Source organism: Streptomyces sp. NPDC001927, from assembly GCF_053594455.1.
Window position 1 is genome coordinate 787,420 of sequence record NZ_JBSFEN010000001.1, and the last position, 115,343, is coordinate 902,762.

A 115,343-nucleotide genomic window follows, 5' to 3' on the forward strand; every position below is an offset into this window, starting at 1 on the left:
GTTCTCCACCCAGGAGCCGTTCGGGATGAAGAGCGCCTTGCCCTCGGTCCAGGCGGTCTGCGACTGGATGTGGTCGAGGCCCGGGGTGCCCTGGAGGATGTAGCCCTTGCGCTGGAGCTCGTAGTACGCCTCGAAACAGGCCTTGACGGCGGGGTGCTCCCAGGCCTTCGGCTCCAGGTTGTCGATCGCGTCGAGGACCTCGCGGCCGCCGACCTTGCCGATCATCGGGTAGAGCGAGAAGGGGACGTAGTACGGGTGCTTGCCGGCGTACGTCCAGCCGGCGATGCCCTTCTTCTTGGCCTTCTCGCAGACGGCCAGCATCTCGTCCCAGGTCTCGGGGTACGTCGCGTCGAGGGACTCGAGCAGCTTCTGGGAGTACCAGACGCCGTAGACCGTGTACGCGTAGTAGAGGATCCAGACCGGGGCCCCGTCGAACTGGCCCATCTCCACGATGCCCGGACGCAGGGTGTCGCGGACCTTCTTGTTCGGGTCGTCGATCGAGGCGGCGTCGAGCAGCGCGGTGAGGTCGGTGAGCTGCTTCTGGCCGACCAGGACGCCCATGTCCATCTGCTCGGCGCCGGAGTTGTCGATGAGGTCCGGCGGGTTGCCGCCGTTGAACCGCGGCTGCAGCTCGGTGGTGATCTTCTGGGTGGCGGTGAACTTGACCTTGGCCTGCGGGTAGGTGCCCTCGTAGACCTTGACCGCGTCCTTGGCGTACTGCTGGCCGAAGCCGCCGTCGAAGAGGACGAAGTCGAGCGGGGCGGACCCGTTGACGCCGAGGGGGTTCTTCTCGGACTTGGTGCCCTTCTCGACCTTGTCGCCGCCGCCACCGTCACCGCCACTGGCACAGGCGGAGAGGAAGCTCATCGTCGGCACCGAGATCAGACCGAGGGCGGCGGAGCGCTTGATCAGATCACGGCGGCCGAGGCCCTCGTTGTGGTGCGCGGAGGTGTCGTGCGCGGAGGTGGATCCCATGCTCAAGTCCTCGCCTTCATTCAGGACTCAGGCGGTGTACCGGTCGCCCGTTATCTGCTCGCCACAGGCGAAGGGCCCCGCCACCGCATTCGTATGCAGCTTGGGTCGTACACGTACAGGCGTCGTGCCGTCGGGTGAGTGGTACGACGGTCCGGACGCCGACAGGTATAGTCCACTTCCCTTCTTCTGAGCAAGATCGAAAGCCGGTTTGCGCGGCAGTCTTTCCCGAAGTGAGACCTCCCGGATTATGACGGCGTATAAGTGCCGTTTCATCCCTCGACTTGCTGTCAACACCCTTGACACCACCTGCCACTTGCCCCACTACTGGAGCCTGCGCCATTCAAATGACAACGTTGTCCAAATCCAGTGGCAGGAGCGGCGACACTCCATGGATCCCAGAATTCGCACCCGTTCACGGTCCGGGAACCGGCCCCGGAACCCCCGTCTCAGAGCCGCCGCGCTGCTGGCGTCGACGGCCTTGGTACTGAGTTCGGCGCCCTCCGTGGCACAGGCACTTCCCGGCCAACCGGACACATCTTCCCGGGAGTTCACGACCTCCTTCGAATCGGAAGAAACACAGCCCACCTGGCGCAACTCGGTCGACATCGGATCGGACGGTGCCCCGCGGGCGTCCGGGGTCGACGGCGGATTCGCCAGTGGAATACCGGGCAATGTCACCGACAAGGTGACGACGCTGCGGGCCAGCGGCGAGAACGCGGGCTCGGGTGAGACCAAGGAGAATCTGGTCGATCTCCAGCCCAGCACGAAGTGGCTGGTGTTCGAGCCCACCGCCTGGCTGGAGTTCGACCTCGACGAGCCGGTCAAGGTGGTCACGTACGCGCTGACCTCGGCGAACGACGCGGCAGAGCGGGACCCCAAGGACTGGACGCTCAAGGGCTCGGCGGACGGCAAGGAGTGGAAGGTCCTCGACAGCCGGTCGGGCCAGAGCTTCGCCAAGCGCTTCGAGACCCGGACGTTCGATTTCGCGGGCGACACGGCGTACGCCCACTACCGGCTGGAGATCACGAAGAACTCGGGCGCGAATCTCACCCAACTGGCCGACGTTCAGTTCTCGAACGGGGACACCTCGGCCCCCGTGCCCCCGGAGATGCGCAGCCATGTCGACCGCGGCCCCGGCGGTTCGCCGACCGCGAAGGCGAACGCGGGCTTCACCGGTACGCGGGCGCTGCGCTACGCCGGTACGCACAAGCCGGCCGGCCGGGCGTACTCGTACAACCGGATCTTCGACGTGGACACCCGGATCGAGCGGGACACCGAGCTGTCGTACCGGATCTTCCCGTCCATGCCGGAGACGGACCTCAACTACCCGGCCACGAACGTGTCGGTGGACCTGGCGTTCACCGACGGCACCCACCTGAGCGGGCTGCGGGCCACCGACTCCCACGGCGGCGCGCTCTCCCCGCAGGGCCAGGGCGCGGCGAAGCGGCTCTACGTCAACCAGTGGAACCAGGTGTCCGCGCGGATCGGCTCGGTCGCGGCCGGGAAGACCGTGGACCGGATCCTGGTGGCGTACGACTCGCCCAAGGGCCCGGCGAAGTTCCAGGGCTGGATCGACGACATCGCGCTGAAGCCGAAGGCGCCCGAGAAGCGGCTCGCCCGGCTCTCCGACTACGCGTCGACCACCCGGGGCACGAACTCCAGCGGCGCCTTCTCGCGCGGCAACACGTTCCCGGCGACCGCGGTCCCGCATGGCTTCAACTTCTGGACGCCGGTGACGAACGCGGCCTCCCAGAGCTGGCTGTACGAGTACGCGCGCGGCAACAACGCGGACAACCTGCCGACGGTGCAGGCCTTCGCGGCGAGCCACGAGCCGAGCCCCTGGATGGGTGACCGGCAGACCTTCCAGCTGATGCCCTCGGCGGCGGCCGGCGCTCCGCCCACGGACCGGACGGCGCGGGCGCTCGCCTTCCGCCACGAGAAGGAGACGGCACGCCCGCACCACTACGGCGTCACCTTCGAGAACGGCCTGAAGGCCGAGATGACCCCGACGGACCACGCGGCGATGATGCGCTTCACCTATCCGGGTGAGGACGCGAGCGTCGTCTTCGACAACGTCACCGACCAGGGCGGGCTGACCCTCGACCCGGCGACGAGCTCCTTCTCCGGCTTCTCCGACGTCAAGAGCGGTCTGTCGACGGGCGCGACGCGGATGTTCGTGTACGGCGTCTTCGACGCGCCGGTCACCGGCTCCGCCGCGCAGGGCGTGAAGGGCCACTTCCGCTTCGACGCGGGCGCGGACCGCACGGTCACGCTCCGCCTGGCGACCTCGCTGCTCTCGGTGGACCAGGCGAAGGCGAACCTCGCGGACGAGCTCCCGGCGGGCAGCCGCTTCGAGAAGGTGAAGGACCGGGCGCAGACCGCGTGGGACAGGATCCTGGGCCGGGTGGAGGTGGAGGGGGCCAACCACGATCAGCTGACGACGCTCTACTCCAGCCTGTACCGCCTGTACCTGTACCCGAACTCGGGCTTCGAGAAGGTGGGGTCGACGTACAAGTACGCGAGCCCCTTCTCCCCGATGACGGGCGAGGACACACCGACGCACACCGGGGCGAAGGTGGTGGACGGGAAGGTCTACGTCAACAACGGCTTCTGGGACACCTATCGCACGACGTGGCCGGCCTACTCCTTCCTCACTCCGAAGAAGGCGGGCGAGCTGGTCGACGGCTTCGTGCAGCAGTACAAGGACGGCGGCTGGATATCCCGCTGGTCCTCCCCCGGCTACGCGGACCTGATGACCGGCACGTCCTCGGACGTGGCGTTCGCCGACGCGTACGTGAAGGGCGTGGACTTCGACGCGAAGGCGGCGTACGAGGCGGCGCTGAAGAACGCCACGGTCGTGCCGCCGAGCCGGGGTGTGGGCCGGAAGGGCATGGAGACCTCGCCGTTCCTCGGCTACGCGTCGACGGAGACCCACGAGGGCCTGTCCTGGTCCCTGGAGGGGTACCTCAACGACTACGGCATCGCGAAGATGGCGCAGGCGCTGCACAAGAAGACGGGCGAGAAGCGGTACCAGGAGGAGGCGGCGTACTTCCTCTCCCGGGCGCAGAGCTATGTCTCGCTCTTCGACGGCAAGGCCGGCTTCTTCCAGGGCCGTGACCTCAAGGGCGCGTGGCGGGTGCCGTCGGACCAGTACGACCCGCGGATCTGGGGCCACGACTACACGGAGACGAACGGCTGGGGCTACGCGTTCACGGCTCCGCAGGACTCGCGGGGCCTGGCGCACCTGTACGGCGGCCGAGCGGGCCTGGGCGAGAAGCTGGACACGTACTTCTCGACACCGGAGACGGCGAGCCCGGAGTTCGTCGGCTCGTACGGCAGCGTCATCCACGAGATGACGGAGGCCCGGGACGTACGGATGGGCATGTACGGCCACTCCAACCAGGTCGCGCACCACGTGCCGTACATGTACAACGCGGCGGGTCAGCCGTGGAAGACGCAGGAGAAGGTCCGCGAGGTCCTCTCCCGTCTGTACACCGGCAGCGAGATCGGGCAGGGGTACCACGGCGACGAGGACAACGGCGAGCAGTCGGCCTGGTACCTCTTCTCCGCGCTGGGCTTCTACCCGCTGGTGATGGGCAGCGGGGAGTACGCGATCGGCTCGCCGCTCTTCACGAAGGTGACCCTGCGGATGGACAACGGCCGCACGCTCGTGGTCGAGGCCCCGCGCAACAGTGCGAAGAACGTGTACGTGCAGGGCGTGAAGCTCAACGGCGAGCGCTGGAACTCCACGGCGCTCCCCCACGACGTCCTGGCCCGCGGCGGGAAGCTGACGTTCGACATGGGCCCGAGGCCGTCGGCCTGGGGCACGGGCAAGGAGGCGGGTCCGGTCTCGATCACCCCGGTCGGCTCGGCCCCCGCGCCGCGCACGGACGCGACGACGGGCACGGGCCCGCTGGTCGACAACACCTCGGCGACGTCGGCGACGGTGACGGCGGCCTCGCCGGTCGTCCTGCCGGTGGCGGAGCGGACGCGCGCGGTTCAGTACACGCTGACGTCGGAGGCGGCGGGTTCGGCGCCGACGGGGTGGGTGCTGCAGGGCTCGACGGACGGACAGAAGTGGACGGACCTGGACAAGCGGTCGGGTGAGTCGTTCACCTGGGACCGCCAGACGAGGGCGTTCACGATCCGGGCACCGGGTGCGTACACGACCTACCGTCTGGTCGCCGAAGGGGAAGCGAAGTTGTCGGAAGTGGAGCTTCTCCGCTAACTCCCGGCAAACATGATCATCCGACCGAAACAGTTCTGTCACAAGCCAATTGACCTGTGAAGATCCCGTGCCAGGATCCATGGGCATGAGTGGTCCGCCGCGCCCTCGAGAGGGCGCGGCGGACCCGTTTCTTCCCCCAGAGATCTGGAGTCTTTCGTGGCCAATTCTTCTGGCCTGAACACCACGGGCGTCCTGTCCCGTGTCACGGTCGCGGCGATAACGGCGGCCCTGGTCGCCACGACCACGAGCGCGGTCGCGGCCGAGGCGCCGAAGCCGGCGGAGAAGGCCGTCTCGGCGGCCGCCCGCGCCCTCGCGCCGCAGAAGGCGGGCATCGCCGCCACGTCGGCCGCCGAGGCGGACTTCCGCTACCTGGGCGCCGTCTCCGGCCCGAACATGTACTGGTACGCGCCGGACTCCGCGGGCGGCTACGAGGCTCGCGAGCTCCAGACGTCCGACTGGAACGTCTTCAAGAACGCCCAGCAGGCCGACAACGACGGTGACGGTGTCGCCGAGGACCTGTGGGCGTGGACCAACGACGGCACTCTCGTCTACGCCGACGGCGACGTCGAGGACAGCGGCATCACCGTCGGCAAGGGCTGGAACATCTACAACAAGGTCCTGGTCCCGGGCAACCTCGGTGGCGCCGACGCCCCGGACATGCTCGGCCGCGACGCGTCCGGCAAGCTCTACCTCTACCTCGGTTACGGCGACGGCAAGCTGACCAACCGCATCCTGGTCGGCGGCGGCTGGGGCCAGTACTCCCAGATCGCCGGGGTCGGCGACCTGAGCGGTGACGGCAAGGCGGACATCGTCGCCCGCGACGGCTCCGGTGTGCTGTACCTGTACAAGGGCACGGGCGACTACAAGGCCCCGTTCGCGGGCCGCACCAAGATCGGTGGCGGCTGGAACCTGTTCAACAGCCTCGTCGGCGTCAGCGACCTGGACTTCGACGGCCTCGCCGACCTGGTCGCGCGAGACACGGCGGGCAAGCTCTACCGCTACTCGGGCACCGGCAACGCCGCCGCCCCGTTCAAGCCCAGGGCGCTGATCGGCACCGGCGGCTGGAACACGTACCGCTTCATGTTCTGATCCCGGCCGGCGCGCCTCGGGCGCGCGACGATCGGACGAACGGCCCCGCTCCTCCTCGGAGGAGCGGGGCCTTTTGCATGAAGAGCCGGAAAAGCTTTCCGAAACAGCTCTGTCACAAACCAGTTGGCAGGTGAATTTTCTGTGCAAAGATCGAGGAACACGAGTGGTCCGCCGCCCCGATGGGCGCGGCGGACCATTTCTTGCGACTACAGAGGGAGAACTACGTGGCCAAGATGTCTGGCCTGAACACCACGGGGATGCTTTCCCGTGTCACCGTCGCGGCGATAACCGCCGCGCTGGTGTCCACCACCACGGCCGCGGTCGCGGCCGACCAGCCGCAGCCGCGCACCGCGGTCGCGGCGACCGACGCCAAGGCCCCGGCGGCGGGCACCTTCGCCACCGAGGGCGCGTCCGCCGTCGCCGACGGCGAGCTGCGCGGCGTGGACCGTGACGGCTTCATGTACGCCTACCTGCCGAACGGCGAGGGTGGCTTCGGCGAGCGCCAGTACGTGGGCAACGGCTGGAAGTACACGAACCACTTCACCATGGCCGACCAGGACGGCGACGGCGAGACCGACGGCGCCTGGGGCGTCACGGGCGGCCGTCTGCACTACACCCCCTGGGGTGGGGCCACGATCGACCTCGGCGCCGGCTGGGGTGTCTTCGACAAGGTCGTCTCCGTGGGCGACCTCGGTGGCGCGGTCGCCGCGGACGTGCTCGCCCGGGACGCCGCCGGCAACCTGTACCTGTACCTCGGGTACGGCAACGGCAGGTTCGCCCCGCGCGTCAAGGTCGGCACCGGCTGGAACGCGATGAACCAGATCACCGGCAAGGGCGATCTGAACAACGACGGCAAGAACGACGTCGTCGCCCGCGACAAGTCGGGCAACCTGTGGGTGTACCCGGGCACGGGCAACTACAGCAAGCCGTTCGGCAACCGCTTCAAGGCGGGCACCGGCTGGAACAGCCTGCCCACCTTCGTCTCCAGCGGCGACGTCGACTACGACGGTGTGACCGACCTGATCGCCCGCGACTCCGCGGGCAACCTGTACCTGTACCCGGGCACGGGCGCCACGTCGCCGGCGTTCAAGCCGCGGACGAAGATCGGCACCGGCTGGAACACCTACCGCGTGATCTTCTAGCGGCCCCGGCGTCCCCGACGCCTCGCGCCCTCGCGGCGCGGTCGTGAGAGAACGAACGGGCCCCGCTCCTCCTTCGAGGAGCGGGGCCCGCTTCGTGTGTCAGCCGGTGCGTCAGCCGCGGATCAGGTTGCGGAGGACGTACTGCATGATGCCGCCGTTGCGGTAGTAGTCCGCCTCGCCGGGGGTGTCGATGCGGACGACCGCGTCGAACTCGACGCCCGTGTCCGTCGTGACCTTGACCGTGCGCGGGGTCGTGCCGTTGTTCAGCTCCTCGACGCCGGTGAAGGAGAAGGTCTCCTCGCCGGTCAGGCCGAGGGAGGCCGCCGAGGCGCCCTCCGGGAACTGGAGCGGGAGGACGCCCATGCCGATGAGGTTCGAGCGGTGGATGCGCTCGTACGACTCGGCGATGACGGCCTTGACGCCGAGCAGCGCGGTGCCCTTGGCGGCCCAGTCGCGGGACGAGCCGGAGCCGTACTCCTTGCCCGCGAGGATCGCGAGCGGGGTGCCCTGCTCGATGTAGTTGCGCGAGGCGTCGTAGATGAAGGAGACGGGGGCGCCGTCCTTCGTGAAGTCGCGGGTGAAGCCGCCCTCCGTGCCCGGCGCGATCTGGTTGCGCAGGCGGATGTTGGCGAACGTGCCGCGGATCATGACCTCGTGGTTGCCTCGGCGGGAGCCGTACGAGTTGAAGTCGCGGCGCTCGACGCCGTGCTCCGTCAGGTACTGGCCCGCCGGGGTGTCGGCCTTGATGGCGCCGGCCGGGGAGATGTGGTCGGTGGTGACCGAGTCGCCCAGCTTGGCGAGGACGCGCGCGCCGACGATGTCGGTGACCGGGGTGGTCTCCATCGTCATGCCCTCGAAGTACGGGGGCTTGCGGACGTAGGTGGACTCGGTGTCCCACTCGAAGGTGTTGCCGGTCGGGATCGGCAGCGCCTGCCACTGGGCGTCGCCCGCGAAGACGTCCTGGTAGGACTTGTTGAACATGTCCTCGCCGATGGCGTTGGCGACGACGTCGTTCACCTCGGCCTCGGAGGGCCAGATGTCCTTGAGGAAGACCGGGTTGCCCTCGGTGTCGATGCCGAGCGCGTCCTTCGTGATGTCGACCTTCATCGAACCCGCGAGGGCGTACGCGACGACCAGCGGCGGGGACGCCAGGTAGTTCATCTTGACGTCGGGGTTGATACGGCCCTCGAAGTTCCGGTTGCCGGAGAGGACCGAGGTAACCGCGAGGTCGTGCTCGTTGACGGCCTTGGAGACCTCCTCCGGCAGCGGGCCGGAGTTGCCAATGCAGGTGGTGCAGCCGTAGCCGACGAGGTTGAAGCCGACCTTGTCGAGGTACGGGGTCAGGCCCGCCTTGTCGAAGTAGTCGGTGACGACCTTCGAGCCCGGGGCGAGGGTGGTCTTGACCCACGGCTTGCGGGTCAGGCCCTTCTCGACGGCCTTCTTCGCGACGAGCGCGGCGGCGACCATCACGTACGGGTTCGAGGTGTTGGTGCAGGAGGTGATCGCGGCGACGGTGACGGCGCCGTGGTCGATCTCGTACGTCGAACCGTCGGGGGCGGTCACGGTGACCGGCTTCGACGGGGCGCCGTTCGGGTGGTTCACCGGGGCGTCGGAGGCCGGGAAGGACTCCTTGCCCGCCTCGTCGGCCTCGTCCACGTAGTTGCGGACGTCCAGCGCGAACTGCTGGGCGGCGTTGGCGAGGACGATGCGGTCCTGCGGGCGCTTCGGGCCGGCGATGGAGGGGACGACCGTGGAGAGGTCGAGCTCCAGCTTCTCGGAGAAGTCGGGCTCGGCGGACGGGTCAAGCCAGAGGCCCTGCTCCTTCGCGTACGCCTCGACCAGCGCGACCTGCTGCTCGGAACGGCCGGTGAGCTTCAGGTAGTTCAGGGTCTCGCCGTCGATCGGGAAGATCGCGGCGGTGGAGCCGAACTCCGGCGACATGTTGCCGATGGTGGCGCGGTTGGCGAGGCTCGTGGCCGCCACACCCTGGCCGTAGAACTCGACGAACTTGCCGACGACGCCGTGCTTGCGCAGCATCTCGGTGATCGTGAGGACGAGGTCGGTGGCGGTGGTGCCGGCCGGCAGCTCGCCGGTCAGCTTGAAGCCGACGACGCGCGGGATGAGCATGGAGACCGGCTGGCCGAGCATGGCGGCCTCGGCCTCGATGCCGCCGACGCCCCAGCCGAGCACGCCGAGGCCGTTGACCATGGTGGTGTGCGAGTCGGTGCCGACGAGGGTGTCCGGGTACGCCTGACCGTTGCGGACCATGACCGTACGGGCCAGGTGCTCGATGTTCACCTGGTGGACGATGCCGGTGCCCGGGGGGACGACCTTGAAGTCGTCGAAGGCGGTCTGGCCCCAGCGCAGGAACTGGTAGCGCTCCTTGTTGCGGCCGTACTCCAGCTCGACGTTCTGGCCGAAGGCGTCCTTCGTACCGAACTTGTCGGCGATGACGGAGTGGTCGATGACCAGCTCGGCCGGGGAGAGCGGGTTGACCTTCGCCGGGTCGCCGCCGAGCTCCTTGACGGCCTCACGCATGGTGGCGAGGTCGACGACACAGGGCACACCGGTGAAGTCCTGCATGATCACGCGGGCCGGCGTGAACTGGATCTCCTGGCTCGGCTGAGCCTGCGAGTCCCAGCTGCCCAGGGCACGGATGTGGTCGGCGGTGATGTTCGCGCCGTCCTCGGTGCGGAGGAGGTTCTCCAGAAGCACCTTCAGGCTGTAGGGAAGGCGCGCGGAGCCCTCTACCTTGTCCAGCTTGAAGATCTCGTACGACTCGTCGCCCACGCGCAGCGTGCTGCGGGCGTCGAAGCTGTTCGCCGACACGACAGTCTCCTTCATCAATGTGCGCGTATTACCGCCATGCTGCCGCCACGACTCCTCGCCGATCCGCTAAGGTAAGACTTAGTTAGGTAACCCTTACCCGGGTGGGCGGCTGCGGTGCGCCGTAAGCAGTTATCTCGATGTCGAGATAACTCTAGTGCATCCCCGCCGCTCGGTCATGCCCGGCATGCCTGTGAGAGTCCGCGCGCGTGGAGCGCGCGCTGCGGAAGGTCCGGCGGTACGTGTCCGGGGGCACGCCGATCGTGCGGTTGAAGTGGCGGCGCAGGGTCGTGGCCGTGCCCATGCCCGTGGCGGTCGCGATGGCGTCGACGCTGTCGCCGGTCGCCTCCAGGAGCTCCTGGGCGTGGCGGATCCGCTGGGTCAGCAGCCACTGGAGCGGGGTGGTGCCGGTGACCGTACGGAAGTGGCGGGTCAGGTTCCGCGAGCTCATGTTGGCCCGGCGGGCCAGGTCCTCCACGGTCAGCGGCTCGCCGAGCCGTTCCAGGACCCACGGGAACAGGGCGGCGAGGGGGTGGTCGTCCTGGGCCGGCACCGGGGCGGTGACGAACTGGGCCTGACCGCCGGCCCGGTGCGGGGGGACGACAAGACGGCGGGCGACCGTGTTGGCGAGCGCCGAGCCGTGGTCGAGGCGGACCAGGTGCAGGCACAGGTCCATCGCGGCGGCCTTGCCCGCCGAGGTGAGCACGCTCCCGTTGTCCACGTAGAGGACGTCCGGGTCGACCTCCACCCGGGGGTACCGCGCCGCCAGGACCTCGGTGTGCGCCCAGTGCGTGGTGGCGCGGTGCCCGTCGAGGAGCCCGGCGGCGGCGAGCACGAACGCGCCCGTGCACAGTGAAGCCACCCGGGCGCCCGCCTCATGGGCCGCGCGCACCGCGTCGACCAGGGCGGCGGGCGGGTCCACGTCGACGTCGGCCCACCCGGGGACGATCACCGTGCCGGCGCGCGCGAGCCTCTCGAACCCGCCGTCCGGCTCCAGCAGGAATCTGCCGAAGCGGACGGGGGCGGGGCCGTGGACGGTCAGGTCGTACAGCGGGTCGCTGAACACCTCGTACGCCACGGAGAGTTCGAAGTGCAGCATGCCGTCGGTGACGGCCAGGGCGACGGAGCGCGTGTCCGTGCCCGCGCCTGCGGCCGTCCTCTGCGTACCCCTGTCCGTTTCCATGTCCGGAAGTGTATGGGGCGTGTCGTTCCGGACACTCGTGCCGGGCGACCGCCGTTGCCAGACTCTCCGTATCCGAATGAAGCAGGGACAGAGGGGATCTCATGAGTGCAGGTCGGACGGTCGCGGTGTACGGCGCCTACGGGCACACCGGGCGTTTCGTGGTGGCGGAGCTGATCGCGCGGGGGTTCGTCCCGGTCCTGTCGGGGCGCGACGCCGACAAGCTGCGGGAGTTCGCGGCGTCGCTGCCGGGCGTCGAGGTCCGGCCCGCCTCGGTCGACGACCCGGCCGCGCTCGACCGGGCCCTCGCCGGAACCGCCGCCGTGATCAACGCCGCCGGGCCCTTCGCCACGACCGCCGCCCCGGTGATCGAGGCGGCGCTGCGGGCCGGGATCCCGTACGTGGACGTGGCGGCCGAGATCGAGGCGAACCTCGACACCTTCGCGCGGTTCGCGGAGCCCGCGCGCACCGCGAACACGGCCGTCGTCCCCGCGATGGCCTTCTTCGGCGGCCTCGGCGACCTGCTGGTCAGCGCGGCGCTGGGCGACCGGACGACGGCCGACGAGGTCCATGTCGCGTACGGGCTGAGCAGCTGGCACCCGACGGCCGGCACCCGCACGGCAGGCGCGGTCTCCCGGGAGCGCAGGGACGGCCGGCACGTCCGGTACACGCGGGGGCGTCTCGTGTACGGCGACGACGCCACGCCCACCGTGAAGTGGTCGTTCCCGGAGCCGCTCGGGGTCAGGGCCGTGATCGGCGACTTCACCATGGCCGACGTCGTCACCGTCCCCAGCCACCTGGCCGTTCCGGAGGTCCGTACGTACATGGCCGTCGAGGCGGCCAGGGACCTGGCGGCCGCCGACACCCCTGCGCCGGCGGCGGCCGACGAGCAGGGGCGGTCCGCGCAGACCTTCCTCGTCGACGTCCTCGTCCGCTCCGGCGGCGAGGAGCTGCGCGCCACGGCGAGCGGCCGGGACATCTACGCCGTCAGCGCGCCGCTCGCCGTGGAGGCGGTCGACCGGCTGGTCACGGGCCGGAACCGGACGGTCGGAGTCGCCTCGGCCGGGGCGATGTTCGACGCACCGGACTTCCTCCGCGCCCTGTCCGCCCAACTCTCGGTGGAGCTGTAGCCCGAGGGCCGAGGCCGGGGTCAGGGGTGCCAGACGCCGGTCGCGGCGGTGGCACGGGCGTACGCGGCGAAGTCGCGCGGTTCGCGGCCGAGCGCGCGCTGCACACCGTCGGCGAGGTGGGCGAAGCGCTCCTCGCGGATCCAGCCGTAGAGCATGTTGACCAGCTCCACGTACTCCCCCGGCAGCCCCTGGCGCTCGCCGACGACGGCGAACTCCTCCGGCGGGACGTCGCGGTGGGCGATGTCCCGGCCCGTGGCACGCGCGATCTCGTCCGCGACGTCGTCGAGGCCGAGCAGGCGCGGCCCGGTCAGTCGGTAGGTCTGCCCGGCGTGGCCGTCCTCGGTGAGGGCGGCGACCGCCACATCGGCGATGTCGTCGGCGTCGACGAACGGCTCGGTGCCCGTCCCCGTCGAGCTGACGAACTCGCCGTCGAGGATCTGCCGCACGTAGAAGGGGTCCTCGCTGAAGTTCTGGAAGAACCAGGCCGGCTTCACGATCGTCCAGGCCGTGCCCGACTCGCGTACCGCACGCTCGCACGGCAACTTCTCCTCGCCGTCCGGCACCACCCAGTCGTTGGCGGAGAGCAGGACGAGCCGCTCGACCCCGCGCGCGGCGGCCAGCTGGGTGAAGGCGCGCATCGAGTCCGCCGCCGTCTCGTTCTGCGCGTCGACCAGATAGACCGCGCCGGCGCCCGTGACCGCCGGCTCCCAGGTGGACTCGTCGGTCCAGTCGAAGGCGGTCGGTCCTTTGCGGGAGGCGGCACGGACCTCATGGCCGGCGTTCCGGAGGCCGGAGAGGACACGGCGGCCGGTCTTGCCGGTGCTGCCGAGGACAAGCACGGGCTTCGTCGCGTTCTTCGATGTCGTCGTCATGGAACGAGTCAAACGCGCCGATGGTGAGGCGGGGAATGGCCTGTCGGCTCAATCCGATGTCTGAGCGTCTAACCTTGCCGTATGGACGCTTTGGGGAGCCTGCTGTACGAGGTGAGGGCCGAGGGCGCGCTGTTCAGCCGGAACCACCTGGAACCTCCGTGGTCCGTGCGGTTCGCCGACCGCACCCCGCTCACCCTGGTGACCATGTTGCGGGGCTCGGGCCTGATCGACCCCGGCGGCGGCGAGCCGCCGGTCGCGCTCGGCGAGGGTGACGTGGCCGTCGTGGCCGGCTCGGAGCCGTTCTCCGTCGGCGACGAGGACGGTTCGGGGGCGGCGCCCCTGTATGTACGGGAAGGTCCCGACCGGTGCACGACGGCCGACGGCGAGGAGATCAGCGAGGACATCGTCCTGGGCCTGCGGGTGTGCGGGAACAGTGCGGACGGCCCCGCGGTGCTGCTGACCGGCAGTTACCGGGTCGGCGGGCAGGTCTCGGAGCGGCTCCTGAGCGCGCTCCCCCGGGTCCTGGTGGTCCGCCCCGAGGGCGGGCCCGCACCGATCATGGACCTGACGGCCGACGAGATCGGCCGCGACGACCCGGGGCAGCAGGCGGTCCTCGACCGGCTCCTGGACCTGTTGCTGCTGTGCACGCTGCGGGAGTGGTTCAGCCGTCCGGAGGCCGATCCGCCGGGCTGGTACCGGGCGCTCGGCGACCCGGTCGCGGGCCGGGCGCTCCGGCTGATCCACGACCGGCCGGCGCGGGCGTGGACCGTGGCGGCGCTCGCCGAGGAGAGCGGTGTGTCGCGCGCGACGCTGGCCCGCCGCTTCACCGAGCTGGTCGGCGAACCTCCGATGGCCTATCTGACCGGCTGGCGCCTGGCCCTTGCGGCCGATCTCCTGGCGCGCACCGACGAGACGGTGGAGGCGATCGCCCGACAGGTCGGCTACCGCAGCGCGTTCGGGCTGAGCGTGGCCTTCCAGCGCGTGCACGGAACCCGCCCCAGCCACCACCGCGCGGCCGCGAGGGCGGTCGCGGTCTGACCACCCTGCGAGTGACCCCCGTACGGGCGCGGTGCGATTGCCGGAGGCGTACGGCGGCCCGAGGATCGCACCATGGGCATGTTCAGCGGCGCGCATGTGATTCTCTACACCCCGGACGCGGACGCCGACCGGGCCTTCCTCAAGGACGTGCTCGGCTTCGACCACGTCGACGCGGGCGGCGGCTGGCTCATCTTCAAGCTGCCGCCGGCCGAGGTCGCGGTGCACCCGACGCAAGGTGAGCCGAAGCACGAGGTGTATCTGATGTGCGAGGACATCGCCGCCACGCTCACCACCCTCGAGGATCGCGGCACCGAGATCTCACGGCCCATCAGCGATCAGGGCTGGGGTCTGCTCGCCGCCGTACGGCTGCCGAGCGGGGCCGAACTGCCGCTGTACGAACCGCGTCACCCCACTGCGCACAGCGCGTCACCCTGACGGCCCACCCCCACGCGAGCGTCATCTCATATCTGAGATAACGTGACGCTCATGGCAGACGACTACCTCGTACGCATCGGCAAGCTCATCCGTGACGCCCGTCAGCACAGGGGCTGGACGCAGACGCAGCTCGCCGAGGCCCTGGCCACAAGCCAGAGCGCCGTGAACCGGATCGAACGTGGCAACCAGAACATCAGCCTTGAGATGATCGCACGCATCGGCGAAGCACTCGACAGCGAGATCGTGTCCCTCGGTTACGCCGGCCCCATGCATCTGCGGGTCGTCGGCCGCCGCCGGCTCTCCGGCGCCATCGACGTCAAGACGAGCAAGAACGCGTGTGTCGCGCTGCTCTGCGCCACGCTGCTCAACAGCGGCCGCACGGTCCTGCGCCGCGTCGCCCGCATCGAGGAGGTCTTCCGGCTCCTGGAGGTCCTCAACTCGATCGGCGTGCGCACCCGTTGGATCAACGACGGGGTCGACCTGGAGATCGTGCCGCCCGCCGAGCTGGACATGGACTCGATCGACGCCGAGGCGGCGATCCGGACCCGCTCGATCATCATGTTCCTCGGCCCGCTGCTGCACCGGATGGACCGCTTCAAGCTGCCGTACGCGGGCGGCTGCGACCTGGGTACGCGCACGATCGAGCCGCACATGATCGCCCTGCGCCGCTTCGGCCTCGACATCACGGCGACCGAGGGCCTCTACCACGCGCAGGTCGAGCGGTCGGTCTCCCCCGACCGCCCGATCGTGCTGACCGAGCGCGGCGACACCGTGACGGAGAACGCGCTGCTCGCCGCGGCCCGCCACGACGGCGTCACCGTCATCCGCAACGCCTCCTCCAACTACATGGTCCAGGACCTCTGCTTCTTCCTGGAGGCGCTGGGCGTACGGGTGGACGGCATCGGCACGACGACGCTGACCGTGCACGGTGTCCCGCGGATCGACGTGGACGTGGACTACTCCCCCTCGGAGGACCCGGTCGAGGCGATGAGCCTGCTGGCCGCGGCCGTGGTGACGGAGTCGGAGCTGACGATCCGCCGGGTCCCGATCGAGTTCATGGAGATCGAGCTCGCGGTCCTGGAGGAGATGGGCCTCGACCACGACCGCTCGCCGGAGTACGCGGCGGACAACGGCCGCACGCGCCTGGTGGACCTGACGGTCCGGCCCTCCAAGCTGGAGGCCCCGATCGACAAGATCCACCCGATGCCCTTCCCGGGCCTGAACATCGACAACGTGCCGTTCTTCGCGGCCATCGCGGCCACGGCGCAGGGCAAGACCCTGATCCACGACTGGGTCTACGACAACCGCGCCATCTACCTCACCGACCTCAACCGCCTCGGCGGCCGCCTCCAGCTCCTCGACCCCCACCGCGTCCTGGTCGAGGGCCCGACCCGCTGGCGCGCGGCCGAGATGATGTGCCCCCCGGCCCTGCGCCCGGCGGTGGTCGTCCTCCTGGCGATGATGGCGGCCGAGGGCACGTCGGTCCTGCGCAACGTCTACGTCATCAACCGCGGCTACGAAGAGCTGGCGGAGCGCCTGAACTCGGTGGGCGCGCAGATCGAGATCTTCCGCGACATCTGACACGACGCCGAACGGCTGCCGCCGCACCCTCTGCCGACCCGAGAGAACACTGGTCGGCAGGGGGTGCGGCGCTGTGTGCGGCCCGACCGACTCGCCCTGCTTCCTGATCCCTCCCGAAACGACGCACGAACGATGCGTCTTGAGGCGCTGCCGCCGTTCGCCGGAACCTGAGGAGGCAGGGAGGACCGCCCGCGCGCCGGGCCGGAGGAGGAGTCGTCATGGTCGCAGTGCCCACGGTCAGCCCTCGGCGGCCCCTCGCGGATGTCGCACCCATCCGAACGGCCGACGGCGCCGAACCACTCCCGGGGACGCTCCGCGCGACCGGTGTGCGGGCGCCCCGTGACGCGAGGGGGAACGAATGAGCCGGCGAACCGTCGCGGTCGTCGGGGCGGGAGTGGCCGGCCTGACCGCCGCTCACGTGCTGTCGCGGAGCTACGACGTGGTGCTGTACGAGGCGGACGCCCGGCTCGGCGGGCACGCGCACACCCATGAGGTGCCGACCCGGGAGGGCGGCACCGTACGCGTGGACACCGGCTTCATCGTCCACAACGAGCGCACCTACCCCCACCTGCTGCGGCTCTTCCGCGAGCTCGGCGTCGAGACCCAGGACGCCGAGATGAGCATGTCCGTGCGGTGCGACGGCTGCGGCCTCGCCTACGCGGGCGCCCGCGGCCCCCGCGGTCTGCTCGGCGGCGGCAACCTGCGCCGCGGCCGCCATCTGCGGATGCTCGCCGACGTACCGCGCTTCCACCGGGCGGCCCGTCGGCTGCTCGCCGCCGGAGACGACAGCCGCACCTTCGGCGCGTTCCTGGAACAGGGCCGGTTCTCGCCGTACTTCGTCGGCCACTTCGCCGTCCCGCTCGTGTCCGCCGTCTGGTCCTGCGCCCCCGACACCGCGCTCCTGTACCCGGCGGCCTACCTCTTCCGGTTCCTCGACCACCACGGCCTCCTCTCCACCACGGGCTCACCGCGCTGGCGGACCGTCACGGGAGGCTCCGGGGCGTACGTCGAGAAGGTGGCCAAGCAACTCGCCGCCGTCCGCACCGCGACCCCGGTCCGCGCGATCGAACGGGGCACGGACCGGGTCCGGGTGACCACCGACGACGGCGAGTCCGAGACCCACGCGGCCGTCGTCGTCGCCGTCCACCCCGACCAGGCCCTGCGGATGCTCGCCGACGCCACCCCCGACGAGCGCCGGGTCCTAGGCGCGTTCACCTACTCCCGTAACCCCACCGTCCTGCACCGGGACACCAGCGTGCTGCCCGCGGCGCCGCACGCCCGGGCGTCGTGGAACTACTGGCTCCCCTCCTGCGACGCGCGCCCCGGGGCCGTCAAGGTCAGTTACGACATGAACCGGCTCCAGCGCCTCCCGGTGGACGAGCCGCACCTCGTGACCCTCAACGCCGACGGCCGCGTCGACGAGAGCACGGTGCTCGCCCGCATGGTGTACGAGCACCCCGTCTACACGCCCCGCTCCGTCGCCGCGCAGCGCGAACTGCCGGGCCTCGCCACGTCCGTGACCGCCTTCGCCGGCGCGTACCACGGCTGGGGGTTCCACGAGGACGGCTGCCGCTCCGGAGTCGAGGCGGCCCGCGCGCTGGGGGTGACCTGGTGACCACCGACCGCCGCACAGCCGCCTCACCCCGGGCGCCCACGGTGCCCGCGCTCTACCCCTGCGAGGTCTCCCACACGCGCGTGGGACCGACGCACCACTCCCTGCGGCAGCGCACCTACCTGTGGCTGGTCGACCTCGACGACCTGCCCCGGCTGCCCCGCCTCCTGCGCCCGCTCGCCCGCTTCGACGCCCGCGACCACTTCGGCGGCCGGGCGCCCACCCTCCGCGCCGGCCTCGACGCCTACCTCGCCTCCCACGGCGTACGGAACGCCGACGGGCGGGTGCTGATGCTCGCCCACGCGCGCGTGCTCGGCCATGTCTTCAACCCGCTCACCCTGTACTGGTGCCACGACCGGGCCGGCAGCCCCGTCTGCGTCGTGGCCGAGGTCCACAACACCTACGGCGGCCGGCACTGCTACCTCCTGCGGCCCGACGCCGCCGGACGCGCCGACGTCGCCAAGGAGTTCTACGTCTCCCCGTTCTTCGACGTCGAGGGCTCCTACCGGATGCGGCTGCCGCTGCCCGGCGACCGCCTCGACCTCACCGTCCAACTGCGGCACGGCGACGGGAGCCGGCCGCTGACCGCCACCGTCCGCGGCCGCCGCAGGACCGCCGGCGCGCGCGGCCTGCTCGCCGCGGCGCTGCGCCACCCGTGGTCCACCGCCGCCGTCAGCGCCGGCATCCGGTGGCACGGGATCCGCCTGTACCTCAAGGGAGTTCCCGTCCGTCCCCGTCCCGCCCCGCCCACCCGAGAAGGCATGCTGTGACCGTCTCCGTCCCGCCGGCCGCGCCCCGCGTCGCGGCCCTCGGCCGTCCGCCCGTCGATCCGGAGCGCTGGCCCGACGTCGCCCGCCTCCCGCGCGCCTCCGCCCTGCGCACGGCCGTCGCCCGGCGCGTCCTCGCCCGTGCCTTCGCCCGGCTGCCGCTGCGGACGAACCTCGGTGGGCCGCCCGGCGCCGTGCCCCGCCCCACCACCGGCGAAGCCGACCGGGTCGCCCCGACTCCGCCCACCCCCGCCCCGCCCGTCCTGACGCTGCACGACCCGGCCGCCTTCCACCGGCGGATCGGCGCCGACGGGCTAATCGGCTTCGGCGAGTCGTACATGGCAGGAGAGTGGGACAGCGACGACCTCGTGGGCCTTCTCACCGTGCTCGCCGCCCACGTGGACGACCTCGTACCGGCACCGCTGCGCCGGCTCCGGGGCGCCTGGGTGCGCCGCCGCCCGGCCCGCGACCTCAACACCCTCGAAGGCGCCCGCGCCAACATCCACCGGCACTACGACCTGTCGAACGACCTGTTCGCCCACTTCCTCGACCCGAGCATGACCTACTCCTCGGCCGTGTTCGACACCCTCCCCGCGACACCGGGCGCGTTCACCGCGGCCCAGCACCGCAAGATCGACCGCCTGCTCGACCTGGCCGGCGTCGGCACGGGGACCCGGCTCCTGGAGATCGGCACCGGCTGGGGCGAACTCGCGATACGCGCGGCGTCCCGGGGCGCCGACGTCCTGACCGTCACGCTCTCCGAGGAGCAGCGCGCGCTCGCGCTGCGCCGGATCGCCGAGGCCGGCGTGGAGCACCGGGTGCGCGTCGAACTGCGCGACTACCGCCAGGTCGAGGGCCGGTACGACGCCGTGGTCAGCGTCGAGATGATCGAGGCCGTGGGCGCCGAGTACTGGCCCACCTATTTCGAGGCCCTGCGCCGGCTCGTCGCGCCCGGCGGGGCCGTCGCCCTCCAGGCCATCACGATGCCGCACGAGCGGATGCTCCACACCGCCCGCACCCACACCTGGATCAGCAAGTACGTCTTCCCCGGCGGCCTCATCCCGTCGCCTGACGCCCTCGCCCACGAGAGTGCCGCCGCCGGCCTGACCCTCACCCACGACACCGGCTACGGCGCGCACTACGCCGAGACGCTCCGGCTCTGGCGGGAGACGTTCGTCCGGGAGTCGGCGGCGGTCGAAGCGCTCGGCTTCGACCGGGTCTTCCACCGCATGTGGGAGCTGTACCTGGCCTACTCCGAGGCGGGCTTCCGCGCGCACTACCTGGACGTCCGCCAGCTCCGCCTCGTCGCGGCGGACCAGGCGGAGCCGGCGGAGCAGGCGGAGCCGGCGGACGGCCCCGGAGCGTCCCGGTGAACGCGTCCGCGCTCGCGGTCAATCTGGCCGCGTCGGCCGGAGCGGCCCTCGCGGTCATGCTGGTGACGTTCGCGATCGCCTCGGTGAAGGGCGTCCACCGGATCGTCGACATCGCCTGGGGCCTCGCGTTCACCGCCGTCGCCGTCGTCACCTTCATGCTCTCCGCCGGGTACGGGGACGACGGCCGCAGGCTCGCCGTCACCCTCGCGACCTGCCTGTGGGGGCTGCGCCTCGCCCTCCACATCGCCCGCAGGGGCCGTGGCCACGGCGAGGACCCCCGCTACGCGAAGATGCTCGCCCGGGCCCCCGGCCATCCGGCGCTCTACGCGCTGCGCACCGTCTACCTCCTCCAGGGCGCCCTCGTCTGGCTCGTCTCCCTGCCCGTCCAGGCGGCGGCCTACCTGCCCGAAGGACCGGACCCTCTGCTCGCCGTCGGCCTCGTCCTGTGGGCGGCGGGCCTCGCGTTCGAGACGGTCGGGGACCACCAGCTCGCCCGCTTCAAGTCCGACCCCGCGCACCGGGGACGGATCATGGACCGGGGCCTCTGGAGCTGGACCCGGCACCCCAACTACTTCGGGGACTTCCTGGTCTGGTGGGGGCTCTACCTGACCGCCTGCGCGACCTGGCAGACTGCTGTCCTCGTTCTGGTGTCGCCCCTGGTGATGAGCGCCCTGCTGATCTGGGGCAGCGGCAAGCGGCTCCTGGAGGCCCACATGGCGCACCGCCCCGGTTACGCGGACTACGCCGCCCGTACGAGCGGCTTCCTGCCTCGCCCGCCCCGCCGGCCCGCGCACCGGGCCGATCCCCGATGACGCCCGACGCCGCCCCCGCGGTCCGGCGCGGCGCGGCGGGCTGTCTCGTCGTACGCAGCGCGCCGGCCGTCCCCGCCGCGGCCGTGCTCCTGCTGCACGGCGGCCGCTCCGAGGGCCTCGGGCCGCCGCCCCTGGTCAACCTGCCCGCCCTGCGCATGCGCCCGTTCGCGACCGCCGTCGCCCGCGCGCTCGCCGGCCGGGACGTGCTCGTCGCGGAGGTCCGCTACCGGCACCGGGGCTGGAACGGCGACCGCCGTGACGCGGCCCAGGACGCGGAGGCCGCGCTGGCGCGGCTGCGGGAGCGGTCCGGGCCGATCCCCGTCGTGCTCGTCGGCCACTCGATGGGCGGCCGCGCCGCGCTGAGCGCCGCGGGCGACCGGATGGTCCGCGGCGTGGTGGCCCTGGCACCGTGGTGCCCGCCGGGCGAGCCCGTCGAGCACCTGGCGGGACGCACGATCCACGTGCTGCACGACGAGGCCGACCGGGTCACCTCCGCCCGGGAGTCCTGGGACTTCGTGCGCAGGGCCCGGACGGCGGGCGCCGACGCGGTCGGCATCCCGATGACCACCGGAGGCCATGCGATGCTCCGCGGCGCCGCCCACTGGCACCGCCGCACCGCCGAACTCACCGCCGCGCTGCTAGGGGATCCGGACGGTTCGTGACGCGCGGCCGGGCTCACACGGTGGGCAGGGCGATCACCGCGAGCGGGGCCGTGGTCGGCCGGGGTGAGCCGCCCGCCGGTTCGAGGGTGATGCCGATGGCGGACGCCTCGTCCACCCGGCCCGCCAGGAGCGTCGTGGAGGTGGTCGTGTCGGCGGGCAGGAGTCCGGCCGGGCGCATGACGTCGCCGTCGGCGTACCAGAGTTGGTAGACCGACCCGGCGGGCGGCCGGGGCAGCGCGGACGCGGCGAACGCCGCCCGGTCGACCGAGGGCGCGTAGACGACCGTGCCGACCGCCCCGCCGGCCAGCCGGGCCGTGGTCAGGCGTGCGTCGGGCGCGGCCAGGACGGCCGCGACGGACTCGGCCGCTGCCGTGGCCTCGCGCGCTGCCCGGGCGGCCTCCTCGGCCCGGTCGTACTGCCAGGCGGTGGCGAATCCGCCGAGGGCGACGGTGCCGGCGAGGGACGCGGCCAGCGCCCACCGGGGGAAGCCGCGCCGCGACCGGCCGCGACCGGCGGCCACCGCGTCGCCGTCGAACGCGGTCGTGTACGGCGGTTCCTGACGCACGGTCGTGATCCTGCGCAGCACCGCGGCGCGCAGGGTCGGGCCGACGGTCTCGGCGACCGCCTGTCCCAGGCGGGCGGCCGTCTCCGCCAGCTCGTCGACCTCGTGGGCGCAGGACGGACAGCGGTCGAGGTGGCGTTCGACCGCCTGCCGCTCGGCGTCGGAGTCGAGCGCGTCGAGCACGTAGGCACCGGTGAGCATGTGCGGGTCGAAGCCGTTCATCCCGTCACCCCCAGGCAGTCGCGGAGCCGGATCAGACCGTCGCGCATCCGCGTCTTGACGGTGCCGAGGGGCAGCGAGAGGAGTTCGGCGACCTCACGGTAGGTCAGGCCGCGGTAGTAGGCGAGGGTGACGGACTGGCGCTGCCGTTCGGTGAGCCCGCGCAGACAGCGCCGTACCCGCTCGCGGTCCAGCCGGTTCTCCACCTCTTCGACGACCTCGTCGTAGGCGGGGGTCTGTTCCAGCAGGGCGACGCGCCGCACGCGGTCCGACGCGGCCTGCTCGGAGCGGACCCGGTCGACGGCGCGCCGGTGTGCCAGGGTGAGCGCCCAGGTGAGCACCGAACCGCGCTCGGGGTCGAAGCGGGCGGCGAGCCGCCAGATGTCGACCATGACCTCCTGCGCGACCTCCTCCGACTGGGCGGGATCGCGCAGCACGGCGCGCACGACGCCCAGGACCGGTCCTGCGACGGCGTCGAACACGGCGGTGAACGCCTCCTGGTCCCCGCGGGCCGTCCGGCTCAGGAGCTCCGGCAACTCGGGGTGGGCGGCCGGTGCCCGGGCACCGGCCGCACGTGCGTTCTCTCTCACCGCGGTCCTCCTGCTTCTGGTCGGGTACACGCGTCGTTCGTGGCGGAGGCGCCGGCGGATTGGTCCGTACGGCACGCGCTCGCGAAGCGGTGGTCTCCGACCCTCAGGAAGTCAGTGGCCGGGGGCCCGGAGAGCTCCCAGTTCGTCGTTGAGCGCGGTGAGGAACCGTAGCGCCGTGGCCAGTTCCTCCGCGTCGAACCGCTCCCTGGCCCGGTCTGCGGCCTGCGCCAGCGGGAGGAAGTACTGGCGTGCGGCGGCCCGCGCCCCTTCCTCGTAGTGCACGTGGACCACCCTGCGGTCCGCGCTCTCCCTGGACCTGCGGATGTGGCCGGCCTTCTCGAGCCGGTCGAGACAGGCGGTGACCGCCCCTGACGTCAGCCCGAGTTGCTCGCGCAGCCGGCCGGGTGTGAGCGGTTCCGGGCTGTCGAGGACGATGCCGAGCGCCTGCACGTCGGTCGGGTGCAGTCCGTGGGCGTGCGCGAAGCCGTGGACCAGCCGGCTCATCTCCCCGTGCGTACGGCGCAGTGCGACGGCGAAGCTCTGGAGGTCGCCCGGCGCCCCGGCGGGGGGCGCGGTCCTGTCTCGGTCATCGGTGCTGGCCACACGGTCAGCCTATGCGCCGGAACGGCCCGTGGAGGAAACGGCGGACTGCGCCTCGGGCCCGGGTCGGCCGACACGGAGGCGTCAACCGCGCGGTCGGATCTCACCCGTTCCGGTGTCGCACCCATCCGGGGGCCGTGCGGTTCCGAAGACCCGACCGTGAACATCGACAAGGCAGTCATCGGCCGGGGAACCCTGGCGGCACTGGCCGGGCTCGTCTCCGGCTACGTGGCGCTGGCGCTTGCCGAACTGGTCGCCGCGGGGGTCCGGCCCGAAGCGGGGCCCGTGACGGCCGTCGGCGGAGCGGCCGTCGACCGGACCCCCGCGGGGGTCAAGGACTGGGCCATCCGCACCTTCGGGACCAGCGACAAGCTCGTCCTGCAGGCCGGGATTCTCGTCGTGATCGCCCTCCTGGCGATGGCTCTGGGCGTGCTGGCCCTCAGGAGCCGACGGACCGGGGCGGCGGGGGTCGTGGCCTTCGGCCTCGTCGGCGCGGCCGCGGCCCTGAACCGGCCGGACTCCGACTCGTGCGCCGACGCCCTGCCGTCACTGGTGGGCGGGTTAGCGGGCGGGGTACTGCTGTACGTCCTGATCGGCCCGCTCGTCGCCCGCCCGGCAGGCCGGCCGGACACCGGGGCTCGCGGCAGCCGTCGCCGGTTCCTGCTGGCCGTCGGCGCCGCCGCGGCGGCCGGTACGGGCGTCGGCGCGCTCGCCCGGGTGCTGAACGCGTCGCGGTCCGGCGACGCGGTCGCCTCGCGCGCCGCGGTCGTCCTGCCCCGGCCGTCGTCACCGGCCCCCGCCGTCCCCCGGGGCGCGGCGCCGCGGTTGTCCGGCATCAGCCCGTTCACCACCGCGACCAAGGACTTCTACCGGGTGGACACCGCCTTGGTCGTCCCCAAGGTCGCGGCCGACACCTGGCGCCTGCGCATCCACGGGAAGGGGGTCCGCCGCGAGCTGAGCATCTCCTTCGAGGAACTGCTCTCCCGCGAGACGATCGAACGCGACATCACGTTGACCTGCGTCTCCAACGAGGTCGGCGGACCGTACGTCGGCACCGCCCGGTGGCTCGGCGTGCGCCTCGACGCCCTCCTCGCCGAAGCGGGCGTCCGTCCGCCGTCCCGAGGCGGGCCCGCCGACCAGTTGGTGGCGCGCTCCGTCGACGGCATGACGCTCGGCACGCCGGTCGAGGACGTCATGGACGGCAGGGACGCCATGCTCGCCGTCGGCATGAACGGTGAGCCCCTGCCCTTCGTCCACGGCTTTCCGGTCCGGATGCTCGTTCCCGGCCTGTACGGCTACGTGTCGGCGTGCAAGTGGATCGAGGACATCGAGCTCACCACCTTCGACGCGTACGACCCGTACTGGGTCAGGCGGAAGTGGGCGCGGAGGGCGCCGATCAAGACGCAGGCCCGCATCGACACCCCCAAGCCCTTCGCCCGGCCGGCCTCCGGAACGGTGATGGTGGCCGGCGTCGCCTGGGCGCAGCACCGGGGCATCGACCGGGTCGAGATCCGCGTCGACGACGGCCCCTGGCGGCCGGCCGACCTGGCCGCCGAGCACACCCGGGACACCTGGCGCCAGTGGTCGTATCCCTGGCCGGCCACGAAGGGCACCCACACCCTCACCGTCCGCGCCACCGACCGCACCGGTGAGACCCAGACCGAACGGCGCACGCGAACCATCCCCGACGGGGCCGCCGGATGGCACTCCGTCGTCGTGACCGCCGGGTAGGCCCGCCCGCCCCACCCACTCCCCCGTACCTCACAGGGCGGGGAACACCTCACAAGGAGATCCCTTCATGAACGCACGTCGTTTCCGCCGTACCGCCGTCGCCGTCGCCGCCGCGGCCGTGCTGCCCTTCTCGCTCGCCGCGTGTACGGACTCCGGCAGTGACGCCGCCTCCTCGGACACCGCGCCCGAGGCCCCCGCCACCCAGGAGAGTTCGCCCGCCACCGGGGACGGCACGGACGGCGACGGCCCCTTCGGCCCGGCGTGCGCCTCGGTGCCCAAGGACGGTGCCGGTTCGTTCGACGGCATGGCGAAGGACCCGGTCGCCACGGCCGCGTCGAACAACCCGGAGCTGTCGACCCTGGTCGCCGCGGTCCAGAAGGCGGGCCTGGTCGACACCCTCAACAACGCGCAGAACATCACGGTGTTCGCGCCGACCAACGCCGCCTTCGCCAAGATCCCCAAGGCCGACCTCGACAAGGTCCTCGCCGACAAGGCCACCCTGACCAAGATCCTCACCTACCACGTCGTCGGCCAGAAGCTGACGCCGAAGCAGCTGGAGAACGGCTCCTTCGAGACGCTCCAGAAGGGCATGGTCACCACCAAGGGCTCCGGCGACGCCTACACCGTCAACGACACCTCCAAGGTCGTCTGCGGCGACGTCCCCACCGCCAACGCCACCGTCCACATCGTCGACACCGTCCTCATGCCGAAGTAGGCCCGGACCGCGGCAGGGAGTCGTGCGGCCACGCGGGAACGCGTGACCGTACGACTCCCGTCGTCGTTCCCGTCCTCTCAGGCCTTCGGCGAGATCCCGGCGTGCCCTTGATTGTCGAGGCTCGTTGAGCCCCGGGAGCCGGACAAAAGGTGCCGATGGGAAGGCTCGGCAGATGCGCGACCGGTCCGGGCCGCGATGTCGCTCATCGCCCCTCCGCACGCTTCCTTCACCCACCTGACAGGAACCCCAGCAATGCCCCTCTCCTCGCCGCCCATCACGGTCGGGTCACAGCCGTCGCACCGTCCTGAACTGGTGCGCCGGCACCGCTGGGACGGACTGCGCTGCGAGTCGCGACTGGTCCGGGCGACCGCCCCGAGGCTGCGTCCGCTCCTGCTCATCGGGGGCGCCTTCCAGAGCAAGGAGACCTGGGGGCGCTGCGAGAAGCTGTTCCTGACGAACATGGACGTCTTCACCGTCGACCCGCCCGGCTGGGGCGCGGCCGACCCCCTGCCCCCGGGGCGGAGCGTGGACGTACTGGCGGACGCCGTCTGCCACATACTCGACGAGAGCGGTCTGCGGCAGGTCAACGTGGTGGGCGGTTCCTACGGAAGCGCCATCGCGTACCGCATCGCCCAGCGCCACCCCGAGCGCGTGGGGCGCATGGTCCTGGTCGGCACGATGGCGGCCATCCCCGAGCACTCCCGGGATGCCATGCACCGCGCGCTGGCTCTCCTGGACGCCGGCCGGATGGACGAGTACGCGCATGCCTCGGTCGACATCCTCATGAACACGGGGCGCCTCGACGGGATCACCAACGGCTCGCGCGTCCGCCGCTTCCTGCTGCGCCGGCTGGCCGCCCTGTCCCGGGCCGAGGCGGTTCAGGTGAGCACCAACACGCTGCGTCTGCTCCACCACGCGGAGCTCGACACCAGCGTGCCGGTGCCTGCCCCGACGCTGACGGCGACGGGCGAGCACGACGCCTTCACCACCCCGGCGCAGTGCCGTCGCATGGCTCAGGCGTGCGGCAGGGGCTGGTTCGCGGAAGTCGCCGACAGCGACCACATGCTCTTCCTGGAACGGCCGGTGGAGATCACCGACCTGGTGACGCGCTTCCTGGCCGACGAGCCGCTGCACGCACTGCCCTACTGCACGACGGTCGAGCAGCTCCATCCGAGAACCCTCCCGGGACCGAGGGCCGTCGGCCCGATGCCGGGAGGGAAGCCCGTCTGAGGGGTCGCCGACCCCTCTACTACCGCGTCCTGCGGCTGAGTTCGCCCGGCCACCAGGCCTTCGGCCCGATGTCCCGGACCAGGGCGGGGACGAGCAGGGAACGGACGACCAGGGTGTCGAGCAGGACGCCGAAGGCGACGATGAAGGCGATCTGCGCGAGGAAGGCGAGGGGGATGACTCCGAGTGCGGCGAAGGTGGCCGCGAGGACGACGCCCGCCGACGTGATGACCCCGCCCGTGGCCGTCAGCCCGCGCCGCACGCCCTCGCGCACCCCGTGGCGCAGCGACTCCTCACGGACGCGGGACATCAGGAAGATGTTGTAGTCCACGCCCAGGGCGACCAGGAAGACGAACCCGTACAGCGGGACCGACGAGTCGGTGCCGGTGAAGCCGAACACGTGCGGGAAGACGAGCGCGGAGATGCCCAGGGTGGCGAGGAAGTTGAGCGCCACCGTGGCGACGAGCAGCACCGGCATCAGGAGCGAGCGGAGCAGGCCGACGAGGATCACCAGGATGATCGCGAGGACCACCGGCACGATGAGGGTGCGGTCCCGCTCGGCGGTGCGCTGGGTGTCGTACTGCTGGGCGGTGTAGCCGCCGACGAGTCCGTCGGCTCCGGGGACGGCGTGCACGGCCTGCCGGAGGCGGACGACCGTCTCCTTCGCCGCCGTGCTGTCCGCCGCGTCGCTCAGGGTGACGTCGACCCTGACCCTGCCGTCCACGACGAGCGGCGCTCCGGCGCCGGGCCGCGCGGAGGCCGTCACCGGACGGGCCGAGTCGACTCCGTCGGTGGCCTCGGCGGCCGCCGTCACGGCGGGCAGCGCCGCCGCGTCGGCGATCACCACCGCCGGGTTGCCCGAGCCGCCGGGGAAGTGGCGCCCCAGCGTCTGCTGGGCGGCGACGGACGGCGCGTCGTTCACGAAGATCTCGTCGAGCGGCACGCCCCGGGACTCGAGCGTCGGGGCGAACGCAGCGCACGCGAGCAGCGCGCCGAGGGTGATCGCCCACACCTTGCGCGGGGCGCGGTCCACGAGGTCCGCCACCCGCCGCCACAGGCCGTGGCCGCCGCTCGCCGCATCCGCCGGCCGCGGCTTGGCCGGCCAGTAGGCGGCCCGGCCCAGCAGGACCAGGACGGCGGGCAGGAAGGTGAGGGCGCTCAGGACCGCGCAGACGATGCCGATCGCGCCGACCGGGCCGAGCGCCCGATTGTTCGTCAGATCGCTGAAGAGCAGGGCGAGCAGACCGAGGGCCACCGTGGCCGCGCTGGCCGTGACGGGCCCGACGGACTGGCGCAGGGCGGCGCGCATGGCCCGGAAGCGGTCGTCCGCGTGCGCGGCGAGTTCCTCGCGGTACCGGGCGGCGAGCAGCAGGGCGTAGTCGGTGGCGGCGCCGATGACGAGGATCGACAGGATGCCCTGGACCTGGCCGTCCACCCGCACCACGCCGTGGTCGGCCAGCACGTAGACCACGGCGCACGCCAGTCCGAGCGCGAAGACCGCGCCGAGGATGATCACCAGCGGGAGCAGGACGCTGCGGTACACGAGCAGCAGGATGACGAGGACGGTCACGAGGGCGACGGCGAGCAGGAGGCCGTCGATGCCGGCGAAGGCGTCGGTCAGGTCGGCCTGGGTCGCGGCGGGACCCGCGATCCGCGCCTGGGTGCCGGGCACGGACTCGGCGGCCTCGGTCACGGCCGCGAGGGCCGTGGGCAGCTCCTCCCCGAGGTCGGGGCGGAGCTGTACGACCCCGCTCAGGGCCAGGCCGTCCTTCGACACGAGGGCCGGGGACGGAGTCCCGGCCACCCCCGGCCGTCCGGTGAGCGAGGCCAGGGCCCGGCCGGCCGCGGCCTGCTGGGCCGTGTCGAGCTCGCGGCCCTCGGGCTCGCCCGTCCAGACCACGATCGCGGGCAGGGTCTCGTCCTGGCGGAACGCCTTCTGCGCCTCGACGACCTGGGTGGATTCCGCGCTACGGGGCAGGAACGCGGCCTGGTCGTTGGTGGCGACCTCGCCGAGCTTGCCGGCGTACGGGCCGAGACCGCCGCCGATGGCGAGCCAGGCGATGAGCAGGGCGAGGGGCAGCAGACGTCGGATCCACGGGGTGGACGGGCGCATGGGGGCTCCAAGGCAGGCGAAGTACTTCAATGCGCAAACTCTTAATGATTGAGATAGATTCAACCATGGCCCGAAGCGGCGGCGTGCACCACGGCTCCCGAGCTCTTCCGCCGAACCCCGGCCGAGGGATGCACCGACCGTGAACGCGGACGGGCTGCCCGCGAGGTGGGCGGCCGGTCGCCGGAACGGCCCTACACTCGCTCCATGGGTCGCACGCGTTCGCCGAGGCAGTGCCTGCGGCAGGTCGCGTCCGGAGTGCGGGCGGCCGTCGTCGACCCGACCACCGCCGCCGATGTCGAAGCGCCCCGGATCCGCCGTGTCGCGCTGCACGGCCACGGCTAGCGATCCCTCTCCCCCGGCGCGCCGCTCTCCGTGCCGTACGCCGGGTCGCTCACCGGCCGAGTCCGCCCCGCCCTTCTGACGCCGGGCGGTCTCCGCCCCGCTCCACGTCACCACAGCAGCCTTCCGGCACTCGCCGGCGCTGCCGCCTGGCTACGGCCGCACGCTCGGGCCGAGCCCCCTCGAAGGGATCATTGTGAAGCTGAGCGATTTGCTGGCCGGGCAGGAACACCACGTACTCCAGGGCGACCCGGGCAGGACGCCGATCACCGCGGGGCCCACCTTCGACCTGGAGCGGGTGACGCCGGGTTGCCTGTTCATCGCCGTGCCCGGACATCTGGAGGGCGGGCCCGACTCCGTGGCGCCCGCGCTCGCCCGCGGAGCCGCCGCCGTCCTCGTCGACGGCACCGAACCGGCGCTGCCGCCCGCGGTGTGGCCGCCGGGCGCCTGTGCCGTGCGCGTGCCGGACGTCCGGAGGGCGGCCGCGGTCGTGACCTCCCGTTACTTCGGCGAGCCGGGGCGGCGGATGGATGTCGTGGCGATCACCGGCACCAACGGCAAGACATCGGTCTCGTACATGGTGGAGTCCGCCCTGCGGATCGCCGAGGGCGCGAAGGTGGGCGTCATCGGAACGGCCGGCAGCCGCATCGGCGACGAGCTGATCCCGATGCCGCGCTCCGTGCTGACCACCCCGGAGTCACCGGACCTGCAGTACCTCCTGGGGTGCATGCGCGACCGCGGGACCGGCAGTGTGGTGCTCGAAGCCACGTCGATGGGCCTGTTGACGCACCGGGTGGACCGTACGTTCATCGACGTCGGGGTGTTCACCAACCTCACGCAGGACCACCTCGACGACCACGGGACGATGGCGAACTACCGGGACGCCAAGCTCCGTCTCTTCCAGGGGCTGTGCCGGCGCGCGGTCGTCAACGTCGACGACCCGGTCGGCGCCGGGATCGTGGCGATGATGCCGGGCGCGGTGACCACGTACGCCCTCGACGCGCCCGCGGACTACCGGGCCACCGGCCTCGTCGTCAGCGCGTCCGGCACGCGGTTCACCCTCCACCACGGCGGGCGTACGTATCCGGCGTCGATCCCGGTCCCGGGCCGGTTCTCGGTGGCCAACGCGCTCGCCACCCTCGCCGCCTGCCACGTCCTCGGCCACGAGCTGGGCGCGCTCGTCACCGCACTCGAGCTGATGCCGCCCGTCCCCGGCCGGTTCGAGCGCTTCGAGACACCGGGCGGTACGTCGGTGATCGTGGACTACGCCCACTCCCCGGACTCCCTGGACAAGGCCCTCACGACCATCCGGGGCTACGCGCGCGGCCGGGTGATCACCGTCTTCGGCTGCGGCGGCGACCGGGACACGACCAAGCGGGCCGACATGGGGCGGATCGCCGGGACCCACTCCGACCTGTGCGTCCTCACCTCGGACAACCCGCGCAACGAGGACCCGCAGGCCATCCTGGACCAGATCGCCCCCGGCCTCGCCGCGACCGGCACACCGTACGAGCGGATCGCCGACCGCCGCGAGGCCATCGCGTTCGCCCTGTCGGCGGCGGGCCCGCGGGACACCGTCCTGATCGCCGGCAAGGGCAGCGAGCCGCACCAGATCGTCGGCGACGATCTGCTGCCCTTCAGCGACATGGCGACCGTGCGCGACCTCGCCGACGCCTACTCCGGAGCGGCCGTCACGGGCGTACCCGCCGGGCCTCGAAGCGCCCCGGGGTCAGTTCTAGGGTGAAGCTGACCTGTTGACCCTCGGAGAGGACCTGGTCCGCCGTCTCCACGTCCTCGGCCCGGACGTAGACGGCGTCCTCGTCTCCGTACGGGGTGATGAACCCGTACCCGCCCTCCTGGTTGAAGTACGTCACGAGTCCCTTGCGGCGGCCGTTCACGGTGGACTCCCTCGGGCGGCGTGCACCTCCCTTCCATCTCACCTCCGGACGGCCGCCTTGGGAAGATCCCTCGCGCGACCGGGTCGCTACGGAGCGTGACGCCGGGAGGGGGTCACTGCACGCGCTCCACCACGAAGACGGGGATCTCCCGGTCGGTCCCGCGCTGGTAGTCGGCGTAGGTGGGGAAGGCCGCGACGGCCCGCTCCCACCAAGCCTGGCGCTCCTCGCCGGTCACCAGGCGGGCCTTCATGTCCCACAGGCCCGTCCCGTCGCGCAGCTCGACCTGCGGGAAGGCGACCAGGTTGTGGTACCAGACCGGGTGCTTCACGGCGCCGCCGTTGGAGGCGACGAGGGCGTAGGCGCCCTCGTGCTCCACCCGCATGAGCGGGGTCTTGCGGAGCTTGCCGCTCTTCGCGCCGACGTTGGTCACCAGGACGACGGGGAGGCCGCGCATCGTCGTGCCCTCCGTGCCGCCCGACGCCTCGTACAGCTCGACCTGCTCCCGCACCCACTGCGTCGGGCTGGGCTCGTACGTTCCCTCAAGCGGCATGTCGCTCCTTCTCTCGTCGGCCTCTCACATCGGCCGGGTCAGTCCATCAGAGACTCCCGCCCCATGGATACGAGCGAGGCCGAATGTCTGCTTTTGAGCGTGTTGGTGCGTGAAGCAGGCCACTCTCCGCGAGGCGTTGCGCATGGATCCCGGTAGTCAGGGCAGGCGGCCGGACCGCCGGTGCTACCGGCAGGGGGATTCAAAGGAACGAAAGGCCGTACGCGACGTGACCGCAGCACAGCAGACCATCCACGTGGGTGGAGAGTGGCGCTCCGCCCTCTCCGGCGCCACGCGCGAGATCATCGATCCCGTCGACGCGACCACCTTCGCCGTCGTGGCGGAAGGCGGTGTCCTGGACACCGACGACGCCGTGGCCGCGGCCCGCGCCGCGTTCGACGACGGTTCCTGGCCGCGTACGCCCGTCGCCGACCGCGCCGCCCTGCTGCGGCGGGTCGCGGGCCTTCTGGAGCGCGACCGGGAGCGGATCGGCGCCCTGGAGAGCCAGGACGCGGGCAAGACGCTCGAGGAGGGGCGCGTCGACGTCGACTGCGTCCGCGACGCCTTCCTCTACTTCGCCGACCTCGTGGAGAAGGAGAGCGGCGCGCGGGTCGTCGACGCCGGGTCCGAGGAGATCCACAGCGTCGTCGTGCACGAGCCCGTCGGGGTCTGCGCTCTCATCACGCCGTGGAACTATCCGCTGCTCCAGGCCAGCTGGAAGGTCGCGCCCGCCCTCGCCGCCGGCAACACCTTCGTGATCAAGCCGAGTGAGATCACCCCGCTGACCACCGTCGCGCTGGTCGAGCTGCTCATGGAGGCCGGGCTGCCGCTCGGCGCCGCGAACATCGTCACCGGCCCCGGCGCCACCGTCGGTGCCCGGCTCGCCGAGCACCCCGACGTCGACCTCGTCTCGTTCACGGGCGGTCTCGTCAGCGGTACGAAGGTGGCCCGGGCGGCCGCGGACAGCGTGAAGAAGGTCGCCCTCGAACTGGGCGGCAAGAACCCCAACGTCGTGTTCGCCGACGCCTGCTCGACGCCCGAGGGCTTCGACACCGCCGTCGACCAGGCGCTCAACGCCGCCTTCATCCACAGCGGCCAGGTCTGCTCCGCCGGCTCCCGCCTCATCGTCGAGGAGTCGCTGCGCGAGCGGTTCGTCGCCGAACTCGCCCGCCGGGCCGAACTGATCCGGCTCGGCCGCGGCACCGACGAGGGCGTCGAGTGCGGGCCGCTGGTCTCCGCCGCCCAGGTCGCCCGCGTCGAGGACTACGTGTCCTCCGCGCTCGGCGAGGGCGCGGTGCTGCGGGCGGGTGGCGAGAGGCCCGCCGGGCCCGGCTACTTCTTCCGGCCCACCGTCCTGGACCACTGCCACCGCCGGATGCGGGTCGTCCGCGAGGAGGTCTTCGGGCCCGTCCTCACCGTGGAGACCTTCCGCACCGAGGAGGAGGCCGTCACCCTCGCCAACGACACCGAGTTCGGCCTCGCCGGCGCGGTGTGGACCGCCGACGAGGAGCGCGCCCGGCGCGTCGCGGGCCGGCTGCGGCACGGAACCGTCTGGATCAACGACTTCCACCCGTACCTGCCGCAGGCGGAGTGGGGCGGCTTCGGCAAGTCCGGCATCGGCCGTGAGCTCGGCCCGAGCGGCCTCGCCGAGTACCGCGAGGCCAAGCACATCTATCGGAACCTCGCTCCGCGCCCCGTGCGCTGGTTCGCGGGAGAGAAGGGCCAGGCATGAGCGAGCAGCACGACCAGCACCTGTACGACTACGTCGTCGTCGGCGGCGGTACGGCCGGTTCCGTCATCGCCTCCCGGCTGACCGAGGACCCCGACGTCAGCGTCGCCGTCATCGAGGGCGGCCCCAGCGACGTCGGCCGCGACGACGTCCTCACCCTGCGCCGCTGGATGGGCCTGCTCGGCGGTGAGCTGGACTACGACTACCCCACCACCGCGCAGCCCCGGGGCAACTCGTACATCCGCCACAGCCGTGCGCGGGTGCTCGGCGGCTGCTCCTCGCACAACACCCTCATCGCGTTCAAGCCGCTCGCTTCCGACTGGGACGAGTGGGCCGAGGCGGGCGCCGAGGGGTGGGACGCGGCGGCCATGGACCCGTACTTCGCCCGGCTGCGCAACAACATCGTCCCCGTCGACGAGGCCGACCGGAACGCGATCGCCCGGGACTTCGTCGACGCGGCGCAGAGCGCGCTCGGGGTTCCGCGGGTCGAGGGGTTCAACCGGCAGCCCTTCCACGAGGGCGTCGGGTTCTTCGATCTCGCGTACCACCCCGAGAACAACAAGCGGTCCTCCGCGTCCGTGGCCTATCTGCACCCGTTCCTCGACCGGCCGAACCTGCACATCGCCCTGGAGACCTGGGCGTTCCGGCTGGAGCTGGAAGGCACCCGCGCGACCGGCGTGCACATCCGTACGAAGGACGGCGCGGAGCATGTCGTACGCGCCCGGCGCGAGGTCCTCGTGTGCGCGGGGGCCGTGGACACCCCGCGGCTGCTGCTGCACTCCGGCATCGGGCCGCGCGCGGACCTGGAGAAGCTCGGCATCCCCGTCGTGCACGACCTGCCGGGCGTCGGGGAGAACCTGCTGGACCACCCCGAGTCCGTCATCGTCTGGGAGACCCACGGGCCGATCCCGGAGAACTCGGCGATGGACTCCGACGCCGGGCTCTTCGTCCGGCGGGATCCGGCGGCAGAGGGGCCGGACCTGATGTTCCACTTCTACCAGATCCCCTTCACCGACAACCCCGAGCGGCTGGGCTATCAACGGCCCGCGCACGGCGTCTCGATGACCCCGAACATCCCCAAGCCGCGCAGCCGCGGCCGACTCTACCTGACGAGCGCCGACCCCGAGGTCAAACCCGCCCTCGACTTCCGGTACTTCACGGACGAGGACGACTACGACGGCCGGACCCTCGTCGACGGGATCCGGATCGCCCGGGAGATCGCGGCGAGCGAGCCGCTCGCCGGATGGCTGAAGCGCGAGGTCTGCCCGGGGCCCGAGGTCACCTCCGACGAGGAGCTCAGCGCCTACGCCCGGCACGTGGCCCACACCGTCTACCACCCGGCCGGCACCTGCCGGATGGGGGCCGCCGACGACGAACTCGCCGTCGTCGCGCCCGACTTGAGGATCAGGGGCCTCGACGGCATCCGGATCGCCGACGCGTCCGTCTTCCCGACCATGACCGCCGTCAACCCCATGATCGGCGTGCTCATGGTCGGCGAGAAATGCGCCGACCTGCTGGGAGGCAGTAAACGATGAACACCGATCCCGTCTTCTCCGTACGCGACCTGTGGAAGGTCTTCGGCCCGAAGGCCGACCGCGTGCCCGCCGACCCGGAACTCGCCGCCCTCGGCCCCGCCGAGCTGCGCGAGCGGACCGGCTGCACCGCCGCCGTCCGCGAGGTCTCCTTCGACGTCCGAAGAGGTGAGGTCTTCGTCGTCATGGGCCTGTCGGGCTCGGGCAAGTCGACCCTCGTACGCTGTCTGACCCGGCTCATCGAGCCGACCTCGGGCACCCTCTCCATCGACGGCGAGGACGTGCTGTCCATGGACGCCGGCCGGCTGCGCGAACTGCGCAGGCACCGGGCCGCGATGGTCTTCCAGCACTTCGGTCTGCTGCCGCACCGGTCGGTGCTCGACAACGTCGCCTACGGACTGGAGATCCAGGGCGTGGGCCGCGGCGAACGGCGGGAACGGGCGGCGGAGTTCGTCGCCAAGGTGGGCCTGGAGGGCATGGAGCACCGCAGGCCCGGCCAGCTGTCCGGCGGCCAGCAGCAGCGCGTCGGGCTGGCCCGCGCGCTCGCCGTGGACCCCGAAGTCCTGCTGTTCGACGAGCCGTTCAGCGCGCTCGACCCGCTGATCCGCCGGGACATGCAGGAGGAGGTCGTCCGCCTGCACCGGGAGGAGGGCCGGACGATGGTCTTCATCACGCACGACCTGAGCGAGGCGCTGAAGCTCGGCGACCGCATCGCGCTGATGCGCGACGGGCGGATCGTCCAGCTGGGCACGCCCGAGGAGATCGTGGGCTCCCCCGCCGACGAGTACGTCAGGGACTTCGTCCGGGACGTGCCGCGCGTGCAGGTCCTGACCGTCCGCTCGGCGATGCGCCCCGCGCTCCCCGACGAGCACGAGGGCGGGCCCTCGCTCGCCCCGAGCGCCACCGTCCACGAGGCGATCGAGGCCGTGGCCCGTACGGGCGAGAACGCGCGCGTCGTCGAGGACGGCCGCTGTCTCGGCGTGGTCGACCACGCGGGGCTCCTCGGCGTCGTCGCCGGGGTCCCGGCCGCCGCTTCGCGGAAGGCGGTGGCCTGATGTTCGCCCATTCGACCTGGCCGCCGCCGGGCGGTCCGACCGGTACGGCTCGTGGGCGGTGGGGCCGATGACCGCCACCGTCACCTCCGCCTCGTCGGGCGGCCCGGGCGGTGTCGGCGCCGCGCTGCGCGCCGTCGCCCGCCACCGCGGCCGGCTGATCGGGGCCGGTGCGCTCCTCGCGCTCGTCCTCGGCGGCCTCCTGCTGGGCACCGGCGGCTGGCCCTCGGCGCTCGCCGTCGACGTCTCCGGACCGCTCGGTCGCACCAGCGACTGGATCATCGACAACCGCGACGGCCACCCGCTGTTCCTGTACTTCCTCGGTCACGTCAGCAACGTCGTGGTCGTCTCCGTGCGCGCGGTGTACCTCGTGCTGCTCGCGCTCGGCTGGGCCGGCGTGACCGCCGCCGCCGGGCTGGTGGCCTGGCGGGTCGCGGGCGTCCGGCTCGCGCTGACGTCCGTCGCCGCCTTTGCCGTCTGCGGGCTGCTCGGCATGTGGGTGCCGACCATGCAGACGCTCGCCCTCATGGTGGTCGCCGTCGCCGCGTCCGTGCTGCTCGGCGGCCTCCTCGGGCTCGCCGCGGGCCTGTCCGACCGTATGCACCGGGTTCTGCGCCCGGTCCTGGACACCATGCAGGTGCTGCCGGCCTTCGCGTACCTGCTGCCCGTGGTCCTCGTCTTCGGGATCGGCGTGCCCGCGGCCGTGCTCGCGACCGTCGTCTACGCCGCCCCGCCCATGGCGCGGCTCACCGCGCTCGGCCTTCGGGGCGTCGACGCCGGCGTCATGGAGGCCTCGGCCTCGCTCGGCGCGACCGGCAGGCAGCGGCTCCTGACGGCCCGGCTGCCGCTGGCCCGCAAGGAGCTGCTGCTCGGCGTCAACCAGTCGATCATGATGGCGCTCGGCATGGCCGTGATCGCGTCCGTCATCGGCGCCGGTGGCCTCGGCGACCGGGTCTACCAGGCGCTGGCCTCGGTGGACGTCGGTGCCGCGCTCGCCGCCGGCGTGCCGATCGTGCTGCTCGCCGTCGTCCTGGACCGGGTGACCGCCGCAGCGGGCGAGCGGATCGGCGCGGCTCCGGCCCGCCGGTCGCGGCTCGGGTGGGCCGTCGCCCTCGCGGTGACCGCCGTCGTCGCCGTCGCGGGCCGCCTGACCGACCGGCTCACCTGGCCCACCGCGTGGACCGTCGACGTCGCCGAACCCGTCAACGGGGCGGTCGACTGGATGACCGCCCACCTCTACTCCGGCGTACCGCTCGTCGGCGGCACCGCCGACTGGGCGGCCCGGTTCACCACCTGGGTCCTCAACCCGCTGCGCGACGGCCTCCAGTGGCTGCCCTGGTGGGCGGTCCTGATCGGCGTCGGCGCGCTCGCCCTGCTCATCGGCACCTGGCGCACCGCCACGACCGCCGTCCTCGCGATGGCCGCGATCGGCGTGCTCGGCGTCTGGGACCCGGCGCTCGACACGCTCTCCCAGGTCCTGGCCGCCGTCGCGGTGACCCTCCTGCTCGGCTTCGCCCTCGGCGTCGCCGCGGCCCGCAGCGGCCGCCTTGACCGGGCGCTGCGCCCGGTGCTCGACGTCTTCCAGACGATGCCGCAGTTCGTGTACCTGATCCCCGTGGTCGCCCTGTTCGGGGTGGGCCGCGCCCCGGCGGTCGCGGCCGCCGTGGTCTACGCGCTGCCCGCGGTCGTACGGATCACGGCCCAGGGCGTACGCGCGGTGAACCCGGCCGCGCTCGAGTCGGCGCGCTCGCTGGGCGCGACCGGCCGCCAGCAGCTCCTCCAGGTCCAGCTGCCGCTGGCCCGGCCCGCGCTGCTCCTCGCCGTCAACCAGGGCGTGGTGCTCGTGCTCGCCGTGGTCGTCATCGGCGGGCTCGTGGGCGGCGGCGCGCTCGGCTACGACGCGGTCTTCGGCCTCGCCCAGGGCGACCTGGCGACCGGCCTGGTCGCGGGCGCCGCGATCGTCTGCCTGGGCCTGATGCTCGACCGCGTCACCCAGCCGACGCAGCGCCGTGACCTCTCCGGAAAGGGGGCCTGAGATGGCTCGTACCCGAATCGCCGCACTCGTGACGGCCGCCGCCCTGGCGGTCGGCCTCACCGGCTGCGGAGCCGCCGACATGACCCGCCAGGCCTCCCCGTTCGCCGACGCCGAGGGCTCCCGCACGGTGACCCTGTCGGTGCAGTCGTGGGTGGGCGCGCAGGCCAACGTCGCCGTCGCCCAGTACCTGCTCGAGCACGAGCTCGGCTACCGGGTGGACACCGTCCAGATCGACGAGGTGCCGGCCTGGGACGCGCTCAGCCAGGGCCGGGTGGACGCCATCCTGGAGGACTGGGGCCACCCGGAGCAGGAGAAGCGGTACGTCGAGGACAAGGGGACGATCGCCCGGGGCGGCGACCTCGGGGTGACCGGCCACATCGGCTGGTTCGTACCGACGTACTTCGCCGAGAAGCACCCGGACGTCACCGACTGGAAGAACCTGAACAAGTACGCCGACGAGTTCCGTACCGCGGAGAGCGGCGGCAAGGGCCAGTTGCTGGACGGCTCGCCGTCCTACGTGACGAACGACAAGGCGCTCGTGAAGAACCTGGACCTCGACTACGAGGTCGTGTTCGCGGGCTCCGAGGCGGCGCAGATCACCCAGATCAAGCAGTTCGCCAAGGAGAAGAAGCCGTTCCTGAGCTACTGGTACAAGCCCCAGTGGCTGTTCGAGAAGGTCCCGATGACGGAGGTGAAGCTGCCCGCGTACAAGGAGGGCTGCGACGCCGATCCGGAGAAGGTGGCCTGCGCGTACCCGCACACGCCGCTGCAGAAGTTCCTCAACGCCCGCTTCGCGGACGGCGGGGGCGACGCCGCCGCGTTCCTGAAGAAGTTCCGGTGGACGACGGAGATGCAGAACGACGTGGCCCTGATGATCGCGGAGCAGAAGCTGTCACCGCGGGAGGCGGCGGCGCGCTGGGTGGAGGAGAACGAGACCACCTGGCGGACCTGGCTCCCGTCCCGATGACACCGGGGGTCAGTTCGGGGCCGTCGGGTGGCTGCGGAGCTTCTTGCGGAGCGTACGCGTCTCCGGGTGCTTGGGGCCGTAGGCCGCGTCCAGGATGGCGAAGCTGTCGTCGTACCACTGGCGGGCCTGCTCCGGGCCGTCGGTGAGCAGCGCCACGTCCCCGAGGCGCTCACAGAGGACGCTCAGGTCGCGCTGGGTCGACAGGTCCCGCGGGTCGTCCCCGAGGAGGGCGCGGCGCAGCGAGAGGGACTCGTCGTAGTGGGCGCGGGCGGCCTCCAGGTCGCGGCGGCGCAGGGCCAGATCGCCCAGGCGTTCGTACTGGACGGCGAGGTCGCGCCGCGCCTGGGGGTCGCCGGGGAGCTCGGTCGCGAGTTCACGGCGTACGGCGAGGGCGCGGGCGTACCGGCGCGCGGCCTCGTCGAGGTCCTGGCGTTCGGACGCGAGCAGGCCGAGGCGCTCCAGGACGACGCCCAGCTCGCGGCGGTCGGCGGGGTGGAGCGGGTCGGCCGCGACGACGTGCTCGGCGAGCGAGAGGGCGGTCGTGAAGCGGTCGTGCGCGGTGTCCTGGGCCGCGGGGCCGCCGGTCCGCAGGGCGATCTCGCCGAGCTTGAACTCGCCGAACCTGAGGTCCCTCAGGAGCCGGATGTCGTCCGGGTTCTCCTCGCGCAGCCGGGTGGCGATGGCGAGGCCCTCCTCGTACGCCTGCGCGGCCTGGTCGAGGCGGTCGGCGCCCACCCAGAAGGCGCCGTACTTGTTGAACGAGAGGCTCAGGTCCCGTCGGGTGGCGAGGTCGGGGAACTGCTCGGCGAGCCGGATCGACTCGGCCAGCATCCGCTCGTAGTGCCGCCGCGCCTCGCGCGGCTTGCCCTTGCGAAGGGCCTGGTCACCGGCCTGCTCGGCCGAGGAACAGCTGTCGACGAGACCCTGCCGGACCCGGACCGCATCCCATCTCGTCATCGAACCCCCACGTGCGTGAACTCTGTCTGACCGGGATCACTATCCCCGGCGCCGGCACCCCGCGAATCGTCCTGGGGCCAAGCTTCCACCAGAGTTCACCCGGCGGTCGTGGGAGGGTCAGGTGGCACGGGCGGGCGCCGCGTCGGCGGCCCGCCCGTACCCGTTCCGGCCTACTTCAGGGCGGCGATGGCGGCCTCGTAGTCGGGCTCGGTGGCGATCTCGCCGACGAGCTCGGAGTGGAGCACCTCGTTGTTCTCGTCGAGGACGACGACGGCGCGGGCGGTCAGGCCGGCCAGCGGGCCGTCGGCGATGTCGACGCCGTAGTTGGTGTGGAAGTCACGGTCGCGCAGGGTGGAGAGCGTCTTCACGTTCTCCAGGCCCTCGGCGCCGCAGAAGCGGGACTGGGCGAAGGGCAGGTCCGCGGAGATGCAGAGCACGACCGTGTTGTCCAGGTCGGCGGCCTTCTCGTTGAACGCGCGCACCGAGGCGGCGCAGACGCCGGTGTCGACGCTCGGGAAGATGTTCAGGACCTTGCGCTGACCCGCGTACTGCTCCAGCGTGCTGTCCGTCAGCTCCTTGGCGACGAGCGAGAACGCCGGAGCGACGCTGCCGGGGGCGGGCAGCACGCCGTTGACCTGGACGGGGTTGCCCTTGAACGCGATCTGGGCCATGGAGAAGCTCCCTCGGAGAGTGTTCGCAGAGTGATACGACAACGCCCTCGATCGTACGTGGAGTGATCCCCCGGTACGCCCCGCTACCAGTCGATCCGGTCGACGACCCACGTCCGCAGTCCGTCGTCGTCGGCGGGGAGCTCCTCGTCGGCCGGGCAGGGCGTCAGGGCCAGGACGAAGTGGGTCAGGTAGCCGTACGGGCCGTGGTCCTCCAGGGGGCTGACCACGACGGCGTGCTCGTCCGTGCGCCATATGCGGCAGAGCGCGTACGGGCCCATGCTGAACGACCCGTCCGTGCGCAGGGTCCGGACGGGTCCGCTCCCGAGGACCTCGCTCATCGCCTCCGCGGCCTCGGCGAGGACGCTCTCGCAGGTGTCGAGCGTCGCGTCCGTACGGAAGCTCCAGCCCAGCTCGTCCGCCCAGCCCCGGACGTCACCCGTCAGCCACTTGACGTTCTCCTCGCCCTCCGGGTCGTGCGGGTACGCCTCGGCGAAGACCAGGTTGAACGTCGCCGTCCTGTCCCCCAGCGGGTTGTCCGCGGTGTAGGAGAGGACGTGGTCGTGGGGCGTGCGCTCGGCGTCGCAGACCAGGTGCGTGAACGTCCACCCCAGGACGTCCGAGCTGTGGTCGAGGAACTCCTCGTCGGGCACGGGGGTCATGGCGGGGAGGGCGAGCAGGTCGCGGACCGCGGCGGCGGTCAGGGCGGACGTGGCGAGCGCGTTCACGGTCATGGAACGGACCGTACGCGCCGCCACTGACAGCCCGTCGGGCGGCCTTCTGTCGGATCGGCGGCCGTCGGGTCAGCCGGGAGGTGGCATGCCGCCCTTGAGGCGTTCGATGTCCGAGGCGCGGACCTGGATCACGAAGATGGAGATGACGAACGCCACCACGGAGAAGATCGCGGCCGTGATGAAGCCTTGGGAGACACCGGCCGTGAGGACCTCGTCGGACCAGGGCGGGGGAAGTTCGCCCGTCTTGGCGAACTGGGCCTTCTCCAGGGGACTCGCCTGGGCGAGGAAGGCGGGGATCTGGTCCTTCGCCTCGTTGCGGCTGGCCGTGCCGAAGACCGTCACCAGGATCGACAGGCCGAGCGAACCGCCCACCTGCTGCGTGGCGTTGAGCAGCCCGGACGCGGCGCCCGCCTCCTGCTGCTCGACGTTGGACAGCGCCATGATGGTCAGCGAGACGAAGATCAGGCCCATGCCGAAGCCGAAGACCAGGATCGGGCCGAGGACGCTGCCCAGATAGGTGGAGTGGACGTCGGTCAGGGTCAGCCAGGAAAGACCGACCGCCGACATGAACGAGCCGGCCACCATGAAGGGTTTCGGCCCGTATCTGGGGAGCAGGTTGGAGGTGAGCCCGGCGCCGACCGCGATGATCGCGCTCACCGGCAGGAACGCCAGGCCGGTCTTGAGCGGGCTGAAGTGCAGGACGTCCTGCACCCAGAGCGTCAGGAAGAAGAACATCCCGAAGATCGCCGCGGCGAGGCAGAGCATGATGGCGTACGTGCCCGCCCGGTTGCGGTCCGCGAACATGTGCAGCGGGGTGATCGGCTGCCGGGAGCGCCGCTCGACCAGGATGAACAGGAGCAGCAGGACGACCGCCGCGCCGAACGACGCCAGCGTCCACGGGTCCCGCCAGCCTTCCTGGGCGGCCCGGATGAACCCGTACACCAGCGCCACCATGCCGAGGGTGGAGGTGAGCGCTCCGGTGAAGTCGAAGTGCCCGGGGTGGCGTTCGGACTCCTTGATGTGGCGGGGCGTGAGGAACGCGATGAGCAGGGCGATCGGCACGTTGACGAAGAAGATCCAGCGCCAGTCGAGCCATTCGACGAGCAGTCCGCCGGCGACGAGGCCGATCGCTCCGCCGCCCGCCGAGACCGCCGCGAACACGCCGAAGGCCCGGTTGCGTTCCGGGCCTTCCTCGAAGTTCGTGGTGATCAGGGAGAGCGAGGTCGGGGAGGCTATCGCGCCGCCGACGCCCTGCAGGGCCCGGGCGGCCAGCAGTTGCCAGTCGTTCTGGGCCAAGCCGCAGAGCAGCGAGGCGAATCCGAAGAGCAGGATGCCGAAGATGAAGACGCGGCGCCGGCCGAGGATGTCACCGGCGCGTCCGCCGAGCAGCAGCAGTCCGCCGAAGGTCAGCGTGTACGCGTTGACCACCCAGGACAGGCTCGTGGTGGAGAAGTTCAGGGAGTCCTGGATGTGGGGCAGTGCGATGTTGACGATCGTGATGTCGAGAACGACCATCAGCTGACACGAGGCGATGACGAAGAGGGCTATGCCCTTGCCGTCGCCGCCCTTCTTGGGCGGCGTCGTGGTCTGTGCTGGGTTGGGCGTGGGGTTCGGTGTGCTCATGGCGGATCGCGCCCTCGCTCACTGAGAGAGGCCGTGGGCCGGTCAGTCCACCTTTCGACATTAAGCCCGGGTTCTGTGACTCTCCAGTTGATCAAGCGGGGGTGCGGTCACCGGCCGTTCACTCCAGGACGGCGAGGCCGTCCACCTCGACAAGCGCCTGTTCGTCCCAGAGCCGTACGACTCCGATGACGGCCATCGCCGGATAGTCGCGGCCCGCCAACCGCCGCCAGATCCGGCCCAGTTCGTGGGCGTGGCGGCGGTAGTCGGCGATGTCGGTGGCGTAGACCGTGACGCGCGCGAGGTCCCTCGGGGAGCCGCCGGCGTGCCGGAGCGCGGTGAGGAGGTTGGTGAGGGCGGTCTCGAACTGCTCGGGCAGGGTCTCCCCGACGACCTTGCCGTCGCGGTCGAGGCTGGTCTGCCCGGCGAGGAGGACGAGCCGGGAGCCGGTGGCGGTGACGGCGTGGGAGAAGCCGGTGGGCGGGGAGAGTTCGGCGGGGTTGTGCCGGTGCAGGCTCATGCCGTGACCTCCTGTGGCTGCTTCTGCGGTTCCTGCGCCGCATGAGCGTGGTACAGCTCCTTGGCGATGATCGTGCGCTGGACCTCGGTGGCGCCCTCGTAGATGCGGGGGGCACGCACCTCCCGGTAGAGGTGTTCGAGGAGATGGCCGCGCTGCAGCGCCCGCGCCCCGTGCAGCTGGACGGCCGCGTCGACGACGTACTGCGCGGTCTCGGTGGCGAGCAGCTTCGCCATCGCCGCGCGGCGGGGCACGTCGTCCGCCCCGGCGTCGTAGGCGGCGGCCGCCGCGTAGACGAGGAGGCGGGCGGCTTCGGTACGGGTGGCCATCTCGGCGACCTGGTGGGCGACGGCCTGGAGGTCGCCGAGCACGCCGCCGAAGGCCGCGCGGGTGGCGGTGTGCGCGAGGGTGGCGTCGAGGGCGGCCTGGGCCATGCCGACCGCGAAGGCGCCGACGCTCGGACGGAAGCGGTTGAGCGTGGTCATGGCGACCCGGAAGCCCCGGTCGGGCTCGCCCAGGAGGTCCGCGGGGCCGACCGGGACGCCGTCGAAGACGAGGCTCCCGATGGCGTGCGGGGCGAGCATGTCGAGGGCGCTGCCGGAGAGTCCTGGCCGTTCGGCCGGGACGAGGAAGGCGGTGACGCCACGGGAGCCCGCCCCGGGGGTGGTGCGGGCGAAGACGGTGGCGAAGTCGGCTTCCGGGGCGTTGGAGATCCAGCGCTTCTCGCCGTGCAGGCGCCAGCCGCCCGCGCCGTCCGGGCGGGCCTCCAGGGCGAGCGCGGCGGCGTCCGAGCCGGCCTCGGGCTCGCTGAGCGCGAAGGCCGCGACGGCCCGCCCCGCGACGACCTCGGGCAGCCAGCGGGCCCGCTGCTCGGGGGTGCCGAAGGCGGCGACCGGGTGGCCGCCGAGGCCCTGGAGGGCGAGGGCGGTCTCGGCCTCCGTACAGGTCTGGGCGAGGGACTCGCGGAGCAGGCAGAGGTCGAGGGCGCCCGCGTCGAAGAGCCCGGCGAGCAGGCCGTGCTCGCCGAGGGCGGCGACGAGGGGGCGGTTGACACGGCCGGGTTCGCCCTTGTCGGCGATCGGCCGGAGCCGTTCGGCCGCGAGGGCGCGCAGTTCCGCGCAGCGGGCGGTCTGCTGTGGATCGAGTGAGAATACGGACATTCGGACCCCTGTCCCGTTCGCCGACATCATCTCTATCGCGCACCGTTGACTGTCGTCATCATCACGATACGCTCGTTGGGCGACCCCACCACGACAAGGGGACGAACTCATGGAGCTGACCCCCTCGGCCCACCACGACACCTTCGCGCGCGACCACCTGCCGCCCGCCACCCAGTGGCCTCGACTGCTCTTCGATCTGCCGGGGCTCGACTACCCGGAGCGCCTCAACTGCGGTACCGAACTGCTCGACCGTACGGTGGAACGATTCGGCACGGAGCGGCCCGCGTTCCGGGACGGCGACGGGAACGTCTGGAGCTACGGAGAGCTGAGCGGCCGGGTGAACCGGATCGCCCACGTCCTCACCGCCGAGCTCGGCGTCCGGCCCGGCAACCGGGTGCTCCTGCGCGGCCCCACCACCCCCTGGCTGGCCGCCTGCTGGCTCGCCGTGATGAAGGCGGGCGCGGTGGCCGTCACCGTCCTGGCCCAGCAGCGGGCCCAGGAACTGGCCGTCATGTGCGAGATGGCCCGCTGCACGCACGCGCTCTGCGATGTGCGGACGGTGGACGACCTGGTCAAGGCCGAGGTGCCCGGGCTGCGGATCACGGCCTTCGGCGGGGACGCCCCGGACGACCTGCTGGCCCTCGCCGCCGCCGCGCCGGACACGTACGAGGCGGTGGAGACCGCCGCCGACGACGTGGCCCTGATCGCCTTCACCTCGGGGACCACCGGGCGGCCGAAGGGGTGCATGCACTTCCACCGGGACGTGCTCGCCGTCGCCGACACCTTCTCGGCGCACGTGCTGCGCCCCGAGCCGGACGACGTCTTCGCCGGCTCCCCTCCGCTCGGCTTCACCTTCGGGCTCGGCGGGCTCGTGCTCTTCCCGCTGCGCGCCGGCGCCAGCGCGCTGCTGCTCGAACAGGCGGGCCCCAAGCAGCTGTTGGAGGCGATCGCCGCGCACCGGGTGTCGGTGCTCTTCACCGCGCCGACAGCGTACCGGGTGATGCTGGAGGAGATCGAGCGGCACGGCGGCCACGACGTGTCGACCCTCGGCTCGCTGCGGCGGTGCGTGTCGGCGGGCGAGAACCTGCCGGCCGCGACCTGGGACGCCTGGCACGAGCGCACCGGTCTGAAGCTCATCAACGGCATCGGGGCGACGGAACTCCTCCACATCTTCATCTCGGCGGCCGACGGCGACATCCGCCCGGGCACCACCGGCCGGCCGGTCCCCGGCTGGGAGGCGCGGGTGGTGGACCGGTCGGGGGCCGAGCTCCCGGACGGCGAGGAGGGGCTGCTCGCGGTGCGCGGCCCGGTCGGCTGCCGCTATCTGGCCGACCCGCGCCAGAGCGAGTACGTCCACCGGGGCTGGAACGTCACGGGCGACACGTACGTCCGCGACGGCGAGGGCTACTTCCGCTATGTCGCCCGCGCCGACGACATGATCATCTCGGCGGGCTTCAACATCGCGGGCCCCCAGGTGGAGGAGGCGCTCCTGGCCCATCCGGACGTGGTCGAGGCGGCGGTGGTGGGGCACGAGGACGCGCTGCGCGGCCAGATCGTGGTGGCGTACGCGGTGGTACGGGACGGGGTGCCGCGCGACGCGGAGACGGCAGGCGCGCTGCGGGCCTTCGTACGGGCCCGGCTCGTGCCGTACAAGAGCCCGCGGAAGATCGTCTTCCTGGACGCGCTGCCCCGGACGGCCACGGGCAAGCTGCAGCGATTCCGGCTGCGCGCGGGCCCTGAGGACACCGCCTAGAGTGATCACGTGGTCGAGCAGCACACCCCCCGTTCCCTGATCGTCTCGCTGTACGGCGCGTACGGCCGCGGGCTCGCGCCCGGCGAGGAGCCCTTGCCGGTGGCCGAGCTGATCCGGCTGCTCGCGGTGCTCGGCGTGGACGCGCCGTCGGTGCGCTCGTCGGTGTCCCGGCTGAAGCGGCGCGGCCTGCTGCTGCCCCGGCGGACGGCGGACGGGGCCGCCGGGTACGTCCTGTCGGACGACGCCCGCCAGCTCCTGGACGACGGCGACCGCCGGATCTACGCCCGTACCGAGCCGGCGCTCTCCGACGGCTGGGTCCTCGCGGTCTTCACCGTCCCCGAGGCCGAGCGCCACAAGCGCCACCTGCTGCGCTCACGCCTGGCCCGGCTGGGCTTCGGGACGGCGTCGCCGGGGGTCTGGATCGCCCCGGCGCGGCTGTACGAGGAGACCCGGCACACCCTGGAGCGCCTGGAGCTCTCCTCGTACGTGGACCTCTTCCGGGGCGCGCACCTGGGGTACGCGCCGACGGCGGAGGCGGTGGCCCGCTGGTGGGACCTGCCGTCGATCGCCAAGCTCCACAAGGAGTTCCTGGCCGCCCACGAGCCGGTCCTGCGGGCCTGGACGGCCGCGCAGGGCACGGCGGAGGACGCGTACCGCGACTATCTCTTCGCCCTGGACTCCTGGCGCCGCCTCCCGTACGCCGACCCGGTCCTGCCGGCCGAGCTGCTGCCCCAGGACTGGCCGGGCGCCCGCTCGGCGGCGGTCTTCGCGGAGCTGCACGAGCGGCTGCGCGACCGGGGAGCCGAGTTCGCGCACGTCACGACAGCCTGAGCCGCGGTTTCGGCGCGTCCGTGCGGCCCGTCGGGGGTGTGCGGCTGCCCGCGCGGTACGGGGCGGGCCAGGGGGCGGCCGGGCCCTGGTAGTTCTGGTCGGCCGCCGCGTGCAGGGTCCAGTGGGGGTCGTAGAGGTGCGGGCGGGCCAGGGCGCAGAGGTCGGCGCGGCCGGCCAGGAGGAGCGAGTTGACGTCGTCCCAGGAGGAGATCGCGCCGACGGCGATGACCGGGACGCCGAGGGCGTTGCGAATCCGGTCGGCGTACGGGGTCTGGTAGGAGCGGCCGTACTCGGGGCGCTCGTCGGGGACGACCTGGCCGGTGGAGACGTCGAGGGCGTCGGCGCCGTGGACGGCGAAGGCGCGGGCGATCTCCACGGAGTCCTCGGGGGTGGTGCCGCCGTCCGCCCAGTCGGTCGCGGAGAGGCGGACGGTCATCGGCCGGTCCTCGGGCCACACCTCCCGTACGGCGTCGAAGACTTCGAGGGGGAAGCGGAGCCGGTTCTCCAGCGGGCCGCCGTAGGCGTCGTCGCGGTGGTTGGTGAGCGGGGAGAGGAAGCCGGAGAGCAGGTAGCCGTGGGCGCAGTGCAGTTCCAGGAGGTCGAAGTCGCAGGCGGCGGCGCGCCTGGTGGCGGCAACGAACCCCTCCCGTACGGCCGTCATGCCGGCCCGGTCCAGGGCTCGGGGGATCTGGTTGACGCCCTCGCGGTACGGCAGCGGTGAGGCGGCCGTCAGGGGCCAGTTGCCTTCGGGGAGCGGCTGGTCGATGCCCTCCCACATGCGGCGGGTGGAGCCCTTGCGGCCGGAGTGGCCGAGCTGGACGCCGATCGCCGTGCCCGGGGCGTTCTCGTGGACGAAGGCGGTGACCCGGCTCCAGGACGCGGCCTGCTCGTCGGTCCACAGGCCCGTGCAGGCCGGGGTGATGCGGCCCTCGGGGCTCACGCAGACCATCTCGGTCATGACGAGCCCGGCGCCGCCGAGAGCCCTGGCCCCGAGGTGGACGAGGTGGTAGTCGGTGGGGAGGCCGTCCTCGGCGACGTACAGGTCCATCGGGGAGACCACGACCCGGTTGCGCAGGGTGAGGCCGCGCAGCCGGAAGGGGGTGAACATCGGCGGGGTGCCGGGCGGGCAGCCGAATTCGCGTTCCACCGCGTCGGTGAACCGGGGGTCGCGCAGCCGCAGGTTGTCGTGGGTGACGCGGCGGCTGCGGGTGAGCAGGTTGAAGGCGAACTGCCGCGGCGGCTGGTCGAGATGGCCCTCGATCTCCTCGAACCAGCGCAGGCTGGCGGCCGCCGCGCGCTGGGTGGACGCGACCACGGGCCTGCGTTCGGTCTCGTACGCGGCCAGGGCCTCGGGGATCGTCGGCTGTTCCTCGACGCAGGCGGCGAGCGCGAGGGCGTCCTCGACGGCGAGCTTGGTGCCGGAGCCGATGGAGAAGTGCGCGGTGTGGGCGGCGTCGCCGAGGAGGACGGTGGTGCCGTGGGACCAGCGCTCGTTGACGACCGTACGGAACGCGGTCCAGGTGGAGCGGTTGGAGCGCAGGGGCCGGCCGCCGAGGACGTCGGCGAAGAGCTTGGCGCAGTGGGCGGTGGACTCGTCCTCGCCCATCTCGTCGAAGCCGGCGGCCTGCCAGACCTCCTCGCGCATCTCGACGATGACGGTGGAGGCGGTGGCGGAGAAGGGGTAGCCGTGGAGCTGCATCACGCCGTGTTCGGTCTCGGCGATCTCGAAGCGGAAGGCGTCGAGGGCGAAGTCGGCGGCGAGCCAGATGTAGCGGCAGCGGTGGGTGGTGATCCGGGGGCGGAACACGTCCGCGTGGGCCTCCCGGGTCGCGCTGTGCACGCCGTCGGCGGCGATGACGAGGTCGTGGTCGGCGGCCAGGGCGGCGGCGGGCGGCGCCTCGGTACGGAAGCGGAGCCGTACGCCGAGTTCGGCGCAGCGGGCGTGCAGGATCTCCAGGAGCCGGCGGCGGCCGAGGGCGGCGAAGCCGTGGCCGGTGGAGGTGAGGAGCTCGCCCCGGTGGCCGATGTGGATGTCGTCCCAGCGGACGAACTCGTTCTGGAGGGCCCGGTAGACCGCCGGGTCGGCGTGCTCGATGCCGCCGAGGGTCTCGTCGGAGAGGACGACGCCGAAGCCGAAGGTGTCGTCGGGGGCGTTGCGCTCCCAGACGGTGACCTCGCGGGCGGGGTCGAGCCGCTTGAGCAGCGCGGCCGCGTAGAGCCCGCCGGGGCCGCCGCCGACGACGGCGATCCGGAGCGGGGCGGCGGGGGCGCGGCCCGCCTCGGGCGGGGGCATCCTCAGCGCCCCCGCCACTTCGGGGAGCGCTTCTCGGTGAAGGCGGCGTGGAACTCGGCGTAGTCCTCGCCGTTCATCAGGAGCGCCTGGGTGGCCGCGTCCAGCTCGACGGAGGCCGCGAGCGGCATGTCCAGCTCGGCGGTGAGCAGAGCCTTGGTCTGGGCGTGGGCGAGGGCGGGGCCGTCGGCGAGGCGGCGGGCGAGCTCGGCGGCGCGGGTGGTGGCGGCGCCCTCCTCGGTGACCTCGCTGAGCAGGCCGATGCGTTCCGCCTCGGCCGCGTGGACCGGGTCGCCGAGCATGAGGAGCCGGGTGGCGTGGCCGAGGCCGACGACCCGGGGCAGCAGATAGGCCGCGCCCATGTCGCCGCCGGAGAGCCCGACGCGGGTGAAGAGGAAGGCGAAGCGGGCGGTGGGGTCGGCGATCCGGAAGTCGGCGGCGAGGGCCAGGACGGCTCCGGCGCCGGCCGCGACGCCGTGGACGGCCGCGATCACCGGGAAGGGGCACTCGCGGATCGCGCGGACGACCTGCCCGGTCATCCGGTTGAAGTCGAGCAGCTGGGCGGTGTCCATGGCGAGCGTGGCGCCGATGATCTCGTCCACGTCGCCGCCGGAGCAGAAGCCGCGCCCCTCCCCGCCGAGGACGAGGGCGCGGACGGCCCGCTCGCGGGACAGCTCGGCGAGCAGGTCGCGCAGGTCGGCGTAGGCGCCGAAGGTGAGCGCGTTCAGTTTCGCGGGGCGGTCGAGGGTGACGGTGGCGACGCCGTCGTCGACGGTCAGACGCAGATGCCGCCAGCGCTCGGTACGGGGTGCGGAGCCGGTAAAGGGGCTCATGGGGTCGCCCTCCCTTCCTCCTCCCCGGAGCGTATCACCGCGTTGTGACCACCGTCACGAGTACGCGATATCGCGGCGGTCCGAAGGTCCCGGCACCTTGGGGGCACTGGTCCCCGCGGTGAAGGAGGGGGTGCCCGTGGATTCGGCGAGTCCGGTTCGTAAGGTTGAAAGCCGGACGTGTCGGGGCAGGCGGTCCCCATGTCCTTCTCTTCGTCCTCCCCGCGCACCGCACCACCGCGCCCTGCCCACCGCCCGCCGCCCACCGCTCTCGGTGAAGGGAGCCCGCCATGGCCGAAGCCGTCGACACCGCCTCGTGGCGCGTCGAGCTTCCGCACACCACCGCCGCCGTGCCGATGGCCCGGGCCCTCGTCCGCACCGCGCTCACCGAGCTGGCCGCGCCCGCCGACAGCGACACGGCCGAGCTGCTCACCGCCGAGCTGGTCGCCAACGCCGTGGAGCACACGGACCCCGAGGACCCCATCGAGCTGGTCGTCGAGCTGCTGCCGGGCGGCTGTCAGGTCGAGGTGCACGACCGGCGCCCGGCGGGCCCCGGCGAGCTGATCGGCCCCGGGCCGGTCGCGCGGCCCGACCCCTGGCAGGAGAACGGGCGCGGGCTTCTCCTCATCCGCGCGCTCTCCAGCGACTGCGGCCACCGCCCCACCGCGCACGGCAAGGCGGTCTGGTTCACCCTTCCCGCTGTGCCGGCACAGCGTCGGCGGCCGGAGCGCTGAGCTCCGGGGACACCGTGCGGTCCGCGGCACCGGAGGCGAGCCGCGAGTTGCGGCGCCCGTAGAACGCGTAGACGAGCGCGCCGACGGCCAGGAAGGCCGCGAACTGCAGCCAGGTCGCCCAGCCCGTGCCCCAGATCAGGTACAGGCAGAAGCCGACCCCGAGCACCGGGCTCAGCGGGTAGAGCGGCACCCGGAAGGAGCGCGGCAGCTCCGGATCGCGGCGGCGCAGCGCGATCACCGCGATGTTGACGACGGCCATGACGGCGAGCGTGCCGATGGTCGTCAGGCCCACCACCACGTCGAGCGAGGCGAACGCGGCCGGGACGGCGAAGACGGCCGCCACGATCCAGGTGTTGGCGACGGGGGTCGCGCTCTTCGGCGAGACCCGCTCGAAGACCCGGGGGACGAGCCCGTCCCGGGACATCGACATCAGGACGCGGGTCTGCCCGTACATCACGGCAAGGACAACGGACGCGATCGCGACGACCGCGCCGAAGGCGATGATCCCGCCGCCGATCGAGGACCCGGTGACCTGGTCGACGACGAGCGAGAGCGCGGCCGGCTTGTCGGCGACGGCGTCCGCGCCGAGCGCGCCGATCGCGGAGAGCGCCACCGCGCCGTAGAGCACCGTGACGACCCCGATGCAGACGAGGATCGCGATGGGGATGTTGCGGCGGGGGTTCTTGACCTCCTCGCCCGCGGTGGTGATGGCGTCGAAGCCGATGTACGAGAAGAACGCCACGGACGCGCCCGCGGTGATCCCGGCGGCGCCGTGGGTGGCGAACGGCGCGAGGTTGCCGTCCTGGAAGGCGCTGAAGCCGATCGCGCAGAAGAGGACCAGGATCCCGAGCTTGAGGACGGCCATCGCGGCCGTCGCCCGGGCGCTCTCCCGGACCCCGCGCACCAGGAGCACGGCGGCGAGCGCGATGACGACGACGGCGGGCAGGTTGACGACACCGCCGTCGCCGGGTCCGGCGGAGAGCGCCTGCGGCAGGCTCAGCCCGACGAGGCTGTCGAGGAGCTCGTTCAGGTACTGGCTCCAGCCGACCGCGACCGCGGAGACCGAGACGCCGTACTCCAGGAGCAGGCACCAGCCGACGAGGAAGGCGACCCGCTCGCCGAGGCTCGCGTACGCGAAGGAGTAGGAGGACCCGGAGACGGGGATCGCGCCGCCCAGCTCGGCGAAGGAGAAGGCGGTGAAGACGCAGGTGATCGCGGCCAGGACGAAGGAGACGACGACGGCGGGGCCCGCCTCGGCGACGCTGTCGGAGAGGCCGACGAAGATGCCGGTGCCGACGATCGCGCCGATACCGAAGCACATGAGCTGGAAGAGGCCCATGGTGCGCTTGAGGCCGTGGCCTTCGAGGTCCGCGCCGGATTCGGCGATCAGCTGCTGGGGGGATTTGATCCGCGGCGCGGACGGGGACATGCGGGGGTTCTCATCTCTGATCAAGCGGGGCGCCCGGGGTGTGGACGCACGAATGGGGTCCGGGCTTGTGAGCCCGAACCCCACCAATCGATCCGATGGTAACCATGGATCGCATATACACCCAATCCGGCGTATCGCTATCCGTGAGCGGTGACGAGCAGGTGACGACTACCCGAGGTCGCCGGCCATCGTGGCGACGAGGACCGCCTTGATGGTGTGCATCCGGTTCTCGGCCTCGTCGAAGACGACGGAGTGGTCCGACTCGAAGACCTCGTCGGAGACCTCCAGCTCGCTCAGCCCGTGCCGGGCGTGGATGTCGCGGCCGACGGCCGTCCCGAGGTCGTGGAAGGCCGGCAGGCAGTGCAGGAACTTCACGGCCGGGTTGCCGGTGGCCCGCAGCACGTCCATGGTCACGGCGTACGGCAGGAGGTCGGCGATCCGCTGGTCCCAGACCTCCTTGGGCTCCCCCATGGAGACCCAGACGTCGGTGGCGACGAAGTCCGCGCCCCTGACGCCCTCGCCGACGTCCTCGGTGAGAGTGATCGTCGCGCCACTGGTCTCCGCGAGGGCGTGCGCCGAGGCGACGACCGCCTCGCCCGGCCAGTACGCCTTCGGGGCCACGATCCGGACATCCATGCCGAGGAGGGCGCCGGTCACCAGGTAGGAGTTGCCCATGTTCAGGCGGGCGTCGCCGAGGTAGGCGAAGGCGACCTCGTCGAGCGGCTTGTCCGTGTGCTCGGTCATGGTGAGGACGTCGGCGAGCATCTGGGTGGGGTGCCAGTCGTCCGTCAGTCCGTTGAACACGGGGACGCCGGCGTGCGCGGCGAACGCCTCGACCTTCTCGTGGTTGTCGCCGCGGTACTCGATGGCGTCGAACATCCGGCCGAGGACCCGGGCGGTGTCCTTGACCGACTCCTTGTGACCGATCTGCGAGCCGGCGGGGTCCAGGTACGTGGTCGAGGCGCCCTGGTCGGCCGCGGCGACCTCGAAGGCACAACGGGTCCGGGTCGAGGTCTTCTCGAAGATCAGGGCGATGTTCCGGCCATGCAGCCGCTGGACCTCCACGCCCGCCTTCTTGGCCGCCTTCAGCTCGGCGGCCAGGTCGATCAGACCGCGGAACTCCTCGGCGGAGAAGTCCAGCTCCTTGAGGAAGTGGCGGCCGATGAGGTCGGTGGCCATGGGGCGCTCCTGGATACGGTCGGGGACGGCGAGGCGACGACGGAAAGGGACGACGAACAAGTCTGCGACTGGAAGTCTATACGCCAATCAGCATGGCTATACAGTGACCCCGCACACTCGACTCCGCTGTCGCGCCCGGACCGACTGCCGTCCCCGCCCCGGCCGCCCCTGCCTCGGCCGTCCCCGCCCCGGCCGCTCCTTGCCCGGCCGGCCTCACACGGCGTCGCGCTCCACCGGGCAGCTCATACAGCGCGGGCCGCCCCTCCCCCGGCCCAGCTCGCTGCCGGGGATCTCGATCACCTCGATGCCCTGCTTGCGCAGATGGGTGTTGGTGGTCGAGTTCCGCTCGTACGCCACCACCACGCCCGGCTCGACGGCGAGGACGTTGCAACCGTCGTCCCACTGCTCGCGCTCCGCCGCGTGGACGTCCTGGGTCGCGGTGAGGACCCGGATGTCCTGGAGACCGAGCGCGGCGGCGATCGCGCTGTGCATGTGCTCGGGCGGATGGTCGGTGACCCGCAGGGACTGGCCCTCGTCGCCCGGCTCGATCGTGTACGAGCGGAGCATCCCGAGCCCCGCGTACTGGGTGAAGGTGTCGTGGTCGACCATCGTCATCACCGTGTCGAGGTGCATGAACGCGCGCCGCTTCGGCATGTCGAGCGCGATGATCGTCCGGGCCGAGCCGGCCGCGAACATCCCGCGGGCCAGCATCTCCACCGCCTGCGGGGTGGTCCGCTCGCTCATGCCGATCAGGACGGCTCCGTTGCCGATGACGAGGACGTCGCCGCCCTCGATCGTGGACGGATAGTCGGCCTGGCCCTCGGACCAGAGGTGGAAGCCGCCCGCCTCGGGGCCGGCGAAGAGCGGGTGGTGCTTGTAGATCGCCTCGAAGTGGACGGTCTCGCGCTGCCGGGCGGGCCAGCGCATCGCGTTGATGGAGACCCCGTCGTAGATCCAGGCGGAGGTGTCCCGGGTGAAGATGTGGTTCGGGAGCGGGCCGAGGATGAAGTCGTCCAGGTCCATCGCGTGGAACCGGACCGAGGTGGGCTCGCGGTGCACCGCCAGGAACTCCCGCTTCGTCATCCCGCCGACGAGCGCCTCCACGAGCGCGACGGCGTCCAGGGAGTCGAAGGCCGCGCGGAGATGGTCGGCGGCGAGGGGGCCGTACTCCTTCTCGTCGAAGACCCGGTCGAGGACGAGCTTGCGGGCGGCGGGCAGTTCGAGGGACTCGGCGAGGAGATCCCCGAAGAGATGGACCTCGACGTCCCGGTCGCGCAGCACGTCGGCGAACCCGTCGTGCTCCTGGCGTGCGCGGCGCACCCAGAGCACGTCGTCGAAGAGGAGAGCGTCCTTGTTGGAGGGTGTCAGCCGCTTCAGCTCCAGATCGGGCCGGTGCAGTATGACGCGGCGGAGCCGCCCGGTCTCGGAATCGACATGGAATCCCATGCGCCCATCCTGACGGAGCCGGGCGGCTCACGCGTGGTTCTCACGTCACGACCATCGACACGATGACCGAGACGAGGGTGACGATCACGGCGAGGAGCGCCAGGAAGACGAGCTTCCCGTCGCCGGGGGGACGCGGGGGCGGGGCCGCGGGCGCGGGCGCGGGTGGCGGGGGTGAGGGGACGAGGGGCAGCGGAGCTTGAGGGTGCGGGGCCTGAGAGTGCGGGGCCTGAGAGTGCGGGACCTGAGGGTGCGGGGCCTGGGCCTGGAAGGCCACGGGCGTCGGTACGGGTTCCGGGGAGAGCGCAGGGTCCTGGACGAGTGCGCGCCAGACGGCCTCGGGGAGACCGGGCCGCTCGTCGTCCACGATCTGTTGGAAGGCCGCCCGGGCGGCGGGGACCGGGCTCGCCCGGAGCCGGGTCAGGAGCGCGACGAGTACGCCGTTGCCCGGTGCGTCGCCCTCGTCGAGGAGCGGGCGCACGGCCCAGCGGTGCAGGGCGGCCGCGTTGGCGGCGCGCTCGGCCTCGTCGGGCTCGCCGAGGAGGGCGGAGCGCGGCGCCGTCACGAAGAACTCGTGGGCGATGACGAGGTCGCCGAACTCCCGCCGCAGGGGCTGCGGCCAGTGGGGCAGGCGTCGGGCGATCTCGCGCATGAGAAGGGTGGTGACGCGGTATGAACGGTGGCCCCGGAGCGCGGTGAGCAGTTCGCGGTCACCGGCCGCCCGGACGCGCGCCTCGGCGTCGTCCGCGTCGGCGGCCAGCCACCGGACGAGACCGGTCTCCACCGGCCTCCCGCGCCGCGACCGCCCCCTGCGCCACCAGGCCTTGCTCCCCTCGGGCCCTCGCCACACGGGGGCCACGACGGGCAGGTCGCCGTGGGGCTGGGGTGGCGGGGGTGGAGGCGGGGGTGGGGGTGGTTGGTGGGTTTGGGGTGGTGGCGGGGGTGGTTGGTGTGTCGGGGGTGGCTGCGGTGGCTGAAGTACCTGCGGTGGCTGGTACGGAGCGGGGGGCCAGGCCGGCGGGGCTACGGGCACCACGGGCTCGACCGGTGCGACGGGCGTGACGGGCTGGACCGGTGCGGCGGGCTCGACAGCCTGCGGCCCGCCCGCCTCCTGGGCCCCGTACGGGGCCTCCTCGTCCTGGACCCACGCCGGTCCGCGCGCGGGCTCCGGGGGCTTGGTGTCGTCGGGGGACGCGCGGCGGGCGCGGGCCGCGTCGAGGCGGGCCACCGCCCGTTCGGCCGACTCCAGGAGCGAGAGGTCGCCCGCGCCCGGGGCCTCGCGGAGGGCCGCGACGACCGCGCCCTCCGGGCCGTCGAGGTGGTGGTGGACCAGGCGGGCCGCGAGCTCCTCCGCCCGGTCGCCGAGCCGCTCGCGCGGGTCCACCCGGCGGCGGTCCGTGTTCCTGCTTGCCGCCCCCGCCCACTGGCCGACGAACACGTAACGCAGCTTGTTCAGTTCGACCGTGTCGTGGCTCGCGAAGGTCCAGCGGCGCGGGCGCGGTACGTCGGTGAACATCGCGTGCAGCCCGCGCAGTACCGCGTACGCGGTGTCGCCCCGCTCGTCCAGGACCGTGAACCGCGCCTGCGGGTGCCGCAGCAACTCCGCGACCATGCCCGTGAGTTCGTTCTCCACTCCGGGCAGCGCCAGGTCGAGCGCCCGCTGACCGGCCACGGCCGAGGCCACCAGCGCCTCCCTCGGGACGGCGGGCAGGGCTCCCCGTATCAGCCCCGACGGCAGCTCCGCCCCCTGCCAGTCCCAGGCGTGCAGCCCGAGACAGAACGCCGGGTCGAGCAGCTCCGGCGAGCCGACGAGCGCATGGCAGACCACCGACGCCCGCCCGCCGGGGTCGCGTCCGGGCATGCGGCGGATCAGGACGACGCCCGCGGGCTGCTCCACCCGGAGCAGCGCGGGCCGGGTCTCCTCCCCGCTCGCCCGCAACAGCGCTCCGTAGATCTGGAAGAGGGCCTCGACCTCGTCCCGCTGCCCCGACCACGCCACCGGCCCGAACCCCGTGGTGCCGACGGCGTTCTCGCTGTCCCAGCGGAAGACGATCTGGTCCGCCTCGTATCTCGACCGGCTCATCCGGCTCCCTCCTCGATCGGTTCCGCCCCGGGAAGCAGCCCGCACATGGCGAAGATGGACAACAGCGGTGCGAGGACCCGGCGCGACCGGGCCCCGTGCGGGAACCGGTCCCCCTTCGCCTGCCCGCCGGTGGCCGCGACGAAGTGCAGCGTGCAGCGGGCACTGTCGTCGAAGGGCTTGAGCCAGGCGCGGCTCGCGTGGTGGGCCAGGAAGGCGTACGCGTCCCGGCTCTCGGCCCGCAGCGCCTCCCGGTCGATCCTCGGCGGCAGCGCGCGGCCGAGCCAGCGGTCGACGGCCGGTTCGAAGCGGACCAGGTCGGACTTGTTGACGGCGATCGCCGCGGGCGCGCCGATCAGTCCGTCGGCCGGCCGCTCCAGCCGGTTGAGGACCGTGGTGAACGCCTCGTCCCCAAGGTCCCGCAGGGGCAGCCCGTCCTGTTCGCGGACCGGGTCGAGCGCGGGCATGCGCAGGGCGCGCAGCGGATCGAGGACGAAGACGAACGCGTCGACGCCCGACAGGAAGTTCGTCACCGCGCCGTCCTGGGCGAGGTCCTCGCCGGCCAGGTCGAAGAAGACGACGGGCCGGGGCGTCGCGCCCCGGGCGGAGACGAGCAGGCCGTCGGCGAACCGGGCGAAGGTCTGCTGGACGGTGCTGCCGAGCCGCCGTCCCTGCTGCAGGCTCTGCACGCGCTCGCGCAGGAACGCGCGGTGCGTGTCCGGGTTGAGCGGCAGGCACTTCAGTCCGTACCGCTCCAGGCCGCCGAGTTCGACCTCGCCGAGCATGGCGGCGAGGAGATGGGTCTTGCCGACGGAGGAGCTGCCGACGAAGGCGATGGACAGCGGCTCGCCGTTGGTCAGGTACGGCACGGGCAGTTCGTGCGCCTCGTCGCCGGGCCCCGCGTGCGGGCACAGGTGGTACGCCTTGCGCAGGAGCTCCCGCCGGTGCGCGGGACGCTGTTCGGCGGCGAGGTCGAGCGGGAGCCGGTTGCCCTTGGCGTCGATGGTGACGAGCAGACTCTCGTCGTACTCGACGGAGAGCAGGCAGTGCGGGCACATCCGCCCGCGTCGCCGCGCGGCCGGGACGTCGGCCGTCGCGGAAGCGGGCGGCGGGGGTGGGGCCGGGGCGGGGCGCGGCGGGTTCCGGTCGGCGGAGTCGCCGCCGAACAGCCGGGCGCGCAGGGAGGGTCGGGGCGGCACCAGGTCGTAGGGGTTGCGCGCCGCGTCCCCGCCCGGCTGCCGCCCGTCCCCCGTCCCGCTCGGCTCCGGCGGGAACAGCGACGCCGCCACCCGGCGTTTGCGGGCGAGGTGGGCGTCGAACTCGGCGCGGCCCCTGCTGAGCGGATCGGGGGCGCCGACGGCCGTGGCGAGCGGGTCCGGGACGTGCAGGAGCCGCAACAGCTCCACGGGGGACGGCCGCCCGGCCGCGTCCGCGGCGAAGAGCCCGCTGTGTTCGAGCGCCGCGAGGCGGCGGTAGTCGCCGAGGTCCTCGGGCGGGCCCTCGCCCCGGTCGGGGTGGCCGGAGAGGAGGTAGTAGCCGATCCTGCCGACCGACCACAGGTCGTCGCGGGTGTCGGCGGTGCCGCGCCCGGCGCGCTGTTCGGGCGAGGCCCACGGCGCCGAGCCGAAGGCCTCGCGGGGCTCGCCCTCGCGCAGGACGGCGTACGGCTCCCCCAGCCGCACATGGGTGCCGTCCCAGCGCACGGTGTCGGGGGCGATCGTCCGGTGCACGAACTCGACCTCGGCCAGCAGCCTTACGGCGAGGGCGAGTTGGGCGAGGACGCGGTGCTGTTCGTCGCCGTTGAGGCGGCCGGCGCACTCCGTGAGCGGCGATCCGGCGGGCAGCCGGTAGAGCACGAAGGGCTCCGCGCCCTCCAGGTCGAAGCCGACGACCCGGGTGAAGACCTCCCCGAACTTCTCGGTGCCGTAACGCCGTTCGAGCGCGACGGCGGCGGAGACCTCCCGTTCCAGGGCGCCGTACGCGTGCGGGTCCGCCTGCGCCGAGCGCGGCAGCCGGTACTGGAGGACCGGCCAGCCGGCGCTCAGCGTGACCTCGCGGACGAGGACCCCGGGGCGGCCGGGCGCTCTGCGGTCGGCGCCGTACCGGACGGCGAACCGGATCGTGTCCCCGAGGTGCGTGGAGAACTCCAACTCCTCCTGAGGACCGGGGGTTCCGGGGTGTCGGGCGTGCCGGGCGTGTCGGGTCCCGTCGTCGGGTGCGGTCATGGCGTTCCCGCCTCCTCTGCCCTGACGATGCGTACCACGTCCGGGCGCAGCGGTACGAGCCGCAGGACGCCGGCGTGGCGTCCCGCGCGGGTCCACTCCACGTCCTCCCCCGTGCCCCGCCAGATGTCGTCGCCGGTGGCTCCGCGCCGCATCGTCTCGGGGACGAAGCGGACCTGGCGGACGGCGCCGGGGTCGTGCGAGAGCAGCCGCAGATGCTCGGGCCCGCACATCGGCACCGTGTGGTCGGGGTCGTCGTCGGCGGCTATCAGCCGGGCCACGGCGTCGGGCGCGACACCGGTGAGCCGGGCCGCGTCGGGGCGGTCGCGCCGGTCGCCCGAGCCGGGCGGCGGGGAGGCGGCGACGTCCCGTTCCAGACGGACGCGGGTCTCGTCGAGCAGCTCGGTCAGCCGCTCGTCCAGCGGCAGCCGGCCGGCGTTCGCCGGATCGCGTTCGATCCCCGCCCAGCAGCCGTCGAGGATACGGACGGTGCCCTCGACGAGGTCGGCGAGGAGGGTGTCCACGAGGGCGGGACCACCGTCGCCGTGCCGCCGCTCCAGCCAGGCGGGCGCCGGGTCCCCGGCCGCCCCGGTCGGGGCAAGGCGCTCGGCAGCGGCGGGGGGCTCGGGTTTGCGGGGCTCCGGAACGAGGTCGTCCTCGTCCGGTCCGTCGGACCAGAGGTCGTCGCCCGCGCTGTCCGCCCAGTCGCCCCAGCTCCAGGCCTCGCCCGTACCCGTACCCGTGCCCGCGTCCGTGCCGCCCGACGGGGCGGTGCGCTCCGGGCCGTGGTCGTGGGCGCGCCCGGAGCCGGGCCCGTTCCCCTCGTACGGGTACGCGTACGCGTCGGCCGTCGCGGCGAGGCCGCGCAGCAGTCGGGCGACCGCCCCTGCGCCCTCCGCGCAGTGGTGGCGCACGTCGGCGAAGAGCCAGTCGTGCACGGCCGTCGTGATCACGAGGTCCTGGATCTCCTTCAGGAGGGGGCCGGCGTGCCCCGGGTCCATCCGCGCCCACCAGTCGTCCACGGCGCGCGTCCAGTCCCGCAGGGCGAGGCCCACGACGGCGCCGACGGCGAGCACGGCGGTCACGGCGCCCGCCCAGAGCGGGAGGCCGGCGAGCTGGCCCACGGCCGCCCCGAGGATCCCGCCGACGACGCCGCCGAAGAGCCGGGGCGCGGCGCCGGTGCTGCCGCCGCCGTCGAGCCGCCCGTCCGGTGAGCGGTTGGGCCTGCGGCGCAGCATCAGATGGGCCAGGACGGCAGCGAGGACGCCCGTGGCCGGCCCGAGGGCCCAGCCGGCGCCGGGCCAGAGCCCGGCGAGGAGGGCGAGGACTCCGGTCACGACGAGCGCGACGGGCCGGGAGCCGCCGGCCGTGAACGGCTGCTGCGCGGCCATCCGGTGCAGGTCCTCGGGCGGGCAGATCTCGTCGAGACGCTGGAGCCGCGCGGCGCTGCCCGCGGGCGCCGTGCGCGAGGAGAGAGCCGCGAGCCGGGCGGCGACGGAGCGCAGCGGGAGCCCGCGGCCGATGAGTTCATACGTGTGGTCCCGCAGGGCCGGGACGATCCCGGCGCGCGAGATCTCCCGCGGCATCTCGGGCAGTTCGACGCCCCGGTCGCGCAGGTGCCCCCGGTGCTCGGCGGTGAGCCTCGCCCCGCCCGCGACGGCGAACGTGTCGGCGACGGCGGTACGGAGGCGCTTCAGGGCGCCGGCGAGCCGCTCGATCTCCCCCGGCAGGTCGGGCGACCGGTCGGCCCCGGCGAGGAAGCCGGCCGGACCGCGCACGCGCGCGTGGCCCTCGACGGCGTCGTCCCAGGCCTCCTCGCAGGTGAGCAGCAGGCCCCCGGCCCGCCCGTGGGCGGGCAGCCAGTCGTGGCCGGCGAGCGAGCGCGGCACGGACTCGTCGAGGAGCAGGGCGAGTTCGGCGGGAGCGCCGTCCGTCGAGGGCGCCTGGGCGGGTACGTCCGGTCCCGCGAGCCCCTCCACGGCCTGCCGCCAGGACCGGGCGCGGGCCTCCTCGGTCAGGTCGTGCTCCAGGACGCGGGCGGAGGGGACGGCCACGCCGTGGACCACCTCCGCGAGCGCCCGGAGCACGGCCCCGAACACCTCGGGTCCCGAGACGATGTCCACGAGCGGGCGCAGCGCGGCGTCGTCCGGCTCGTCGAGCAGCCACAGCACCCCGGCGTTGCGCGGGCGCAGCGTCAGGGACCGGTGCAGGGTGCGCCGGCCCGGGGCGCCGACGGCGAGGCAGATGATCCGCGCGGGGCCGTACGACGACAGGCGTTCGTGGAGGAGCTGGTGGGCGACGAGCATCTCGGCGTCGTCGAGCACGACGAAGCGCCGGTCCCCGGGGGGCTGCGGGGCCTCCAGTGCGGCGCGCACGACGCCGTCGGGGTCGTGCAGCGGGGCCCTGAGGTCGAGGCACACGGCGTGGCCGGGTACCGGGTGCTCCGGGGTCGCGCGGGGGCTCACTCCTCCTCACCGTCCAGGTCCCACGGGTAACGGACGTCCTCGGGCGTGGCCGCGGGCGGGGCTTGGGGCGCCGCCTGGGGCCGGGGTTCGGGCCGGGGCCGGGGCACGGACTCCGGGGGCGGTTCCGGCGCCTGGTTCTCGGCCTGAGCCTGCGCCTCGGCCTGAGCTTGGGCCTCGGCCTGGGCGTGCGCCTGTGCCTGTGTCTGGACGTACCGGTCGAAGAGGGCCTGGAGGCTGGGCCGTACGGGATGTCCCGCCCCGGAGAAGCGCCGGTTCATGGCGGCCGGGAAGGTCTCCGTCCAGAAGTGGCGCAGCGGCGCGAGCCATTGCGCGTCCCGCTCGTCGTACTCCGCGCTCAACTGGTCGAGCAGCGCCACCTGGCGCGGGACGACCTTCTCGATGAGGTGGACGAAGAGCGGCGACGGGTCGGCCGGGACATGGGTGAGCCCCTTGGGCAGCGAGCGCATCAGCCGCTCGCAGAAGACCTCCACGATCTGCCCCTCGTCGAGCAGCGCCGACTGCTCGTAGCCGCGCAGCAGACCGGCCCAGCTGGAGAGCGCTCCGTCGAAGCCCTCCAGGCGGAGCGACATGCTCGCGCCCTCGCCCTCCTGGAGCCGGATGCGGACCAGTTCGGGGGAGTCCGCCGGTCCCTGGATCCGAATGTTCCCGTTCCACATCGCGTTGAGCAGCCGGTGCAGGATCCTGGTCCGGTCCTCCTCGGTGGAGACCAGCCAGTCGTCCTGGTAGCCGAGCCGCTGCCGCCAGTGCAGGAAGTCGTCCTCGCCCGCCGAGTCCCGTGCCTCCGCCCACAGTTTGAGGACACCGCGGACCTCGGAGATGTCGGTGAGGTTCATCCCGCTGCGGAAGAGGACCACGGTGATGGAGTCGGTGTCCACGGCCCGGAACTCCTGCGTCCCGCCGACCGGCAGGTTCAGGTCCTCGGCGAGGTACTCGGAGGCGCGGGTGTCGGACTCGCTCGCCGGGTGCACGATGAGGGTCTTCAACGGTCCGCCGCCGTCCGGGCTGAAGCCCACCGGGAGCAGCCCGGCGATCCCGGCCCGGAACTGTTCGAGCCAGCGGACGTCGATCTTCGACTCGGCGGCCTCGTCCCCGGACGCGGCCCGCAGCAGCAGTTCCATCGAGGGCAGCAGGGGCCGGGTGTAGCGGTCCTCGTTGGCCTCGCCGAAGAGCCGCTTGACGCGCTGCTCGACGACCTGCTTGATCTCCTTGACGGCGGCGCCCGGCGAGCGGCGGACGGCGTCCAGGGCGGAGCGCCAGTCCTCGGCCCTGACCAGCCGGCCGAGGAGGGTGGCGGCGTCGACGTTCTCGGGGAGCCGCTCGCTCTGCGCGAGGCGGTCGAGGACGTCGTCGTAGAAGGCCCGCAGGCTGTTCTGCGGGGGCAGGAGGTACGTGATCCCCGTGCGGTCGTCGCGGTAGAGCTCGCGCCTGCGGTCGGCGAAGAGGCGGCCCTCGTCCTGCTCGTGGGCGCGCAGGGCACTGGTCAGCTCGCCGAGGTCGTGGACGATCCGGTGCAGCGGGTCCCGCCACTGCGTCTCGCCCTCCTGCCAGCCGCTGTGCCAGAGCCTCCGGGCCCGCCAGGTGTACCAGTCCTCCTGTTCGGCGAGCGCGTCCTGGACGTCGGGGTCGCCCCACCGGGCCGGTACGAGACCGCCCTTACTGCGCTTGATGTGCGGGATCACGGGCGGCTGGGTGTGGACGTGCGGGGGCCGTTCGGGTTCGTTGCGCCGGTTGTCGAGCATGCCGGTGAACCCCTCCCGGCCGATCCGGTCCGTGTGGCCGGGCAGGCCGTTCAGGACGGCCTCCAGCTGGAAGGGGCCGATCTTGTCGAGGAGTTCCCGTACACCGGTGCCCGGCTTGAACTCCTCGACCAGGCGCGGGACTTCGCGCTCCAGGGTGCTCGTGAGGCGGTCGAGGGAGTCCTCCATGTCACCGAGCCGGTCGAAGAGCGCACGGGTGATCGCCCGGCTCCCCTTGGGCAGCTCCTCCGGCGCGGGCACGTCGGGGGCCTCGCGGACCCAGAGCCGCCCGATCCCGGACCGGTTGAAGAGCTCCTTGACCAGCTCCGGCGAGTCGGAGGAGGGGCGGCGGGCCCGCTCGGTCATGCCCCGGACGGCCTGGGCGAGGAGGCGCGCGGCGACGATCTCGGCGAGGTCGTCGACGGGCACGGTGAGGGAGGCGGCGAGGCTGGTGGACATGCCGCGGTAGCCGATGCCGGTACGGGCCGGAGTGGACCGTTCCACGCTCTTGTTGACGAAGCTGGCGGCGAAGGACTGGTAGTCGTCGTCGCTCCCCCGGTTGCCCCCGGGGCCACCGGAGTCCTCGCCGACCTCCGTGCCGATGAGGGACATCACCATCGCCGTGATGGAACGGCGCAGGTCCTCCGGGCGGATGACGGCGGGCTTGGAGAACAGGAACGCGGTCTGCACCGTCGAGGCCCGCAGCTTGACCGCGCCCTCGCCCGGGTAGTGGACGCTGATCCGGCTGCGCTGCTCGACGTCGCCGAGTTCGTCCGCCGCGTCCGGCACGTTCTGGTCGTCGACGAGCCGCGAGAGGTCCACCAGGGAACGGGCCGCGTTCAGTTCGGCCTCGCGGCCACCGCCCGCCTCGGGCGGGAACGCCGAAGGCATGACGACCAGCGGGTAGATCTTCACGCCGCGCACCTTGGCGTTGCGGAACTCGTGCCCGATGAGATGCAGGAAGTCGTAGAAGATCCCGGCTCCGGTGCCGCCGGCCACCGAGAAGGCGACGAAGACGTCGCAGCCCCGGATCCGGCCGCCGCCGACCCGCTGGAGGTCGCCGGCCGAGGTGCCGATGGCGCTGATGGCCTCGCGCAGCTGGCGCAGGACCGGTTCGAGGCCGTGGCGCATCGTCGCGAAGAGCGCGGCGCGGCCCACGGTCGGCAGCTGGCCCGCGCCGTCGTGCAGCGGGGCGACCCGGGGCTGGCGGGCCTGCGGCGGCAGCCACGAACGGGTCTCCTCGTGCAGCGCGATCCGCAGCATGCGGGTCACGTCGGGAGAGGAGTCGAACTCGGCCGGCAGCAGGTCGCGGACCATCCTGGACGTACGGGCGTAGGCCTGGCTCTCCGCGCCCTTGGCCTTGAACTGCGGCTGGTGCAGCAGGTCGCCCTCGCTGAAGTCGGCGTAGACGAACTGCAGGCACTCGGGCAGCTGGAACGGCAGCCGCTTGCCGCCGTCGACGAGATCGGTGCCGTCGGGGCCGCACAGCTCTCTGCGCAGGCTCCGCTCCAGTTCGCTGCCGATGCGTCCGCCGGTGCCTCCCAGGCCGACGAAGAGCATGGGCTGGTAGATCTTCATGTGCGTCTCCCCTTGAGACCGTGGTGGTGCGGTCGGTGCGTGAGCCGTCAGAAGTCCGATGAGCGGGTCGATCCGCGGGGCTGCTCGGCGCCGCCGCCGGAGTCGGGACGTCCGGTACGGCGCCGGTCCCGGGCCGGGTCGCGGTCGGTGGACCGGTCGGTGGACCGGTCGCGGTCGGTGGTCGCCCGCTCCCGGCGCCGGTCGGTGCCGCGAGCGTCCGCGCCCGGGGTGGAGGAACCGCGGCGGAAGCGGTCGCGCAGACCGCCGGAGCCGCCGGTCCGGCCCGAGGCGCCGGTACGTTCCCGGCCCGAGCCGCCCGTACCCGAACCCGCCCCCGTCCCCGTACGGTCCCGGCCGCCGGACCCGCTCGTACGGACCGAGTCCGTGCCGCGATTCGGGCGGCGGCCGTCGACGGCGACGAGTTCGAAGTCGTCGAGGCCGGCCGGGACCCCCGGGCGGATGGAGAACTCCCGCCCGCCCCTGGGCCGCAGGAGCAGCTCGCCGCCGCCCGACCGGCGCAGCCGGTGGGCGGAGGAGGCGCCGCGGGCCCGGCGGAGTGTGGGGGCCACCCCGCGCGCCTCCTCGATCGTGAAGAGGTACTCGCCGCCGGGGCTCTGGTTCTTGCGGATACCGAGCGTGCTCAGGACCTGTCCGTCGCGGAGGAGTTCGAGCCGGACGCCGGTCAGGTCCTTGCGCCGGCGCCGGTCGCGGAACCGGACGACGGTGAAGGCCGCGGCGAGCAGGAGGACCGCCGCCCCGGCCACCACCGCGCCCCACCAGCGGTCCCACCAGGTCGGCGGCGCCTCCACGCGTACGTCGAGGAAGGTGGTGTCGAGGGTGCGGTCGCCGTCGGCCGCGTCCAGGACCACAATCTGGCCGCCCAGTTCGCCCACGGGTGTCCCGCGACCGACGGTGACCGTGAAGTCGTACCGGGTCTTGCGGCCCGCTTCGGCGGTGACCGTGGCCGGGGAGAGGGTGAGGTCGGCGCCCGGCGTCTGGTCCTTCAGGGCGAGGCGCAGACGGTGCGGCACGCTGTCGTCGTTGGCGACGTCCAGGGTGCCGCGGACGGTGGCCCCGGGGTGGACGGTCGCCCGGTCGACGGTGAGACCGGCGGTGACGACGGGCGTGCCCTCGGACTTCCGGGTGTGCAGCGGGCGGCGGTCGGAGGTGATCCCGGGCGCCGCCATGTTCGTGACGAGTTCCAGGTCGCCGGTGGCGGTCGCCGGAATCGTGACGCGCCCCGTGAACCGCACGTCCCCCGCCCGCCGGTCGGGCGCCCTGCCGTCGTCGGCGAGGCGGACGGTGACCGGCTCGAAGCCGGGGCCGCTGAGCACGGCCGAGACACCGACCCCCGCCAGCTGGGCGGGGTCGGTGATGACGACCCCGCGCCGGGTCTGCATCCGCACCTCCACCACGGTCTCCTCGCCCGCGCGCGGCGAGGCGGGGTCCAGGGTGACCTCGGAACGCAACCGGCCCTGCCAGATGGCCCGTACGGCGACCTCGCGGTCCCGGTGTCCCTCCGGGGCCTCGATGTGGACGCGCCAGCGGCCGGGCATCGGGTTCTTGACGCGCAGCGCCTCGACCGGGCCGTCCTGACCGCTGACCTCGAAGGTCGAGCCGTCGAACTCGCCCTGGGTGGGCACCTTGCGGCCGCTCGGGTCGTAGTAGGTGACCCGGACCTTGGGGTCGTGCTTGCCGACCGTGAGCGAACCGTCGGTGGCGATCGGCGGGATGGTGACGGCCAGGTCGGCCGGCGGCTTGCCGACCGTACCGTGGGCGATCCGAGCGCAGCGGGCCGCCGCGAACGTCTCCTGGAGCGCCTTGTCGATCCCCGCCGCGTCGTCGACCACCCGCATCCGCGGTATGGCTCCGGGCACGTCGGCGCAGCTGCCCCGGTAGCCGCCCTCGGCCATCGCGGTGAGGGCCGCGCGGTCGATCTCGCCGCCGAAGCCCAGGGGCCAGATCTGTACGGAGGCGGCCCGTGCGCGGGCCAGTTCCTCGGCGAGCCGCTTCTCGCCGTTGCTCTGCCGGATGGCCTTGTCGGGGCCGTACTCGGGGCTGTCGCCGACGTCGAGCTTGCCGTCGGTGAGCAGGAAGACGACCTTGGGCGTGGTCGTCCGGCCGCCCTCCGTGAGCCGGGAGACGGCCTGCCGGATCGCGGCGGGGAAGTCGGTGCCGGGGCCCATGCGTGCGGCGTCCCGGCGGGTCAGCTTCGGGACGCAGTCGCTCAGGCTCTGGCGGCCGGCCGCGTCGGCGACGGTCGGCGGGCAGACCACGCTCACCGGGGACTGGCCCGGCTTCTCGGAGCTTCCGAAGCCGATGACGGTGGCCCGGGAGCGTTCGGATATCTCCCCCTGGCTGAGCAGGGCCGCCGCCTCCGTCTCCAGGGCGAGGTCCTTGTCGGCGAGGCTCGCCGACTGGTCGACGACGACGGCGAAGTCAATGGGGTCGGGGCCCTCGGACGGCGTCGGGGCCGCCGAGTTCGCCCGTGCACTCGTACGGGGCCACAGCGTCGCCGCGTCCCCGGCACCCGCCACGCCCGGGCCGGAGAGCGCGAGCAGCGCCCCGGCGAGGAGCAGGACTCCCCCGGTCTTTCTCCACTGCATGTTTCTCACCACAGTCCGCTGAAGAGGGCCGGCAGCGCGCCGAGCGCGAGAGCGCTCACGCCCCGACGCAGCCACCGGTATTTCGCGGCGAGCACGACACCGTGCACGCTCGCCTGTTCGAGAAGCCAGTCGGTGACGTCCGCGCCGGACGTCGTGAGCCGGTCGCGCAGCACGTCCGGCCCGGTCCCCGCCGTCAGTTCGCGCAGCAGGGTGCGGTCGGCGCCGACGCGGGTACGCGGCAGGACCACCGAGACGAGCATCAGGACCCCGGCCGTCCACAGCACCCCGGCGCCCACGAACAGGGCCAGGCCCGCGCCCGACGAGGGCAGGGGGCCGGGGTCCCGGGAGAAGACCACCGCCAGGAAGGCGAGGGCGCCGGAGAGCAGGATCGCCGCCTTCGTGTCGGCCCGGCCGATGTCCTCGCGGACGGTGGTGAGGAGCCGCTCGGCCATGAAGCGGAGGTCGGCGGCGTCCGGCACGCGTGCGGGGGTCGGGGTGGGAGAGGGTGTCGGGGTGGGCGTGGGCGCGGTCATTCCGTGTCCCAGTCGTTGAAGTCGGAGCTGGGGCGACGCGCGGGACCCCGGTCGTCGAAGTCCCGCTCGCCGTAACGTCGTTCGTCGTACCGCCGGTCGTCGTACCGCCGGTCGTCGTAGCGCCCCTCGTCATGGCGCCGGCGGCGGGCGCGGTCCCGCTCGGAGGACGACTGGACGCGGGTCGGCTCGTAGACCGTCCGTTCCTCGTCCCGTACCTCCCGCGCGTCCTCGTCCCGTACCTCCCGCGCGTCCTGATCCAGTACGTCCCGCTCGTCCTCGTCGCGCTCGTCGTCGCGCCACGGCGGCGCGACGGGCTCGGGTTGCCCCTGGCCCCTGTCCAGGGCCGCCCTGCCGCGGCGGGAACCGGGCGGGTTGAGGACCCGGTGGGCGACTCCGCCGAGGACCGAGCCCGTGCTCTCCCGCAGGAACTCCAGTACCTGGTACATCGGTTCGCCGATGTCGTGCCGCTCCAGGACCCCGGTGTCGAGCAGGCGGTTGAACACGGCCAGGAAGTCGGCCTGTCCCTCCCGCTTCTCGTGCTGGAGCTCGCGCCTGATCTCCCACTGCTTGTCGGGGTTCATCGCCATGTGGTGGGCGATCTGGGCCAGGTCACCGCGCCGGAACAGCTCTTCGAGCTCCCGGGCCCGTTCCGCGACGAGCCCGCGCTCGCCCAGCTCCTTGAGCCGCTTCTGCTCCAGCTCGCGCTCGTCGACCTGGATCGACACCTCGATGATGTCCCGCTCGCCGACCTTCTCCTTGATGGCGTCGGCCAGGTCGATGAAGACCAGGACCCGTACGCGCAGCCCCAGGTCCTCGCCGAGGCTGAAGCGCCCGGAGCTCAGCTCCTCCCGTACGGCCTCGTCGGCGCGCTGCGCGTCGGTGAGCCGGAACCGGCGGGACACCGCCCGCAGCCCGTCCAGGAGGTCGTCGCGGATCAACTCGGCCACGTCCCAAACCTGTTGGGTGACGACGAGGTACGGGTCCGCCACCTCCCACACCACCCGTGCGGCGGCCTGGAAGAAGATGCCGTCCCCCGAGGCGGGCAGGCTCAGCTCGAACTCGGTGACATGGCGGCCGGTCAGCACCTCGAAGACGGTGTACGGGGAGCCCAGGAGGGGCTTGTTGGTGTCCTCGGTGCGGTCGGGCCACATGATCCGGTGGCCGCCGTTGCGGTAGAGCAACACGGCCGCGACCGCGCCGCTGGTCCGCTTGTACGGGGGCGCGAGCTCACAGAACAGCGGCCCCACGGCCTTCTCCCCGCCCGGCTGCCCCGGCTGCCCGGGCTGCTCCTGCTGTCCCTGCTGGCCCTGCTGTCCGCGCCCGGCCTGCTGACCTCGCTGCTGGCCCCGCGCTCCTTGCGCTCCCTGCGCTCCCTGCGCGCCTTGTGCGCCCTGTGCGCCGCCCTGCTGTCGCCGCTGCCCTTGTCCGCCGCCCTGCCCGCCCTGGCCGCCGTTCTGGTTCCGGGGGTCGTTCATCGCTCGGCTCCTTCCGCCACCGCGTCCCACATCCGGCCCGCGGCCCGCCGGTCCATCGGCCGGTCACGGTCGCCGACCAGTTCCTTCAGCAGCCCGCGCAGCCGGTCGCGGTCCCTGCGTGTCACCCCGAGCAGCGGCAGGAGCCGGCACACGTGGTCCAGGGCCTCCTCGTCGCGCGACGCGCGGCGCAGCAGGCTCCCCAGGCCGTCGAGGGCGGCCTCGCCCGAACGCCCGGTGGAGAGCGTGTGGCGCAGCAGCCCCGCGAGGTGCGGCGCCAGGGAGGGGTGGGTGGCGAGCAGGGCCACGAGGAGCGGCCGGGCCGCGTGCGGTTCGAGCTCGGGCACGTCCCGCAGCCCCCAGAGGTGGGTGGTCCGGAACGTCAGCGTGTTCAGCATGGAGACCAGGACCAGGTTGGCGAGGTTGAGCCGCCCGTCGCGGAGCCAGGCCGCCATCCGCCGTACGACCGGCTCCGGGTCGCCCGAGGCGAGCAGCCGTACGACGCTGAAGGAGGCCGTGCCGATGACGTCCACGTCGGTGGCCTCCCGGCGGCGCACCACGCGCGCGAGCGCGTCGAGCGAGCCCGTCACGGTCCCGGCGGCGAGGACGTAGCCGTGGGTGAGCAGGGCGGCGTCGAGGAGGTCGTCGTCCTCGCCGTTCGCCCACTCCTTGAGGACGGCGACGACGGCCGGCTTCACGCGCGGGTTGCGGGCCGCCTCGGCGAGCGCGGTCGCGGCGGCCATCCGCGGTACGGCGCTGTCCATGGCCGCCATCGGGGCGATCAGCTCGCCGAACCCGTAGATCCAGTCCCAGGAGCAGAGCACGCCCGCGGCGATGGAGGCACGTACCCACACCTCGGGGCGCGGGTCGTGGCAGAGCGTCCGGAGCCAGCGGGAGACCGGGCCGCGCACGTTGTGGTAGCCGTCCCAGATCTCGGCGAGGACGGCCGGGGCCAGCGCCTCGCCCTGGAAGCGGATGGCCCGGACCGGCACCTTGACGGAGCCGAGGTCGAGCTCGCCGTCCTCCAGGACCGAGCGGGCCAGGACGGGCCGGCTGTCGGCGTGCGTACCGAAAAGCCGTCGTCCCGGCGGCTGTTCGGGGTCGAGGGTGGCGGCCAGCTCCCAGGTGAGGAGTTCGGCCGCCTCGGCGGCGATGCTGTACGCCGAGCCGTTGAAGACGGCGACCGCGATCCGGAACGCCGTGGCGTTGAGGGCGGGCAGCGCCTCCGGCAGGGTGCCGGGCCGGTCCGCGCCGGCGAACCAGGAGCGGGCCTGCGCGCGGACGAACGCCGAGCAGTCGTCCAGGAGTTCGGCGTCGGTCAGCTCCTCCTTCTGCCGCCTGGCCAGGTGGTCGGCGAGCCGGGCGGCCTCCCGGGGGCGGAGCGCGTCGAGGCCGAGGGCCTTGGTCACGTCCGCGCGCGTGGCCAGGGCCCGAGCGCCGTCGAGGGCGCCCTCGGGCTCGCCCCGCAGCAGCATCCGCAGGTGGCGGTGGAGGACCTCGTGGGAGGGCGGTGGCGGGCAGTACATCCCGTACCGCCCGCGCAGCAACCGGTCGGCGAGGTCGCCGCTCTCGACGAGGACGACGCCGTACGCGTCCTGTTCGCGCAGCTGCTCGCTGAACCGGTCGAGGTGCAGTTCGGAGAGGCGTACGCGGGTACGGCGGGTCCGGTCACGGGGCTCGTCGCGACCCCGGTGCGGCTCGTGCTCGGCCCGGCCCTCGTCGGACGGGAGTTCCAGAAGGTGGCCGAAGCCCCCCTCCAGCGACGCGGTGTCGATCTCGTCGACGCGGTGGCGGGGGTCGAGCCGGTTGACCTTGTGGTCGGTGACCTCGGAGAGCAGGGCGAGGGCGGTGGCCTTGCGGCCGCTGCCGGGTTCGCCGCTCAGGACGAGGAGGCGGTTGCCGCGCAGGAGGTCCCGCATCCGCGCGTAGCCGGGCACTTCGCGGTACACGTCGTCCAGGTGCTGGAGCGTCTCCTGCGGCACGGCGCCCTGGACCAGTTCGGGGCGGGTGCCCGCCCAGAACTGGGTGATCCACTGGTTGCCCTCGTAGATGTGACCGTCGCCGCCGATCTCGTACGTACGGCCGGCGGGCCGGGGCGCGAGGGTGCGCAGGGCGGCCCGCGCGGTTCCGGCGCCGCCGGTACCGCCCACCCCGTCGACCGGACTGCGGCCGGCGCGCTCGAACGGATTCAGCTCCGGGGCCGGGGCGGATTCGGTGCCGCCTTCGGGCCTCTCGGGCCCGGAGGTCTCGCCGCCTCCCGTTCCGCCGGACCCGCCCGAACCGCCCGACCCGCCCGAGCCGCCCGAGCCGCCGGGGGAGGCGTCGTCCCGGGACTCCTCCGGGGCCGGGGCGTCGTCCTGGTCGCTCATGCCGTCTCCCCCTCTGCGGCGGCGGGCCGGTCCTTGCGGATGCCGGTGAAGCCCCCGTGGATCGTGTTCCGCTCGAACACCTGCATGTCGCCCCCGGCGTGGTACCGACGCGAGGGCTCGGGTGCGGGTACGTCGATGGGCGGTGGGCCGTCCCCCCGCGCCGGCCCACCGCCGGTCTGTGCGCCCCCCGGGGCCGCCGGGAGCGGCGGGGCCGGGAGGCGGGGGATGTGGAACCAGGCGAGTTCGTCGGTCTCCTTGGAGCGCACCCGGGCCTGCCGGTAGTGCGCCGGTTCGACGTAACGGCCGCCCTCGACCACGACGTTGGAGTAGAGCCAGTCCGAGACGACCACGAGCAGGTCGGCCTCGGGCGCCGCGGTCATGATCTCCTTGGCCGTCGGGCTGTCGCAGAGCCGGCAGGCGAGGTCGACCGCCCGTCCGACGAGGCCGTGGCCGTCCTCCAGGACGAGACCGGCGTTCATGCCGACCCGTATCCGCAGCCGGTCGCGGCGGTTCGCGTTGTGCTCGCGCAGGCTCTCGTACAGGGTGTCGATCCACCGTCCGACGACGAACATCGGCGGTACGTCGGGGCGCAGCGCCCCGAGGATGCCGTCGCCGCGGTCCTCCTGGTGGACGGCGCCGGGTTCGACGCCGATGGCGGCGTACGCCTCTCCGAAGGCCTCGTACATGGTGGCGCGCATCAGCCGTTTCGCGTCCATGCCCAAGGTGCCCGATCCGACGGCGTCGCCGAAGACGACGAGCCGGTGGATGGCTCCGGCGCTCGCTCCCACGCTCGCTCCCGCAGTGCTCACTCGGACTCCCTGTGTGTGCCGTGGTGCCGTGGTGACGGGTCAAGACTGGCCGCGCGCGGCGGCCCGGGCTGTAGCCGTTTACACACCGGGCGGAGATTTCTCCGCCGGGCTCGTACGAGGTGATCCGCCCTGGGCGAGGAGGAGCAGGACGGGCATGTCGAGGACGACGACCCGGCGGTTCGCGGTACGGACGACGTCCTGTTCGCGCAGCAGCCGCAGGGCCTTGGCCACCGCCTCTCTGGTCGCGCCGACGGCGGCGGCCAGGTCGTGCTGGTGCAGCGGGAGTTCGAGTACGGTCCCGCTCTCGGCGCGCCGGCCCGCGCGCTCGGCCAGTTCGACCAGGCGGGCGGCGAGCCGCTGGAGCACCGTCTCGGAGGCGAGGGAGCGGCGCTCGACGTCGGCGCTGCGCAGCCGGGCGGAGAGCTGCCGCATGATCAGCGCGGTGGCGTGCGGGTGGGTGGCGAGGAAGTGCCGGAAGCGGTCGCCTGAGACGGCCACCGCCTCCACGCGGCCGAGGGCGGTGACGGTGGCGCTGCGCGGGCGCCGGTCCACGGCGGCGAGGTCGCCGACCACCTCGCCCGCGCCGCGCAGGGCGAGGATGAGCCGGGTGCCGCGCTCGGTCTCGACGGAGACGACCGACCAGCCCGAGGTGAGTGCGAGGACGTACGCGGAGGTGTCGCGCTCGCGGATCATCACCTCGCCGGGCTCGTAGGCGCGCGGGGTGCCGGCGGCGAGGAGCGCGGTGCGGTCCTGGTCGGGGAGGGCGTGGAGGAACGAGCGGTCCTGGCCGAAAAGACTCACCGTCGCTCACCCCCCGCTCCCGCCCGCTCGGCGGCGGCCGCGCGGCCTTTCGGCCACGTGACGAAACCGCTCCGCCTGCGCGCTCATGTGTATGGGTCTCACCTCACGTGACGAGCGCAGCCACTCTGTTGACGCTGCGTCACGCCGTGGGGTGAAGAACGCTAGGGGCTGGTGCGAATACCCGCCAACGAGCATGGGGGGCGCAGGGGAGCGTTGCTATCCAGCCCCCTGCGCCCCCCGTGGCGGCACCGTCTCGATCACGTCACAGACGTGGATCCACCGGCTCGGACTCCAGTGCGAGCACCGCGAAGACGGCCTCGTGTACCCGCCAGAGCGGCTCGCCCTCGGCCAGCCGGTCCACCGCTTCCAGGCCGAGCGCGTACTCGCGCAGGGCCAGCGAACGCTTGTGGCCGAGGAAGCGGTTGCGCAGCCGCTCCAGGTTCTCCGGGCGGGTGTACTCCGGTCCGTAGATGATCCGCAGGTACTCGCGGCCGCGGACCTTCACGCCCGGCTGGACGAGCCGGCCGTTTGCCCCGCGGACGAGCGCGGCGAGCGGCTTGACGACCATGCCCTCGCCACCGGCGGCCGTCATCTCCAGCCACCAGTCGACCCCGGCCCTCACCGACTCCTCGTCGCCCGTGTCGACGATCAGCCGGCGCGTGACCTGGAGCAGTCCGGTCGGGTCGGCGTCGACGAGCCGGTCGAGCCACCCGAGCTGCTCGTCGTGCGGCACGGCCGTCAGCGCGCGCCCCCGCGCGGCGAGGATCTGGAACGGGGCGAACCGCACCCCCTCCAGGCCCTGCGTCGGCCAGCAGTACCGCCGGTACGCCTCCGTGAACGCCTCGGCGTCGTCGGCCCGTTCGCGCTGCTTGGCCAGGAGCGCGTCCACGCCCGCGACCCCGCGCGCCGCCGCCTGCTCCAATGCGCCCAGCGCGCCCGGGAAGACGGCGCGGGAGGCCGCGCCGACGGCCGCGTACTGCGAGCGGAGCAGCCCGGCCGACTTCAGCGACCACGGCATGAGCTCGCCGTCGAGCAGCAGCCAGTCGGTGTCGAGGCTCTCCCAGAGCCCGGCGGCCGTGATCGCCGCCCGCAGCCGCGCGAGGACCTCCTCGGTGACCTCCTGGTCGTCGAAGAAGGGCCGTCCGGTACGGGTGTGCAGGGCGCCGGTCACGCCGGTGACCCCGAACCGTTCGCGCGCCGCCTCCTCGTCCCGGCAGACCAGGGCGACGGCCCGCGAGCCCATGTGCTTCTCCTCGCACACGACCCGCTCGACCCCGTCCGCCTTGTACTGCGCGAACGCCTCGGCCGGGTGCTCCAGGTAGCCCTCCCGCTTCGAGGTCGCGGTCGGCGCCATGGTCGGCGGCAGGTAGGCGAGCAGGCGCGGGTCGACCGCGAACCGGCTCATGACCTCCAGGGCCGCCGCGGCGTTCTCCTCGCGTACGGACACGTTGCCCATCTGCCGGGTCTCCACGATCCGGCGTCCGTGCACGTCGGCGAGGTCCAGCGGCCGGCCCTCGTGCCCGCCGGGCGCCTCGCCGGCGAGCGGCCGCGCGGGCTCGTACCAGACCTTCTCCGCCGGTACGTCGACGAGTTCACGCTCCGGCCAGCGCAGCGCGGTCATCCTCCCGCCGAAGACGGCACCCGTGTCGAGGCAGATGGTGTTGTTGATCCACGCGGTGTTCGGGACGGGCGTGTGGCCGTAGACGACGGTGGCCTTGCCCCGGTACTCCTCCGCCCACGGGTAGCGCACGGGCAGCCCGAACTCGTCGGTCTCCCCGGTCGTGTCCCCGTACAGCGCGTGCGAGCGCACCCGGCCGGAGGTCCGGCCGTGGTACTTCTCCGGCAGACCGGCGTGGCAGACCACCAGCTTGCCCTCGTCGAGGACGTAGTGGCTGACGAGCCCGTCGATGAACGTGCCCACCTCGGCGCGGAACTCCTCGCTCTCGCGCCCCAGTTGTTCGATGGTCTCGGCGAGGCCGTGGGTCTCCTGGACCTTGCGGCCCTTGAGCCAGCGGCCCAGCTTGTTCTCGTGGTTGCCCGGCACGCAGAGCGCGTCCCCGGCCGCGACCATGGACATCACGCGCCGGAGGACGCCCGGGCTGTCCGGGCCCCGGTCCACGAGGTCGCCGACGAAAACGGCCGTACGGCCCTCGGGGTGGTGGCCGTCGACGTAACCGAGCCTCCCGAGCAGGGTCTCCAGCTCGGAGCGGCAGCCGTGGATGTCACCGATGATGTCGAAGGGTCCGGTGACGTGGCGCAGGTCGTTGAACCGCTTCTCCAGGACGACCTGGGCGGCCTCCACCTCCTCGACGCTCCGCAGGACGTGCACCTTGCGGAAGCCCTCGCGCTCCAGGCCGCGCAGCGAGCGCCGCAGCTCGCGGCGGTGGCGCTGGACGACGTGCCGGGGCATGTCGGCGCGGTCGGGACGGGCCGCGTTCCGCGCCTGGCAGACCTCCTCGGGCAGGTCGAGGACGATCGCGATCGGGAGCACGTCGTACTGGCGGGCGAGTTGGACGAGCTGACGCCGCGCCTCCTGCTGGACGTTGGTGGCGTCGACGACGGTCAGCCGTCCCGCCTCCAGGCGCTTGCCGGCGATGTAGTGCAGGACGTCGAAGGCGTCCCGGCTGGCGCTCTGGTCGTTCTCGTCGTCGGCGACCAGGCCCCGGCAGAAGTCGGAGGAGATGACCTCGGTGGGCTTGAAGTGGCGGTGCGCGAACGTGGACTTGCCGGAACCGCTCGCCCCGATCAGGACGACGAGGGACAGGTCGGTGACGGGCAGCGTGCGGGTGGTCTCGGTGGTGGTCATGCCTGCTCCTCCTTCGGGGTCGCGGTGGTCGGGGTGTCGGTCTGGGTGAAGACGGCCATCTGGGTCGGCGGGCCGACCTCGGGGTCGTCGGGTCCGACAGGTGTGAACTCGACTCCGTATCCGTACTGTTCGGCGACGCGACCCGCCCAGGCGCGGAACTCCTCGCGGTTCCACTCGAAGCGGTGGTCGCTGTGCCGGACGTGTCCGGCCGGGAGGGACTCCCAGCGGACGTTGTACTCGACGTTCGGGGTGGTCACGAGGACCGTCCGGGGGCGCGCCGAGCCGAACACGGCGTATTCGAGCGCGGGCAGCCTGGGCAGGTCGAGGTGCTCGATGACCTCGCTCAGGACGGCCGCGTCGTAGCCGGTGAGCCGCTTGTCGGTGTACGCGAGGGAGCCCTGGATCAGCTTCACCCGGCCGGCCTGCCGCTCGCCGAGCCGCTCGAGCCGCAGCCGGCGCCCGGCGACGGTCAGGGCCCGTACGGACACGTCGACACCGACGATGTCGGTGAAGCGCACGTCCTTGAGCAGCGCCTGCACCAACTGGCCCTGTCCGCAGCCGAGATCGAGCACACGGGTCGCGTCGGCGGCGCGCAGCGCGGCGAGGATCGCGTCCCGGCGCTGCACGGCGAGCGGCACCGGCTTCTCCTCGGTGTCCGTCGTCTCGTCGACGGCGTTGTCGACGTCCTCGACATCGAGGTCGTCGGCCTCGGCGAGGCGGGCGAGCTCCAGGCGCTCCATGGCGTCGCGGGTCAGGCCCCAGCGGCGGGAGAGGTAGCGGCTGGTGATCAGCTTCTGCTCGGGGTGGTCGGCCAGCCAGCCGTCGCCCGCGCGCAGCAGCTTGTCGACCTCGTCGGGCGAGACCCAGTAGTGCTTGGCGTCGTCGAGGACGGGCAGCAGGACGTACAGCTGGTTGAGCGCGTCGGCGAGCCGCAGCTCCCCTTCGAGGACGAGGCGCACGTAGCGCGAGTCGCCCCACTCGGGGAACGCGGTGTCGAGCGCCACCGGCTCCGCCTCGACCGTGTCCCAGCCGAGGGGCCCGAACAGCTTGCGGACCAGCTCGGCCCCGCCGCGCGCGGGCAGCGCCGGGACCTCGACGCGCAGCGGCAGCGGCGCGGCGGCCCGCTCGGGCATCGCCTTGCAGGCGCCGTGCAGGGCGCTCTTGAAGACGGTGGCGAGGGCGACGGCGAGCAGCGAGGACGCGGCGTAGGGCCGGTCGTTCACGTACTGCGCGAGCGCGGAGTCGGGGGCGCCGCCCCGGCCCTTGCCCTTGCCGCGCCGCACCAGACCCACGGGGTCGATCTCCAGGAGGAGCGCGGCCGTGCACCGCTCGGCGCTCGCCTCGGGGTAGAGGACGTGCGCCGTGCCGTGCGAGGTCGAGAACGTCTGCGCGTTGTCGGGATGCTTGTGCAGCAGAAAGCCCAGATCGGTCGCGGGACGTTCGGGGGTGCCGGTGGTGCTGATCGTCAGGAACACACGTCCGAGTATGCGCAGGTGGGGGCCCATGACGGTACTGGTTTGTCTGGAGACGGCGGAAGACCCCACCGTGTCGGCGGGGCCCCGTTGACTCCGGTCGAGGCTCGGACCTGGTTTTGTTCACACGTTGGCGTTCTGGTGCATGATTTGAGCACGTTCAAATATGATGGGAGTCCGGCCGGCGAGGCCGGATGGCGGCGGCTGCCCGGGGACATGCGGGGAGGGGTTGGCGTGGGCCGACAGTTGTGGCGCTCAATCGCGTTCATAGGGGCGGTGGTGGCGCTGACGGTGTCCTGCGGCTGGGCTGCGGCGATCCATGCCGCAGAGATTCCGGCGGTTCAGGTTGAGGGGCGCTGGACCAACGAGGCGGGCACATTTGTGATCTTCCACGAGGACCACACCTTCACCACCGAGCGCTTCGACGAGTTGCCCGTCGCTCAGGACTGCGAAAACCCTTCGGCCTTGTCGGCCGGCCGCTGGGCGTTCTACGCCCCGGCTGGAACGGACCAGGTCAATACCCCTGACGAGTCCGCAGCACGCGGCACCGTGCTGTCGCTGATCTTCTCCACCGGAGACTGCGAGGTGGACGCCTACCTCTTCGGTGACGAAGACGACCCTGCGATGTGTCCGACCGGGGACCCGGATGTCGGGTGCCCCGGTGACGGCTATCTCCACCGAAACCAGAACACGGCTTCCGGCTTCTGAAGCGGCCGGGACTCGTCCAGTCGGCTCAGGCAGGCAACAATCGATTCCGCAACCAATCCCACCCACCACGGACAATCGAGAGAGAGCGATTCCGCTCACGCGAACACCCCCACGCCCAAGGGCATGGGGGTATCGGTCCCTCTGGGATCAGAGGTTCTTACGCCACTCGGCATCCGGAGAGGTGAGGCGCCTTACCAGGATGCGCGCCAGGAGGCGAATAGCTGTCTCGTCTTCCCTCACCTGCTGAATGTGCTCACGGTGGGCGTACACGTCCCTTCCCGGACCGCTGCTCCCCGGCTCGTGCCAGAGGAACACCGCGTCTTCCGCCTCTGTGATCACACCCTCACAGCCACGGCAGAAGTAGAGAGCCTGGCTCACACCTGGCCCCTGAGATTCACGTAGTGGTCGGTGAGCGCCATGACGGACCGTGCGAGCCTCTGCGCGTGCCTCAGGGCCGCTTGCGGTGTGTGGATACGGGATTCCATACCGAGCCGTCTCGTGGCTTCCTCGATGCCCACCAGGGCGCACACACGGGGGATGTCGCCCTTGGGAAGCCTGCCGGCCGCCGCGGTTACCTCAGGGACAGCCAGCATGAGCATCCCCCGGAGTGCCTGCGTCATGCTGTCCACGTCTTCCTCGGACAGACGCTCCGCGTCGTCTCCGAGCGCTCTCAGGGCCGCCTCTCGCATCGTCCGCACGTCGAGCGGGATCGTCTGCTCCAGCACCCGTTCCGGTGACCCCTGAGCGGTAGCGTTCACGGTGTCGACTCCTTGCAGTCGGCCAAGCTCCGGGGCCGTTCGCGCGGTCGCCGGAGCACTGACTTCTCATGCAATCGTCTGGGTGTGAGTACTGACAGGGACGCAGCGTCCTAGTTCTGATCCCTTAGCCGACGACTCCCAGGAACTCGGCCAACGACCTGAGCCCCGGGGGATGGTTGGGGAGCGACCACAGGTCACGGACGATCGCGACAGCCAAGGTGTGGTGTTGCATCCACGTCGGTGCCACCTTGCGCAGGGACTCCAGCGTCTTGACCGCCCCGGCAGCGTCTCCGGTGTCCGCATGGGCACGGGCCACGTCCAGCAGGAGCCACGTACGCCACGACGGCGGGGTGTCCTTCCTCAGCCGCATCCCCTTCGCGAGCGCCAACGCGTCGTGCGGGTGGCCGTACTGAACGGCGAGACGTACCCGCTCGATACGGACGGACGACGGACTGAACACGCTCACCATGCGACTGTCGCCGCCCTCAGGGAGCTTGGCGACCCGTCCGGCTTCCTTCTCCGCGTAGCCCATGAGATCCGCCGCACGGTCATAGTCACCACTCCTGGCTGCTGACGTGGCGGCGCTCATCGTCAGTCCGCCCCAGACCTTGAGTCCGTCTGCCGTCTCTGTATGACCCGCGCTCTTCATGTCGTCCGCAGCACGCAGGGCAATGGCCAGAGCGTCTTCAAGTCGCCCCTGCCGCTGGTAAGTCCAAGCCGTGGAGTTCACGATCATGGGCAGCAGCAGAGGGTTCGAAGACTGTCCCGCGGCGTCTATGGCACGCTCCAGGCTGATCAGCGCCAGGTCCGTCTTCCCCATGCGTACGGCAACGTGTCCGGCAAGCTGTAGCGCCTTCCCCAGAGCTGCGAACCCTTCCCCACGGTCGTCCTGGTCGGCAGAGGCCGTGGCAGAGCGAGCGTCCGCGATCAGTCCGGGGAGCGCCTCCATCACAGAATCGAACTCAGCCGAGTGGTAGCGCGTCCACCCCTCTGCGATCCGCTCCCGCAGGGAGTCCAGGGAGAAGTCAGAGGTCGGGGGTTGCGGCTCGGGTCCCCAGAGCGCGGGCATGACAGCACGCCTCATCGCTACGAATTTGGGCCCGTCCGTCTCTCCCTTGGAGGAGACCGCAGGGGGGTCCCCCAGGAGCGTCGTCAGCTCTACCCCGAGACCGTTCGCCAGGGCGTGGAGCGTGGGGAGACGCGCCGAATGCTTGCGTTGCTGCTCCAACTGACGGATCACGTCCACGGACACGTTGGAGCGTTCCGACAGCTCTTCCTGTGTCAGTCCGGCCAGACGGCGCAGACGGCGCAGGGTCTTGCCCAGGTCTTCGGTCGTCACGCCGCCACCGTACGCCGCCCCTGGGCGCAGGCAGCAGGAGAGCTGCGGAAGATCAGGCAGCGTGTAGCCGACGCACGGGACTACCGGCGCCGGAACGGCCTGTTCGCGGGTGGAGTGACGCCGTGTGGCTGATCGTGGGCCCCGCCGCCGTCCTCGCGGCCGTGGGCGCGGACCTGCTCTGGTGGAAGCGCCGCCGCACCCCGGCCGACAGCCGACCCACCGGCCGCCGAGCACCCCCCACTCGGTCCCGCACCGGCACCGGGTACGGGACCGAACCCCGCGCGTCAGGGCGCGAGGGCGGTGGACAGGGCGGCGATGCGGTCCGGGCCCACGCGGCAGCAGCCGCCGATCAGCCGGGCCCCGGCCGCGGGCCAGTCCCGCATCCGGTCCGGGTCGAAGGAGCCGGTGCCGTGCCAGGCGCGGGCCCCGGCGTCCCACTCCTCCCCGCTGTTGGGGTAGACGACGACCGGCTTCCCGGTGGTCTCCGCCGCGATCCCGACGGCCCGCGCCGCGTCCGCCGGCTCGCAGCAGTTGACCCCGACCGCGAGCACCTGCTCGTTCCCCGCGACGAGCCCGAACGCCTCGGCGAGCCCCTGCCCGGCGCGCGTCCGCTCGCCCGCCACGGTGTACGAGAGCCAGACCGGCACCCCGCACCCCTCGACGGCCCGCAGCAACGCCTCCGCCTCGACCGCGTCCGGCACCGTCTCCAGGGCCAGCACGTCCGGCTCCGCCGCCGCGAGCGCCTCGACCCGGGGCCGGTGGAACCGCTCCAGCTCGCGCACGGTCAGCCCGTACCGGCCCCGGTACTCGCTGCCGTCCGCGAGCATCGCTCCGTACGGCCCCACCGACGCGGCCACCCACACCGGCGCCGGCGCCCCCTCCCCCGCCGCCCGGGCCAGCTCCACGCTGCGCCCGAGCAGCCGCGCCGCCTCCGCCCGGGCCACCCCGCGCCGGGCGAAGCCCTCGAAGGTGGCCTGGTAGCTCGCGGTGATCAGCACCCGCGCGCCCGCCCGCACATAGGCGGTGTGCGCCGCCCCGATCTGCTCGGGCCCGTCGGCGAGCAGCCGCGCCGACCACAGCTCGTCGCTCAGATCGCAGCCCTGGGCCTCAAGTTGGTTGGAGAGCCCGCCGTCGAGGACGAGCACCTCGCGGGCGAGCGCCTCGGCGAGCGGGCGGACGGGCCTCATCGCTGCGCCTCCGTTCAGCCGAGCTGCGACTGGACCTGGGAGGAGATCAGCTCCAGGTGGTCCAGATCGGACAGGTCCAGGACCTGGAGGTAGATCCGGGACGCCCCGATCGCTCCGTACCGCCCGATCTTGTCGACGACCTCGTCGGGCGAGCCGGCCAGCCCGTTCGCCTTCAGCTCCTCCACGTCGCGCCCGATGGCCGCCGCCCGGCGGGCCACCTCCGCGTCGTCCTTGCCGACGCAGACCACCAGGGCGTTGGAGTACACCAGCTCGTCGGCCCGGCGCCCCGCGGCCTCGGCGGCGGCCCGGACGCGCCCGAACTGCCGCTCGCTGTCCTCGATCGAGGCGAAGGGGATGTTGAACTCGTCGGCGTACCGCGCGGCCAGGCGCGGCGTGCGGGTCGCGCCGTGCCCGCCGATGAGGACCGGGATCCGGTCCTGGGCCGGCTTGGGGAGCGCAGGCGAGTCCGCGAGCTGGTAGAACTCGCCGTCGTAGGAGAACTTCTCGCCGAGCTTCGTGTTCCAGAGCCCCGTGACGATCGCCAACTGCTCCTCGAGGCGGCCGAACTTCTCCTTGGGGAACGGGATGCCGTACGCCCGGTGCTCCTCCTCGAACCAGCCCGCGCCCAGGCCCAGTTCGACCCGGCCGCCGGACATCTGGTCGACCTGGGCGACCTGGATGGCCAGGACGCCGGGAAGCCGGAAGGTGCCGGCGGTCATCAGCGTCCCGAGCCGGATCCGCCGGGTCTCGCGAGCGAGGCCCGCCAGGGTGATCCAGGCGTCGGTCGGCCCGGGCAGCCCGTCGGCGGAGCCCATGCTGACGTAGTGGTCGGAGCGGAAGAAGGCGTCGAAGCCGAGGTCCTCGGTGGCCTTGGCGACTGTGAGCAGGGTGTCGTAGTCGGCCCCTTGCTGGGGCTCGGTGAAGATTCGAAGATCCATGCCTCCATCCTGCACCGACGGGCGGCCGTCAACCTCTCCGTCAGCCCGGGGGCAGGTCCTGCCCGGTCGGGTGAATATCGGGCCCGGTGGCGGGGCGCGTCCTGCCTGGCCAGTGACCGTGGCCCGGCGCGCGTCGTTGGCTCGGGCGGTGCCGGACCGCCCGGCGCCCGCGTGCCGGCGGCCGCTGCCGGTACGTCGTTCTCCCGTGTGGCCCTCCCCTCGGGGGAAGGGCCTGGGCCGAGGAGGCCGCCATGTCCCAGGAAGCCGCGCCCGAAAGGGCGATGCCCGAGCAGCCGGTGCAGCAGTCCGTGCCCGAGCAGAAGGGCTCCGGCGCCCCCAAGGGCCTGCTGCAGCAGATGGAGGAGCTGATGGCGGCGCTGACCGCCGACCTGTCGCAGCTGGACGCCGACCTCCAGTCCTCGTCGGACCGGCTGGAGAGCGAGGGCCAGGGACGGAGCGAGGCGAAGGACGAGCCCGGCGCGCGGTGACGCCGGCCCGGCCGCCCGCCGGCGACTCATGACGACGCCCCCGCCGGGCCCGCCCGGCCCCGAGCGGCATCGGGCGGCCGGTCCCGCTCCCGGATCGCGAGTCGGCGCAGCATCCCACGCACCCGGTCGTTCGACTCGTCGGCGGCGTCGATGGCCTCGATGCACTGCCAGTACAGCCCTTCCTCGTCGGTCGCGCAGGCCACGCCGACCAGGGCGATCCCCACTTCCCCGAGCAGCGCGCCGAGCGCGGTCAACGCCACGCGCGGCTCGACCACGTCGGTGAGCTGGGCGGCTCTCGGTCCGCCCGTCCCGAGCAGCGGGTAGTCGGACACCATGCCGCGTCCGCCGCCGATCTCGCTCAGTCCTCGCGCCTCGCTCCGCAGCTCCTGCGGTCCGCAGAGGGCGAGATGACTCCCTATCGCCTGGGCGAGGGCCTGGGCCTGCCAGGCCTCCGCCACGATGTCCAATGCCGTCCCCGCTCCCGCGAGCGCGTGCCGGCCTGCCGCGATCAGTCGCTCCGCTTCCATGTACGCCGCCCCCGTTCGTACGACTTACTGCCCACTGACTCCATTACCCAGCGTGAAGGCGCCTGAGCCCCCACGCCAGAGGAATTCGGAAATCTGTGGACAGTAGGCTCGATGGGGAAATCCCGATCACTCCGAAGAGTGACGAAAACCGTTTTCGGTCGCGCTGTCGTCCCGTTCCTCGGGGATCGGGGGCCGTCGGGCGGGGAATCGAACTTCGTTTCTGTCGATCTTCGCCGCCAGCGCGGCGAGCGGGTCCACGCCCAACACCTCGCAGAACTGCAGCAGATACGCGAGGACGTCGGCGACCTCGTCCTCGACCCGGTGGGCGGTCTTCGGGTCGTCCATCACCCGCTCCGCCTGTTCGGGCGTCAACCACTGGAAGATCTCCAGGAGTTCGGCCGCCTCGACGCTGAGCGCCGCGGCCAGGTTCTTCGGGGTGTGGTACGGCTGCCACTCCCGCGCGGCCGCGAACTCGGCCAGTCTGCGCTGCAATCCCGCTACATCCAGTTCACTCACGCCCCAGGTCTACCACCGACACCCCCGGTGTCTCGCGTGCGTATCGCGCGGCCGGCTCCCCCACCGAGCCCACGAGCCGGATGTGCCCACCGGTGGCGATGTCGGCGGAGAGCCCGAGCAGCGCGCGGAGCTGGCGTCCGTCCAGGGAGCGGTCGAGGCCGTCGGCGAGGACGGTCAGGGTCCGCATCGCGGCGGGCACCTCGCCGAGCTGGTCCATGGCGAGCACTCCGGGCCCGGTGAGCAGGACGAGCGCGAGGGCGAGGTAGCGCAGTTCGCCGTCGCCGAGCCGGCCGAGCGGGGTCGCGAACGGCGCCCGGCGAGGCGCCGGGACCACGGCGCCCCCGGCCCGCCCGGCCGCGCCGGCCGGGCCCGGCCGCACGGCGGCGCCCGGTGCCCGCTCCAGGAGCGCCCGTACCGTCGCGTCGGGCAGCTCCTCCACCCGCAGCCCGGTCACGACCCCCGCGCACCCGGCGCCCGCCACCGTCGCGAGCCGGGCGTGGCGGCGCGGGCACTCGGAGGAGGTGCGGTGCAGCACCTCCGCAAGGTTGTCGCAGCCGCGCAGCAGCCGGCCCTCGCCCATCGGCACGGATCCCCGCATCCGCGTGGGCTCCGGGTCGCAGGGGAACACCGAGCGCAGCGCCACCACCACCTGCTCGGCCGCCGCCAGGACCTCCAGCTGCCCCTTCGTCTTGCCGGCCACGCGCAGCGGCAGCAGCGCGGTGCCGAGGAGGTCGTCGGGGAAGGGCGCCCGGGTGACGGGTGTGGTGCCCGCGGTGTGCCATTCGGCCTGGACGGTGCTGCGGCCGGGGTCGCGGAGCGCGGTGGTGAGGAGCGTACGGCCGCGGCAGGTGAGGCGTTCGCCGACGATACGGAGGGTGGGTTCGGCCTGGACCGCGAGGTCGAGGCGGACGGGTCCGGCCGGGCCGTCGACGGTGCAGCCGATCCGGAAGCCGCGCCTCCCCTGGGCGTCGGGCCGGGCCCGTTCGGGCACGTGGGCGGCGGCGTCGGGGAACGCGGCGGCCAGCTCTTCGCCCGCGCCGAGCCGGGCAAGCGCCTCGTAGGCCCGCAGGGCGCTGGACTTGCCGCTGCCGCTCGCCCCGGTGAAGAGGGTCACGGGGCCGAGCGGGTGGACGGCGGCGCGGTGCGCGGCGAAGGCGGAGAGGCGGAGTTCGGTGACGGCGGGGCGGGCGGGCCGGCGCGCGGAGGCGTCCATCAACTGCCGCAGCGCGTCCCGCCGCGCGGCGCGCCGGTCGAGGCCGGCGGGGCCACCTGGACCCCCGCCGGAACCACCCGATCCACCCCCGGGCGGACCGCCACCCCCCACCGGAGCCCGGTCCCCCGCGGGGCCGCGTAACGGCGCCCGGACCGGGGTCGTACAGGCATGGGAAGCGGCGGAGGAGGAGGGGAAGGAGGAGACGGAATCGGGCGTGTGGCCGCCGGTGGAGTCCATGATCGGACCGTACGCAGCCCCGTGGATGACGAACCGTTACGCCCTGTCCATCTTCCTACGATCGGGGGACGGCCGCCCCGGACACGTCGTCCCCGGCCTCCGCGTCGGACGTGCCCTCGACCTCCGTACCGGCGGGGGCGAGCAGGAAGACGTTGCGGTCGACCCGGTGCATGCCGCTGCCGAGGCCGAAGACCACGCCGCTGCTGAAGTCCAGGATGCGCTTGGCGACTTCGGTGTCCGCGCTGGTCAGGTCGAGGAGGACCGGGATGCGGGCGATGAGGTACTCCGCGACCTCGCGGGCGTCGGCGAAGACCTGCACGCGCAGGACGACCATGCGGCGCTGCTCGGCGGTCTCGTACTCGTCGGGCATCGTGCGGTGGTCGACTCTGGACGGCCATTCGTCACGGCCGCGCAGCGGGACGACCTGGGCGAGGCCCTCCCACTGTGCGTCGGTGACGTCGTACCTCTCGTACCTACTCATGCGCCCATCCTCCCGTTTCTCACCCGTTCGGCCCAACACCGACACGAGTGGACTCTGCCGGGCCGTTCGCGGAGGTCATCAGCGTTCGACCGGCAGTCCGCGCGGTTCCTTGACCCGCTTCATGATGATCTGCGAGTTGACCTCCGTGACGCCCGCGAGCGAGGTGAGCCGCTCGATCCAGAGGCGTTCGTACGCGGCGAGGTCGGCGACCGCGATGCGCAGGAGGCAGCCGGGGCTACCGAAGAGGCGGTAGGCCTCGATGACGTCGGGGATGGTCTGCAGGGCCGCCTCGAAGGCCTCGACGGTCTCCCGGTCGCGCCGGACCTCGATCGAGACGAGGACCTCGAAGCCGCGCCCGACGGCGGAGGGGTCGATCACGGCGCGGTACCCCTGGATCACCCCGTCCTCCTCCAGCTGCCGTACGCGCCGCAGGCACGCGGAGGCGCTGAGGCCGACGCGCTGGGCGAGCTCCAGATTGCTCAGCCGGCCGTCGTCCTGAAGCTCACGCAAGATGCTGCGGTCAATCCGGTCCATGACGCAATTATGCATGCCGGAATTCACGATTCCGGCGCGGAACTCGCAATCAAATTCCATGCAAGCTGAACTATCGTTGCGAAGGCGACTACCTTCGATCCCCGGGACAGACACCCATGCAGTGGACACGCGACGACCGGCCCCGCCGGATCACCCTCATCAGCACGGGCGGCACCATAGCCAGCCGCTGGCAGGGCACCGGTTACGCCGCCGACGCGTCGGGCGACGACGTCCTGGCCACCTCGGCGCTGCCCGAGGGCGTGACGGTCGAGGTCGTCGACCTGTTCAACGTCAACAGCTCCCGGATGACCTCCGCCCGCCAGCTCACCCTGCTGCACGCGGTCCACGCGGCCCTCGCCGACCCGAATGTGGACGGCGTCGTGGTCACGCACGGCACGGACACCCTGGAGGAGTCCGCCTTCTTCCTGGACCTCCACCACTCCGACCCCCGCCCGGTCGTCTTCACCGGCGCGCAGCGTCCGCTCGGTACGGGCGACGGCGACGGGCCCGGCAATGTGTACGACGCCCTGCAGGTCGCCGCCTCGGTGCGCGACCTGGGCGTGCTCGTGGTCTTCGACGGCCGCGTCCACGCGGCGCGCGGCACGGTGAAGACGCAGACCCTCGCCGCGGACGCGTTCGCGGACCCCTCCGAGAGCGTCCTCGGGAAGGTCGGCTTCGGCAGCGTGCACATCCGCCGCAGCCCGGACCGCCCCACTCCGCTGCCGCTGCCCAAGGCCACGGCCACCGGCGACACGGCCGAGGAGCTGCCCCGGGTCGACGTGGTCATGCACCACAGCGACGGCGACCCGCTCTTCCTGAACACCTCCGTCGCGGCCGGCGCCGGGGGCGTCGTGCTCGTCGGCACCGGGGCGGGCAACGCCACCCCCGAGATCTCCGCGGCCGTCGGCGCGGCCGTCGCCGACGGCACCCTGGTGGCCCTGAGCACGCGGGTCCCCGCCGGCCCGATCGCCGAGCTGTACACCGGCGGCGGCGCCGTGGACCTGGTGGCCGCCGGAGCCGTACCCGCGGGGACGCTGCGCGCGGGGCAGGCCCGGATGGCCGTCCTGGCGACGCTTCTCGCGGACGTCTCCGCCGAGCGCCGCCCGGCCCTGCTGCACAGCCTGCTGAACGGCCCGGTGCGCCCCGAGCCCGCCCTCGCGACGTCCGGCTCCCGCGCCTCCTGACGGCCCCGCGGCTGGGCGGGAGTCGGGTTCAGTCGCGGACGCAGTGGTGCCGTGACGACCGGTCACGGGGGTGCGGGACGGCCGGCTTCGGGGATTCCGTCGCCGATTCGGCGGTGTGGCGACGGATCGCGGACAGCAGGCCGTCGACATCGTCGGCGGAGTGCGCGAACGAGGTCACGAACCGGACGACGCCCGGCTCCCAACGGTCGTGGTAGAAGGCGTGGCCGTCGGCGAGCAGCCCCTTGACGACCTGGGGCGCGAGAGTGCAGAAGACCATGTTCATCTGCGGCTCCGCGCCGGGCAGTTCGACGCCCGGTACGCCGCTCAGGCCGTCCCTCAGACGTGCGGCGAGAGCGTTCGCTCGGTCCGCGTTGCGCAGCCAGAGGCCGTCGGTGAGGTACGCGTCGAGCTGCGCGGCATGGAACCGCGCCTTGGCGGCGAGCTGCCCCGCGCGCTTCACCCGGGCAGCCAGTTCGGCGGAGAGGGACGGGTCGAAGGAGATGATCGCGTCCGCGGTCATCGTGCCGTTCTTGGTCGTACCGAACGACAGCACGTCGATGCCGGCCTTCCAGCTCATCTCCGCCGGGCTGACGCCCAGCCGGCTCACCGCGTTGGCGAAGCGCGCGCCGTCCATGTGCACGCCAAGACCGGAGGCCTTGGCGATCAGGCAGAGGGTACGGATCTCCTCGACGGTGTAGACGCCACCGGTCTCCGTCCCCTGGCTGAGCGTGAGGGCCGACGGCTGGACGCTGTGCCGGTCGCCCGCACGCCTCCGTATCTCGCGCAGCAGCGCCTCGGGGTCGACCTTGCTGTCGGCGCCGGGGACGGTGACGACCTTGGAACCGCCCGTGAAGAACTCGGCGGCACCGCACTCGTCGTTGTGCACATGGCTCCCGGAGTGGCACAGGACGCTCCCCCAGGGACGGGCGAGGGCCGACAGGGCGAGGCCGTTGGCGGCGGTCCCCGAGGAGACCGGGAAGACGTCGAGGTCCCGCTCGAAGACGTCCCTGAGGCGGCGTCGTACGGAGTCCGTGTACGGGTCGGAGCCGTACGGCATGGAGTGCCCGGCCAGCGCCTCGGCGACCGCCTGCGCCACCTCGGGGGACGCGCCGGCGGTGTTGTCGCTCAGGAAGTTCCGGGCGACGGAGCCCCCGTTGGCCGCGCTGGGCTCACTCATCGCGCGTCCAGGTGTCGTTGCCGGCGAGGAGTTGTCCGAGGTCGCCCTTGCCGTGCTGTTCGATGGCGTTGTCGAGTTGGTCGGCCATGAGGGTGTCGTAGACGGGGCGTCGGGTGGAGCGGAAGACGCCGATGGGGGTCTGGTGGAGGGTGTCGGGGTCGGCGAGGCGGGAGAGCGCGAACGCGGTGGTGGGTGAGGCCGCGTGGGCGTCGTGGACCAGGAGCTGCGACTGCGTCTCCTCGGTGACCTCGACGACCTTGAGGTCACCGGTGACCGTGTCGCGGACGACTCCCTTGCGTCCCTCCGCGCCGAAACGGATCTGCTCCCCGTGTTCGAGGCGGATGACCGCCTCTTCCGCCTGCTGCTTGTCCTTGAGGACTTCGAAGGCGCCGTCGTTGAAGATATTGCAGTTCTGGTAGATCTCCACGAGGGCGGTGCCGGGGTGGTCGGCGGCCTGGCGCAGGACCTCGGTGAGGTGCTTGCGGTCGGAGTCGACGGTCCGTGCCACGAACGAGGCTTCCGCGCCGAGGGCGAGGGAGACCGGGTTGAACGGTGCGTCCAGCGAACCCATCGGGGTGGACTTGGTGATCTTGCCGAGTTCGCTGGTGGGGCTGTACTGGCCCTTGGTGAGGCCGTAGATCCTGTTGTTGAAGAGGAGGATCTTGAGGTTGACGTTGCGGCGCAGGGCGTGGATGAGGTGGTTGCCGCCGATGGAGAGGGCGTCGCCGTCGCCGGTGACGACCCAGACGGACAGGTCACGTCGGCTGGTGGCGAGGCCGGTGGCGATGGCGGGGGCGCGGCCGTGGATGGAGTGCATCCCGTAGGTGTTCATGTAGTACGGGAAGCGCGAGGAGCAGCCGATCCCGGAGACGAAGACGATGTTCTCCTTCGCCAGCCCCAGCTCCGGCATGAACCCCTGTACCGCGGCCAGGACGGCGTAGTCGCCGCAGCCGGGGCACCAGCGCACTTCCTGGTCGGACTTGAAGTCCTTCATCGACTGCGCCGCTTCGGCCTTCGGGACGAGGGACAGCAGGGTGCTAGCCATGGATGGCCTCCTTGAGAACCGTCGCGAGCTGTTCCGCCTTGAAGGGCATGCCGTTGACCTGGGTGTGGGAGTGGGCGTCGACCAGGTACTTCGCCCTGATCATCAGGGCGAGCTGACCGAGGTTCATCTCCGGTACGACCGCCTTCTCGTACCGCTTCAGCAGTTCCCCGAGGTTCTTCGGGAAGGGGTTGAGGTGCCGCAGATGGGCCTGCGCGATCGGCACGCCGGCGGTCCGCAGGCGACGGACGGCCGCGGTGATGGGCCCGTAGGTGGAACCCCAGCCCAGAACCAGAGTCTTCGCCCCGTCCGGGTCGTCTACGGCGAGGTCCGGGACTTCGATGCCGTCGATCTTCGCCTGGCGGGTGCGGACCATGAATTCATGGTTGGCGGGGTCGTAGGAGATGTTGCCGGTGCCGTCCTGTTTCTCGATGCCGCCGATGCGGTGTTCGAGGCCGGGGGTGCCGGGGATCGCCCAGGGGCGGGCGAGGGTCTGTGGGTCGCGCTTGTACGGCCAGAAGACCTCGGTGCCGTCGGCGAGTTCGTGGTTGGGGCCGGTGGCGAACTGGGTCCGCAGGTCGGGGAGTTCCTCGACGTCGGGGATCCGCCAGGGCTCGGAGCCGTTGGCGAGGTAGCCGTCGGAGAGCAGGAAGACCGGGGTGCGGTAGGTGAGCGCGATCCGCGCGGCCTCGATCGCCGCGTCGAAACAGTCCGCCGGCGTCTTCGGCGCCACCACCGGCACCGGGGCTTCGCCGTTACGGCCGTACATCGCCTGCAGCAGGTCCGCCTGCTCGGTCTTGGTCGGAAGCCCGGTCGAGGGCCCGCCGCGCTGGATGTCCACGATCAGCAGCGGCAACTCGAGCGACACCGCGAGCCCGATCGTCTCCGACTTCAACGCCACACCAGGCCCGGACGTCGTCGTCACCGCCAGCGAGCCGCCGAACGCCGCACCGAGCGCCGCGCCGATGCCGGCGATCTCGTCCTCGGCCTGGAACGTACGCACGCCGAAGTTCTTGTGCCGGCTCAGCTCGTGCAGGATGTCCGACGCCGGAGTGATCGGGTACGAGCCCAGATAGAGCGGCAGATCGGCCTGCTGTCCCGCCGCCACGAGCCCGTACGACAGGGCGAGGTTGCCGTTGATGTTCCGGTACGTCCCCGTCGGGAACGCCTTCGTGGCCGGAGCGACTTCGTACGAGGCCGCGAAGCTCTCCGTGGTCTCGCCGAAGTTCCAACCCGCCCGGAAGGCAGCGATGTTGGCCTCGGCGATCTGCGGCTTCTTCGCGAACTTCTCCCGCAGGAAGGTCTCCGTGCCCTCCGTCGGCCGGTGGTACTTCCAGGAGAGCAGCCCGAGGGCGAACATGTTCTTCGAGCGCTCGGCCTCCTTCCTGGACAGCCCGAAGTCCTTCAGCGCCTCGATCGTCAGCGTCGTGAGGGGCACCGGGTGGACCCGGTAGGCGTCCAGCGAGCCGTCCTCCAGCGGGGAGGTCTCGTAGCCGACCTTCGCCATCGCGCGCTTGGCGAACTCGTCCGTGTTCACGATGATCTCGCTGCCACGCGGCACGTCGTCGATGTTGGCCTTCAACGCGGCCGGATTCATCGCGACCAGCACGTTCGGGGCATCGCCCGGGGTCAGGATGTCGTGATCGGCGAAGTGCAACTGGAACGAGGAGACACCCGGCAGCGTGCCGGCAGGGGCCCTGATCTCGGCCGGGAAGTTCGGCAGCGTGGACAGGTCGTTGCCGAACGACGCCGTCTCCGAGGTGAACCTGTCACCCGTCAGCTGCATACCGTCACCGGAGTCACCGGCGAACCGAATGATCACCCGATCGAGCTTGTGCACCTCTTTGCGGGTCGGTGCCCGCTCGCTCAGCAGACCGGTGTCCGCCGGGTCGAGAAGCGTCATGGGATGTCCTTAGGGGAGGAGAGGAAGAGCCGTGGCGAGGGCGATGGCCGCCGCGTACGACGGCAGGGGCGTCGGCACGTCGTGGACGGCGAAGTCGGCCAGTTCGGCGGGGAGTTCGGACACGCCCACGTACGGCTCGGCTACGCCGTACGCGAGGCCGACCCCCGTCGCCTTCAGGTACGCCTCCTTGCGCGTCCACACCCGGGCAAGGGTCCCCGGGCGTGCCGCGTCCGGCAGGGCACGGAGGGCACTCTGCTCGCGCGGGTGCAGGGAGGGCAGGAGTTCGTCGGTGATGGCCGGGCGCGGGACGCCCTCGACGTCGGCGCCCACCCGGACCCCCGAGACGGCGATCAGGGCGAGGCCGTCGCTGTGCGAGAGCGAGAAGTGCGGGCCGCCGCCGGCCAGGGCGGGCCGCCCGTGCGGCGCGCCGCAGCACGGGCAGTCCTCGCGGACCAGGCCCAGGGCCTCGGGGGCGAGCCCCGTGTAACCGCCGAGGACGAGGCGCAGCCCGATGTGGGCGGCCCGGTAGCGGTGCCGGTCGCCGGGGCGGCGCAGGCGGGCCGACTTGTCCTGTTCCTCGGGGCTCAGGGGCGTCTCCTCGGCCGCCACCGGGTGGCCGCCGACGATCTCCCGGTCCGTGTCCAGCCACCACAGGGCCACCTCGCCGCCCCTCGGCGGCCGGCCCGGCTCCGGGAGGGCGTGCTCCGGAATGTGGAGGGTGGGGAAGACGGCACGGAGATGGGGTACGCCGAGCGTGTCAGCCATCGAGGCCGCCGACCCGACCTGCCCCGCCCGTACCGCCCGCCCCGCCCGCCCCGGCGAGTTCGCGGATCGTGGGCGTGCGGAACAGGTCCCGGAGCGGTACGGCGGGCAGTCCGCGGCCGCGCAGCGCGGCGCTGATCCGTACCGCGAGCAGGGAGTTGCCGCCGAGCTCGAAGAAGTCGTCGTCCAGGCCGACCGGTGTACCGAGCATCGCCGACCACACCTCCTGGAGCACCGCCGCCTTGCTCGCGCCCTCGTTCGTCGCCGCTGCCGCGGCCGGCGGCGTCGCCGTCCGCGCCGGTTCCGGGAGCCGTGCCGCGTCCAGCTTGCCGTTGGTGGTCAGCGGCAGGGAGTCGAGCGGGGTGACGGTCGCCGGGAGCATGTACGCGGGCAGGACGGTCGCGGCCCGCTTCCGTACGCCCGCGGCGTCGAGGTCCGCCGGGACGACGTACGCGTCGAGGCGGGCGGTCGCCGGGTCGGACGGGTCGTCGCGGCGGACCACCACGGCCGCCGCGCGGACGTCGGGGTCCTCCAGGAGGACGGATCGGATCTCGTCCAGCTCGATGCGGAAGCCCCGGATCTTCACCTGGCTGTCGATGCGCCCCAGGTGTTCGAGGGTCCCGTCGGGGCGCAGCCGGCCGAGGTCGCCGCTGTGGTACTGGCGACCCTCCGTGTACGGGTCGGCGGTGAAGCGGGCGGCCGTGAGCTCGGGCTGCCCCAGGTAGCCGACGGCCACGCCCGCGCCGCCGACGCGGATCTCGCCCGTCACGCCGGGCGGGACGAGCCGGCCGCGCGCGTCGGTCACGTACAGGTGCCAGCCGGGCAGTGCCGGGCCGACGGACTTCGAGCCCGCGAGGGCCAGTTCGCGGGTCAGCGTCTGCGCGGTGACGTGCACGGTGGTCTCGGTGATGCCGAACATGTTGACCATGCGGCACTCGTCCTCGGGGTGCCGGTCGAACCAGCGCAGCAGCATCCGGGCGTCCAGCGGCTCGCCGCCGAAGACCACGAGCCGTACGGCGAGCGGGGCGTGGTCGGTCTCCAGGAGCTGGGAGAAGGCGGACGGCGTCTGGCTGAGGACGGTGACGCCCTCGCGGCGCAGCAGGTCGCGGAACTCCTCGGGCTCGCGGGAGACGACGTACGGGACGACCACGAGCCGTCCGCCGGTCAGCAGGCAGCCCCAGATCTCCCAGACGGAGAAGTCGAACGCGCCGGAGTGGAAGAACGTCCACACGTCGTCCGGGCCGAGGCCGTACGCCTCGCGGGTCGCGTCGATGAGCGCGCCGACGTTGCGGTGCGGGACGACGACGCCCTTGGGGCGGCCGGTGGAGCCGGAGGTGTAGATGACGTACGCGGGCTCGTCCGGGCCGCCCGCCCCCGGCAGTTCGACCGACTCGTCCGGCGCGCTCGCCAGGAGGTCGTCGGGCGTGACGGGCGTACCCGCGTCGGCCGGGTACTCCGCGTGCCGGGTGATCACAAGGTCCAGGCCCGCGTCCTGCGCGGTGTGGGCGAGGCGGTCGGCCGGGTAGGCCGGGTCGGTGGGGACGTACGCCGCGCCCGCCTTGAGGACGCCGAGCATGGCCGCGACGATCTCGTTGGTGCGCTCCAGGCAGATGCCGACCCGGTCGCCGGGCGCGACCCCGCGCGCCACGAGACCACGGGCCAACCGGTCGGCCAGGGAGTCGAGTTCGCGGTACGTGAGGGTCGTCGTGCCGTCGCCGACCGCCGGGGCGTCCGGGCGGGCATCCGCCACCCGAGCGAAGGCGTCCGTGAGCCGCTCCGGCGCGCCGGTCAGGACGGCGTCCGGGCGGCCGAGCGCGGCGACGCGCTCGCGCTCGGCGGCGTCCAGGAGTTCGGCCTCGTCCGCCCGGAGGGCCGGGGTCTCGCTGAACTGGCGCAGGACGTGGGCGAGATGGCGCAGGAAGGCGTCGACGATCTCGGGAGAGAAGTGACTGCGGCGGTACGCGGCCCAGAGCCGGCCGCCGCCCTCTGCCTCACCCGGGAGCACCGTGACCGTGAGCGGGAACGGCGGCGCGAGGCAGGGCAGGTACTCCCCCGCGAACGGCAACGGGCCCTCCCCCGCAGCCGGTTCGAGCAGACCCACGGTCGCCGGGCGGTCCGTCGGCGACGGTACGGCGGCGAGCAGCGAGGCGAGCGTGGCGTCCGCCGGGATCGCGTGGGCGAGGGCTCCGCGCCGGTCGGTGGCGAGGGTGACGTCGCCGGTGGCGCCGTGGCCGTCGTAGCGGTGCAGGGTGAGGGCGAGGGCGGCGCGCAGCGCGGAGGGGTCGGCTCCGGCGGGCAGGTCCAGGGAGCGGGTCTCCCAGGCGGTGGCACCGCTCGTACCGCCGCCCCAGTCGGGCGCGGGGCCGCCGACGACGGGGGTGGCGGCGGCCTCGGAACCGGCCGCCGTGACACCCTCGAACGCTGTCCCGTCGACCAGGCCTGCGGCCAGGCGAGTGAGGCCGTTCCGGTCGAGCACCGAGCGGTCGGCGACGAGGATCAGGTCCTCGACTCCGTCCTCGTGGCGCAGCAGCACACACCGGACGGCCGGGGTCGGCCGGTTCAGCTCAGTCCGTCGGCGGCGCAGGGCCGCCGGCTCGTCGGAACCGGCGGCGACGTCCTCCACCCACAGCCGCCAGGGGCCCGCCGCGCCCAGGCGGGCGGTCAGCTCGGCGGCGGTCACCCGACTGCTCAGCCGGACCCGTAGGGCGTGGCAACGCTCACCCACCATGGGGGTGTCCTCCCTCTCAACTCTCACAACGGTCACAACTGCTGGTCCCGCGCGGGTCAGCGCGCGGTGAACCCGCCGTCCACGGTCATCACGGAGCCGGTCACCTGGCGGGCGTCGTCCGAGACGAGGTAGACGACGGCGGCGGCCACGTCCTCGGGCTCGATCAGGGCGTTCATCGGCTGCGCCTCGGTGAACGTCTGCTCGTGCTCGCCCACCTCCACCTCCAGGGCGCGGGCGATCTCGGCGAGCATCCGGCCCTCGGCGGTCGAGTCGTCGCGCACCGAACCGGGGCAGACGGCGTTGACCCGGACCTTGGTGGGCGCGTAGTCGAGCGCGGCGGCCTTCGTCAGTCCGATGAGGCCGTGCTTGGCGGCGACGTAGCCGGCGAAGTGCCGGTAGCCGACCAGGCCGGCCGTCGAGGAGATGTTGACGATGGAGCCGGAGCGGCGGGCGCTCATCGCCCCGGCGACCGTACGGATCACCCGCCAGGCGCCGGACAGGTCGACGTCGATCATCAGCGCCCACTCGTCCTCGCCGATCTCGTGCGCGGGACGGCCCGAAGGGGCCGCGATCCCCGCGTTGTTGACGGCGGCGTCGATCCGGCCGAAGCGGTCCTCGGCGAGGGCCACGGCGGCCTCCACGGAGGCCAGGTCGCGGACGTCGCAGGCGGCGGTGAGCACGGCAGCGCCGTTCTTGCGGCAGAGGGTGGCGGTGTGTTCCAGCTGGCCACGGGTGCCCAGCGGGTACGGCACGCCGTCGAGGTCCTCGCAGAGGTCGAGCAGCACGAGGTCGGCGCCCTCGGCGGCGCAGGCGACGGCGGTGGCCCGGCCGAGGCCCCGGGCGGCGCCGGTGACGAGGACGGTCTTGCCGGTCAGACGCACAGTTCCGCCCCCTCGGCCGAGGTCGCCAGCTCCTCGGCGACGATCCGGAGCAGTTCGGGCGCCGACTCGGTGAGGTACATGTGGCCGCCGTCCAGTTCGACGTGGCGGTGCCCGGCGTCCGTGGTCCGGTCCCACGCCTCGGCCTCGGAGCGGCGGACAAGGGTGTCGGCCGTACCGCGCAGAGTGGTGACCGGGACCGACAGGCTCCGGTCGTCGGACGGTACGTACGACTCGTGCATCTCCACGTCGGCGCGGAGCGTGGGCAGGACCAGCTCGCGCAGCTCGGGGTCGTCCAGGGCCTCGTCCGCGTAGCCGGCGAACTCGTTGACGCGCGCCAGGAACGCGTCGTCGTCGAGGCCCGTGGCGCGGGCGGCGCGCGGCTCGGCCGGGTGCGGGGAGCCGCTGGCGAAGAGCCGTACGAGGTGGACGTCCGGCGTGGCCGCGAGCCGGCGGGCCAGCTCGTACGCGAGGACCGCGCCGAGGCTGTGGCCGAAGAGGGCGACGCGGCGCGGGCGGGCCTCATCGGCCGCGAGGGCTGTCAGGAGGTCGGCGTGGAGGGCGTCGGCGGCGGCGTGCGCGTCGCGGAACGGCTCCTCGTCGATGAGGCGTTCACGGCCGGGGAGCTGGAGCGGCAGGACGTCGAGGCCGAGGGGCTCGGCGTGGCGCTGCCAGGGGCGGTAGAAGGAGGCTCCGGCGCCGGCGAAGGGCAGGCAGACGAGGGTGGTGCGGTCGGACATGTCAGTGCTCCCCGGTCTGGTCGGCGGCGGTGGACGCGGGCTCGGGCGCGTCGGCCGGCAGGCGGACGTCGTAGGTGACCGGCAGCTTCACCAGGCCGCGGCTGGTGGAGTTGTCGAAGAGCCACTCCAGTTCCTCGGCGGGCACGGCCAGGCGCAGTCCGGGCAGGCGGCGCAGGAGGGTCGTGAAGGCTATCTGGCCCTCGACCCGGGAGAGCGGCGCGCCGACGCAGAAGTGCGGGCCCTGGCCGAAGGCGAGGTGGCGGTTGGCGGTGCGGGTGATGTCGAGCCGGTCCGGGTCCTCGAAGGCCTCGGGGTCGCGGTTGGCGGAGCCCATGAGGAGGTGGACGAAGGCCTCCTTGGGGATCGGGCAGCCGCCGATCTCCATGTCCTCGGCGGCGACCCGCAGGGTGCCGCGGTAGACGGGGGACTCGAAGCGCAGGAACTCCTCGACCGCCGAGCCGGCCAGGTCGGGCCGGGAGCGGAGCAGGGCGAGCTGGTCGGGGTGGGTGAGCAGGGCCTGAACGCCGTTGCCGATGAGGTTGGCGGTGGTCTTGTGACCGGCGATGATCAGCAGGACGAGGGTGGAGACCAACTCGTCGTTGGTGAAGCGGCCCTCCTCGTCGGCGGCCCGCAGCAGGATGCTGACCAGGTCGTCGCCGAGGTCGGCGCGCCGGTCGGCGAGCAGGTCGAGCAGGTAGCGCTCGATGTTCTCGCTGGCGTCCTTGAGCTTCTCGTTGGACTCGGCGTCCGGGTACGGGGCGCCGCTGAGCCAGTTGCCCCAGCTGTGCAGCTGCGGCCGGTCGGCGACCGGGACGCCGAGGAACTCGCAGATGACGCGCATCGGCAGGGAGAAGGCGAACTCCATCAGGTTCACTTCGCCGTGCTCGGGCAGGTCGTCGATGAGCTCGTCGGTGATCTCCTGGATGCGCGGGCGGAGCAGCTCCATCCGGCGCGGTACGAAGGCCCGGCTGACGAGCTTGCGCAGCCGGGTGTGCTCCGGCGGGTCGGCGGTGAGCATGTTGCGGATCAGTACGGGACTGGCGTCCTTGACGAGGTCCCGGAACCAGGCGGGGGCGTTGTCGATCTGCTTCGACAGGCGCGGGTCACTGAACGCCTTGAGCGTGGTCTCGTAGTCGGCGACGACGTAACCCTCGCCACCCACCGGGTAGTTGATCGCGTGGACCGGGCAACCACTGGCGCGGAGCTTGGCGTTGGGGGTGTGGAGGTCGTTGCCCTCGGGGGCGGTGAAGAACTCGGGGGGCAGCTGGTCCGTGGTGCGGGGCAGCTCGGTGGTCATCGGGTTTCTCCTTCCTTGTCGGAGCGCTTGCTCTCGGAACTCTCGGAACTCTCGGAAGTGGGGGCGTCGGCGGGCGGTGCCGTGTCGGCGAGCGCCGTGTCCGCGTACGCCTCCGGGGGCGCGAGGTTGCGGATGCGCGGGCTGAGGGTGGGCAGGGCGGCCAGGCCGGAGACGACGGCCATGATGGTGAACACCCAGACCGGTCCCGCCGCCTCGAAGACGGTGCCGATGGCGAAGACGCCGATCGGGGCCGCGATCATCGACATGAACATCACCGCGCCGAGGACCCGGCCCTGCGCCTTGTCGGGCACCATCGCCGCGAGGTAGGCGAGGAAGAGGGCGCTGGTGATGGGGCCGCGCAGGAAGACGCAGGCGACGATGATGCCGAGCGGGATGAGCCCGGAGACGTTGGCGAGCAGGATCGCGGCCACGGGCCCGATCCAGGCGGCGGCCAGGAAGAGCTTCGCCGGGGCGACCTTCTTGATGACGGGTCCCGCGACGAGCGAGCCGACCAGTCCGCCGATGCCGGCGATGGAGAGCAGCATGCCGGTGAAGCTCGCGGAGGCGCCCCGGCTCTCGGCGGTGGCGATCAGGGCGAGGAAGACGCCGGAGTGGGTGAACGCCATGTTCGAGCCCATGATCCAGACGATCAGCAGGCGCAGGACCGGCTGGTTGGCCAGGATCTTGAAGCCCTCGGCGGTGTTGCGCTTCTCCCCCGGGGTGATCTGCTCGACCTTCATCGGCTTGCGGATGAAGAGCAGCAGGACGGTGGAGACGAGGAAGCCGATCGAGGCGCTCAGGAACGGGAACGCGCGCGCCACACCGAACAGCGCGCCGCCGACGGGCGGGCCGCCCATGGTCGCCGCGAAGTAGCGGATCTGGTTCTGGGCGGTGGCCTGGGTGAGCTGGGAGGGCGGGACCAGCTGCTTGATGGCGGCGAGTCCGGTGGGGTTGGAGATGCCCAGGCAGGCGGCCGAGCCGACGGCGACGGCGAAGACCAGGACGGGGTGGGTCTGGTCGGCGAAGATCAGCAGGCTGAAGACGCCGAGCAGGACGACCCGGACCAGGTTGCAGATGATCATCAGCAGCCGGCGGTCCACCCGGTCGGCGAGCGTGCCGCCGGGGATCGACATCAGGCTGGCGGTGATGAGCTGCGCCGAGCCGACGGCGCCCGCGTAGAAGGCGGAGCCGGAGGAGGCCAGGATGAGCAGCGGGTACGCCACCTCCGCGGTCTCCTTGGCGAGCGCGGCGAAGGCCTCGCTGGTCCAGAGCGCCTGGAAGTCGCGGTTCTTGAGGAGCGGCTTCTCGGCGGGCTGCTGCTTGCCCTCGGTCTCCCCCTTGGTCTCCTTGCTCGTCTGCTCTCGCAGCTCCTGTTCGTCCGGCGACGCCGTCGCCTCGTCCGCCGCACTGCCGGGCGGTGTCTGCGAGACCGTCATGAGTCCTTCCTCTCCTTGGGTTCCTCTGTGAGTACTTCGTCGAGGCGGGCGGCGAGTTCGTCGACGTACGGGGCCCGCAGCATCGACCAGTGGTCGCCGGCGACCGGGACCACGCGCAGCCCCGCCGGGTAGAGCCCCGCCAGGCGCCGCGCGAGCCGGGCGGCCGCTCCCGGGTCCGCGTCCGCCTTGAACAGGACGGCCGGGCAGTCCACCGGGCCCGGTCGGTGGGCCAGTACGGCGGCCTGGCCGGCCAGGAACCGGCGGCGCGCCTCGGGGTCGCGGCGGAACGTTCCGGCGGTCGGGCCGACGCGGAGCAGGGTGTCGAGGCCGGCCCGTACCCCTCCGAGCAGGAAGTCGGGGGCCGCGGCGACGGGGAGCGGACGGGTGTCGGGGACGTAACCGTCGAGGGAGACCAGGACGTCCACCTCCCGCCCGTGGCCGATGAGCAGCCGGGCGGTCTCCTGCGCGACGACGGCGCCGAAGGACCAGCCGCCGAGCGTGTACGCCCCCGTCGGCTGGGCCCGCAGCAGGGTGCGGGCGTGCGCGGCGGCGAGGGAGCGGATCGTGCCGCCCCGGGACGCGGGCCGCTCCAGGGCGAGGACCGGGCGGTCGCCCTCCGGGGCGAGCCGTGCGGCCAACTCCCGGTAGGGCAGCGCGTTTCCGAGGGCGTCCGCGATGAGGAAGACCGGGCGTCCGGCGCCTTCCCGCAGGGTGGCCACGCCGGGGGGCAGCGCGGTGACGGGGCCGGTCCGGCTGCCGGGCAGCCGCCGCTCGACGAGTTCGACGAGCCCGGCGAAGGTGCCCTTCAGGGCGAACTCGGTGACGGAGACCTCCGCGCCGAGCCGTTCCCGGACGGCGGTGGTGAGCGCGAGGGCGAGCAGCGACTCGCCGCCGAGCACGAAGAAGTCGTCCCCGTCCCCGACGGCCGGGACGCCGAGGGTCTGCCGCCAGATCTCTTCGAGGGCGGTTCGCGGGCCTCCGGCGGCCGCGGCGGCCTTCGCGAACGGGGCCTTCGCGACCGCACCCGCAGTCGCGCTGCCCTGGTCAGGTCCCGTCTCCGGGGCCGGGTCCGGGTCCTCGCCCAGGAGCGGGTGCGCGGGCAGCGAGCAGCGGACGGGGCGGTCCTCGGGGTCGGCGTACCGGGTCTCCAGGACCGTGTCGAGCGCCCGGTCCACGCCGAGCTCCCAGAGCGCGCCGATCGCGTCGAGCAGCCCGGTCTCCGTCTCGACCCGGCCGCCCGGGGCGAGCCGTACCGTCCGGTGGCGCGGGTTCCAGCCGGGCGCGACCCGCAGCGAGCCGCTCATCGAGCCGCCGGGTCCCAGCTCCAGGTACGTCGTGCAGCCGGCGGCCAGCAGCGTGGCGCTGCCGGCGTCGAGCCGGACCGGCTCGCGCAGGTGCTCGGCCCAGTGGCCGGGGGTGACCACGGCCTCGGGATCGGCCCAGTCGCCCGTGGTGTTGGAGATGTACGGCAGCCGTGGCGGGCGGGCGGGCATCGACGACAGATGGTCCCGCACCGCCTCGGCTGCCGAGTTCATGGCCGGCGAGTGGAAGGCCCGCCGGGTGTGGACGGGGGTGACGCGCAGGCCGGTGAGCGCGTCCCCCGCGAGAAGGGAGTCCATGGCGGCCTCGGGGCCCGAGAGGACCGCCGAACCGTTTCCGCGTACGGCGACGGTGACGCCGGAGTCGACGGGCAGCCGGGCCTCGACGTCGGCGGGGGCCGCCTCGACCACGGCCATGCGGCCGGGGTCGGCGTCGCGCATGGCCACGGCCCGCCGGTGGACCAGGCCGACGGCGTCGGGCAGGCTCCACACCTCGGCGAGCGCGGCGGCGGCGTACTCGCCGATGCTGTTCCCGAGCATGGCGTGCGGGGTGACACCCCACGCGCCCAGCTGACGCCCGAAGGCGAAGCCCAGGGCGAAGAGCCCGAGTTGCTGGTGGACGGTGTCCGCGTACCAGTCGTCGCCGACCGACCCGTCATCGAGCGACCGGTCGTCGAGCGAGCCCGGGACGATCACCGGGTTCAGGTCAACGCCGCAGTCGTCGTAGGCGATCTTGCGGATCTCGTCGAAGGCCGCGCGGAACTCCGGCAGCAGTCGGTACGCGGCCTCGCCCGCGGCGCTCTTGAGGGTGCCCTGGCCCGGGAAGAGGAAGGCGACCTTGCCCAACCGGCCTGCGGTGCCGGGCCGTTCCGCCGCCGCACCGGCCGCCGCGCGCAGCGCCTCCGCCGCGTGGGCGTGGTCGCGGACGACCACGGCCTGGCGGTGCTTGTGGACGCGGCGTCCGGACAAGGTCCATGCCACCGCGTCGAGTTCGGGCACCGAGGACGCGTCCGTGTCGAAACGGTCCGCCAGCGCCTCGTCCAAGCGGGCCAGCGAGGCCGGGCTGAACCCGGACAGCGGAAGCAGACGCGGTCCGCCGACGCGCCCCCCGGCGCGCCGGCGCGACAGCGCGACCGTCGGCGCCTCGGTCAGCACCGCGTGCGCGTTGGTGCCGCCGACGCCGAACGAGCTCACCGCTCCGGCCCGCCGCTCCTGGCCCGCGCGCAACTCCCACGGGCCGAACGCGTCGGTCACACGGAACGGCGAACGCTCCAGTTCGAGCAGCGGATTGGCGGACGTGTAGTGCGCGGTCGGGTAGATCTCGTGGTGCTCCAGCATCAGGGCCGTCTTGATCAGGCCCGTCACACCCGCCGCCGCGCCGGTGTGCCCGATGTTGCCCTTGACGGCACCGAGCGCGCACCAGCCGGTCTCCGCCTCCAGGCCCTCGCCCCGGCCCGCGCTCAGGCCCTCGCCCGCCGGGCCGAAGACCTCGGTGAGCGCCTGCACCTCGATGGGGTCGCCCAGTTGGGTCGCCGTCCCGTGTGCCTCGACGTGTCCGATCGCGGTGGCGGGAAGCCCGGCCGCGTCGAGAGCGGCGCGGATGACCTCGCTCTGGCCGCCGGCCGAGGGCGCGGTGTACGCCATCTTGTCCGCGCCGTCGTTGTTGACGGCGGTGCCCGCGATGACGGCGGCGATCCGGTCGCCGTCGCGCAGGGCGTCGGCGAGCCGCTTGAGCACGACCACGCCCACGCCCTCGCTGGGCACGGTCCCGGCGGACCGGGCGTCGAAGGGGCGGCAGTGTCCGTCCGGCGCCAGGATCCCGCCGGGCTCGAACAGGTAACCCCACTCGCCGGCCGGCATCACGGTGACGCCGCCCGCGAGGGCCGCGTCGCACTCGCCGCCGCGCAGCGCGCCCACCGCGAGGTGGACGGCGGTCAGCGAGGTGGAGCAGGCGGTCTGCACGGTGATCGCGGGCCCGCGCAGGCCGAGCTTGTACGCGACCCGAGTGGCGACGAAGTCCTTCTCCCGGCCGATGTACCGGGCCAGTTCGCTCAAGGCCGCGTCGTTCCGGCCGGGGCCCGAGCGGTCGGCGCCCGCGTAGACGCCGACGCGGCCGCGGAACCGTACGGGATCGAGACCCGCGTCGTCGACGGCGGTGGCCGCGCACTCCAGGAAGACCCGCTGCTGCGGGTCCATCGCGGCCGCCTCCGCCCGGCTGTACCGGAAGAAGGACCAGTCGAAGCGGCGGGAGTCCTCGATGACGCCCATGGCCGGTACGAAGTTCTCCCGGCCCGCGTAGGCGGGGTCCACACCGCGGGTGAGCAGCTCCTCACGGGTGGGGCGGCTGATGCCGTCCCGGCCCGCGCGGAGCAGGGCGCGGAAGGCGCGGACATCGCGCGCGCCGGGCAGCCGGCAGGCCATGCCGACGACGGCGACGGCGTCTTCGAGGGACATGTCAGACCTCTCCTCCCAGGTCGACGTACAGGTGGTCGAGACCGACGTAGCTGAGGTTGGGGCCCCAGACGGCGGCCTCTTCGGACAGCCGGGCGTGCGGGAACCGCGCGGCCAGGCGGCGCAGCAGGACGGCCGCCTCCAGGCGGGCCAGCGGCGCGCCGACGCAGTAGTGCGGACCGTGGCCGAAGACGAGGTTCCGCTCCCCGTCCGCGAGCGCGGCGGGGACCGGACCGGGAGCCGCGACCGCTCCGGTCACCGGACAAACGGCCGCCGGGACTTCCTCCTCGATCTCGTCGAGCGGCCCCTGTCCCGTCAGGCTCACCAGGACGAGGTCCCCCTCGCTCAGCCGCGCGCCCGCGAACTCCTGGTCGTACGCGACGACCCGGCCGAGGTGCCGCAGCGGCGGCTTGCGGACGAGCACCGACTCGACGAGCCCGGTGACCGCGCCCGGCTCGTCGCGCTTGACGGTCTCCCAGAGGGCCTGGTCGCCGAGGGCGGTCAGGACCGTGGAGCCGAGCAGCGAGGCCGTGGTCTCCAGGCCGCCGAAGAGGCACATGGCCCAGGTCGCGGTGGTCCGGGCCCGGTCCTCCGGGGTGTCGGTGGGGAAGCCCTCCAGGGCGCGGGCGCCGGCGAGCGCCTCGGCCATCTCCTCCATCACCTGGTGCGCGGCCAGCGCGTGGTCGCGGCGGTACATGGCGCCGATGAACAGCGACAGGGTCCGCGACCAGCGGTGCAGGACGGGCGGGTCCACGTCGACGCCGACGACGTGCGCCATGACCTTGCCCGAGATGCCCTCGGCGACGGCCGGCACGAGGTCCTGCGGGCGGTCGGCGGCGGCCAGTTCGGTCAGGCACTCGTCCGTGATCTCCTCGATGCGCGCCGCGAGAGACCGTACGTACGAGGCCGACAGCATCCGCTGGACCGGGCGCCGCAGCGCCGTGTGCTCGGGGGCGTCGGCCTGGACGAACCAGAGCCGCAGGAACTCGGTGAGCTCCCGGTACTCGGCGCGGGCCGCGTCCGTCATGTAGAGCTGGAAGGAGCGCTCGAAGGTCCCTGAGGCGAAGCCGGGGTGGTTGAGGACCTGCTGGGCCAGGCGCGGGTCGGCGACGACCCAGCAGTCGAGTCCTTCGTCCCACTCCGGCGCCCGGACGCCGTCCGCGAGGGACGGCGCCGGGACCGGTGCCGCGGTACGGGTCATCACTCCGCGGCCTTCTCGATGAGGGCGTTCAGCCCGGCGGGCGTGGGCGACAGCAGGAAGTCCCGCAGCCGTACGTTCGCGCCCAGCTCCTGCTTGACCTTGCGCATCAGGCGTACGGCGCCGAGGGAGTTGCCGCCGACCATGAAGAAGTCGGTTTCCTCGGTGACCTCGGTGAGGGGGTCGCCGTCGATGACGCCGTCGAACAGCGCGGCGATGCGTGCCAGATCCACCCCGGCCGGTGCCGGAGCGACCGGCTCCGCCTCGACCGGAGCCGGGGCGGGCACCGGAGCGGCCGACCGCTTCGCCGGTCCCGCCACCGCCGCGAGGGCGCGCCGGTCGACCTTGCCGTTGGCGGTCACCGGCAGCCGGTCCACCACGGCCCACAGGTTCGGGACCATGTAGGAGGGCAGGTTCTCCGCGAGCAGCTCGCGCAGGCCGACCGCGTCGACGGTCGCGCCCGGTGCGAGGACCACGGCGGCCACGAGCCGCTTGTCGGCGCCGTCGCCGTCGGTCACGATCACCACGGCGTCCTGCACCTCGGCGTGCGCGGCGAGGACGTCGCTGATGGCGCTCAACTCGACCCGGTAGCCCCGCAGTTTGACCTGGTCGTCGGCGCGGCCGAGGAAGCGGACGCGGCCGCTGGTGTCGACGCGGACGAGGTCGCCGGTCCGGTAGAGGCGCTCGGGCACGTCCGGGGAGAGGTTCCCGAAGACGCGGGCCGTCTCCTTCTCGTCGCCGAGGTAGCCGTCGGCGAGGCCGGCGCCGCTGGTGTACAGCTCGCCGACCGCGCCGGGCGGCAGCTGGCGGCGCCGGGCGTCGAGGACGTACACGCGGGTGCCGGGGACCGGGCGGCCGATGGGCAGCGGGCCGTCGACGTCCTCCACGCGTGCCACCGAGTGGGTGGTGGTGAAGGTGGTGTTCTCGGTCGGGCCGTACCCGTTGGTGAGGACGATGCCGGGGTGCCGGGCGAGCAGCCGGGCGGTGTGCTCGTGGGGCACGACGTCGCCGCCGGTGAGGAGCTGGCGCAGGCCGCCCAAGGAGTCCGGGGCGAACTCCTCGACCAGGCGGAAGAGTCCGGCGGTCAGCCAGGCGACGGTGACCCCGCGCTCCTGGAGGAAGGCGCCCAGCTCGGTCGGCGAGGCGAGCCCCGCCGGGTGCACTTCGAGGGAGGCGCCGGTGAGCAGCGCGCCCCACAGCTCCAGGGTGGAGGCGTCGAAGGAGAGCGGGGAGAGCCGCAGCATCCGCTCGCCCGCGCCGAGGCGGACGTAACCGGCCTCGTGGACCAGGCGTATGACGGCCCGGTGCGGTACGCAGACGCCCTTGGGCTGCCCGGTGGAGCCGGAGGTGAAGGCGACGTACGCGAGGCGCGCCGGGTCGGCGGGCGGGGTCGGCACGGCGTCGGGCGCGGCGGGCTGCCAGTCGGCCTCCCAGGTCGCGACGGCGGGGACGCCGAGCCCTGCGAAGCGCTCGGCCACGGCGGAGTCGACGGGTCCGGTGAGGGCCGCGGTCGGCTGCGCCCGCTCCAGGATCTTCGTCACGTGGCTGTCGGGCAGCGCGGGGTCGATGCCGACGTACGCGGCACCCGCCCAGGCCACACCGAGGACGGCGACGGCCTCGGCGACCGAGCGGTCCACTCCGACGAGGACCCGGTCACCGGGCCGTACCCCCGCCGCGAGCAGCAGCCGGGCCTGCTCGGCGGCGGCCTCGACCAGCTGGCCGTACGTCAGGGTGTGGGCGGCGTCGCGGACGGCGACGGCGCCGGGCTCGCGCGCGGCCACCTCGCGGAAGAGGGCGTCGAGGGAGGTGACGGGGAAGTCCCGGCCGCTCTCGTTGATCTCGTCCAGGAGCGCGCGGCTCTCCACGGAGATGCCCCGGACGTCCTCGAGCCGGGCGTCGGGCGCGTCGGCGAGCTGGCCGACGGCGGCGCGGAAGTCGGCGACGAACGCCTCCGCCTCGGCCTGGCGCCAGACGCTCGTCGCGTACTCCAGGTGGCCGGCGTACGACGGGTCGGCGTGGCCGATGAGCATCGTCAGGTCGAACTGGGAGCCGCCGCCGTGGCCCTCCTCGACGCGGACGCGCAGCGGTCCGGCGGTCAGCTCGCGCGGGACGAGCTGGTCGTGCATGCCGAAGCAGACCTGGACGAGCGGGTGGCAGCCGAGGCTGCGCTCGACGCCGAGGCGGGCGACGAGCTCCTCGAAGGGCAGGTCGCCGGCGTCGATGGCGGCGCCGAGCGAACGGTGCACCCCGCGCAGGTAGTCGGCGACGTCGAGGTCGTCGTCCACGTCGACGCGGACCGGCACGAGGTTGCCCGCGACGGCGACGAGCCGGCGCAGTTCGGAGGTGCCGCGGCCCAGCAGCGGTACGCCGACCAGGAGGCGGCGGGCGCCGGTGCGGCGGGCCAGGGTGAGGCCGAAGGCGCCGAGCAGGAAGGCGTACGGGGTGATGCCGAGGGCGCGGGCCTGTGCGGCGACCCGCTCGGTGACGCCGGGGCCGAGGTCGAGGCCGAGGCGGTCGCCGGCGCCGTCCTGGACGGCCGGGCGCTGCTGGTCGGCGGGGAGTTCGAGGACGGACGGCACGCCGTCGAGGTGGGAGCGCCAGAACGCGGCCTGCTCGTCCCAGGCGCCGCGGGCGCGGGCCTCCTCCTGGTGCCGGCGGAGGGCGGCCAGCGGGGTGCCGAGGTCGCGGGGTGCGGCCTGGCCGACCTGGTCGGCCTCGGCGGCGAGTTCGGCGTACGTCTCGAATATCTCGCGCAGCAGGTGTCCGACGGCGTAGCCGTCGAGGACCATGTGGTGCGCCGCGAGGACGAGGGCACCGCGCTCGTCCTCGGCGGCGGCGGGGGCCCAGTGGCCGAACCGGTAGGCGGGGGCGGCCGCCAGGTCGAAGGGCTCGCGGCCGAGGGCGGCGCCCTCGCGGCGGACCTGGTTCTCGAAGGCCTCCGCCGGGCCGACGTAGGTGTGCGTGACGAGTTCGGGGGTGTGCGCGGGCAGGATCTCCTGGACCACGTCGTCGTGGGTCTCGCGGAAGACGGTGCGCAGCCCCTCGTGGCGGGCGACGGTGGCGGCGATGGCCTTGGTGAGGAGGTCGCGGTCGAGCCGGCCGCCCTCGGTGAAGCAGTGGAAGACCAGGTTGTACGGGGAGCCGCCGGCGACCCGCTCGATCAGCCACATGCCGCGCTGGGCGGGCGTGAGGGCCTGCTCGGCGCTGCCGGTGAGCAGTTCGGCGGAGGCCGCCTCGGCGGGGGCGACGGGCGTGGCGCCGTCGAGCACCTGCCCGAGGGGGGCCTCGCCGAGGAGGTCCATGATGGCGACGCGCAGTCCGAGCCGCTCCTGCAGGACGGCCGCGAGGCGCATGGCGCGCAGCGAGTCGCCGCCGAGGGAGATGAAGCTCTCGTCGCCGAAGGCGTCCGGGCCGTCCGGGAGGTCGAGGACCTCGGCGGCCAGCGCCCGGGCCGTCATCGGGCGGCTCCGGTGGACTGGGTGCGGGCGGCGGCGAGGAGCGCGGCACGGTCGCCGCCGGCGCCGGGGGCGGCGGCCGGGGCAGCGGCGGCGGCGATCAGCTCGGCCTGGCCCTCGACGGTGGGCGAGCGGAACAGGTCCATGGTGCGGACCTCGCGACCGGAGACCTGGCCGAGGCGCTCCACGAGGAGGACCAGGAGCAGCGAGTCGCCGCCGGACTCGAAGAAGCTGACGTCGTCGGCGACCTCGTCGGTCTCCAGGACCTCGCGCCAGATGGAACGTACGAGTTCGAGGCGGGCCTCCGGGTCGTCCAGGTCGACGGCCGGGGCGGTGGCGTGGGGGCGTACGGACTCTTCGAGCACGGGATTCTCCGGGAAGGTGGCGAGGTCCGCGGCGCTGCGCCGCAGAGCGTTGAGGAAGTCCTGGACCTCGCCGGTGCCGAACACATGGACCGGGTAGTCCAGGGACAGCCCGAGCCGCCGTCCGTCGGGCGTGTCCTCGAGACGGACGAACAGGGCCAGGTCGTACTTGATGAACATCGGGTCGAGCGGGCGCAGCCGGCCGGCGGTGCCGGGGACCAGGTCCAGGGACCGGGGCGCCTCGTCGAGGTTGACCAGGACCGGCGACAGTGGCGGCCACAGGGCGTTGCGGTCGGGGTTGAGGGCGGCGGAGACCGCGTCGAGGGGTACGTCGCTGTCGACGAAGGCCTCCATGCCGCTGATCCGTACGCCGGCGAGCAGGTCGTGCCAGGTGTCCTCGCCGTCGACGGTGACCCGGAGCACGACGGTGGTCATGAACATCCCGATCACGTCGGCGGTGGCGGGGTCGTCGCGGCCCGGCCAGGCGAAGGCGATGAGGAAGTCCCGCTGGGGCCCGGTGCGGGCGAGGGTCGCGGCGAGCAGCGCGACGCCGACCATGAAGGGCGTACAGCCCTCGCGGGCGGCGACCTCCATGATCCGGGCGGTGGTCGCCGTGTCGAGGGAGGTGGTGACGGTGGCGCCGAGCAGGGACTCCTCGGTGCCGTCGGGTGCGGTACGGGTGAAGGGCAGACGCACCTCGGCGGGTGCGCCGCGCAGCCGGTCGACGACCTCGGCGACCTGCTCGGCGATCGCGTCCGGGTCGCGGGCGGCGACGACGGAGGCGGGGTGCGGTGGGGTGCTCAGGAGCGGTTCGACCCCGTCGACGGCGGCCCGGTAGAGGGCGACGATGTCGTCGAGGAGCATGCCGCGGGAGACCCCGTCGAAGATGATGTGGTGCACGTTGAGGACGAGGAGGGTGCGCTCGGGCCCGAGGCGCATGACCTCCGCCCGGGCGGGCGCGTCCTTCGCGAGGTCGAACGGCGCGGAGCACAGGGCCCGTACCAGGTTGTCGACCTCCTCCTCGGTCCAGCCCTCGGCCTCGGCGTCGAGGAAGCCGGGCTCGGCCGGCGGGCCTTCGGTCGTGTACTCGACCTGGCGGCGCTTGACGTCGAGCCGGAAGCGGGCGCGGAGCGAGGGGTGCCGGGAGAGGGACCGTCCGACCGCCGAGACCAGCGCCGCGTGGTCCACGGGGCCGGTGAACTCGACGACCGTGGGGACCAGTTGGGTGGGGCGCAGCAGCTCGTCCCGGTCCAGGACCCAGATGCCTTGCTGCACCCTCGTGGCCGGATACCAGACGTGTCCGGTCGGTGACGTACCGTACGGCGCTGCGGGCAGCACGAATGGACCTCCGAATTCGGCGGGGGCGGTGAGTGGGATGGAGCTACGTGGAGAGGTGGAGCTACGTGGAGCGGCGGGCGCTCAGGCCCGGCTCAGCCCCACTGGGAGTCGTCGAGCGGCGCGACGGGGGTCTGCGGCGGGGTCGGGCCCCACTGGGAGTCGGCCTGGACGGTGCCGGCGGGAGCGGTGTCGGTGGTGACGGCCAGTCCCGCGATGGCCGGAATCGTCAGCGCGAGAACGGCCAGAGCGCGGACGGAAACGTGCTTGAACATCTCTATACCTTGCCTTTTCACTGTGGTCGGAAGTGACGCTGCATGGTTTAGACCTGTGTGGTTCCCCGTCCGGAATCATGCGCTGTACTGACGCGCCGGGTCACCCATGATCGGGGAGGATGATCCTGCAATGCGGAAACCAGCAGGGTGGGGAAATGTGCACGAGATCGGACAATGGAAGCGAAGATCGCACCGTCGAGATCTGCGCGGACGGACTTCAGTACTACGCGGACTCCTTGGCGAACCGGCCGACGCCGGGCGAATGCCCTCGATGCCTGCTTGACCTGGGACTTGTCCAGCGTGTTCCGGACGGGAACCTGGCCCCGATCCCGCCTCGGCTGGCCTCCGGGGCGCAGATGGATCGTATGGAACGCGCCATCGACGAGAAGAAGCACGCCCTCGCGACGATGCGTGCCTCCATCGCCCAGGCGCAGGAGGTCTATCTGGACAGTTACGGCCAGGGGGATTCGCATCTGATTCGCGTCGTGCAGGGGGCCGACGCGATCAGCGCGACGCTTTCGGCGGCCGTGCACGCCTGTGAAGAAGAACTGCTGACGGCGCAACCGGGCGGGGGCCGGCCGCAGGAACTCCTCGACAAGGCGCTCGCGAGCGATCTGGAGGCGATCGGGCGGGGTGTCGCCCAGCGGACGATCTACCAGCACACGATCCGCTCCCACCAGCCGACGCTCACGTACGTCGAGCACATCGCGCGGGCGGGCGGGGAGGTCCGGACGCTCGACGAGGTCTTCGACCGGCTGATCGTCTGCGACCGGAAGATCGCCTTCATCCCGGACCCCAGCTCGGAGCGGAGCGAGATCGCGCTCGCCGTGGAGCATCCCGGCGTGGTCCGGTACCTGGTGGGCATCTTCGAGCACGCCTGGCAGCGGGCCTCGCCGCTGCGCAACTTCCCCAGCACGCGGTTGCCCCCGCTGCTCACGGACGAGGTGCGGCGGGCGATCCTGCGGCACATGGTGAACGGCTACACGGACGACGCGATCGCCGCCCGGCTCGGCATGAGCACGCGCAGCGTGGCCAACCACATGCGGTGGGCGGCGGAGCTCTTCGGCAGCCGCAGCCGGGCCCAACTGGCCTACCTGATCGCCAAGAGCGGCTTCCTGGACGACGCCCCGGAGTGACGGGACGGCCGGGGGGTGGGGTGAGGGCCTGCGGAGGCCGGGGGCGCCGGGGCCTGCGGGCCCGGGGACGCCGGGGCCTGCGGGCCCGGGGACGCCGGGGCGCGGGAGGGGACGCCGGGGTCCGCTTCACGTTCGGCGCGGTGTCATGTACGTTGTGCCATCAGCACCACCCCCCGCGCGGCCCTCTCCGGCCGCAGCAGAGCGCAGACCGGCTGGTTCCCCGTCGCGCCACGCAGGACCCTGCCCCGGGTCGTCGATCCGGTGGCCTGTGGTCCGTCTCCTCACACGCGCCCCGCGCCGTCCTCTCCGTACGCCGCGAGCCCGCGTGTCATGGCGCGTTCCCACCGCCCGCCCCGGCGAAAGGAAGACGGGTCTTGACCGTCCACGCCACCACACCGTCCGACACACCGTCACTCGTACCGCCGCCCGGCTGCCCGATGCACGCGGCCGCCACCGGCCCCGCCGACGCCCTCGACCTGGTCGACCCGGGTCTCTACAGCGACGGCGACCCGCACCCGGTCTGGGCGCGGATGCGCGCGCTCGACACCCTGACCCGCCACGAGGTCGACGCCGACCGCTGGTTCTGGAACGTCGTCCGCTTCGACGACTCCGACCGCGTCCTGCGCGACACCGCGACGTTCACGTCCGAGCGCGGCACCATGCTCGACCTGCTGGGTCTCGACGACCCGGCCAGCGGCAAGCAGCTCGCGGCCACCGACCCGCCGCGCCACACCGAGATGCAGGGCCGGCTCAAGAAGGCCCTCGCCATCAAGTCGGTCGACCGGCAGCGGGAGATGATCCGCGACCTGGTCGTCCCGCTCATCGAACCGCTCGGCGACGGCGGCACGTTCGACTTCGCGCAGGCCATGCTGGCGATGCCGATGTCGGTCACCGGCACCATGATGGGCCTGCCGACCTCGGACTGGTCCTGGCTCAACCGGCTCACCACCGTGTGCATCGCCGCCGACGACCCCGAGTACCAGGACGCGGGTGGCCGTGACGTCACCCTGAAGGCGGCCCACCGGGACCTGTTCGCCTACTTCCAGGACCTGGTGCGGTTCCGCCGGAACAACCTGGGCGACGATCTGCTGAGCGTCCTGATCTCCACGGAGTTCGAGGGCCGGCACATGGCGCCCGACGAGATCGTCGCCAACTGCTACAGCCTGCTGCTCGGCGCGAACGTCACCACCCCGCACGCGCCGAACTTCGTGATGGCCGAGTTCATCGAGTCCGGCGTGCTCCAGGACTGGGCCGCGCACCCGGAGGCCGACGCCACCGGCCTGGAGGAGTCCCTGCGCTGGGCCTCCCCCGTCAACCACTTCCTGCGGTACGCCACCCGTGACATCGAGATCCGCAACACGCGGATCAAGGCCGGGGACGCGGTCGTCGTCTGGCTCGGCTCCGCCAACCGCGACGACCGGGTCTTCACGCGCGGAGCCGAGTTCGACATCCGGCGCAAGCCCAACAAGCACCTCGCGTTCGGCATCGGCCCGCACTACTGCATCGGCCACAGCGTCGCCCGCGTCACCCTCAAGACGCTGTACCACGAGCTGTTCACCCGCTTCGAGGACTTCCGGCCCGCCGGCACCCCCGAGCGGCTGCGCTCCAACTTCGTCTCCGGCTACAAGCACATCCCGATCACCGCCCGCCCCGCCCGCGGCGGCGACGGCCGGGCGAGGAGGACGGCGTGACGCCGACGGGAGCGACGCCCTCGGGCCCGACCACCCCGGCCAGGACCGCCGTCGCGCCGACCGGGTCACGGTGGCTGCGCCGCTTCCACACCGCGCCGCCCGGCGCCCCGCGCCTGCTGGTCCTCCCGCACGCGGGCGGCAACGCCTCGTACTACTTCCCGCTCTCGGCCGCCCTGGCCGACCACGCCGAGGTCCTCGTCGTGCAGTACCCGGGCCGCCAGGAGCGGTTCGGCGAGCCGTGCGTGGAGTCCCTGCACGAGCTGGCCGACCTGGTGACCGCCGAACTGCTCGGCGCCCGGGAGACCTTCCTGGACCGGCCGTTCACGGTCTTCGGGCACAGCATGGGCGCCTCGCTCGCCTTCGAGGTGTCCTGCCGGCTCCGCGACGCGGGCCTCCCGCCCGCCGCGCTCGCCGTCTCCGGCCGGCGCGCGCCCTCGATCGCGGCGCCCGGCGCGGTGCACCTCGCCGACGACGAGCGGCTCATCGCGGACATGAAGCTGCTCGGCGGCACGGACGAGCGGATGCTCGACCACCCCGAGCTGCTCGCCGCGATCCTGCCCGCCGTGCGCAGCGACTACGTGGCCACGGAGACGTACCGCTTCCGCGGCGCCACCCCGCTGGACTGCCCCGTCACCGCGCTCATCGGCGACATCGACCCCCGGGTCGACGAGCCGCAGGCGCTCGCCTGGCGCACCCACACCACGGGCGCGTTCCGGCTGCGCTCGTACGCGGGCGGCCACTTCTATCTCGTACGTCACCTGGACGCCATCGTGTCCGAGCTGCTCGCCGACCTTCCGGCCGGCCGTACCGGCAGCACGGACACCGTCAGCACCGGCGCACCCACCCACCCCTGATCCGAAAGGACCGTCCGTCATGAAGTACCGCGTCATCGGAAGTTCGCCCGCAACGCGCCGCGAGGTCAGTGTGCTGAGTCTCGGCGCCATGACCTTCGGCACCACCGTGGACGAGGCGACGTCCTACGCGATCCTCGACCGCTTCGTCGAGGCCGGCGGCACGTTCATCGACACCTCCAACAACTACGCGTTCTGGGTCAACGGCACCCAGGGCGGCGAGAGCGAGGAGCTGGTCGGCCGCTGGCTGAAGAGCCGGGGCATCGGCGACGAGATCACCATCGCCACCAAGCTGGGCGCCCGCCCCAACCAGCCCACCTCGGGCTTCAGCCTGGACGTCGAGGGCCTCTCCGCCAAGGTCATCCGCGAGTCCTCGGAGCGCAGCCGCGAGCGCCTCGGCATCGAGAAGATCCACCTGCTGTACGCGCACATCATGGACGAGCACACCCCGCTGGAGGAGACCGTCCAGGGCTTCGCCGACGTCGTCGCGGACGGCGTGGCCGG

Annotated in this window: 89 protein-coding genes (2 of these 89 only partly in view); 32 read left to right on the plus strand and 57 right to left on the minus strand. The window is 72.7% G+C overall.

The window, feature by feature from the left end; genetic code table 11:
- Positions 1–975, minus strand: partial view of an N-acetylglucosamine/diacetylchitobiose ABC transporter substrate-binding protein gene (ngcE, locus tag ACWCO8_RS03325; RefSeq protein ID WP_362014479.1) — the 5' portion only. It extends 489 nt beyond the left edge of the window; only the first 975 of its 1,464 coding nucleotides appear in the window; it begins with the start codon at positions 973–975; its stop codon lies beyond the left edge, outside the window.
- Between the two features lie 388 nt (positions 976–1,363).
- On the opposite strand from ngcE, the gene ACWCO8_RS03330 reads away from it, so the two are divergent.
- From ACWCO8_RS03330 to ACWCO8_RS03340, 3 genes are all read left to right on the plus strand, one after another.
- Positions 1,364–5,203: a GH92 family glycosyl hydrolase gene (locus ACWCO8_RS03330; protein ID WP_451030673.1), complete on the plus strand. Its 3,840-nt coding sequence runs from the start codon at positions 1,364–1,366 to the stop codon at positions 5,201–5,203.
- Positions 5,204–5,359: 156 nt separating this feature from the next.
- Positions 5,360–6,292, plus strand: coding sequence for an FG-GAP repeat domain-containing protein (locus ACWCO8_RS03335; protein WP_451030674.1), 933 nt, complete (start codon positions 5,360–5,362; stop codon positions 6,290–6,292).
- Positions 6,293–6,525: 233 nt separating this feature from the next.
- Positions 6,526–7,434 carry an FG-GAP repeat domain-containing protein gene (locus ACWCO8_RS03340; protein ID WP_451030890.1) on the plus strand — a complete coding sequence of 303 codons (909 nt, stop codon included), beginning with the start codon at positions 6,526–6,528 and terminating at the stop codon, positions 7,432–7,434.
- Positions 7,435–7,545: 111 nt separating this feature from the next.
- Here ACWCO8_RS03340 and acnA read toward each other — a convergent pair whose 3' ends face one another.
- Together acnA and ACWCO8_RS03350 are read right to left on the minus strand one after the other, a co-directional pair.
- Positions 7,546–10,263: an aconitate hydratase AcnA gene (gene acnA / locus ACWCO8_RS03345; RefSeq protein WP_451030675.1), complete on the minus strand. Its 2,718-nt coding sequence runs from the start codon at positions 10,261–10,263 to the stop codon at positions 7,546–7,548.
- A 151-nt stretch (positions 10,264–10,414) separates the two neighbouring features.
- On the minus strand, positions 10,415–11,443 hold the full coding sequence (locus ACWCO8_RS03350) for a helix-turn-helix domain-containing protein (protein ID WP_451030676.1): 1,029 nt from the start codon (positions 11,441–11,443) through the stop codon (positions 10,415–10,417).
- 101 nt (positions 11,444–11,544) lie between these two features.
- Between ACWCO8_RS03350 and ACWCO8_RS03355 the strand changes: the two genes are divergently transcribed.
- Positions 11,545–12,570 (plus strand): saccharopine dehydrogenase family protein, encoded by a 1,026-nt coding sequence (locus tag ACWCO8_RS03355; protein ID WP_451030677.1) that lies wholly within the window; start codon positions 11,545–11,547, stop codon positions 12,568–12,570.
- Positions 12,571–12,590: 20 nt separating this feature from the next.
- On the opposite strand, the gene ACWCO8_RS03360 is transcribed toward ACWCO8_RS03355, so the two are convergent.
- Complete coding sequence (locus tag ACWCO8_RS03360; RefSeq protein WP_451030678.1) at positions 12,591–13,442, minus strand: NAD(P)H-binding protein; 852 nt, start codon at positions 13,440–13,442, stop codon at positions 12,591–12,593.
- 81 nt (positions 13,443–13,523) lie between these two features.
- On the opposite strand from ACWCO8_RS03360, the gene ACWCO8_RS03365 reads away from it, so the two are divergent.
- The 8 genes from ACWCO8_RS03365 (at position 13,524) to ACWCO8_RS03400 (ending at position 21,722) form a co-directional block, all read left to right on the plus strand.
- The gene (locus ACWCO8_RS03365; protein WP_451030679.1) at positions 13,524–14,480 is read left to right on the plus strand and encodes an AraC family transcriptional regulator; all 957 of its coding nucleotides are present in this window, start codon (positions 13,524–13,526) and stop codon (positions 14,478–14,480) included.
- A gap of 72 nt (positions 14,481–14,552) precedes the next feature.
- The gene (locus ACWCO8_RS03370; protein WP_451030680.1) at positions 14,553–14,915 is read left to right on the plus strand and encodes a VOC family protein; all 363 of its coding nucleotides are present in this window, start codon (positions 14,553–14,555) and stop codon (positions 14,913–14,915) included.
- Positions 14,916–14,966: 51 nt separating this feature from the next.
- Positions 14,967–16,496, plus strand: coding sequence for a helix-turn-helix domain-containing protein (locus ACWCO8_RS03375; protein ID WP_362014493.1), 1,530 nt, complete (start codon positions 14,967–14,969; stop codon positions 16,494–16,496).
- Positions 16,497–16,854: 358 nt separating this feature from the next.
- The gene (locus ACWCO8_RS03380; protein WP_451030681.1) at positions 16,855–18,111 is read left to right on the plus strand and encodes an NAD(P)/FAD-dependent oxidoreductase; all 1,257 of its coding nucleotides are present in this window, start codon (positions 16,855–16,857) and stop codon (positions 18,109–18,111) included.
- Entirely contained in the window at positions 18,108–18,878 is a 771-nt protein-coding gene (locus ACWCO8_RS03385) for a DUF1365 domain-containing protein (RefSeq protein ID WP_451030682.1), read from the plus strand. The genes ACWCO8_RS03380 and ACWCO8_RS03385 overlap by 4 nt, the downstream gene beginning before the upstream one ends.
- Positions 18,875–20,248, plus strand: coding sequence for a class I SAM-dependent methyltransferase (locus ACWCO8_RS03390; protein WP_451030683.1), 1,374 nt, complete (start codon positions 18,875–18,877; stop codon positions 20,246–20,248). The genes ACWCO8_RS03385 and ACWCO8_RS03390 overlap by 4 nt, the downstream gene beginning before the upstream one ends.
- 56 nt (positions 20,249–20,304) lie before the next feature.
- A complete protein-coding gene (locus tag ACWCO8_RS03395; protein ID WP_451030891.1) occupies positions 20,305–21,060 on the plus strand; it encodes a DUF1295 domain-containing protein in 756 nt (251 codons plus the stop codon).
- Positions 21,057–21,722: an alpha/beta fold hydrolase gene (locus tag ACWCO8_RS03400; protein ID WP_451030684.1), complete on the plus strand. Its 666-nt coding sequence runs from the start codon at positions 21,057–21,059 to the stop codon at positions 21,720–21,722. Before ACWCO8_RS03395 ends, ACWCO8_RS03400 begins: the two co-directional genes overlap by 4 nt.
- Positions 21,723–21,735: 13 nt before the next feature.
- Here the strand turns inward: ACWCO8_RS03400 and ACWCO8_RS03405 are convergent, their stop codons facing one another.
- The 3 genes from ACWCO8_RS03405 to ACWCO8_RS03415 form a co-directional block, all read right to left on the minus strand.
- Complete coding sequence (locus tag ACWCO8_RS03405) at positions 21,736–22,506, minus strand: anti-sigma factor (protein WP_451030685.1); 771 nt, start codon at positions 22,504–22,506, stop codon at positions 21,736–21,738.
- A complete protein-coding gene (locus ACWCO8_RS03410; RefSeq protein WP_451030686.1) occupies positions 22,503–23,093 on the minus strand; it encodes a sigma-70 family RNA polymerase sigma factor in 591 nt (196 codons plus the stop codon). The genes ACWCO8_RS03405 and ACWCO8_RS03410 overlap by 4 nt, the downstream gene beginning before the upstream one ends.
- Before the next feature lie 111 nt (positions 23,094–23,204).
- Positions 23,205–23,696: a MarR family winged helix-turn-helix transcriptional regulator gene (locus tag ACWCO8_RS03415; protein ID WP_362014504.1), complete on the minus strand. Its 492-nt coding sequence runs from the start codon at positions 23,694–23,696 to the stop codon at positions 23,205–23,207.
- A 156-nt stretch (positions 23,697–23,852) separates the two neighbouring features.
- On the opposite strand from ACWCO8_RS03415, the gene ACWCO8_RS03420 reads away from it, so the two are divergent.
- From ACWCO8_RS03420 to ACWCO8_RS03430, 3 genes are all read left to right on the plus strand, one after another.
- Entirely contained in the window at positions 23,853–25,424 is a 1,572-nt protein-coding gene (locus ACWCO8_RS03420) for a molybdopterin-dependent oxidoreductase (RefSeq protein ID WP_451030687.1), read from the plus strand.
- A gap of 67 nt (positions 25,425–25,491) precedes the next feature.
- Complete coding sequence (locus ACWCO8_RS03425) at positions 25,492–26,139, plus strand: fasciclin domain-containing protein (protein WP_451030688.1); 648 nt, start codon at positions 25,492–25,494, stop codon at positions 26,137–26,139.
- Positions 26,140–26,391: 252 nt separating this feature from the next.
- Positions 26,392–27,369, plus strand: coding sequence for an alpha/beta fold hydrolase (locus ACWCO8_RS03430; protein WP_451030689.1), 978 nt, complete (start codon positions 26,392–26,394; stop codon positions 27,367–27,369).
- 19 nt (positions 27,370–27,388) lie between these two features.
- Here ACWCO8_RS03430 and ACWCO8_RS03435 read toward each other — a convergent pair whose 3' ends face one another.
- Positions 27,389–29,479 carry an MMPL family transporter gene (locus ACWCO8_RS03435; RefSeq protein ID WP_451030690.1) on the minus strand — a complete coding sequence of 697 codons (2,091 nt, stop codon included), beginning with the start codon at positions 29,477–29,479 and terminating at the stop codon, positions 27,389–27,391.
- Between the two features lie 204 nt (positions 29,480–29,683).
- Between ACWCO8_RS03435 and ACWCO8_RS03440 the strand changes: the two genes are divergently transcribed.
- Positions 29,684–29,821, plus strand: coding sequence for a hypothetical protein (locus tag ACWCO8_RS03440; protein ID WP_451030691.1), 138 nt, complete (start codon positions 29,684–29,686; stop codon positions 29,819–29,821).
- Positions 29,822–30,014: 193 nt separating this feature from the next.
- Complete coding sequence (locus tag ACWCO8_RS03445) at positions 30,015–31,562, plus strand: UDP-N-acetylmuramoyl-L-alanyl-D-glutamate--2,6-diaminopimelate ligase (protein ID WP_451030692.1); 1,548 nt, start codon at positions 30,015–30,017, stop codon at positions 31,560–31,562.
- Here the strand turns inward: ACWCO8_RS03445 and ACWCO8_RS03450 are convergent.
- Complete coding sequence (locus ACWCO8_RS03450; protein ID WP_362014513.1) at positions 31,510–31,716, minus strand: cold shock domain-containing protein; 207 nt, start codon at positions 31,714–31,716, stop codon at positions 31,510–31,512. The genes ACWCO8_RS03445 and ACWCO8_RS03450 overlap by 53 nt on opposite strands.
- Positions 31,717–31,828: 112 nt before the next feature.
- Positions 31,829–32,266 carry a nitroreductase family deazaflavin-dependent oxidoreductase gene (locus ACWCO8_RS03455; RefSeq protein ID WP_451030693.1) on the minus strand — a complete coding sequence of 146 codons (438 nt, stop codon included), beginning with the start codon at positions 32,264–32,266 and terminating at the stop codon, positions 31,829–31,831.
- Positions 32,267–32,492: 226 nt separating this feature from the next.
- On the opposite strand from ACWCO8_RS03455, the gene ACWCO8_RS03460 reads away from it, so the two are divergent.
- From ACWCO8_RS03460 to ACWCO8_RS03480, 5 genes are all read left to right on the plus strand, one after another.
- Positions 32,493–33,995, plus strand: a complete 1,503-nt coding sequence (locus ACWCO8_RS03460; RefSeq protein WP_451030694.1) for an aldehyde dehydrogenase family protein — start codon at positions 32,493–32,495, stop codon at positions 33,993–33,995.
- A complete protein-coding gene (locus ACWCO8_RS03465) occupies positions 33,992–35,527 on the plus strand; it encodes a GMC family oxidoreductase (protein WP_451030695.1) in 1,536 nt (511 codons plus the stop codon). Before ACWCO8_RS03460 ends, ACWCO8_RS03465 begins: the two co-directional genes overlap by 4 nt.
- Complete coding sequence (locus ACWCO8_RS03470; RefSeq protein WP_451030696.1) at positions 35,524–36,579, plus strand: quaternary amine ABC transporter ATP-binding protein; 1,056 nt, start codon at positions 35,524–35,526, stop codon at positions 36,577–36,579. Before ACWCO8_RS03465 ends, ACWCO8_RS03470 begins: the two co-directional genes overlap by 4 nt.
- Before the next feature lie 67 nt (positions 36,580–36,646).
- Complete coding sequence (locus tag ACWCO8_RS03475) at positions 36,647–38,611, plus strand: ABC transporter permease subunit (protein WP_451030697.1); 1,965 nt, start codon at positions 36,647–36,649, stop codon at positions 38,609–38,611.
- 1 nt (position 38,612) lies between these two features.
- Positions 38,613–39,578, plus strand: a complete 966-nt coding sequence (locus ACWCO8_RS03480; RefSeq protein ID WP_451030698.1) for an ABC transporter substrate-binding protein — start codon at positions 38,613–38,615, stop codon at positions 39,576–39,578.
- 9 nt (positions 39,579–39,587) lie between these two features.
- On the opposite strand, the gene ACWCO8_RS03485 is transcribed toward ACWCO8_RS03480, so the two are convergent.
- The 6 genes from ACWCO8_RS03485 to ACWCO8_RS03510 form a co-directional block, all read right to left on the minus strand.
- Positions 39,588–40,535, minus strand: coding sequence for a tetratricopeptide repeat protein (locus tag ACWCO8_RS03485; protein WP_451030699.1), 948 nt, complete (start codon positions 40,533–40,535; stop codon positions 39,588–39,590).
- Positions 40,536–40,705: 170 nt separating this feature from the next.
- Positions 40,706–41,206 (minus strand): thiol peroxidase, encoded by a 501-nt coding sequence (tpx, locus tag ACWCO8_RS03490; protein WP_451030700.1) that lies wholly within the window; start codon positions 41,204–41,206, stop codon positions 40,706–40,708.
- Between the two features lie 83 nt (positions 41,207–41,289).
- Entirely contained in the window at positions 41,290–41,937 is a 648-nt protein-coding gene (locus ACWCO8_RS03495) for a hypothetical protein (protein ID WP_451030701.1), read from the minus strand.
- A 69-nt stretch (positions 41,938–42,006) separates the two neighbouring features.
- Entirely contained in the window at positions 42,007–43,560 is a 1,554-nt protein-coding gene (locus ACWCO8_RS03500; RefSeq protein ID WP_362014528.1) for an MFS transporter, read from the minus strand.
- 118 nt (positions 43,561–43,678) lie between these two features.
- On the minus strand, positions 43,679–44,077 hold the full coding sequence (locus ACWCO8_RS03505; RefSeq protein ID WP_362014530.1) for a RidA family protein: 399 nt from the start codon (positions 44,075–44,077) through the stop codon (positions 43,679–43,681).
- Positions 44,074–45,234, minus strand: a complete 1,161-nt coding sequence (locus tag ACWCO8_RS03510; protein WP_451030702.1) for an acyl-CoA dehydrogenase family protein — start codon at positions 45,232–45,234, stop codon at positions 44,074–44,076. The genes ACWCO8_RS03505 and ACWCO8_RS03510 overlap by 4 nt, the downstream gene beginning before the upstream one ends.
- Positions 45,235–45,343: 109 nt before the next feature.
- Between ACWCO8_RS03510 and ACWCO8_RS03515 the strand changes: the two genes are divergently transcribed.
- The gene (locus tag ACWCO8_RS03515; RefSeq protein ID WP_451030703.1) at positions 45,344–46,987 is read left to right on the plus strand and encodes an AMP-binding protein; all 1,644 of its coding nucleotides are present in this window, start codon (positions 45,344–45,346) and stop codon (positions 46,985–46,987) included.
- A gap of 9 nt (positions 46,988–46,996) precedes the next feature.
- Positions 46,997–47,818, plus strand: a complete 822-nt coding sequence (locus tag ACWCO8_RS03520) for a PaaX family transcriptional regulator (protein WP_451030704.1) — start codon at positions 46,997–46,999, stop codon at positions 47,816–47,818.
- Here ACWCO8_RS03520 and ACWCO8_RS03525 read toward each other — a convergent pair.
- On the minus strand, positions 47,805–50,111 hold the full coding sequence (locus tag ACWCO8_RS03525) for a bifunctional salicylyl-CoA 5-hydroxylase/oxidoreductase (protein ID WP_451030705.1): 2,307 nt from the start codon (positions 50,109–50,111) through the stop codon (positions 47,805–47,807). The genes ACWCO8_RS03520 and ACWCO8_RS03525 overlap by 14 nt on opposite strands.
- 2 nt (positions 50,112–50,113) lie before the next feature.
- Positions 50,114–50,941, minus strand: a complete 828-nt coding sequence (locus ACWCO8_RS03530) for an enoyl-CoA hydratase family protein (RefSeq protein ID WP_451030706.1) — start codon at positions 50,939–50,941, stop codon at positions 50,114–50,116.
- A 287-nt stretch (positions 50,942–51,228) separates the two neighbouring features.
- Between ACWCO8_RS03530 and ACWCO8_RS03535 the strand changes: the two genes are divergently transcribed.
- A complete protein-coding gene (locus tag ACWCO8_RS03535) occupies positions 51,229–51,672 on the plus strand; it encodes an ATP-binding protein (RefSeq protein ID WP_451030707.1) in 444 nt (147 codons plus the stop codon).
- Here the strand turns inward: ACWCO8_RS03535 and ACWCO8_RS03540 are convergent.
- From ACWCO8_RS03540 to ACWCO8_RS03610, 15 genes are all read right to left on the minus strand, one after another.
- Entirely contained in the window at positions 51,626–53,101 is a 1,476-nt protein-coding gene (locus tag ACWCO8_RS03540; RefSeq protein ID WP_451030708.1) for an amino acid permease, read from the minus strand. The two genes, ACWCO8_RS03535 and ACWCO8_RS03540, sit on opposite strands and share 47 nt — an antisense overlap.
- A gap of 168 nt (positions 53,102–53,269) precedes the next feature.
- A complete protein-coding gene (gene argF, locus ACWCO8_RS03545; RefSeq protein WP_362014543.1) occupies positions 53,270–54,280 on the minus strand; it encodes an ornithine carbamoyltransferase in 1,011 nt (336 codons plus the stop codon).
- Between the two features lie 213 nt (positions 54,281–54,493).
- Complete coding sequence (locus ACWCO8_RS03550; RefSeq protein ID WP_362014545.1) at positions 54,494–55,726, minus strand: arginine deiminase; 1,233 nt, start codon at positions 55,724–55,726, stop codon at positions 54,494–54,496.
- A gap of 40 nt (positions 55,727–55,766) precedes the next feature.
- On the minus strand, positions 55,767–57,806 hold the full coding sequence (locus ACWCO8_RS03555) for a hypothetical protein (RefSeq protein ID WP_451030709.1): 2,040 nt from the start codon (positions 57,804–57,806) through the stop codon (positions 55,767–55,769).
- On the minus strand, positions 57,803–60,028 hold the full coding sequence (locus ACWCO8_RS03560) for a hypothetical protein (RefSeq protein WP_451030710.1): 2,226 nt from the start codon (positions 60,026–60,028) through the stop codon (positions 57,803–57,805). The genes ACWCO8_RS03555 and ACWCO8_RS03560 overlap by 4 nt, the downstream gene beginning before the upstream one ends.
- Positions 60,025–62,490 (minus strand): hypothetical protein, encoded by a 2,466-nt coding sequence (locus tag ACWCO8_RS03565; protein WP_451030711.1) that lies wholly within the window; start codon positions 62,488–62,490, stop codon positions 60,025–60,027. The genes ACWCO8_RS03560 and ACWCO8_RS03565 overlap by 4 nt, the downstream gene beginning before the upstream one ends.
- On the minus strand, positions 62,487–65,825 hold the full coding sequence (locus ACWCO8_RS03570) for a tubulin-like doman-containing protein (RefSeq protein WP_451030712.1): 3,339 nt from the start codon (positions 65,823–65,825) through the stop codon (positions 62,487–62,489). Before ACWCO8_RS03570 ends, ACWCO8_RS03565 begins: the two co-directional genes overlap by 4 nt.
- Before the next feature lie 47 nt (positions 65,826–65,872).
- Entirely contained in the window at positions 65,873–68,431 is a 2,559-nt protein-coding gene (locus ACWCO8_RS03575) for a VWA domain-containing protein (protein WP_451030713.1), read from the minus strand.
- A 5-nt stretch (positions 68,432–68,436) separates the two neighbouring features.
- On the minus strand, positions 68,437–68,964 hold the full coding sequence (locus tag ACWCO8_RS03580; protein WP_451030714.1) for a Pycsar system effector family protein: 528 nt from the start codon (positions 68,962–68,964) through the stop codon (positions 68,437–68,439).
- Positions 68,961–70,439 carry a hypothetical protein gene (locus tag ACWCO8_RS03585; RefSeq protein ID WP_451030715.1) on the minus strand — a complete coding sequence of 493 codons (1,479 nt, stop codon included), beginning with the start codon at positions 70,437–70,439 and terminating at the stop codon, positions 68,961–68,963. Before ACWCO8_RS03585 ends, ACWCO8_RS03580 begins: the two co-directional genes overlap by 4 nt.
- Positions 70,436–72,805 carry a hypothetical protein gene (locus ACWCO8_RS03590; protein WP_451030716.1) on the minus strand — a complete coding sequence of 790 codons (2,370 nt, stop codon included), beginning with the start codon at positions 72,803–72,805 and terminating at the stop codon, positions 70,436–70,438. Before ACWCO8_RS03590 ends, ACWCO8_RS03585 begins: the two co-directional genes overlap by 4 nt.
- Entirely contained in the window at positions 72,802–73,614 is an 813-nt protein-coding gene (locus ACWCO8_RS03595; protein ID WP_451030717.1) for a hypothetical protein, read from the minus strand. The genes ACWCO8_RS03590 and ACWCO8_RS03595 overlap by 4 nt, the downstream gene beginning before the upstream one ends.
- 78 nt (positions 73,615–73,692) lie before the next feature.
- Positions 73,693–74,415, minus strand: coding sequence for a Crp/Fnr family transcriptional regulator (locus ACWCO8_RS03600; protein ID WP_451030718.1), 723 nt, complete (start codon positions 74,413–74,415; stop codon positions 73,693–73,695).
- A gap of 262 nt (positions 74,416–74,677) precedes the next feature.
- Positions 74,678–77,221 carry a polynucleotide kinase-phosphatase gene (locus tag ACWCO8_RS03605; RefSeq protein WP_451030719.1) on the minus strand — a complete coding sequence of 848 codons (2,544 nt, stop codon included), beginning with the start codon at positions 77,219–77,221 and terminating at the stop codon, positions 74,678–74,680.
- Positions 77,218–78,696, minus strand: a complete 1,479-nt coding sequence (locus ACWCO8_RS03610; RefSeq protein WP_451030720.1) for a 3' terminal RNA ribose 2'-O-methyltransferase Hen1 — start codon at positions 78,694–78,696, stop codon at positions 77,218–77,220. The genes ACWCO8_RS03605 and ACWCO8_RS03610 overlap by 4 nt, the downstream gene beginning before the upstream one ends.
- A 231-nt stretch (positions 78,697–78,927) precedes the next feature.
- Here ACWCO8_RS03610 and ACWCO8_RS03615 point away from each other — a divergent pair, with 231 nt between their 5' ends.
- Positions 78,928–79,401, plus strand: coding sequence for a hypothetical protein (locus tag ACWCO8_RS03615; protein WP_451030721.1), 474 nt, complete (start codon positions 78,928–78,930; stop codon positions 79,399–79,401).
- A 147-nt stretch (positions 79,402–79,548) separates the two neighbouring features.
- On the opposite strand, the gene ACWCO8_RS03620 is transcribed toward ACWCO8_RS03615, so the two are convergent.
- The 5 genes from ACWCO8_RS03620 to ACWCO8_RS03640 all read right to left on the minus strand — a co-directional run bounded on the left by ACWCO8_RS03620 (position 79,549) and on the right by ACWCO8_RS03640 (position 83,623).
- Positions 79,549–79,779 (minus strand): hypothetical protein, encoded by a 231-nt coding sequence (locus ACWCO8_RS03620; protein WP_451030722.1) that lies wholly within the window; start codon positions 79,777–79,779, stop codon positions 79,549–79,551.
- On the minus strand, positions 79,776–80,159 hold the full coding sequence (locus ACWCO8_RS03625; RefSeq protein ID WP_451030723.1) for a DUF6415 family natural product biosynthesis protein: 384 nt from the start codon (positions 80,157–80,159) through the stop codon (positions 79,776–79,778). Before ACWCO8_RS03625 ends, ACWCO8_RS03620 begins: the two co-directional genes overlap by 4 nt.
- 124 nt (positions 80,160–80,283) lie before the next feature.
- Positions 80,284–81,498 (minus strand): helix-turn-helix domain-containing protein, encoded by a 1,215-nt coding sequence (locus ACWCO8_RS03630; RefSeq protein WP_451030724.1) that lies wholly within the window; start codon positions 81,496–81,498, stop codon positions 80,284–80,286.
- A gap of 284 nt (positions 81,499–81,782) precedes the next feature.
- Positions 81,783–82,685, minus strand: a complete 903-nt coding sequence (gene mmuM, locus ACWCO8_RS03635) for a homocysteine S-methyltransferase (RefSeq protein ID WP_451030725.1) — start codon at positions 82,683–82,685, stop codon at positions 81,783–81,785.
- Between the two features lie 14 nt (positions 82,686–82,699).
- Positions 82,700–83,623, minus strand: coding sequence for an LLM class F420-dependent oxidoreductase (locus ACWCO8_RS03640; protein ID WP_451030726.1), 924 nt, complete (start codon positions 83,621–83,623; stop codon positions 82,700–82,702).
- A gap of 251 nt (positions 83,624–83,874) precedes the next feature.
- Here ACWCO8_RS03640 and ACWCO8_RS03645 point away from each other — a divergent pair, with 251 nt between their 5' ends.
- Positions 83,875–84,111 carry a hypothetical protein gene (locus ACWCO8_RS03645; RefSeq protein WP_451030727.1) on the plus strand — a complete coding sequence of 79 codons (237 nt, stop codon included), beginning with the start codon at positions 83,875–83,877 and terminating at the stop codon, positions 84,109–84,111.
- A 26-nt stretch (positions 84,112–84,137) separates the two neighbouring features.
- On the opposite strand, the gene ACWCO8_RS03650 is transcribed toward ACWCO8_RS03645, so the two are convergent.
- The 5 genes from ACWCO8_RS03650 to ACWCO8_RS03670 form a co-directional block, all read right to left on the minus strand.
- Positions 84,138–84,638: a DUF6099 family protein gene (locus ACWCO8_RS03650; RefSeq protein ID WP_451030728.1), complete on the minus strand. Its 501-nt coding sequence runs from the start codon at positions 84,636–84,638 to the stop codon at positions 84,138–84,140.
- A gap of 126 nt (positions 84,639–84,764) precedes the next feature.
- Positions 84,765–85,154 (minus strand): nucleotide pyrophosphohydrolase, encoded by a 390-nt coding sequence (locus ACWCO8_RS03655; protein WP_362014575.1) that lies wholly within the window; start codon positions 85,152–85,154, stop codon positions 84,765–84,767.
- Positions 85,147–86,367, minus strand: coding sequence for an ATP-binding protein (locus tag ACWCO8_RS03660; protein WP_451030892.1), 1,221 nt, complete (start codon positions 86,365–86,367; stop codon positions 85,147–85,149). Before ACWCO8_RS03660 ends, ACWCO8_RS03655 begins: the two co-directional genes overlap by 8 nt.
- 292 nt (positions 86,368–86,659) lie before the next feature.
- Entirely contained in the window at positions 86,660–87,085 is a 426-nt protein-coding gene (locus ACWCO8_RS03665) for a cell division protein SepF (RefSeq protein WP_451030729.1), read from the minus strand.
- Positions 87,086–87,163: 78 nt separating this feature from the next.
- A complete protein-coding gene (locus ACWCO8_RS03670) occupies positions 87,164–87,619 on the minus strand; it encodes an Lrp/AsnC family transcriptional regulator (RefSeq protein ID WP_451030730.1) in 456 nt (151 codons plus the stop codon).
- A gap of 116 nt (positions 87,620–87,735) precedes the next feature.
- Here ACWCO8_RS03670 and ACWCO8_RS03675 point away from each other — a divergent pair, with 116 nt between their 5' ends.
- Positions 87,736–88,803, plus strand: coding sequence for an asparaginase (locus tag ACWCO8_RS03675; RefSeq protein WP_451030731.1), 1,068 nt, complete (start codon positions 87,736–87,738; stop codon positions 88,801–88,803).
- Positions 88,804–88,831: 28 nt separating this feature from the next.
- On the opposite strand, the gene ACWCO8_RS03680 is transcribed toward ACWCO8_RS03675, so the two are convergent.
- The 14 genes from ACWCO8_RS03680 to ACWCO8_RS03745 form a co-directional block, all read right to left on the minus strand.
- Positions 88,832–89,980, minus strand: coding sequence for a threonine aldolase family protein (locus ACWCO8_RS03680; RefSeq protein WP_451030732.1), 1,149 nt, complete (start codon positions 89,978–89,980; stop codon positions 88,832–88,834).
- The gene (locus ACWCO8_RS03685) at positions 89,973–91,025 is read right to left on the minus strand and encodes a 2-oxoacid:ferredoxin oxidoreductase subunit beta (protein WP_451030733.1); all 1,053 of its coding nucleotides are present in this window, start codon (positions 91,023–91,025) and stop codon (positions 89,973–89,975) included. The genes ACWCO8_RS03680 and ACWCO8_RS03685 overlap by 8 nt, the downstream gene beginning before the upstream one ends.
- The gene (locus tag ACWCO8_RS03690; RefSeq protein WP_451030734.1) at positions 91,018–92,925 is read right to left on the minus strand and encodes a 2-oxoacid:acceptor oxidoreductase subunit alpha; all 1,908 of its coding nucleotides are present in this window, start codon (positions 92,923–92,925) and stop codon (positions 91,018–91,020) included. Before ACWCO8_RS03690 ends, ACWCO8_RS03685 begins: the two co-directional genes overlap by 8 nt.
- Before the next feature lie 9 nt (positions 92,926–92,934).
- The gene (locus ACWCO8_RS03695; protein ID WP_451030735.1) at positions 92,935–93,690 is read right to left on the minus strand and encodes a 4'-phosphopantetheinyl transferase family protein; all 756 of its coding nucleotides are present in this window, start codon (positions 93,688–93,690) and stop codon (positions 92,935–92,937) included.
- Positions 93,683–96,415, minus strand: coding sequence for an amino acid adenylation domain-containing protein (locus ACWCO8_RS03700; RefSeq protein WP_451030736.1), 2,733 nt, complete (start codon positions 96,413–96,415; stop codon positions 93,683–93,685). Before ACWCO8_RS03700 ends, ACWCO8_RS03695 begins: the two co-directional genes overlap by 8 nt.
- A gap of 56 nt (positions 96,416–96,471) precedes the next feature.
- Entirely contained in the window at positions 96,472–97,296 is an 825-nt protein-coding gene (locus tag ACWCO8_RS03705) for an SDR family oxidoreductase (RefSeq protein WP_451030737.1), read from the minus strand.
- Entirely contained in the window at positions 97,287–98,033 is a 747-nt protein-coding gene (locus tag ACWCO8_RS03710; RefSeq protein ID WP_451030738.1) for a thioesterase II family protein, read from the minus strand. Before ACWCO8_RS03710 ends, ACWCO8_RS03705 begins: the two co-directional genes overlap by 10 nt.
- Position 98,034: 1 nt before the next feature.
- Positions 98,035–99,330 carry a cytochrome P450 family protein gene (locus ACWCO8_RS03715; protein WP_451030739.1) on the minus strand — a complete coding sequence of 432 codons (1,296 nt, stop codon included), beginning with the start codon at positions 99,328–99,330 and terminating at the stop codon, positions 98,035–98,037.
- Positions 99,327–100,766 carry an MFS transporter gene (locus ACWCO8_RS03720; RefSeq protein ID WP_451030740.1) on the minus strand — a complete coding sequence of 480 codons (1,440 nt, stop codon included), beginning with the start codon at positions 100,764–100,766 and terminating at the stop codon, positions 99,327–99,329. Before ACWCO8_RS03720 ends, ACWCO8_RS03715 begins: the two co-directional genes overlap by 4 nt.
- Positions 100,763–104,539 (minus strand): type I polyketide synthase, encoded by a 3,777-nt coding sequence (locus ACWCO8_RS03725; RefSeq protein WP_451030741.1) that lies wholly within the window; start codon positions 104,537–104,539, stop codon positions 100,763–100,765. Before ACWCO8_RS03725 ends, ACWCO8_RS03720 begins: the two co-directional genes overlap by 4 nt.
- 1 nt (position 104,540) lies before the next feature.
- Entirely contained in the window at positions 104,541–105,737 is a 1,197-nt protein-coding gene (locus ACWCO8_RS03730; protein ID WP_451030742.1) for a cytochrome P450, read from the minus strand.
- Entirely contained in the window at positions 105,737–109,192 is a 3,456-nt protein-coding gene (locus tag ACWCO8_RS03735) for a non-ribosomal peptide synthetase (RefSeq protein WP_451030743.1), read from the minus strand. Before ACWCO8_RS03735 ends, ACWCO8_RS03730 begins: the two co-directional genes overlap by 1 nt.
- The gene (locus ACWCO8_RS03740; protein ID WP_451030744.1) at positions 109,189–110,889 is read right to left on the minus strand and encodes a condensation domain-containing protein; all 1,701 of its coding nucleotides are present in this window, start codon (positions 110,887–110,889) and stop codon (positions 109,189–109,191) included. Before ACWCO8_RS03740 ends, ACWCO8_RS03735 begins: the two co-directional genes overlap by 4 nt.
- A gap of 92 nt (positions 110,890–110,981) precedes the next feature.
- Positions 110,982–111,161, minus strand: a complete 180-nt coding sequence (locus ACWCO8_RS03745) for a hypothetical protein (RefSeq protein ID WP_362016311.1) — start codon at positions 111,159–111,161, stop codon at positions 110,982–110,984.
- 365 nt (positions 111,162–111,526) lie between these two features.
- Here ACWCO8_RS03745 and ACWCO8_RS03750 point away from each other — a divergent pair, with 365 nt between their 5' ends.
- From ACWCO8_RS03750 to ACWCO8_RS03765, 4 genes are all read left to right on the plus strand, one after another.
- Positions 111,527–112,297, plus strand: a complete 771-nt coding sequence (locus ACWCO8_RS03750; RefSeq protein WP_362016309.1) for a LuxR C-terminal-related transcriptional regulator — start codon at positions 111,527–111,529, stop codon at positions 112,295–112,297.
- A 374-nt stretch (positions 112,298–112,671) separates the two neighbouring features.
- The gene (locus tag ACWCO8_RS03755) at positions 112,672–113,988 is read left to right on the plus strand and encodes a cytochrome P450 (protein WP_451030745.1); all 1,317 of its coding nucleotides are present in this window, start codon (positions 112,672–112,674) and stop codon (positions 113,986–113,988) included.
- Positions 113,985–114,842, plus strand: coding sequence for a thioesterase II family protein (locus ACWCO8_RS03760; protein WP_451030746.1), 858 nt, complete (start codon positions 113,985–113,987; stop codon positions 114,840–114,842). The genes ACWCO8_RS03755 and ACWCO8_RS03760 overlap by 4 nt, the downstream gene beginning before the upstream one ends.
- Before the next feature lie 19 nt (positions 114,843–114,861).
- Positions 114,862–115,343, plus strand: partial view of an aldo/keto reductase gene (locus ACWCO8_RS03765; RefSeq protein WP_451030747.1) — the beginning only. 505 nt of this gene lie beyond the right edge of the window; only the first 482 of its 987 coding nucleotides appear in the window; it begins with the start codon at positions 114,862–114,864; its stop codon lies beyond the right edge, outside the window.

Excerpts from the sequence above, each read along its gene's own strand:
- ACWCO8_RS03515 (WP_451030703.1), top strand. The coding sequence starts at position 45,344 with ATGGAGCTGACCCCCTCGGCCCACCACGACACCTTCGCGCGCGACCAC.
- ACWCO8_RS03480 (WP_451030698.1), top strand. The coding sequence starts at position 38,613 with ATGGCTCGTACCCGAATCGCCGCACTCGTGACGGCCGCCGCCCTGGCG.
- ACWCO8_RS03640 (WP_451030726.1), bottom strand. The coding sequence starts at position 83,623 with ATGGATCTTCGAATCTTCACCGAGCCCCAGCAAGGGGCCGACTACGAC.
- ACWCO8_RS03690 (WP_451030734.1), bottom strand. The coding sequence starts at position 92,925 with ATGACGCTTCTCGACCCGGCGGACACCGGTCTGCTGAGCGAGCGGGCA.
- ACWCO8_RS03465 (WP_451030695.1), top strand. The coding sequence starts at position 33,992 with ATGAGCGAGCAGCACGACCAGCACCTGTACGACTACGTCGTCGTCGGC.
- ACWCO8_RS03470 (WP_451030696.1), top strand. The coding sequence starts at position 35,524 with ATGAACACCGATCCCGTCTTCTCCGTACGCGACCTGTGGAAGGTCTTC.
- ACWCO8_RS03525 (WP_451030705.1), bottom strand. The coding sequence starts at position 50,111 with ATGCCCCCGCCCGAGGCGGGCCGCGCCCCCGCCGCCCCGCTCCGGATC.
- ACWCO8_RS03340 (WP_451030890.1), top strand. The coding sequence starts at position 6,526 with ATGTCTGGCCTGAACACCACGGGGATGCTTTCCCGTGTCACCGTCGCG.
- ACWCO8_RS03700 (WP_451030736.1), bottom strand. The coding sequence starts at position 96,415 with ATGGTGGGTGAGCGTTGCCACGCCCTACGGGTCCGGCTGAGCAGTCGG.
- ACWCO8_RS03715 (WP_451030739.1), bottom strand. The coding sequence starts at position 99,330 with ATGACCACCGAGCTGCCCCGCACCACGGACCAGCTGCCCCCCGAGTTC.
- ACWCO8_RS03590 (WP_451030716.1), bottom strand. The coding sequence starts at position 72,805 with ATGAGCGACCAGGACGACGCCCCGGCCCCGGAGGAGTCCCGGGACGAC.
- ACWCO8_RS03710 (WP_451030738.1), bottom strand. The coding sequence starts at position 98,033 with ATGTCCGACCGCACCACCCTCGTCTGCCTGCCCTTCGCCGGCGCCGGA.
- ACWCO8_RS03535 (WP_451030707.1), top strand. The coding sequence starts at position 51,229 with ATGGCCGAAGCCGTCGACACCGCCTCGTGGCGCGTCGAGCTTCCGCAC.
- ACWCO8_RS03730 (WP_451030742.1), bottom strand. The coding sequence starts at position 105,737 with ATGACCCGTACCGCGGCACCGGTCCCGGCGCCGTCCCTCGCGGACGGC.
- ACWCO8_RS03505 (WP_362014530.1), bottom strand. The coding sequence starts at position 44,077 with ATGAGCCTGCACCGGCACAACCCCGCCGAACTCTCCCCGCCCACCGGC.
- ACWCO8_RS03485 (WP_451030699.1), bottom strand. The coding sequence starts at position 40,535 with ATGACGAGATGGGATGCGGTCCGGGTCCGGCAGGGTCTCGTCGACAGC.
- ACWCO8_RS03675 (WP_451030731.1), top strand. The coding sequence starts at position 87,736 with ATGCAGTGGACACGCGACGACCGGCCCCGCCGGATCACCCTCATCAGC.
- ACWCO8_RS03350 (WP_451030676.1), bottom strand. The coding sequence starts at position 11,443 with ATGGAAACGGACAGGGGTACGCAGAGGACGGCCGCAGGCGCGGGCACG.
- ACWCO8_RS03330 (WP_451030673.1), top strand. The coding sequence starts at position 1,364 with ATGGATCCCAGAATTCGCACCCGTTCACGGTCCGGGAACCGGCCCCGG.
- ACWCO8_RS03360 (WP_451030678.1), bottom strand. The coding sequence starts at position 13,442 with ATGACGACGACATCGAAGAACGCGACGAAGCCCGTGCTTGTCCTCGGC.
- ACWCO8_RS03500 (WP_362014528.1), bottom strand. The coding sequence starts at position 43,560 with ATGAGCACACCGAACCCCACGCCCAACCCAGCACAGACCACGACGCCG.
- ACWCO8_RS03750 (WP_362016309.1), top strand. The coding sequence starts at position 111,527 with ATGGAACGCGCCATCGACGAGAAGAAGCACGCCCTCGCGACGATGCGT.
- ACWCO8_RS03560 (WP_451030710.1), bottom strand. The coding sequence starts at position 60,028 with ATGACCGCACCCGACGACGGGACCCGACACGCCCGGCACGCCCGACAC.
- ACWCO8_RS03365 (WP_451030679.1), top strand. The coding sequence starts at position 13,524 with ATGGACGCTTTGGGGAGCCTGCTGTACGAGGTGAGGGCCGAGGGCGCG.
- ACWCO8_RS03725 (WP_451030741.1), bottom strand. The coding sequence starts at position 104,539 with ATGTCCCTCGAAGACGCCGTCGCCGTCGTCGGCATGGCCTGCCGGCTG.
- ACWCO8_RS03735 (WP_451030743.1), bottom strand. The coding sequence starts at position 109,192 with ATGACGGCCCGGGCGCTGGCCGCCGAGGTCCTCGACCTCCCGGACGGC.
- ACWCO8_RS03395 (WP_451030891.1), top strand. The coding sequence starts at position 20,305 with ATGCTGGTGACGTTCGCGATCGCCTCGGTGAAGGGCGTCCACCGGATC.
- ACWCO8_RS03435 (WP_451030690.1), bottom strand. The coding sequence starts at position 29,479 with ATGCGCCCGTCCACCCCGTGGATCCGACGTCTGCTGCCCCTCGCCCTG.
- ACWCO8_RS03670 (WP_451030730.1), bottom strand. The coding sequence starts at position 87,619 with ATGGACCGGATTGACCGCAGCATCTTGCGTGAGCTTCAGGACGACGGC.
- ACWCO8_RS03605 (WP_451030719.1), bottom strand. The coding sequence starts at position 77,221 with ATGACCACCACCGAGACCACCCGCACGCTGCCCGTCACCGACCTGTCC.
- ACWCO8_RS03430 (WP_451030689.1), top strand. The coding sequence starts at position 26,392 with ATGCCCCTCTCCTCGCCGCCCATCACGGTCGGGTCACAGCCGTCGCAC.
- argF (WP_362014543.1), bottom strand. The coding sequence starts at position 54,280 with ATGGCCACCGACCTCATCGGCCGCCACTTCCTCAAGGAGCTGGACTTC.
- ACWCO8_RS03405 (WP_451030685.1), bottom strand. The coding sequence starts at position 22,506 with ATGAACGGCTTCGACCCGCACATGCTCACCGGTGCCTACGTGCTCGAC.
- ACWCO8_RS03695 (WP_451030735.1), bottom strand. The coding sequence starts at position 93,690 with ATGGCTGACACGCTCGGCGTACCCCATCTCCGTGCCGTCTTCCCCACC.
- ACWCO8_RS03550 (WP_362014545.1), bottom strand. The coding sequence starts at position 55,726 with ATGGGATTCCATGTCGATTCCGAGACCGGGCGGCTCCGCCGCGTCATA.
- ACWCO8_RS03475 (WP_451030697.1), top strand. The coding sequence starts at position 36,647 with ATGACCGCCACCGTCACCTCCGCCTCGTCGGGCGGCCCGGGCGGTGTC.
- ACWCO8_RS03720 (WP_451030740.1), bottom strand. The coding sequence starts at position 100,766 with ATGACGGTCTCGCAGACACCGCCCGGCAGTGCGGCGGACGAGGCGACG.
- ACWCO8_RS03570 (WP_451030712.1), bottom strand. The coding sequence starts at position 65,825 with ATGAAGATCTACCAGCCCATGCTCTTCGTCGGCCTGGGAGGCACCGGC.
- ACWCO8_RS03585 (WP_451030715.1), bottom strand. The coding sequence starts at position 70,439 with ATGAACGACCCCCGGAACCAGAACGGCGGCCAGGGCGGGCAGGGCGGC.
- ACWCO8_RS03370 (WP_451030680.1), top strand. The coding sequence starts at position 14,553 with ATGGGCATGTTCAGCGGCGCGCATGTGATTCTCTACACCCCGGACGCG.
- ACWCO8_RS03540 (WP_451030708.1), bottom strand. The coding sequence starts at position 53,101 with ATGTCCCCGTCCGCGCCGCGGATCAAATCCCCCCAGCAGCTGATCGCC.
- ACWCO8_RS03645 (WP_451030727.1), top strand. The coding sequence starts at position 83,875 with ATGTCCCAGGAAGCCGCGCCCGAAAGGGCGATGCCCGAGCAGCCGGTG.
- ACWCO8_RS03580 (WP_451030714.1), bottom strand. The coding sequence starts at position 68,964 with ATGACCGCGCCCACGCCCACCCCGACACCCTCTCCCACCCCGACCCCC.
- ACWCO8_RS03650 (WP_451030728.1), bottom strand. The coding sequence starts at position 84,638 with ATGGAAGCGGAGCGACTGATCGCGGCAGGCCGGCACGCGCTCGCGGGA.
- ACWCO8_RS03665 (WP_451030729.1), bottom strand. The coding sequence starts at position 87,085 with ATGAGTAGGTACGAGAGGTACGACGTCACCGACGCACAGTGGGAGGGC.
- ACWCO8_RS03685 (WP_451030733.1), bottom strand. The coding sequence starts at position 91,025 with ATGGCTAGCACCCTGCTGTCCCTCGTCCCGAAGGCCGAAGCGGCGCAG.
- mmuM (WP_451030725.1), bottom strand. The coding sequence starts at position 82,685 with ATGAGGCCCGTCCGCCCGCTCGCCGAGGCGCTCGCCCGCGAGGTGCTC.
- ACWCO8_RS03355 (WP_451030677.1), top strand. The coding sequence starts at position 11,545 with ATGAGTGCAGGTCGGACGGTCGCGGTGTACGGCGCCTACGGGCACACC.
- tpx (WP_451030700.1), bottom strand. The coding sequence starts at position 41,206 with ATGGCCCAGATCGCGTTCAAGGGCAACCCCGTCCAGGTCAACGGCGTG.
- ACWCO8_RS03745 (WP_362016311.1), bottom strand. The coding sequence starts at position 111,161 with ATGTTCAAGCACGTTTCCGTCCGCGCTCTGGCCGTTCTCGCGCTGACG.
- ACWCO8_RS03440 (WP_451030691.1), top strand. The coding sequence starts at position 29,684 with ATGGGTCGCACGCGTTCGCCGAGGCAGTGCCTGCGGCAGGTCGCGTCC.
- ACWCO8_RS03555 (WP_451030709.1), bottom strand. The coding sequence starts at position 57,806 with ATGAGCCGGTCGAGATACGAGGCGGACCAGATCGTCTTCCGCTGGGAC.
- ACWCO8_RS03495 (WP_451030701.1), bottom strand. The coding sequence starts at position 41,937 with ATGACCGTGAACGCGCTCGCCACGTCCGCCCTGACCGCCGCCGCGGTC.
- ACWCO8_RS03425 (WP_451030688.1), top strand. The coding sequence starts at position 25,492 with ATGAACGCACGTCGTTTCCGCCGTACCGCCGTCGCCGTCGCCGCCGCG.
- ACWCO8_RS03660 (WP_451030892.1), bottom strand. The coding sequence starts at position 86,367 with ATGGACGCCTCCGCGCGCCGGCCCGCCCGCCCCGCCGTCACCGAACTC.
- ACWCO8_RS03510 (WP_451030702.1), bottom strand. The coding sequence starts at position 45,234 with ATGTCCGTATTCTCACTCGATCCACAGCAGACCGCCCGCTGCGCGGAA.
- ACWCO8_RS03575 (WP_451030713.1), bottom strand. The coding sequence starts at position 68,431 with ATGCAGTGGAGAAAGACCGGGGGAGTCCTGCTCCTCGCCGGGGCGCTG.
- ACWCO8_RS03455 (WP_451030693.1), bottom strand. The coding sequence starts at position 32,266 with ATGCCGCTTGAGGGAACGTACGAGCCCAGCCCGACGCAGTGGGTGCGG.
- ACWCO8_RS03380 (WP_451030681.1), top strand. The coding sequence starts at position 16,855 with ATGAGCCGGCGAACCGTCGCGGTCGTCGGGGCGGGAGTGGCCGGCCTG.
- ACWCO8_RS03400 (WP_451030684.1), top strand. The coding sequence starts at position 21,057 with ATGACGCCCGACGCCGCCCCCGCGGTCCGGCGCGGCGCGGCGGGCTGT.
- ACWCO8_RS03680 (WP_451030732.1), bottom strand. The coding sequence starts at position 89,980 with ATGAGTGAGCCCAGCGCGGCCAACGGGGGCTCCGTCGCCCGGAACTTC.
- ACWCO8_RS03375 (WP_362014493.1), top strand. The coding sequence starts at position 14,967 with ATGGCAGACGACTACCTCGTACGCATCGGCAAGCTCATCCGTGACGCC.
- ACWCO8_RS03530 (WP_451030706.1), bottom strand. The coding sequence starts at position 50,941 with ATGAGCCCCTTTACCGGCTCCGCACCCCGTACCGAGCGCTGGCGGCAT.